The sequence below is a fragment of the Sphingobium sp. Leaf26 genome (assembly GCF_001421665.1).
Taxonomy (GTDB): domain Bacteria; phylum Pseudomonadota; class Alphaproteobacteria; order Sphingomonadales; family Sphingomonadaceae; genus Sphingobium.
The window spans coordinates 1-112,539 of the sequence record NZ_LMKV01000030.1 but is presented as its reverse complement, the minus strand read 5'-3'; the positions used below and the strand labels follow the sequence as shown (position 1 = coordinate 112,539).

Annotated in this window: 116 protein-coding genes and 2 pseudogenes (1 of these 118 only partly in view); 56 read left to right on the top strand and 62 right to left on the bottom strand. The window is 63.9% G+C overall.

Translation table 11 applies throughout. The features are described from left to right. From ASE85_RS19165 to ASE85_RS23595, 4 genes are all read left to right on the top strand, one after another. Positions 1-1,359, top strand: the 3' end of a protein-coding gene (locus ASE85_RS19165) for a transglutaminase family protein (RefSeq protein ID WP_056692386.1). The gene continues 2,001 nt to the left of window position 1, outside the view; 1,359 of the gene's 3,360 nt are visible here — the last part of the coding sequence; its start codon lies beyond the left edge, outside the window; it ends in the stop codon at positions 1,357-1,359. Positions 1,360-1,565: 206 nt separating this feature from the next. Further along, positions 1,566-3,932: a circularly permuted type 2 ATP-grasp protein gene (locus ASE85_RS19160; RefSeq protein ID WP_443018551.1), complete on the top strand. Its 2,367-nt coding sequence runs from the start codon at positions 1,566-1,568 to the stop codon at positions 3,930-3,932. Continuing rightward, positions 3,929-4,825, top strand: a complete 897-nt coding sequence (locus ASE85_RS19155; RefSeq protein WP_056692380.1) for a transglutaminase family protein — start codon at positions 3,929-3,931, stop codon at positions 4,823-4,825. The genes ASE85_RS19160 and ASE85_RS19155 overlap by 4 nt, the downstream gene beginning before the upstream one ends. After that, positions 4,822-4,998, top strand: a complete 177-nt coding sequence (locus ASE85_RS23595) for a hypothetical protein (protein WP_200928406.1) — start codon at positions 4,822-4,824, stop codon at positions 4,996-4,998. The genes ASE85_RS19155 and ASE85_RS23595 overlap by 4 nt, the downstream gene beginning before the upstream one ends. Here the strand turns inward: ASE85_RS23595 and ASE85_RS19150 are convergent, their stop codons facing one another. Next, the gene (locus tag ASE85_RS19150; protein ID WP_056692377.1) at positions 4,999-6,369 is read right to left on the bottom strand and encodes a cytochrome P450; all 1,371 of its coding nucleotides are present in this window, start codon (positions 6,367-6,369) and stop codon (positions 4,999-5,001) included. After that, complete coding sequence (locus ASE85_RS19145) at positions 6,366-7,499, bottom strand: hypothetical protein (protein ID WP_056692689.1); 1,134 nt, start codon at positions 7,497-7,499, stop codon at positions 6,366-6,368. The genes ASE85_RS19150 and ASE85_RS19145 overlap by 4 nt, the downstream gene beginning before the upstream one ends. 22 nt (positions 7,500-7,521) lie before the next feature. Here ASE85_RS19145 and ASE85_RS19140 point away from each other — a divergent pair, with 22 nt between their 5' ends. Further along, the gene (locus ASE85_RS19140; RefSeq protein WP_056692374.1) at positions 7,522-7,815 is read left to right on the top strand and encodes a hypothetical protein; all 294 of its coding nucleotides are present in this window, start codon (positions 7,522-7,524) and stop codon (positions 7,813-7,815) included. 5 nt (positions 7,816-7,820) lie between these two features. Beyond that, complete coding sequence (gene kdsA, locus ASE85_RS19135; protein WP_056692686.1) at positions 7,821-8,648, top strand: 3-deoxy-8-phosphooctulonate synthase; 828 nt, start codon at positions 7,821-7,823, stop codon at positions 8,646-8,648. Positions 8,649-8,823: 175 nt separating this feature from the next. Here the strand turns inward: kdsA and ASE85_RS19130 are convergent, their stop codons facing one another. The 4 genes from ASE85_RS19130 to ASE85_RS19115 all read right to left on the bottom strand — a co-directional run bounded on the left by ASE85_RS19130 (position 8,824) and on the right by ASE85_RS19115 (position 14,641). Beyond that, positions 8,824-10,089 (bottom strand): glutamate-5-semialdehyde dehydrogenase, encoded by a 1,266-nt coding sequence (locus tag ASE85_RS19130; RefSeq protein ID WP_056692683.1) that lies wholly within the window; start codon positions 10,087-10,089, stop codon positions 8,824-8,826. A gap of 234 nt (positions 10,090-10,323) precedes the next feature. Continuing rightward, positions 10,324-11,424: a helix-turn-helix transcriptional regulator gene (locus ASE85_RS19125; protein ID WP_056692371.1), complete on the bottom strand. Its 1,101-nt coding sequence runs from the start codon at positions 11,422-11,424 to the stop codon at positions 10,324-10,326. 138 nt (positions 11,425-11,562) lie between these two features. After that, positions 11,563-12,210 carry a class I SAM-dependent methyltransferase gene (locus ASE85_RS19120; RefSeq protein WP_056692680.1) on the bottom strand — a complete coding sequence of 216 codons (648 nt, stop codon included), beginning with the start codon at positions 12,208-12,210 and terminating at the stop codon, positions 11,563-11,565. 136 nt (positions 12,211-12,346) lie between these two features. Beyond that, entirely contained in the window at positions 12,347-14,641 is a 2,295-nt protein-coding gene (locus ASE85_RS19115; RefSeq protein ID WP_056692366.1) for a CDC48 family AAA ATPase, read from the bottom strand. Positions 14,642-14,996: 355 nt separating this feature from the next. On the opposite strand from ASE85_RS19115, the gene ASE85_RS19110 reads away from it, so the two are divergent. Both ASE85_RS19110 and ASE85_RS19105 read left to right on the top strand, forming a co-directional pair. Then, positions 14,997-15,878, top strand: a complete 882-nt coding sequence (locus ASE85_RS19110) for a LysR substrate-binding domain-containing protein (protein WP_056692363.1) — start codon at positions 14,997-14,999, stop codon at positions 15,876-15,878. Positions 15,879-15,969: 91 nt separating this feature from the next. Then, positions 15,970-17,133 (top strand): GGDEF domain-containing protein, encoded by a 1,164-nt coding sequence (locus ASE85_RS19105; protein ID WP_056692677.1) that lies wholly within the window; start codon positions 15,970-15,972, stop codon positions 17,131-17,133. A 138-nt stretch (positions 17,134-17,271) separates the two neighbouring features. Here ASE85_RS19105 and ASE85_RS19100 read toward each other — a convergent pair whose 3' ends face one another. Further along, entirely contained in the window at positions 17,272-17,943 is a 672-nt protein-coding gene (locus ASE85_RS19100) for a glutathione S-transferase family protein (protein WP_056692359.1), read from the bottom strand. A gap of 184 nt (positions 17,944-18,127) precedes the next feature. Here ASE85_RS19100 and acs point away from each other — a divergent pair, with 184 nt between their 5' ends. Beyond that, positions 18,128-20,071 carry an acetate--CoA ligase gene (acs, locus tag ASE85_RS19095; protein WP_056692356.1) on the top strand — a complete coding sequence of 648 codons (1,944 nt, stop codon included), beginning with the start codon at positions 18,128-18,130 and terminating at the stop codon, positions 20,069-20,071. A gap of 93 nt (positions 20,072-20,164) precedes the next feature. Beyond that, positions 20,165-20,677, top strand: a complete 513-nt coding sequence (locus tag ASE85_RS19090) for a cytochrome b (protein ID WP_056692354.1) — start codon at positions 20,165-20,167, stop codon at positions 20,675-20,677. Between the two features lie 63 nt (positions 20,678-20,740). Here the strand turns inward: ASE85_RS19090 and ASE85_RS19085 are convergent, their stop codons facing one another. The 3 genes from ASE85_RS19085 to ASE85_RS19075 all read right to left on the bottom strand — a co-directional run bounded on the left by ASE85_RS19085 (position 20,741) and on the right by ASE85_RS19075 (position 23,611). Further along, positions 20,741-21,067 carry an immunity 53 family protein gene (locus ASE85_RS19085; protein WP_056692351.1) on the bottom strand — a complete coding sequence of 109 codons (327 nt, stop codon included), beginning with the start codon at positions 21,065-21,067 and terminating at the stop codon, positions 20,741-20,743. A gap of 86 nt (positions 21,068-21,153) precedes the next feature. Continuing rightward, positions 21,154-22,362: a UbiH/UbiF/VisC/COQ6 family ubiquinone biosynthesis hydroxylase gene (locus ASE85_RS19080; protein WP_056692349.1), complete on the bottom strand. Its 1,209-nt coding sequence runs from the start codon at positions 22,360-22,362 to the stop codon at positions 21,154-21,156. A 157-nt stretch (positions 22,363-22,519) separates the two neighbouring features. Next, positions 22,520-23,611 carry a branched-chain amino acid aminotransferase gene (locus tag ASE85_RS19075; RefSeq protein WP_056692347.1) on the bottom strand — a complete coding sequence of 364 codons (1,092 nt, stop codon included), beginning with the start codon at positions 23,609-23,611 and terminating at the stop codon, positions 22,520-22,522. Between the two features lie 161 nt (positions 23,612-23,772). Between ASE85_RS19075 and ASE85_RS19070 the strand changes: the two genes are divergently transcribed. Next, positions 23,773-24,792: a threonine aldolase family protein gene (locus tag ASE85_RS19070; protein ID WP_056692343.1), complete on the top strand. Its 1,020-nt coding sequence runs from the start codon at positions 23,773-23,775 to the stop codon at positions 24,790-24,792. Further along, complete coding sequence (locus ASE85_RS19065) at positions 24,785-25,696, top strand: DMT family transporter (RefSeq protein ID WP_056692340.1); 912 nt, start codon at positions 24,785-24,787, stop codon at positions 25,694-25,696. Before ASE85_RS19070 ends, ASE85_RS19065 begins: the two co-directional genes overlap by 8 nt. Here the strand turns inward: ASE85_RS19065 and ASE85_RS19060 are convergent. The 12 genes from ASE85_RS19060 to ASE85_RS19005 all read right to left on the bottom strand — a co-directional run bounded on the left by ASE85_RS19060 (position 25,612) and on the right by ASE85_RS19005 (position 34,401). Then, a complete protein-coding gene (locus ASE85_RS19060) occupies positions 25,612-25,845 on the bottom strand; it encodes a hypothetical protein (protein WP_082462925.1) in 234 nt (77 codons plus the stop codon). The genes ASE85_RS19065 and ASE85_RS19060 overlap by 85 nt on opposite strands. Before the next feature lie 75 nt (positions 25,846-25,920). After that, a complete protein-coding gene (locus ASE85_RS19055) occupies positions 25,921-26,715 on the bottom strand; it encodes an NAD(P)-dependent oxidoreductase (protein ID WP_056692335.1) in 795 nt (264 codons plus the stop codon). 126 nt (positions 26,716-26,841) lie between these two features. After that, positions 26,842-27,204: a HesB/IscA family protein gene (locus ASE85_RS19050; protein WP_056692333.1), complete on the bottom strand. Its 363-nt coding sequence runs from the start codon at positions 27,202-27,204 to the stop codon at positions 26,842-26,844. Then, entirely contained in the window at positions 27,204-27,668 is a 465-nt protein-coding gene (locus ASE85_RS19045; protein WP_056692330.1) for an SUF system Fe-S cluster assembly protein, read from the bottom strand. Before ASE85_RS19045 ends, ASE85_RS19050 begins: the two co-directional genes overlap by 1 nt. Then, positions 27,661-28,872 carry a cysteine desulfurase gene (locus ASE85_RS19040; RefSeq protein ID WP_056692327.1) on the bottom strand — a complete coding sequence of 404 codons (1,212 nt, stop codon included), beginning with the start codon at positions 28,870-28,872 and terminating at the stop codon, positions 27,661-27,663. The genes ASE85_RS19045 and ASE85_RS19040 overlap by 8 nt, the downstream gene beginning before the upstream one ends. Then, positions 28,869-29,621 carry a SufD family Fe-S cluster assembly protein gene (locus tag ASE85_RS19035; protein WP_056692324.1) on the bottom strand — a complete coding sequence of 251 codons (753 nt, stop codon included), beginning with the start codon at positions 29,619-29,621 and terminating at the stop codon, positions 28,869-28,871. The genes ASE85_RS19040 and ASE85_RS19035 overlap by 4 nt, the downstream gene beginning before the upstream one ends. Beyond that, positions 29,618-30,379: a Fe-S cluster assembly ATPase SufC gene (sufC, locus tag ASE85_RS19030; protein ID WP_056692321.1), complete on the bottom strand. Its 762-nt coding sequence runs from the start codon at positions 30,377-30,379 to the stop codon at positions 29,618-29,620. The genes ASE85_RS19035 and sufC overlap by 4 nt, the downstream gene beginning before the upstream one ends. 3 nt (positions 30,380-30,382) lie before the next feature. Next, on the bottom strand, positions 30,383-30,838 hold the full coding sequence (locus ASE85_RS19025) for a hypothetical protein (RefSeq protein WP_056692319.1): 456 nt from the start codon (positions 30,836-30,838) through the stop codon (positions 30,383-30,385). Then, the gene (locus ASE85_RS19020) at positions 30,835-31,236 is read right to left on the bottom strand and encodes an endonuclease domain-containing protein (RefSeq protein WP_056692674.1); all 402 of its coding nucleotides are present in this window, start codon (positions 31,234-31,236) and stop codon (positions 30,835-30,837) included. Before ASE85_RS19020 ends, ASE85_RS19025 begins: the two co-directional genes overlap by 4 nt. A 104-nt stretch (positions 31,237-31,340) precedes the next feature. Next, positions 31,341-32,828 carry a Fe-S cluster assembly protein SufB gene (sufB, locus tag ASE85_RS19015; RefSeq protein WP_056692317.1) on the bottom strand — a complete coding sequence of 496 codons (1,488 nt, stop codon included), beginning with the start codon at positions 32,826-32,828 and terminating at the stop codon, positions 31,341-31,343. Beyond that, on the bottom strand, positions 32,825-33,235 hold the full coding sequence (locus ASE85_RS19010) for an RrF2 family transcriptional regulator (RefSeq protein ID WP_056692314.1): 411 nt from the start codon (positions 33,233-33,235) through the stop codon (positions 32,825-32,827). Before ASE85_RS19010 ends, sufB begins: the two co-directional genes overlap by 4 nt. A gap of 224 nt (positions 33,236-33,459) precedes the next feature. Further along, entirely contained in the window at positions 33,460-34,401 is a 942-nt protein-coding gene (locus tag ASE85_RS19005) for a helix-turn-helix domain-containing protein (RefSeq protein ID WP_056692311.1), read from the bottom strand. Between the two features lie 352 nt (positions 34,402-34,753). On the opposite strand from ASE85_RS19005, the gene ASE85_RS19000 reads away from it, so the two are divergent. After that, complete coding sequence (locus tag ASE85_RS19000) at positions 34,754-35,809, top strand: quinone-dependent dihydroorotate dehydrogenase (RefSeq protein ID WP_056692307.1); 1,056 nt, start codon at positions 34,754-34,756, stop codon at positions 35,807-35,809. A gap of 67 nt (positions 35,810-35,876) precedes the next feature. Here ASE85_RS19000 and ASE85_RS18995 read toward each other — a convergent pair whose 3' ends face one another. Beyond that, complete coding sequence (locus ASE85_RS18995; protein WP_056692304.1) at positions 35,877-36,374, bottom strand: GNAT family N-acetyltransferase; 498 nt, start codon at positions 36,372-36,374, stop codon at positions 35,877-35,879. A gap of 140 nt (positions 36,375-36,514) precedes the next feature. Between ASE85_RS18995 and ggt the strand changes: the two genes are divergently transcribed. Next, the gene (ggt, locus tag ASE85_RS18990; RefSeq protein WP_056692300.1) at positions 36,515-38,215 is read left to right on the top strand and encodes a gamma-glutamyltransferase; all 1,701 of its coding nucleotides are present in this window, start codon (positions 36,515-36,517) and stop codon (positions 38,213-38,215) included. A 42-nt stretch (positions 38,216-38,257) separates the two neighbouring features. On the opposite strand, the gene ASE85_RS18985 is transcribed toward ggt, so the two are convergent. The 3 genes from ASE85_RS18985 to ASE85_RS18975 form a co-directional block, all read right to left on the bottom strand. After that, positions 38,258-38,755 (bottom strand): hypothetical protein, encoded by a 498-nt coding sequence (locus tag ASE85_RS18985; RefSeq protein WP_056692671.1) that lies wholly within the window; start codon positions 38,753-38,755, stop codon positions 38,258-38,260. A 62-nt stretch (positions 38,756-38,817) separates the two neighbouring features. Continuing rightward, positions 38,818-39,243 (bottom strand): SufE family protein, encoded by a 426-nt coding sequence (locus ASE85_RS18980; RefSeq protein WP_056692297.1) that lies wholly within the window; start codon positions 39,241-39,243, stop codon positions 38,818-38,820. A 141-nt stretch (positions 39,244-39,384) separates the two neighbouring features. After that, on the bottom strand, positions 39,385-39,909 hold the full coding sequence (locus ASE85_RS18975; RefSeq protein WP_056692294.1) for a hypothetical protein: 525 nt from the start codon (positions 39,907-39,909) through the stop codon (positions 39,385-39,387). Positions 39,910-40,034: 125 nt separating this feature from the next. Here ASE85_RS18975 and ASE85_RS18970 point away from each other — a divergent pair, with 125 nt between their 5' ends. Together ASE85_RS18970 and ASE85_RS18965 are read left to right on the top strand one after the other, a co-directional pair. Beyond that, entirely contained in the window at positions 40,035-40,925 is an 891-nt protein-coding gene (locus ASE85_RS18970; RefSeq protein WP_056692292.1) for an aldose 1-epimerase family protein, read from the top strand. A gap of 150 nt (positions 40,926-41,075) precedes the next feature. Further along, a complete protein-coding gene (locus ASE85_RS18965) occupies positions 41,076-42,653 on the top strand; it encodes a peptide chain release factor 3 (protein WP_056692290.1) in 1,578 nt (525 codons plus the stop codon). A gap of 86 nt (positions 42,654-42,739) precedes the next feature. Here the strand turns inward: ASE85_RS18965 and ASE85_RS18960 are convergent, their stop codons facing one another. Both ASE85_RS18960 and ASE85_RS18955 read right to left on the bottom strand, forming a co-directional pair. Beyond that, positions 42,740-43,990: a spinster family MFS transporter gene (locus ASE85_RS18960; protein WP_056692288.1), complete on the bottom strand. Its 1,251-nt coding sequence runs from the start codon at positions 43,988-43,990 to the stop codon at positions 42,740-42,742. Between the two features lie 154 nt (positions 43,991-44,144). Next, the gene (locus ASE85_RS18955) at positions 44,145-46,505 is read right to left on the bottom strand and encodes a TonB-dependent receptor (RefSeq protein ID WP_056692286.1); all 2,361 of its coding nucleotides are present in this window, start codon (positions 46,503-46,505) and stop codon (positions 44,145-44,147) included. Between the two features lie 161 nt (positions 46,506-46,666). Between ASE85_RS18955 and ASE85_RS18950 the strand changes: the two genes are divergently transcribed. Both ASE85_RS18950 and ASE85_RS18945 read left to right on the top strand, forming a co-directional pair. Beyond that, the gene (locus tag ASE85_RS18950; protein ID WP_056692668.1) at positions 46,667-47,281 is read left to right on the top strand and encodes a TetR/AcrR family transcriptional regulator; all 615 of its coding nucleotides are present in this window, start codon (positions 46,667-46,669) and stop codon (positions 47,279-47,281) included. 106 nt (positions 47,282-47,387) lie between these two features. Continuing rightward, entirely contained in the window at positions 47,388-47,789 is a 402-nt protein-coding gene (locus ASE85_RS18945; protein ID WP_056692283.1) for a PilZ domain-containing protein, read from the top strand. A 1-nt stretch (position 47,790) separates the two neighbouring features. On the opposite strand, the gene metW is transcribed toward ASE85_RS18945, so the two are convergent. After that, positions 47,791-48,384, bottom strand: a complete 594-nt coding sequence (gene metW, locus ASE85_RS18940) for a methionine biosynthesis protein MetW (RefSeq protein WP_056692280.1) — start codon at positions 48,382-48,384, stop codon at positions 47,791-47,793. Continuing rightward, the gene (metX, locus tag ASE85_RS18935; RefSeq protein ID WP_056692277.1) at positions 48,381-49,517 is read right to left on the bottom strand and encodes a homoserine O-acetyltransferase MetX; all 1,137 of its coding nucleotides are present in this window, start codon (positions 49,515-49,517) and stop codon (positions 48,381-48,383) included. Before metX ends, metW begins: the two co-directional genes overlap by 4 nt. 67 nt (positions 49,518-49,584) lie before the next feature. On the opposite strand from metX, the gene ASE85_RS18930 reads away from it, so the two are divergent. The 3 genes from ASE85_RS18930 to ASE85_RS18920 all read left to right on the top strand — a co-directional run bounded on the left by ASE85_RS18930 (position 49,585) and on the right by ASE85_RS18920 (position 53,065). Next, positions 49,585-50,544: a 2-hydroxyacid dehydrogenase gene (locus ASE85_RS18930; RefSeq protein WP_056692274.1), complete on the top strand. Its 960-nt coding sequence runs from the start codon at positions 49,585-49,587 to the stop codon at positions 50,542-50,544. Between the two features lie 513 nt (positions 50,545-51,057). After that, positions 51,058-52,155 (top strand): histidinol-phosphate transaminase, encoded by a 1,098-nt coding sequence (hisC, locus tag ASE85_RS18925; protein ID WP_056692271.1) that lies wholly within the window; start codon positions 51,058-51,060, stop codon positions 52,153-52,155. Positions 52,156-52,159: 4 nt separating this feature from the next. Continuing rightward, the gene (locus tag ASE85_RS18920) at positions 52,160-53,065 is read left to right on the top strand and encodes a prephenate/arogenate dehydrogenase family protein (RefSeq protein ID WP_056692268.1); all 906 of its coding nucleotides are present in this window, start codon (positions 52,160-52,162) and stop codon (positions 53,063-53,065) included. Between the two features lie 27 nt (positions 53,066-53,092). On the opposite strand, the gene ASE85_RS18915 is transcribed toward ASE85_RS18920, so the two are convergent. The 4 genes from ASE85_RS18915 to ftsE all read right to left on the bottom strand — a co-directional run bounded on the left by ASE85_RS18915 (position 53,093) and on the right by ftsE (position 55,946). Continuing rightward, positions 53,093-53,722, bottom strand: coding sequence for a lysophospholipid acyltransferase family protein (locus tag ASE85_RS18915; RefSeq protein WP_056692665.1), 630 nt, complete (start codon positions 53,720-53,722; stop codon positions 53,093-53,095). Positions 53,723-53,788: 66 nt separating this feature from the next. After that, entirely contained in the window at positions 53,789-54,322 is a 534-nt protein-coding gene (locus ASE85_RS18910; protein WP_056692265.1) for a YdcF family protein, read from the bottom strand. Then, complete coding sequence (locus tag ASE85_RS18905) at positions 54,319-55,224, bottom strand: cell division protein FtsX (protein WP_056692262.1); 906 nt, start codon at positions 55,222-55,224, stop codon at positions 54,319-54,321. Before ASE85_RS18905 ends, ASE85_RS18910 begins: the two co-directional genes overlap by 4 nt. After that, positions 55,224-55,946, bottom strand: a complete 723-nt coding sequence (ftsE, locus tag ASE85_RS18900) for a cell division ATP-binding protein FtsE (protein WP_056692259.1) — start codon at positions 55,944-55,946, stop codon at positions 55,224-55,226. The genes ASE85_RS18905 and ftsE overlap by 1 nt, the downstream gene beginning before the upstream one ends. Before the next feature lie 170 nt (positions 55,947-56,116). Between ftsE and ASE85_RS18895 the strand changes: the two genes are divergently transcribed. After that, the gene (locus ASE85_RS18895) at positions 56,117-56,959 is read left to right on the top strand and encodes a zinc-ribbon domain-containing protein (RefSeq protein WP_056692254.1); all 843 of its coding nucleotides are present in this window, start codon (positions 56,117-56,119) and stop codon (positions 56,957-56,959) included. Here the strand turns inward: ASE85_RS18895 and ASE85_RS18890 are convergent, their stop codons facing one another. Further along, positions 56,960-57,865: a pirin family protein gene (locus ASE85_RS18890; protein WP_056692662.1), complete on the bottom strand. Its 906-nt coding sequence runs from the start codon at positions 57,863-57,865 to the stop codon at positions 56,960-56,962. Continuing rightward, positions 57,865-58,152, bottom strand: coding sequence for a BolA family protein (locus ASE85_RS18885; RefSeq protein ID WP_056692251.1), 288 nt, complete (start codon positions 58,150-58,152; stop codon positions 57,865-57,867). Before ASE85_RS18885 ends, ASE85_RS18890 begins: the two co-directional genes overlap by 1 nt. 45 nt (positions 58,153-58,197) lie before the next feature. On the opposite strand from ASE85_RS18885, the gene ASE85_RS18880 reads away from it, so the two are divergent. From ASE85_RS18880 to ASE85_RS18850, 7 genes are all read left to right on the top strand, one after another. Beyond that, on the top strand, positions 58,198-58,818 hold the full coding sequence (locus ASE85_RS18880; protein ID WP_056692248.1) for a J domain-containing protein: 621 nt from the start codon (positions 58,198-58,200) through the stop codon (positions 58,816-58,818). A gap of 200 nt (positions 58,819-59,018) precedes the next feature. Further along, entirely contained in the window at positions 59,019-60,323 is a 1,305-nt protein-coding gene (locus tag ASE85_RS18875) for an Hsp70 family protein (protein ID WP_056692245.1), read from the top strand. Between the two features lie 87 nt (positions 60,324-60,410). Beyond that, positions 60,411-61,418: a cobaltochelatase subunit CobS gene (cobS, locus tag ASE85_RS18870; protein WP_056692659.1), complete on the top strand. Its 1,008-nt coding sequence runs from the start codon at positions 60,411-60,413 to the stop codon at positions 61,416-61,418. Positions 61,419-61,452: 34 nt separating this feature from the next. Continuing rightward, positions 61,453-61,875 carry an OsmC family protein gene (locus ASE85_RS18865; protein WP_056692242.1) on the top strand — a complete coding sequence of 141 codons (423 nt, stop codon included), beginning with the start codon at positions 61,453-61,455 and terminating at the stop codon, positions 61,873-61,875. After that, the gene (locus ASE85_RS18860; RefSeq protein ID WP_056692240.1) at positions 61,872-62,654 is read left to right on the top strand and encodes a tyrosine-protein phosphatase; all 783 of its coding nucleotides are present in this window, start codon (positions 61,872-61,874) and stop codon (positions 62,652-62,654) included. The genes ASE85_RS18865 and ASE85_RS18860 overlap by 4 nt, the downstream gene beginning before the upstream one ends. Then, positions 62,651-64,477: a cobaltochelatase subunit CobT gene (gene cobT, locus ASE85_RS18855; RefSeq protein WP_056692237.1), complete on the top strand. Its 1,827-nt coding sequence runs from the start codon at positions 62,651-62,653 to the stop codon at positions 64,475-64,477. Before ASE85_RS18860 ends, cobT begins: the two co-directional genes overlap by 4 nt. A 102-nt stretch (positions 64,478-64,579) precedes the next feature. Then, complete coding sequence (locus ASE85_RS18850) at positions 64,580-65,050, top strand: GreA/GreB family elongation factor (RefSeq protein WP_056692234.1); 471 nt, start codon at positions 64,580-64,582, stop codon at positions 65,048-65,050. A gap of 71 nt (positions 65,051-65,121) precedes the next feature. On the opposite strand, the gene ASE85_RS18845 is transcribed toward ASE85_RS18850, so the two are convergent. The 3 genes from ASE85_RS18845 to ASE85_RS18835 all read right to left on the bottom strand — a co-directional run bounded on the left by ASE85_RS18845 (position 65,122) and on the right by ASE85_RS18835 (position 66,633). Continuing rightward, positions 65,122-65,613 (bottom strand): Dps family protein, encoded by a 492-nt coding sequence (locus tag ASE85_RS18845; RefSeq protein WP_056692656.1) that lies wholly within the window; start codon positions 65,611-65,613, stop codon positions 65,122-65,124. Positions 65,614-65,726: 113 nt separating this feature from the next. Then, entirely contained in the window at positions 65,727-66,293 is a 567-nt protein-coding gene (locus ASE85_RS18840) for a TMEM165/GDT1 family protein (protein ID WP_056692230.1), read from the bottom strand. A gap of 13 nt (positions 66,294-66,306) precedes the next feature. Then, positions 66,307-66,633 (bottom strand): hypothetical protein, encoded by a 327-nt coding sequence (locus ASE85_RS18835; RefSeq protein WP_056692227.1) that lies wholly within the window; start codon positions 66,631-66,633, stop codon positions 66,307-66,309. A gap of 200 nt (positions 66,634-66,833) precedes the next feature. Here ASE85_RS18835 and rpmG point away from each other — a divergent pair, with 200 nt between their 5' ends. Next, the gene (gene rpmG / locus ASE85_RS18830) at positions 66,834-67,001 is read left to right on the top strand and encodes a 50S ribosomal protein L33 (RefSeq protein WP_043154839.1); all 168 of its coding nucleotides are present in this window, start codon (positions 66,834-66,836) and stop codon (positions 66,999-67,001) included. Positions 67,002-67,188: 187 nt separating this feature from the next. On the opposite strand, the gene ASE85_RS18825 is transcribed toward rpmG, so the two are convergent. After that, positions 67,189-69,045, bottom strand: coding sequence for a PhoX family protein (locus ASE85_RS18825; protein WP_056692224.1), 1,857 nt, complete (start codon positions 69,043-69,045; stop codon positions 67,189-67,191). A gap of 151 nt (positions 69,046-69,196) precedes the next feature. Beyond that, the gene (locus ASE85_RS18820) at positions 69,197-69,559 is read right to left on the bottom strand and encodes a response regulator (protein ID WP_184269024.1); all 363 of its coding nucleotides are present in this window, start codon (positions 69,557-69,559) and stop codon (positions 69,197-69,199) included. Between the two features lie 67 nt (positions 69,560-69,626). On the opposite strand from ASE85_RS18820, the gene ASE85_RS18815 reads away from it, so the two are divergent. The 5 genes from ASE85_RS18815 to ASE85_RS18795 all read left to right on the top strand — a co-directional run bounded on the left by ASE85_RS18815 (position 69,627) and on the right by ASE85_RS18795 (position 72,896). Then, positions 69,627-69,914, top strand: coding sequence for a DUF3572 domain-containing protein (locus tag ASE85_RS18815; RefSeq protein ID WP_056692221.1), 288 nt, complete (start codon positions 69,627-69,629; stop codon positions 69,912-69,914). Continuing rightward, on the top strand, positions 69,911-70,567 hold the full coding sequence (locus ASE85_RS18810) for a hypothetical protein (protein WP_056692218.1): 657 nt from the start codon (positions 69,911-69,913) through the stop codon (positions 70,565-70,567). Before ASE85_RS18815 ends, ASE85_RS18810 begins: the two co-directional genes overlap by 4 nt. After that, entirely contained in the window at positions 70,564-71,028 is a 465-nt protein-coding gene (locus ASE85_RS18805; protein WP_056692216.1) for a RidA family protein, read from the top strand. The genes ASE85_RS18810 and ASE85_RS18805 overlap by 4 nt, the downstream gene beginning before the upstream one ends. A 106-nt stretch (positions 71,029-71,134) precedes the next feature. After that, positions 71,135-71,770, top strand: a complete 636-nt coding sequence (locus ASE85_RS18800; protein WP_056692650.1) for a glycerophosphodiester phosphodiesterase family protein — start codon at positions 71,135-71,137, stop codon at positions 71,768-71,770. After that, positions 71,763-72,896 carry a GNAT family N-acetyltransferase gene (locus ASE85_RS18795; RefSeq protein ID WP_056692213.1) on the top strand — a complete coding sequence of 378 codons (1,134 nt, stop codon included), beginning with the start codon at positions 71,763-71,765 and terminating at the stop codon, positions 72,894-72,896. The genes ASE85_RS18800 and ASE85_RS18795 overlap by 8 nt, the downstream gene beginning before the upstream one ends. Here ASE85_RS18795 and ASE85_RS18790 read toward each other — a convergent pair whose 3' ends face one another. Then, positions 72,897-73,193 carry a hypothetical protein gene (locus ASE85_RS18790; protein WP_056692210.1) on the bottom strand — a complete coding sequence of 99 codons (297 nt, stop codon included), beginning with the start codon at positions 73,191-73,193 and terminating at the stop codon, positions 72,897-72,899. It abuts the gene before it with no gap. Between the two features lie 224 nt (positions 73,194-73,417). Between ASE85_RS18790 and ASE85_RS18785 the strand changes: the two genes are divergently transcribed. Then, entirely contained in the window at positions 73,418-74,689 is a 1,272-nt protein-coding gene (locus ASE85_RS18785; protein ID WP_056692207.1) for a multidrug effflux MFS transporter, read from the top strand. Between the two features lie 61 nt (positions 74,690-74,750). Here ASE85_RS18785 and ASE85_RS18780 read toward each other — a convergent pair whose 3' ends face one another. Beyond that, positions 74,751-76,313 carry an amino acid permease gene (locus tag ASE85_RS18780; protein WP_056692203.1) on the bottom strand — a complete coding sequence of 521 codons (1,563 nt, stop codon included), beginning with the start codon at positions 76,311-76,313 and terminating at the stop codon, positions 74,751-74,753. A 171-nt stretch (positions 76,314-76,484) separates the two neighbouring features. On the opposite strand from ASE85_RS18780, the gene pgeF reads away from it, so the two are divergent. Continuing rightward, positions 76,485-77,246 carry a peptidoglycan editing factor PgeF gene (gene pgeF, locus ASE85_RS18775; protein WP_056692200.1) on the top strand — a complete coding sequence of 254 codons (762 nt, stop codon included), beginning with the start codon at positions 76,485-76,487 and terminating at the stop codon, positions 77,244-77,246. Here pgeF and ASE85_RS18770 read toward each other — a convergent pair whose 3' ends face one another. Genes ASE85_RS18770 through ASE85_RS18745 form a run of 6 tightly spaced genes read right to left on the bottom strand, consistent with a single transcriptional unit; the run spans position 77,247 to position 83,341 of the window. After that, positions 77,247-78,125, bottom strand: a complete 879-nt coding sequence (locus ASE85_RS18770; protein ID WP_056692197.1) for an RDD family protein — start codon at positions 78,123-78,125, stop codon at positions 77,247-77,249. Next, entirely contained in the window at positions 78,109-79,143 is a 1,035-nt protein-coding gene (locus ASE85_RS18765; RefSeq protein WP_056692194.1) for a stage II sporulation protein M, read from the bottom strand. The genes ASE85_RS18770 and ASE85_RS18765 overlap by 17 nt, the downstream gene beginning before the upstream one ends. After that, positions 79,140-80,444 carry a DUF58 domain-containing protein gene (locus tag ASE85_RS18760; protein ID WP_056692191.1) on the bottom strand — a complete coding sequence of 435 codons (1,305 nt, stop codon included), beginning with the start codon at positions 80,442-80,444 and terminating at the stop codon, positions 79,140-79,142. Before ASE85_RS18760 ends, ASE85_RS18765 begins: the two co-directional genes overlap by 4 nt. Positions 80,445-80,454: 10 nt before the next feature. Then, complete coding sequence (locus tag ASE85_RS18755; protein WP_056692187.1) at positions 80,455-81,411, bottom strand: AAA family ATPase; 957 nt, start codon at positions 81,409-81,411, stop codon at positions 80,455-80,457. Further along, positions 81,408-82,649 (bottom strand): DUF4350 domain-containing protein, encoded by a 1,242-nt coding sequence (locus ASE85_RS18750; protein WP_056692184.1) that lies wholly within the window; start codon positions 82,647-82,649, stop codon positions 81,408-81,410. Before ASE85_RS18750 ends, ASE85_RS18755 begins: the two co-directional genes overlap by 4 nt. After that, positions 82,646-83,341: a DUF4129 domain-containing protein gene (locus ASE85_RS18745; RefSeq protein ID WP_056692181.1), complete on the bottom strand. Its 696-nt coding sequence runs from the start codon at positions 83,339-83,341 to the stop codon at positions 82,646-82,648. The genes ASE85_RS18750 and ASE85_RS18745 overlap by 4 nt, the downstream gene beginning before the upstream one ends. A gap of 126 nt (positions 83,342-83,467) precedes the next feature. On the opposite strand from ASE85_RS18745, the gene ASE85_RS18740 reads away from it, so the two are divergent. After that, entirely contained in the window at positions 83,468-84,262 is a 795-nt protein-coding gene (locus tag ASE85_RS18740; RefSeq protein WP_056692178.1) for a hypothetical protein, read from the top strand. Positions 84,263-84,517: 255 nt separating this feature from the next. Continuing rightward, positions 84,518-84,883 (top strand): hypothetical protein, encoded by a 366-nt coding sequence (locus tag ASE85_RS23220; RefSeq protein WP_156358428.1) that lies wholly within the window; start codon positions 84,518-84,520, stop codon positions 84,881-84,883. A gap of 130 nt (positions 84,884-85,013) precedes the next feature. Here ASE85_RS23220 and ASE85_RS18735 read toward each other — a convergent pair whose 3' ends face one another. Next, complete coding sequence (locus ASE85_RS18735; RefSeq protein ID WP_056692175.1) at positions 85,014-85,733, bottom strand: hypothetical protein; 720 nt, start codon at positions 85,731-85,733, stop codon at positions 85,014-85,016. Between the two features lie 131 nt (positions 85,734-85,864). On the opposite strand from ASE85_RS18735, the gene ASE85_RS18730 reads away from it, so the two are divergent. The 5 genes from ASE85_RS18730 to ASE85_RS18710 all read left to right on the top strand — a co-directional run bounded on the left by ASE85_RS18730 (position 85,865) and on the right by ASE85_RS18710 (position 90,114). Then, complete coding sequence (locus tag ASE85_RS18730) at positions 85,865-86,299, top strand: hemerythrin domain-containing protein (protein WP_056692171.1); 435 nt, start codon at positions 85,865-85,867, stop codon at positions 86,297-86,299. A 144-nt stretch (positions 86,300-86,443) separates the two neighbouring features. Then, the gene (locus tag ASE85_RS23435; RefSeq protein WP_162237486.1) at positions 86,444-86,740 is read left to right on the top strand and encodes a hypothetical protein; all 297 of its coding nucleotides are present in this window, start codon (positions 86,444-86,446) and stop codon (positions 86,738-86,740) included. A gap of 99 nt (positions 86,741-86,839) precedes the next feature. Continuing rightward, positions 86,840-87,658, top strand: a complete 819-nt coding sequence (locus ASE85_RS18725) for a hypothetical protein (protein WP_156358427.1) — start codon at positions 86,840-86,842, stop codon at positions 87,656-87,658. 712 nt (positions 87,659-88,370) lie between these two features. Beyond that, complete coding sequence (locus ASE85_RS18715) at positions 88,371-89,465, top strand: hypothetical protein (RefSeq protein WP_156358426.1); 1,095 nt, start codon at positions 88,371-88,373, stop codon at positions 89,463-89,465. Positions 89,466-89,487: 22 nt separating this feature from the next. Further along, a complete protein-coding gene (locus tag ASE85_RS18710; protein WP_056692160.1) occupies positions 89,488-90,114 on the top strand; it encodes a hypothetical protein in 627 nt (208 codons plus the stop codon). A gap of 28 nt (positions 90,115-90,142) precedes the next feature. Here the strand turns inward: ASE85_RS18710 and ASE85_RS18705 are convergent, their stop codons facing one another. From ASE85_RS18705 to ASE85_RS18695, 3 genes are all read right to left on the bottom strand, one after another. Then, positions 90,143-90,820 carry a hypothetical protein gene (locus ASE85_RS18705; protein ID WP_235523616.1) on the bottom strand — a complete coding sequence of 226 codons (678 nt, stop codon included), beginning with the start codon at positions 90,818-90,820 and terminating at the stop codon, positions 90,143-90,145. Between the two features lie 243 nt (positions 90,821-91,063). After that, positions 91,064-92,068, bottom strand: coding sequence for a L,D-transpeptidase (locus tag ASE85_RS18700; protein WP_056692645.1), 1,005 nt, complete (start codon positions 92,066-92,068; stop codon positions 91,064-91,066). Between the two features lie 68 nt (positions 92,069-92,136). Further along, positions 92,137-92,895 carry a carbonic anhydrase gene (locus tag ASE85_RS18695; protein ID WP_056692154.1) on the bottom strand — a complete coding sequence of 253 codons (759 nt, stop codon included), beginning with the start codon at positions 92,893-92,895 and terminating at the stop codon, positions 92,137-92,139. Between the two features lie 274 nt (positions 92,896-93,169). On the opposite strand from ASE85_RS18695, the gene ASE85_RS18690 reads away from it, so the two are divergent. Then, positions 93,170-94,501: a phospholipase D-like domain-containing protein gene (locus tag ASE85_RS18690; RefSeq protein WP_235523615.1), complete on the top strand. Its 1,332-nt coding sequence runs from the start codon at positions 93,170-93,172 to the stop codon at positions 94,499-94,501. A 6-nt stretch (positions 94,502-94,507) separates the two neighbouring features. Here the strand turns inward: ASE85_RS18690 and ASE85_RS18685 are convergent, their stop codons facing one another. Both ASE85_RS18685 and ASE85_RS18680 read right to left on the bottom strand, forming a co-directional pair. Further along, positions 94,508-95,521 carry a 2-hydroxyacid dehydrogenase gene (locus tag ASE85_RS18685; protein ID WP_056692642.1) on the bottom strand — a complete coding sequence of 338 codons (1,014 nt, stop codon included), beginning with the start codon at positions 95,519-95,521 and terminating at the stop codon, positions 94,508-94,510. A gap of 15 nt (positions 95,522-95,536) precedes the next feature. Next, positions 95,537-97,390, bottom strand: a complete 1,854-nt coding sequence (locus ASE85_RS18680) for a mechanosensitive ion channel family protein (protein WP_162237485.1) — start codon at positions 97,388-97,390, stop codon at positions 95,537-95,539. A 3-nt stretch (positions 97,391-97,393) separates the two neighbouring features. On the opposite strand from ASE85_RS18680, the gene ASE85_RS23430 reads away from it, so the two are divergent. After that, positions 97,394-97,627 carry a hypothetical protein gene (locus ASE85_RS23430; RefSeq protein ID WP_162237484.1) on the top strand — a complete coding sequence of 78 codons (234 nt, stop codon included), beginning with the start codon at positions 97,394-97,396 and terminating at the stop codon, positions 97,625-97,627. 344 nt (positions 97,628-97,971) lie between these two features. On the opposite strand, the gene ASE85_RS18675 is transcribed toward ASE85_RS23430, so the two are convergent. The 4 genes from ASE85_RS18675 to ASE85_RS18665 all read right to left on the bottom strand — a co-directional run bounded on the left by ASE85_RS18675 (position 97,972) and on the right by ASE85_RS18665 (position 100,636). After that, complete coding sequence (locus ASE85_RS18675) at positions 97,972-98,733, bottom strand: CPBP family intramembrane glutamic endopeptidase (RefSeq protein WP_056692143.1); 762 nt, start codon at positions 98,731-98,733, stop codon at positions 97,972-97,974. A 54-nt stretch (positions 98,734-98,787) separates the two neighbouring features. After that, positions 98,788-99,252: a hypothetical protein gene (locus ASE85_RS18670; RefSeq protein ID WP_156358425.1), complete on the bottom strand. Its 465-nt coding sequence runs from the start codon at positions 99,250-99,252 to the stop codon at positions 98,788-98,790. Between the two features lie 2 nt (positions 99,253-99,254). Then, the gene (locus tag ASE85_RS23215; protein ID WP_156358424.1) at positions 99,255-99,641 is read right to left on the bottom strand and encodes a hypothetical protein; all 387 of its coding nucleotides are present in this window, start codon (positions 99,639-99,641) and stop codon (positions 99,255-99,257) included. Positions 99,642-99,754: 113 nt separating this feature from the next. Further along, entirely contained in the window at positions 99,755-100,636 is an 882-nt protein-coding gene (locus ASE85_RS18665) for a LysR family transcriptional regulator (RefSeq protein ID WP_056692135.1), read from the bottom strand. Positions 100,637-100,774: 138 nt separating this feature from the next. Here ASE85_RS18665 and ASE85_RS18660 point away from each other — a divergent pair, with 138 nt between their 5' ends. The 4 genes from ASE85_RS18660 (at position 100,775) to ASE85_RS18645 (ending at position 106,861) form a co-directional block, all read left to right on the top strand. Then, positions 100,775-101,914 carry a TIGR03364 family FAD-dependent oxidoreductase gene (locus tag ASE85_RS18660; protein WP_056692132.1) on the top strand — a complete coding sequence of 380 codons (1,140 nt, stop codon included), beginning with the start codon at positions 100,775-100,777 and terminating at the stop codon, positions 101,912-101,914. After that, positions 101,911-102,756: a phosphonoacetaldehyde hydrolase gene (gene phnX / locus ASE85_RS18655; protein ID WP_056692129.1), complete on the top strand. Its 846-nt coding sequence runs from the start codon at positions 101,911-101,913 to the stop codon at positions 102,754-102,756. The genes ASE85_RS18660 and phnX overlap by 4 nt, the downstream gene beginning before the upstream one ends. After that, positions 102,753-104,087, top strand: a complete 1,335-nt coding sequence (locus tag ASE85_RS18650; protein ID WP_235523614.1) for a DUF5690 family protein — start codon at positions 102,753-102,755, stop codon at positions 104,085-104,087. Before phnX ends, ASE85_RS18650 begins: the two co-directional genes overlap by 4 nt. Positions 104,088-104,281: 194 nt before the next feature. Next, positions 104,282-106,861, top strand: a complete 2,580-nt coding sequence (locus tag ASE85_RS18645; RefSeq protein ID WP_056692126.1) for a TonB-dependent receptor — start codon at positions 104,282-104,284, stop codon at positions 106,859-106,861. A gap of 450 nt (positions 106,862-107,311) precedes the next feature. Here the strand turns inward: ASE85_RS18645 and ASE85_RS18635 are convergent, their stop codons facing one another. Next, positions 107,312-107,875: an alkaline phosphatase gene (locus tag ASE85_RS18635; protein WP_056692120.1), complete on the bottom strand. Its 564-nt coding sequence runs from the start codon at positions 107,873-107,875 to the stop codon at positions 107,312-107,314. A 165-nt stretch (positions 107,876-108,040) separates the two neighbouring features. Here ASE85_RS18635 and ASE85_RS18630 point away from each other — a divergent pair, with 165 nt between their 5' ends. From ASE85_RS18630 to arsH, 6 genes and pseudogenes are all read left to right on the top strand, one after another. After that, on the top strand, positions 108,041-108,415 hold the full coding sequence (locus ASE85_RS18630; RefSeq protein WP_235523613.1) for an ArsR/SmtB family transcription factor: 375 nt from the start codon (positions 108,041-108,043) through the stop codon (positions 108,413-108,415). Next, a pseudogene (locus ASE85_RS18625) lies at positions 108,412-108,934 on the top strand (arsenate reductase ArsC). The gene ASE85_RS18630 and the pseudogene ASE85_RS18625 overlap by 4 nt, the downstream one beginning before the upstream one ends. Further along, positions 108,931-109,365, top strand: coding sequence for an arsenate reductase (glutaredoxin) (gene arsC, locus ASE85_RS18620; RefSeq protein ID WP_056692112.1), 435 nt, complete (start codon positions 108,931-108,933; stop codon positions 109,363-109,365). Before ASE85_RS18625 ends, arsC begins: the two are co-directional and overlap by 4 nt. Before the next feature lie 3 nt (positions 109,366-109,368). Beyond that, positions 109,369-109,905 carry a GNAT family N-acetyltransferase gene (locus ASE85_RS18615; protein ID WP_056692109.1) on the top strand — a complete coding sequence of 179 codons (537 nt, stop codon included), beginning with the start codon at positions 109,369-109,371 and terminating at the stop codon, positions 109,903-109,905. Further along, complete coding sequence (gene arsB / locus ASE85_RS18610; RefSeq protein WP_056692106.1) at positions 109,902-110,972, top strand: ACR3 family arsenite efflux transporter; 1,071 nt, start codon at positions 109,902-109,904, stop codon at positions 110,970-110,972. Before ASE85_RS18615 ends, arsB begins: the two co-directional genes overlap by 4 nt. Next, entirely contained in the window at positions 110,969-111,739 is a 771-nt protein-coding gene (arsH, locus tag ASE85_RS18605) for an arsenical resistance protein ArsH (protein ID WP_235523612.1), read from the top strand. The genes arsB and arsH overlap by 4 nt, the downstream gene beginning before the upstream one ends. Here arsH and ASE85_RS24085 read toward each other — a convergent pair. Further along, positions 111,673-112,365, bottom strand: a complete 693-nt coding sequence (locus ASE85_RS24085) for a hypothetical protein (protein ID WP_235523624.1) — start codon at positions 112,363-112,365, stop codon at positions 111,673-111,675. The two genes, arsH and ASE85_RS24085, sit on opposite strands and share 67 nt — an antisense overlap. A gap of 77 nt (positions 112,366-112,442) precedes the next feature. After that, positions 112,443-112,539 (bottom strand): annotated as a pseudogene (locus tag ASE85_RS22655) (IS5-like element IS711 family transposase); the annotation flags it as partial.

Here is a 112,539-nt window from a genome sequence, read left to right as displayed (position 1 = left end):
CGCATCGACGTGTTGAAGGCCACACCAGATCCCGGCGTGATCGAGGTAAATGTTCAGCCGGCATCCAGTTGGGACGAGACGGTCGCGATCACCGAACGCCTCTATGCGCTGGCCCGCGAGTGCGAGCTGACCGCCGACAAGTTCATGGTCGATGGCCGGTCGGTCGGTACCGGCGGCGGCAATCATATCGTGCTGGGCGGGGCGACGCTGAACGACTCCCCCTTCATCCGTCGGCCGGATCTGCTGAAAAGCTTCGTCCTCTACTGGCAGCGCCACCCTGCCCTCTCCTATCTCTTCTCTGGCCTGTGCATCGGCCCGACGAGCCAGGCGCCACGCATCGACGAGGCGCGGCATGACGGGCTGTACGAGTTGGAGATCGCGCTGGCGCAGGTGCCGAACCCGTTTGCGGGCGATGGTGCCGCGCCGCCGCCATGGCTGGTCGATCGCCTGTTCCGCAACCTGCTGGTCGATGTCACCGGCAACACCCACCGCACCGAAATCTGCATCGACAAGATGTTCTCGCCCGACGGTCCGACCGGGCGGCTCGGCCTGCTGGAGTTTCGAGGTTTCGAAATGCCGCCCGAAGCGCGCATGAGCCTGGCCCAGCAATTGCTCATCCGCGCGCTGGCCGCCTGGTTTTGGCGTCAGCCGCAGCAGGGCAATCTGGTGCGCTGGGGCACGACGCTGCACGACCGTTTCATGCTGCCCCATTTCGTCTGGGCCGATTTCCTGGAGGTGCTGGGCGACCTCAAGAGTGCCGGTTATGATTTCGACCCCAACTGGTTCGAAGCGCAACGCCAGTTCCGTTTTCCGATTCATGGCGCGATCGACGCGGGCGGCGTGGGCCTCGAAATCACACATGCGCTCGAACCCTGGAACGTGCTGGGCGAAACCGGGGCGATCGGCGGCACGGTGCGCTATGTCGATTCATCGACCGAGCGCTTGCAGGTGCGCGCGACCGGCCTCGTCGCCGGGCGGCATATCATCGCCTGCAACGGCCGGCAGGTGCCGATGACCGCGACGTCGGTGCCAGGCGAAGGCGTGGGCGGCGTGCGCTACAAGGCATGGACCCCGGCGAACTGCCTGCATCCCAATCTGCCGGCCAACGCTCCGCTGACCTTCGATGTGCTCGACAGTTGGAGCGGACGGTCGCTGGGCGGCTGCGTCTATCATGTCGCGCATCCGGGCGGGCGCAATTACGATACGCTGCCGGTAAACGGCTATGAGGCGGAGGCGCGGCGCAAGGCGCGGTTCCAGGATTATGGCCATACGCCGGGTCAGGTCGACATGCCCGCCGCCGAACCGGCCGCCGAATTTCCGATGACGCTCGACCTGCGTTTCCGGCATCGCGGGCTTTAGGATGATTTCGCCCTTTCACCCTCACCCTTATCGGTGCATGCGCACCTCTTTCCCTCTCCCGCCGGCAGAAGGAAGGGGCCTGCGCCGCATAGCGGCGTGGGAAGGGTGAGGGCGATACCGTGGACGTCGACGTTCAATTAAGCTGGGCCGATAGCTATCTGGCGCGGGCCCCGGCGGGCGATCTGTTCGCCGGCGCCGCGCCGGCCATGGCGGCCCGCTGGCGCGCGATGCTGGAACGCCTGTCCATCCAGGCGCAGGGCGATCCCGCCATATTGGCCGATCATGTCGCGCGGCAGGCCATCGACCTCGGCATGGCGTTCCGCCACACCGGAGACGAGGAGGAGCGGTCCTGGCCGCTCGGTCCGGTCCCGCTGCTGGTCGATGCGGCGGAATGGGCCCATATCGAGCGTGGGCTGATCCAGCGCGCCGACCTGCTGGAACGGGTCGTCAGCGACGTCTATTCCACGCAAGCCCTGGTCCGTGACGGCAAGCTGCCCGCCAGCATCATCACCGGCAGCCCCCATTATTGGCGGGTGATGACCGGCACGCCACCGCCGCGCGGCCATCATCTCCATTTCTACGCCGCCGATATCGGCCGCGGCCCGACCGGCGAATGGCGGGTGCTGGCCGATCGGGTGCGGACCCCCGTGGGCGTGGGCTATGCGCTGGAAAACCGGCTGGCGCTGTCGCGCGCGACCGGGGACATGCTCGGCGCCATGAACACGCGGCGGCTCGCGCCCTTTTTCGACGAGTTGCGCCGGGGCCTCGCCGCCGACTGCACCCGCGCCGATCCGCGTATCGGCCTGCTGACGCCGGGCCGCTTCAACCAGAGCTATGCCGAACAGGCGCATCTCGCCCGCTATCTCGGCCTGTTGCTGGTGGAGGGGGACGACCTGATCGTGTCGGATGGTCGCCTGTTCGTGCGCACCATTCAGGGTTTGAAGCGCATCGACGGCCTGTGGCGCTGGATGGACAGCCGCTTTCTCGATCCGCTGGCCTTCGACGGGCAATCGCGCATCGGCGTGCCCGACCTGTATGACGCCTGCGCGCGTGGCGGCCTGATGGTCAGCAACTGGCCGGGCGCGGGCGTGATCGAATCGCGCGCCTTCGCCGCCTTCCTGCCGCAACTGGCGCAGGCGATGCTGGGCACCGACCTGATCCTGCCCAATATCGCAACCTGGTGGTGCGGCCAGCCGCGCGAGTGCGATCATGTGCAGGCGCAGATCGACAATCTCGTTGTCGGTTCCGCCTTCGACCAGCCGGTCGCCGGCCTGCCCCACACCCATTTCACCCCCGGATCGTCGCTCGACCGGGATCAGCGCGCCGCCCTGTTCGACGCGATGGCCCGCCGGCCGATGGACTATGTCGGGCAGGAAGTGGTGAAGCTGTCCACCACGCCCGCGATCATCGACGGGCAACTCACCCCCCTGCCCTTCACCCTGCGCATCTTCGTAGCGCGCGATGCGACCGGGCGCTGGCGCGTGATGCCCGGCGGCTTTACCCGGCTGGCGGGCCATGGCGACATTCGCGCCGCACTGATGGGCCGGGGCGACATGTCCGCCGACCTGTGCGTGGTCGACAGCAGCCCGGTGCCACCGGACAGCCTGCTCGGCGGCGGCACCCCCGCCATCCGCCGGGTCGGCGGAATGCTGCCGGCCAAGGCGGCGGACAATCTCTACTGGCTCGGCCGCTATATCGAACGGGCCGAAATGACGCTGCGCCTGATCCGGGCCATCGTCGGCGGGTCGATCGAGGCCGATCTTGGTCCTTCGCTCGCCTCCCCCACCATGGCGCGGCTGGTCGATCAACTGGTGCTTTGGGGCGCCGTGCCTGGCCGGGCTGGCACTGTCGGCGCGCTCTGCGCCACGGCGCTGGGCGATGCGCGCCAGTCGGGCAGCGTGCGCGCGCTGATGGCGACGGTCGCCAATATCGGCGAAGGGCTGCGCGATCGCCAGTCGAGCGACGTCTGGCGGCTGGTGCGGCTGCCGCTGCCCGGCTTCGACCCCGCCGTCACGGAAACATTGCTCGATGCCTCCGCCCGCCTGATCGAGCGCATGTCCGCGCTGTCGGGCCTTGCAGCGGAGAATATGGGCCGGACCGAGGGCTGGCGTTTCCATGACATGGGCCGGCGCATGGAGCGGGCGGTCAATGGCTGTCGCCTCATCGCCCTGTTCGGCGGGGACGATGCCTCGGCCGACGACCTGATGGTGCTGCTGGACCTGATGGACAGCCAGATCAGCTATCGCACCCGTTACCTGACCGGCCCGGCATTGCCGCCGGTGCGCGACCTGGTCGCGCTGGAACCGCATAATCCCCGCGCCATCGCGTGGCAGGCGCTGCGGCTGGCCGATCATGTCGCTGCGCTCCCGACCCTGCGCGCCGACGGCATGCCGGAAGAGCCGCGACGTCTGGCCGAAGCGCTGGCCGCCCGGCTGGCTTCGCTGACGGGCGACAGGCTGACCATGACCGACATCGCCGATGTGGAAAACCGCCTGCTGCGCCTGTCCGACGCGATCGGCCAGCGTTACTTCCTGCAACTGCACAAGACGCAGGATGCGGACATGCTGTCATGATCTACCATGTCCGTCACCGCACCATCTTGCGCTATGCCAGCCCGATGCGGCTGGCCCGCTTCAACCTGCGGCTGCGGCCCGCGCCCTGGATGGGCCAATGGACGTCCGACTATGCGCTCCACGTCGATCCCATGCCCTCCGTCATCGAATCGCGCCCCGCCGCCTGGCCGGTGCAGGTCGCCCGGCTGGTGATCGAAAGCCCGATCCGCCAGTTGACGATCGAAAGCCGTTTTCGCGCCGGCGTTCAGCACGGTGCGCCGATCCTGCCCGATGCCGGCGATCCGACCGTCGCCACGGTCGCGCGGGCGGCGATCCTGGATCGCGACATGGGGCCGTCCGCCCCGGCCCATTATCTGTTCGCTTCCCCCCGCGCGCCGCTGCTGGCGCCGATCGGCGACTGGGTGGGCGACACGCTGGCGCCGGACCGGCCGATCGTCGCCGCCGCACGCGATCTGGCGCTGCGGATCAAGGCGGAGTTCGCCTATCAGCCAGGTGCCACCACCGCCGCCACGCCGGTCGCCGACGCCTTCGCCGCGCGCCATGGCGTGTGTCAGGACTTCGCGCATGTCATGGTGGTGGCGCTGCGCCTCGCCGGCCTGCCCGCCGCCTATGTCAGCGGCTATCTGCGCACCCTGCCGCCACCGGGCATGCCGCGCCTCGTCGGCGCGGACGCCATGCACGCCTGGGTGATGCTGTGGTGTGGGCCGACGCGGGGCTGGATCGGGTTCGATCCGACCAATGGCGTCATCACCGGCGATGATCATCTGTTCGTCGCCATGGGCCGCGACTATGCCGACGTCGCCCCGATGGACGGATTGTTCGTCGGCGGCGCGGGCCAGAGCCTGTCGGTGATGGTCGATGTGGAGCCGGAAGAGGAAAAGGCGATCGCATGACCGCCATTATCCTCGTCCTCGCCGGCCTCTATTGCCTGGCGCGCGGTGTGATGGACCTGCGTGCGAAACGCTGGGTCTGGGGCGCGCTCGGCCTCGTCAGCGGCATCGCGATCATGGCCGCGCCGGTCCCGACGCCGGTCGAAACACCCCTGCCCGCCGGGCCATCGCGCTGATCAGACCCGTTCGAACATCAGCTTCATACCCTTGCGCGGGCGCACGGTCAGCCGGCTGATCGGTTCGGCCTTGAACCCCTTGGCCACCGTCAGCCGATAGCGGCGCAGCGTCGTGGCGATCACCGTCATCACCTCCTGCTGGGCAAAGCCCGCGCCGACACAGACGCGCGGTCCCCGGCTGAAGGGGAACCAGGCCTGTTTCGCCATCTCCGCATTGGCGGGATCGGCGAAGCGATCGGGATCGAAGGCATGCGGGCAGGCCCAGTTGTCCTTGTTGCGCTGGGTCAGCCAGGGGGCGACCACCAGCATCGCGCCCGGCTCCAGTTGCTTGTCGCGCATCTGCATCGGACAGGGGACCTCGCGCGGGAAGAAGGCGAGCGGCGGATAGAGGCGCAGCGTTTCCTTGAAGACATTGCGCACCACGGGCATGTCCTTGAGCATCGCGGCGGTGAAGGGATCTTCGCCCGCGATCTGCGCCACCTCGATACGGGCACGATCCTGGATATGGGCACATTCGGCGAGCAGGTACAGCGCCCAGGTCATGGTGCTGGCGGACGTCTCATGCCCCGCCAGAAAGATGGTCGCGACCTGATCCATCAGTTCCTTGAGCGTGAAATGCGCGCCCGTCTCAGGATGCTTCGCCTCCACCAGCGATTGCAGAATATCCCTATGCTGCGCCGGCTCGCCCGCATGGAAAGCGTCGAAACGCGCCGTCACGATCGGGCGAAAGACGTCGCGGATCGCCGTCGCCGGACGCTCCGACCATGTCCCGAACCAGCGGCTGGGCAGGCCGTAGAGGTCGAGCATGGAGGCGCTGTGCGAATAGCGCTGAAAACGGCCGAACGCCTTGTGGATGATCGCCGACCGCTTGAGGTCCAGCGTTTGGGAAAAGAGCGTGCGGAAGATGATGTCGGCCGCCACATGGGTCATCATAGGATCGATGTCGAACGGCTTGTCCGTCCCCGCCGCCTCGATCCGTGCGAGGAAAGCGTCCGCCGCCGCGGCCATCAGCGGCATCGACTTGGTCAGCGCGGTATGGGCGAAGGCGGGATTGACCATCGCCCGCTGATTTTCCCAATCCTCGCCATTGGCGGAAAAGACGCTGTTGCCGATCAGCGGCCACAGCCCCTTCACCAGTTCATGATGTTTGGGAAATTCCGTCCCGCCCTTCAGGATGCGATCGACCAGCACCAGTTCATTGGCGATATACATGGTCTGGCCGCGCCCGCGCACCTCCCCCATCTTCATCGTATAGCTTTTTTCGAACAGCACATGGATCCAGCTATGCCAGCCGATGAAGAAGCGCCGCATCATCGTGCGCTTGTTGCGCGTGGGCTGCGGGAATGGCGGGGTGAAGAGCGGATCGGTCATGGGATCGTCCTGAAGGCGGCGATGGATTCGTCGAGGCGGCGGCGACCCGCTGTCAGACTGATGAAATCGACAGGCGACAGGCGATCCCCGACGCGCAGATAATCGAAATGCGCCTCATATTTGTTGGACCAGCCGCCATGATAATTTTCCGGCTCATAGAAGAGGTGGAAGCGCGGCGATAGCATGTCGACCCGCGCCGCATGTCGATCGGCGACAAGAAGCAGCGGATTCACGTTGAAATAGGCCGCGCCATCCGGCGGGAAGGACAGGTCGACATAGCGGAAAGGCTTGTCGGCCAGCGCGCTGAGGTCCGCATGATACCAGCGGGCATCGGTGCGCAGCGCCACCACCGGCACCACCTGGCCCAGCCCGACCATGGCGAAATGGGCCGGCACCCCATCGCCGCGCCGGTCGAACAGGCGGCGCATCACCGACATGCCCAGGATCGTGCCGGCGCTGTGCGTGACGAACAGGATTTCGTCCCACGGTCCGTCCAGTTCGTCCGCGATACGCTGGGCAAAGGCATCGAGCCGCTCGTCCAGCGCCGCGCCCGGACCGCCGGCCGCCAGCCTATGATGATAATGAATGAAGCGCAGCAACCAGGGCACGACCAGCTTGTTCAGCCACCGGCCCGACAGCAGCGCACTCACGCCCACGCCCACCAGCGCCGCCGCCCAGAAAGGCAGCACGGTCCACAGCAACAGCGCCGGGATCAGCGCGAACAGGAGCGGGATCATCACCGCCAGAAAGGGCGGGTAGCAGATGGTCAGCACCGGGCCGGGCCGCAGGGCCTTCATCCGCTTGAACTGCATGAAGCGGCCATGGCCGACATAGGTGGCGATGGAGCGCCAGGCGAGTTTGAGCGGATTGCGAATCCACACTTTCCCGACCAGATCCTCCCAGCGCAGATATTCATAGTCGGTCTGGGTGCCGGCCGCGTCATTGTCCACGGTCCAGGCCGCCGACACGGTCGATCCGGCCGCGCCTGCACGCCGCGCGCTTACCGCCAGACTATCGCCGGTCAGGGCCGCATGGCGCGCCGCCTGATCGCGATAGAGCTGGTGATAGAAACGCACCCCGCGCGGGTCGAACCCACCCAGATAAAAGACTTTACGCTTGAACTTTTCCACCGCCCCCGCCCTAATCGGATCCATGAGTATATCCGAGCGCGATTATTGCTATTTCATCGACCACCGCAAATACAACCGCAATGTCGGTTGCCGCAAACATGATAATATGTACGGCATCAATGGCGGCGGCGGCGAACGGGACCGGTGGCGGGCCGACATGACCTTCTATCGCCATATGAAGGCCAATGGCGATCCGATGGCGCTGCCCGCACTGCTGGCGTGCCTGACCTTCGGCTGGTTCTGCTGGAACTATCATCCAGGCAAGGGGCTGTGGCGCGGTCAATTGTTGCGCCGCTTCGCCAAAACGCCCAAATGAGCGGCATGACCCAGCCCAAGCATGTGAACGTCGGCCCGATCACCTTCGGTAACGACCTGCCCTTCGTCCTGATTTCCGGCCCCTGCCAGATCGAAAGCCGCGACCATGCGCTGTTCATGGCCGACGCGCTGGCGAAGGCGGCGGGCAAGGCGGGCGTGCCCTTCATCTTCAAGAGCAGCTTCGACAAGGCGAACCGGACATCGGTATCGGGTCGGCGCGGCGTCGGCATCGACGCGGGCCTGGCGATCCTGGCCGAGGTGAAGGCGACGCTGGGCTGTCCGGTGCTGACCGACATTCACGGGGCCGAGCAGGTGGAGGCCGCGGCACAGGCGGTCGACATTCTCCAGATTCCGGCCTTTCTCTGCCGCCAGACCGACCTGCTGATCGCGGCCGGCCGGACAGGCGCGGTCATCAACGTCAAGAAGGGCCAGTTCCTCGCCCCTTGGGACATGGCGGCGGTGGCGCAGAAGGTCGCTTCCACCGGCAATGAGCGCATATTGCTGACCGAGCGCGGGGCAAGCTTTGGCTATAACACGCTGGTCAGCGACATGCGTGCACTGCCGACCATGGCGCAGACCGGCTATCCCGTCGTGTTCGACGCCACCCATTCGGTGCAGCAGCCCGGCGGGCTTGGCTCTGCATCCGGCGGCCAGCGCGAATTTGCGCCCCTGCTCGCCCGCAGCGCGGTGGCGGCCGGGGTCGCGGCGATCTTTGCCGAGGCCCATGAAGACCCGGACAATGCCCCGTCCGACGGCCCGGTCATGCTGCCGCTCGATTGGGTCGGGCCGATGCTGGAGAAGCTGGTTGCGATCGATGGCGTGGTGAAGGGCTGAAAAGGCCCGCCCTGTTCCGGTTCTCCGGCGCAGGCCGGGGAGCGATCGCTCCTTAACTTCGCACTTTTCCCGCAGATCGTGAAATTTCGTTGCGCGGGCCTGATCCTATCAGAAAGTCAGGCCCGCGAACGATCAGCCGGACCATCGCATGATCCGGCCATGTAGGACAGAATTGTCAGGGCCGCGTCTGGCCCCGCCCGCGCACGATCCACTTGTAGGTGGTCAGCCCTTCCAGCGCCACTGGCCCGCGCGCATGCAGGCGACCGGTCGAAATGCCGATTTCCGCGCCAAGCCCGAACTCGCCGCCATCGGCGAACTGGGTGGAGGCGTTCCACATCACGATCGCGCTGTCCACGGCGTTGAGGAAATGCTCCGCCGTCGCCGCATCTTCGGTGATGATCGCGTCGGTATGGTGGCTGGCATGGGCAGCGATATGGGCGATCGCGTCCTCCACGCCATCGACCTGCCGGACCGAAACGATCGCGTCGAGATATTCGGTGTCCCAATCCTCGTCGCTCGCCGCCGTGACGCGCGCGTCCATCGCCTGCACCGCTGCGTCCCCGCGCACTGCGCATTTGGTGTCGAGCAGCGCGCGCACCAGCGCGGGCGCATGGCCATAGGCCCGGTCGATCAGCACCGTCTCGGTCGATCCGCACACGCCGGTACGGCGCATCTTGGCGTTGACGACCAGCGCCTGCGCCATGGCAGGGTCCGCCGCGCCATCGACATAACTGTGGTTGATGCCGTCCAGATGGGCGAGCACGGGCACCCGCGCTTCCTCCTGCACCCGCGCGACCAGGCTCTTGCCGCCGCGCGGCACGATCAGGTCGACAAATTCCGACGCTTTGAGCAGCGCACCGACCGCCGCGCGATCGGTAGTGGGCACCAGTTGCACCACTTCGGCGGGCAACCCGGCGGCCACGATGCCCTCCACGATCGCGGCATGGATGGCGCGATTGCTTTCCTTCGCCTCGCTGCCGCCGCGCAGGATCACCGCATTGCCCGCGCGCAGGCACAAGGCTGCCGCATCGGCCGTCACATTCGGCCGGCTTTCATAGATGATGCCGATCACGCCCAACGGCACGCGCACCCGGCTCAGTTCCAGCCCGTTGGGCCGCACCGACCTGTCGATCACGCTGCCCAGCGGATTGGCGAGCGCCGCGACCTGATCCACGCCGTCGGCGGTCGCGGAGACGCGATCCTCGTTCAGCTTCAGCCGGTCGAGCATGGCTGGCGACAGGCCATTGGCCACCGCATTGTCCATGTCGCGCGCATTGGCGGCGATGATTGCTGGCGCCTGATCCCGCAGCGCCTGCGCGGCGCGGCGCAGGGCGTCGGCCTTCTGCGCGTCACTCGCCTGTGCGATCGTCGCTGCGGCGCGACGCGCGCGCGCGCCCATCGTCGCGATGAGCATTTCGGGGGTCTGGGTCAGATCGTTCATCATCACTCTCGGCCGTATTTCGCCGCGCCTTAGCATGAAAGCGCGCCAACGCGAAGGCAGGCGGAACGGGAGAGCGTAACCGAAAAAGAGAGGAGTACCGACGGCCGGATCATGGGTCGCAATATGACCCGGCCGTCAGCGGGCAGGGAAGCCTGCTTATCCTTGCGTCTAGCGATTCGGCATCGCCGCCACATACCCCCATGGGGGTAAGGCGGCAGAAAATTCCGCTTTCGTTCAGTGACTGATAAGCCCGACGATCCGCACCAACTGCGATTCCCGGTTGCAACCGGTCTTCTCGTAGATGCTGCGCAACTGCACCTTGAGCGTCTCCACCGATACATTGCGGGCGGCCGCGATCTGCTGGCGCGATTGCCCCGCCGCCAGACGGATGGCGATGTCCGCCTCCGCCGGGGTCAGGCGAAAGGTGCGGGTCAGCAGTTGGACGTGCCGCTCGGTCGGCTCCCCCACGCGTGCGATCACGATCGCGCGCGGGGCGAAGGGCAGCGCCCAGGGCCGCACCGGCAGCGGATGGAATTCCAGCATGATCGCCACGCCCCCGGCATCATCCGCCAGCGCGACAGGATCGGCGGTCCGGCCGGGCGGCACGATGGCGCTGCGCATCGCCCGCAGGATCGCGCGCGTCTCGTCCGCGCGCTCGCTCGCCAGCCAGCCATCGCTGACATGGATGCGGCTGTTGGACAGCAGCGCCTCGGCGCGCGGAGTCATGCCGCCCACCCTGCCGGTCGCATCGAGCAGCCAGCAGGCCCGATCCATGGATTCGAACGTGCCGGACAGGAGCGCAAAGCCCTGCGCCTCGATCGCCTGCTGCAACAGCACGGCGGACCGGGCATGACCGGCAATCCGGGCGAAGACATCGCGCTGCTCCAGACTGGTCCGGCCATCCTTGCCATTGCGCAGCAGCGCCAGCCCTACCATCTGGTCCGGCGTGCCCATCAGCCGGGTCTGGCAACCGTCGAAAATGTCGAAATCCGAACAGAGGTCGAGATAGTCATCCGATCGCAGCGTCGGGCGGGCCATGTCATAATGCGCTTCATGCACCACGGCTGGCCGATCCGGCAGCCGGTCGGCGGCAATGCGGAAATTGAGGTCCGGCTTGGCCTGGTCGACCGCCGCGCCCTTCGCCACGATGTCCGCGTCGATATCGCTGATCCAGTTGAAGCCCCATGCGCCCGGCCCGAAACCGATCATCTGGCCATGCGCCGAGCCGGTAGCCCACGCCATCGCCTGAATGGCGGCGCCCCATTTTTCCGGTTCCAGCGCAGCGGACAGAAACATGTCCGCCCAAGCCTCATCATCCTTGGCGCGAGTCGCCATAGAAATCCCCCATACCCCGGCACCGGCCTGGGCCAAAGCATAGGTCGAGTCAAATGAGTCGGGGGTAGCAAGCGCCCGAAAACGGGACGTTGTTGATCTGGATCAGCCTCCGGGTCGGTCCCCTGTTCTGCCGCCGGTTCAGGCCGCCTGCGCCAGTTCCTCTTCCCGCACCGCGCGGATCATGCGGCAGGGGGGAATATTGCGCCATTCCAGCGCATCGCTGACGTCGCCGAAGATCGGGTTCAGGAAACGCAGCACATAACGCGAATATTGATAGATGAGGAAGGCGCCGCCCGGCCGCAACGCGCGCCGTGTTTCGGCACAGATGGCCTCGCCCACACCATCGGGCAGGGTCGAGAAGGGAATGCCGGACAACACATAATCCGCCTGATAATGGCCCGCTTCCGTGATGAAGCGGCGCACATCGGCGGCGGAGCCGTGGACGACGCGCAGGCGCGGATCGTCAATCTCCGCCTCCAGATAGGCGACGAAATCCAGATTGAGGTCGATGGCGAGCAGCATCGCATCGGCCGGCAGCCGGTCCAGAATGGGACGGGTGAAGGTACCGACGCCCGGACCATATTCCACGAACAGGCGGGTGTTGCGCCAGTCCACCTGATCCAGCATCCGGTCCACCAGCGTCGCGGAGGACGGGATGACCGACCCTATCATGCCGGGATGCTTGATGAACTGGCGAAAGAACATGCCCCACTGGCTGAAAAAGGAACCGGACTTCCCTGCGCCGGCCTTGGCCTTCTTGGTCTTCTTATATGGAGTGGAGGCCATCAACATCCGCCTGTGAGTATCATCCGGAACGCCTTGCAAATCCCGGCCTTGCTGGCAAGCGGCTTTGCAACATGTCTGTCATGAACGCGGGGAGGGCTGATGGGTTCAATCCGCCCTCCCCGCCTGTAGGACCACATCAATCGGCCCGGTCGCGCGATCGCACCATGCCCGGCGCGATGAAGCCGATCGGGTCGACCTGCATCGCCCGCTGCTTCAATTGCGACTGTATCTGCTCATATTCGCGCTCCATTTCGGGCGTGACGGACGCGCGCGTGTCCTCCAGCGCGCTTTCGAAATGGGCCTGCGTCACCTTGTCCACCGATAGCGACTGGCGCAGCGCGAACAGGCCGGCGCGGCGGACGAGGTCTTCAAGGTCCGCACCGGTGAACCGCTCCGTCGCCGCCGCCATGCGGTCCAGATCGACATCGTCGGCCAGCGGCATCTTGGCCGTATGGATGCCCAATATGCGCCGCCGCCCCGCTTCGTCGGGGACGGGCACATAGACTAGCTCATCGAACCGCCCCGGTCGCAACAGCGCCGGGTCGATCAGCGTCGGCCGGTTGGTCGCGCCGATGACCACCACCGATTGCAGTTCCTCCAGCCCGTCCATCTCGGCCAATATGGTGTTCACCACCCGCTCCGTCACCGCCGGTTCGCCCAGCCCACCGCCGCGCGCGGGCACCAGACTGTCCAGTTCGTCGATGAAGATCACGGTCGGGGCCACCTGCCGCGCGCGGGCGAACAGGCGGGCGATCTGCTGCTCGCTCTCGCCATACCATTTCGACAGGAGGTCGCTCGATTTGGTGGCGATGAAATTGGCCTGCGCCTCGCGCGCGACCGCCTTCGCCAGCAAGGTCTTGCCGGTGCCGGGTGGGCCGTAGAGCAGGAAGCCCTTGGCCGGGCGAATACCGATCCGGCGGAAGGCGTCGGGGTCTTTGAGCGGCAGCTCGACCCCTTCCTTCAGGCGCATCTGCGCGTCGTCCAGCCCGCCGATATCCTCCCAACTGACATTGGGCGCCTGCACCATCACTTCGCGCATCGCCGAAGGCTGGACCCGCTTGATCGCCGACAGGAAATCCTCCCGCGTGACGGACAGTTCTTCCAGCACGTCGGGCGGGATCGTGCCGTCTTCCAGGTTGAGGCGCGGCATGAAGCGGCGCACCGTCTCGATCGCCGCCTCGCGGGTCAGCGCCGCCATGTCCGCGCCGACAAAGCCATAGGTCATGCGCGCCAGTTCGGCGAGGTCGACCTTGTCGCCCAGCGGCATGCCGCGCGTATGGATGCCCAATATCTCGCGCCGCCCGCGCTCATCCGGCACGCCCACGATGATTTCGCGGTCGAAGCGCCCCGGTCGCCGCAGCGCCTCATCGATCGCTTCGGGCCGGTTGGTCGCGGCGATGACGACCAGATTGGTGCGCGGCTCCAGACCGTCCATCAGCGTCAACAATTGCGCGACGAGGCGCTTTTCCGTCTCGCCGGTCACATTGCCGCGCTTGGGCGCGATCGAATCGATCTCGTCGATGAACAGGATAGAGGGCGAGGACTTGGCCGCCGCCTCGAATATCTCGCGCAGCTGCTTTTCGGATTCGCCATAGGCGGAGCCCATGATCTCCGGTCCGTTGATCAGGAAGAATTCCGCGTCCGATTCATTGGCGACCGCGCGGGCCAGCCGCGTCTTGCCGGTTCCCGGCGGGCCGTGCAGCAGCACCCCCTTGGGCGGATCGACGCCCAGCCGCGTGAACAGTTCGGGATAGCGCAGCGGCAACTCCACCATCTCGCGCAACTGGTCGATCGCATCGGCCATGCCGCCGACATCGTCATAGGTGACGTCGGCGCGGCGCGATTCGCGCGGTTCCTCATATTCGGCGCGCAGTTCGACTTCGGTCTCTGCGTCGATATGGACGATGCCCTTGGGCACGGTCGACACCACCACCAGCCGGATTTCCTGCAAGGCATAGGCCGGCGCCGCCAGCATCTGCCGCAGTTGCGGCGGCATGTCGTTGGGTGGCACCTGCTGCTGCCCGGCGGTCGCGACGACATCGCCGGCAGTCAGCGGCCGCTGGTAGAAGACCCGCTTCAGCGCATCGGGATTGCCCTGTAGTCGTAGATTATTTTGTGCAGGTGCGAACACCACCCGCTGGGCCGGTCGCGGCTCCGCCTTCATGATCTGGACGAAATCGCCCGACCCCACCCCGGCATTGGCGCGCTGCAACCCGTCGAGGCGCAGCACGTCCAGCCCTTCATCCTCCTTGTACGGACGCACTACGCGCGCCGGCGTGGCGCGCTTGCCGACGATCTCGATCACATCGCCTTCGGCCAGTTGCAATTGCGCCATTACCGCCAGCGGTATCCGCGCCAGACCGCGCCCTGCATCTTCCGGCCGCGCATTGGCGACCTGAATCCGCCGTCCTTCCTGTTCCTGATCGGCCACGCATCGTCCCCGTCTTGGTCTTTCCGTAACGATGTAGGGAACACCGGCGCCTGGGAAAAGGGGCAAGCGATCGGCTCCAACCGTCAAAAAAATCGGAACGCGACCAAAAAAAAGGGCCGGTCGCAAGACCAGCCCTGAAAGTTTTAGGAGAGGATGCCTGAAAGGCACCTCCTATGTGCAGTGCCGCACGATATATTGCAAGTGCGAAAAGAATCGCAGAGTTGCAAAAATTGCATCTTGCCATTTGGTCCAACTTCCTGCTCTGTACGGAGAGGATGCTTGAACCCCGGTTCGCGCGGCGCACGACAAGAATCAATGACGCGGCGCAGCGCACTGGCCTAGATATTGACGAGATATGCGCAGATTGCCGCCCCTTACGGCCCTGGAGGCCTTTGTTCAGGTTGCCCGCCTGGGGTCCGTCAAGGCGGCTGCGGAGGAACTCGCGCTCTCGACTCCGGCGCTCAGCCGCCGCGTTCAGGCTCTGGAGCGCTTCATCGGCCGCCCCCTGTTCGACCGCAAGCATCAGGCGCTGGAGATCAATACCGAGGGGCAGCGGCTGCTGGACGACATCGCGCCGGCGCTGGATTCACTGGCGCAGGCGCTGGAGAATATCCAGAGCGGCGGCAACCAGTTGCGCCTGCGGCTGGCGGTGATGCCACTGTTCGCGACCCAGCGGCTCTTCCCGCATCTGGGCAATCTGCGCAAACAGCATCCGCAGTTGCATATCGACATCGAAACCACGCCCCATGCCGTCGCCCGACTGGGCGAAGGGCTGGACGCGGCGATCGTGTTGATGGCCAAGGATATCGACCCCGCCCTCTATGCCCATGAACTGGACCATGAGCAGGTCTACCTCATCGGCCGGCGCGAATTGCTGGAGGGGCAGCATGCCCTGACCTCGCCGGAGGAACTGGCGCAGCAGACCGTCCTGCTCCACCGCGACATGGCGCAATCCTTCGACGCCTGGAAGGAGGCGGCGGGCCTGCCCGACCTTCAGCCGCTGGCGATCGACAATTATGATTCGGGCCAGTTGATGCTGGAGGCCGCCGCGCAGGGACTGGGTGTCGCGGTGATGCACGCCAGCCATTATGAACAGTCGCACGATCCACGGCTGGTGCGGCTGTTCCCGATCCATGTGGACAGCCCCTATCGCTATTTCTTCGTCTGTCGTCCGCGCGCGCTCCAGAACCGCGCCGTGCGCATCTTCCGCGACTGGCTGGTCAGCGCGGATATCTGACAGGATCGGCGCCGAGCGGATTCCATCCGCCCAGCCGATTATTTCGCTGCCGGTCCCTTAACCCTGTTTCGCGCGGGCCGTTATGATGGCCATGAACGGGGCACAACCATCTTCGCCAAGCCCGCAACATGGGCTGACCGACCGTCTGGCACGCTGGGCCAGAGGGTTTTCCGGCAAATCCGAGGAGGGTGTCGTCGAAGGGGAAGAAGAGCAGCGACCGCGCAGCGGCACCGCCTCGAACCGTGAAATCCATCGTCGCAAACAGCTCTACAGCGACATTGGCGACTTTTTGTTCGCCCACGACCTGGACCTCACACCGACCAATTTCAGCGTCGCGCTGGACTATCTGACCGGCGCGAATATCGGCGTCGAAAAGGCGATCAAAGCCGTGATGATGGAACGCGGCAAGATCACCAACGGCTGGATCGAAACGATCGCGGCGGAACAGCGCACCGACGAAGTCACGCCCGAATCGCTGGCGTCGATGCTGGACAAGGTGGAGGAGAACCTCACCCAGTTCACCGGCCTGATGCATGAATCGCGCAACAGCGCGAAGGATTATGGCGCGGCCTTGCAGGAACAGGCCAGGGATCTGGGCGAAGGCCGCGACAATGAGCCGGTGCTGGCCCGTCTGGTCGGCCTGACCCGCTCCATGGTGGAAAAGACCCGCCAGGTCGAAACCCAGTTGCGCGAGAATCAGAAGCAGACGCAGGCGCTCAAGTCGAGCCTGGAAAATGCCCGCCGCGCCGCCGAACATGATCATCTGACCGGCCTGCCCAACCGCCGCGCCTTTGAAGGCGTGCTGCGGGACGAAATGGAACAGGCGCAAAGCAATGGCGAAACGCTGTCGGTCGCCTTTTGCGACATCGACCATTTCAAGCATGTCAACGACACCCATGGCCATGACACCGGCGACCGGGTGCTGAAATTCGTCGCCGGCCTGCTGGCCAAGGCGTCCAACGACCGCTGTCATGTGGCGCGGCACGGCGGCGAGGAATTCGTCATGCTGTTTCGCGGCAAGACCGCCGCCGAAGCGTGCGAAGCGGTGGACAGCGTGCGCGAGGATCTGGCCAATCGCAGCCTGGTCAACCGCTCCAATGGCGAGCGGATGGACCGGGTCAGCTTTTCCGCCGGCGTCGCCAATGTGCTGGCCTATGACGACCCACGCGGCGCGCTCAAGGCCGCCGACCGCGCGCTTTATCTCGCCAAGGAACATGGCCGCAACCGGGTCTATCTGGCGGCCGAAGTGGATTGAATCCACAGATGCTGTTCCCCGGCGCAGGCCGGGGTCCAGTCGAAGCGGCGGAACTGGACCCCGGCCTGCGCCGGGGAACCGGAATGAGTCAGGCGCGACTCATTATCTCAAGCGGTCCGCGCGTAACCGGAACTGCCTTCAGAAATCCGGCTTCTCATAATGGGCCGGCGGCGTGATGACCTCCATCCGCTCCGACAGCAGCGGGCGGAAGGATGGACGCGACTTGAAGCCCGCATACCAGCGCCTGACCGGCTCATGCCCCTGCCAGTCGATCCCGCCCAGATAATCCGCCACCGACAGATGCGCCGCCGCCGCGATATCGGCCAGGCTCAGCGTCCCGCCCGCCATCCAGCTACGATGGTCGAGCAGATAGTCCATATAATCCATATGGACATTGGCGCGCTTCATCGCCTCGCGCAGGATGCGCGCGTCGGGCGGCGCCCGCTCGATCAGCCGCTTCTTCATCCGTTCGTGCAGCAGCGGGCCGACAACGTCGCCATAGAAATTCTGGTCGAAGAAGGCGGTCAGCCGCCGCACTTCCGCCCGGCCGGCGGCGGTGCCGGAGATCAGCGGGACTTTCTCCACCGTCTCCTCGAAATATTCGCAGATCGCCTGGCTGTCGATCAGCGTCACGCCCTTTTCGGCGTCCGCCATGACCGGCGTGGTGCCGGCCGGGTTCAGATCCAGAAACTCGTCGCGCATCGCCCAGGGCGATTCACGGACCAGATCGTAGCCGATCCCCTTCTCACCCAGGAGAAGCCGGACCTTGCGGGAAAAGGGGCAGAGCGGGAATTGATAAAGCAACCACATAAGCGACCCCTGTTAGGCGCGGGCGCGCTGCGGGGGAAGCGGCAAAATCGCCGCATGATATTCCGTCGATGCCACGCTATTGGCCGAAAGGATGGCGGCAAACGGCGTCGTGCGGCCTTTCGATACTGCGTCCACCGCGATAGAAGGGGCGACGATAATGGTTTCGTGATGGAAAGGATGCCCGATGTCTGACGATTTCTTCCCTGTGCCGGAGGAATGGGCCAAGGGGGCACTGCTGGATCGGGCCGGGCGCGAGGTCGATCATGCGCGCTCGATCGACGACGCCCATGCCTATTGGCTGGAACAGGCGCAGCGGCTGGACTGGATCACGCCGCCGACGAAAAGCAACGAAAGCAGTTTCGCCGAAGCCGATTTCGGCGTGCAATGGTTCGCGGACGGGGTGCTGAACGTCAGTGCCAACTGCATCGACCGTCATCTGGCGCAGCGGGCCGACCAGACCGCGATCCTGTGGGAACCCGATTCGCCGGACGCAGAGCCGCGCCGCTACAGCTACGCCCAACTGCATGAGGAGGTATGCCGCTTCGCCAATGTGCTCAAAGCCGCAGGCGCGAAGAAGGGCGACCGCATCACCGTCTATATGCCGATGATCCCTGAGGCCGCCTTCGCTCTGCTCGCCTGCGCGCGGATCGGTGCGGTGCACAGCGTCGTGTTCGGCGGCTTCTCCCCCGACGCGCTGGCCGGCCGCATCCAGGATTGCGATTCGAATATCGTCATCACCGCCGACGAAGGCCGTCGCGGCGGCAAGGCGGTCCCGCTCAAGGTCAATGTCGACGCCGCGCTGGCCCATTGCCCCAGCGTGAAGAAGGTCGTCGTGGTCAAGGCCACCGGCGGCGCAGTCATAATGCAGGACGGCCGCGACCTGTGGCTGCATGAGGAAGCTGCGAAGGCATCGCCCGACTGCCTGCCCGAACCCATGAACGCCGAAGACCCGCTCTTCATCCTCTACACGTCGGGATCGACCGGCAAGCCCAAGGGCGTGCTGCACACGACCGGCGGCTACCTGCTCTGGGTGGCGCTGACGCACGAACTCTGTTTCGACTATCGGCCCGGCGACATCTACTGGTGCGCCGCCGATATCGGCTGGGTCACGGGCCACAGCTATATCGTCTATGGCCCGCTGGCCAATGGTGCGACCACGCTGATGTATGAAGGCGTGCCTAACTGGCCGACGCCTGCCCGCATCTGGGAAGTGATCGACCGGCATCAGGTGCAGACCCTCTTCACCGCCCCCACGGCGCTGCGCGCGCTGATGAAGGAGGGCGACGGGTTCGTCACGAAGACCAGCCGCGCCTCGCTGCGCCTGCTCGGCACGGTGGGCGAACCGATCAACCCGGAAGCCTGGCGCTGGTATCATGGCGTGGTCGGCGAAGGCCGCTGCCCGATCATCGACACCTGGTGGCAGACCGAGACGGGCGGCGCTATGATCGCGCCCACGCCGGGGGCGACCGACCTCAAACCCGGCTCCGCCACCTTCCCCATGCCCGGCGTGGTGCCGCAGATCGTGGATGGTGAAGGCAAGGTGCTGGACGGCGCGACCGAGGGCAATCTCGTCATCGCACAAAGCTGGCCGGGCCAGATGCGCACCGTCTGGGGCGATCATGACCGCTTCTTCCAGACCTATTTCAGCACCTTCCCCGGCAAATATACCACCGGCGACGGCGCGCGGCGCGACGCGGACGGCTATTACTGGATCACCGGGCGCGTTGACGACGTCATCAACGTGTCGGGCCACCGCATGGGCACGGCGGAGGTCGAAAGCGCGCTGGTGCTGCACGAAAGCGTGGCCGAAGCCGCCGTCGTCGGCTTCCCGCACGATATCAAGGGCCAGGGCATCTACGCCTATGTCACGCTCAACAGCGGCGAGGAAGCGACCGACGACCTGCGCAAGACGCTGGTGAAGTGGGTGCGGACGGAGATCGGCCCGATCGCCACGCCCGACGCGATCCAGTTCGCCCCCGGCCTGCCCAAGACCCGTTCGGGCAAGATCATGCGCCGCATCCTGCGCAAGATCGCGGAGGGCGACGTATCGGCGCAGGCGCTGGGCGACACCAGCACGCTGGCCGACCCGTCGGTGGTGGACAATCTGGTCGCCAATCGTCAGGGTTGACGGGTCGTTCCCGCAGGCGACTTTTAAAGAATGAGGCCATGACCATCGGGTAGGATGGTCCTGGCTTCGGCCGACATCCGAAGAGGAAAAGCCATGGCCCGTTACACGACCGTCGCCCGTGCCCTGCACTGGATCATCGCCGTCCTGATCCTGGGCAATCTGTTCTTCGGTTTCGCGCATGACGCCCTGCCGAAGGACTGGGCGGTGATGCCGGTCCACAAGTCGATCGGCCTGACGGTGCTGGCGCTGACCCTGTTACGGATCGTCTGGCGACTGACCCACCGCGCCCCGCCGCTACCTGCCGCCATGCCGGCATGGGAGAAGGGCGCGGCGCACCTCACCCACCTCGCCTTCTACGCGCTGATGCTGATCCTGCCGCTGTCCGGCTGGATCATGACGTCGGCAGGCACCCGGCCGCTCAACTGGTTCTTCCTGTTCGACGTGCCGAAATTCGCGGTGGGCAAGGAGGACGCCATCGTCGGCCTGTCACGCGGGGCGCATGAACTGCTGCCCTGGCTCTGGGCCGCGCTGATCCTGCTGCATATCGGCGCTGCGTTGCGCCATCATTTCACGCTGAAGGACAATGTGCTGCGGCGGATGTTGTGATGGCTATGGGTGGGAAGCGGACGGTCTGCTTTTGGACCAAAAGCACCGAAAGCCGACGCGGCGCTATGCTGATGCCTCGACCCATCGCCGAAATATGCCTATGGCTGCTGACAAGTCGAGCGGCCCGCAACTCGCGTCGAAGAAGTGGCCTTCCACGCGCGCGACCCACCAACTTCCGCCCTGCTGCCACCCTTCTAAATCATCGCTGATTGTTCCGTGCTCCACACGCTCAAACGCGCGGTCTTGCATCGGCGTGTCGGTCAGGTCGATCTTGATTGTCCATCCGGGATTGTCGAGCGTGTCGATCTTTACTCCATAGGAGTGCTCCCAGTCGCTGTCGCATTGAGCCAGATACCATTGGCTTAGCCAATTAAGATTGTCTTCGTTCATGCCGCTACCGCCGACCAGAGTAAGGACGTCCGCAATCAGGAACGGCTCAACGGGCCGCTAATGACAGTGATTGGTCGTTACCTGCCCTAAACCATTTCGCCCGACAGCAACCGCGGCAGATCCCCCGACTGTCCGCGCGCCTCCGCCATGAAGCGCCCTTTCAGCGCGCCGCTGCGCTGCACTGCCGCCAGCCCCGCGCGGCGCAACAGCGACGGTATCTTGCCCGGTACGTCGAACAGCCGCACCAGCCCGTCCATCGCCACGCTGGTCATCATCGAATCCAGCCCGCGCCAGCGCTGGTAGCGCGCCAGCAACTGCGCATCGCCCGGATCGAGGCCGAGCCGCATGCCCTCCACCAGCACCTCGACCAGCGCGGCGACGTCGCGGAAGCCCAGATTGACGCCCTGCCCCGCAATCGGGTGAATGGCGTGGGCGCTGTCACCCACCAGCGCCAGCCGCGTGTCGGTGATGCGCGCCGCATGATGGAAGCCCAACGGATAGGAGGAACGTGGCCCCGCCAGCCTGATCTCGCCCAGGAAACCGCCGATCCGCTTCTGCGCCTCGGCGAGCCACGCCCGCTCGCCCAGCTTCATCATCGCCGGCGCCTGCTCCGTCGGCACGGTCCACACCACGGCGGAGCGGGTACCCGGCTGCATCGGCAGCAGCGCGAAGGGGCCGCCGACATAGAAAATCTCGTAGGCGGTGTTGGCGTGCGGCACTTCATGGTCGATCGCCGTGACCATGGCGGTATGTTTATACTGCCAGCGCGTGGTGTTGATCCCGGCGGCTTCGCGCGTGGGGCTGTTGCGCCCCTCCGCCGCGACCAGCAGCGCGCCATGAAGGCGCACGCCGCTCGCCAGCGTCAGCGTGACGCCATCGGCATTGCGATCGACATGGACGGCGCGGTCGGGCTGGTATCGGGTCAGGTTGACGGCTTCGTCCGCCGTCTGCGACAGCGCGACGCGCAGGTCGCGATTGGGCACCATCGTCCCCATCACGCCATCATCGGCATCCGGCGCGAAATCCAGCGCGCCCGGCTCCAGCCCGTCGCTCACCCAGATGCGGTCGATCGGACAGCCCTTGCCCGCCAGATGCTTGCCAACGCCAATGGCGGTCATCATCGCATAGCTGGTCGAACTGATCGCCGACACGCGGCCATCGAACCCCGCAGCGGTGGTCGAAACCGGATCGGCCGGGTCGATCACGGCGGTTTTCACGCCATGGCCCGAAAGAGCGATGCCAAGGGTCAGGCCCACCAAGCCACCACCCAGAATAACGACGTCGAAGCGTTCCATGGGGGAGTATCTAGGCGCTTGGGAAGGGATTGGGAAGCATGGGCTTTCCCTGATTATCGTCATCCCCGCGTAGGCGGGGCTCCATCTCCCGACGATTCGCCCAGATGCAACGTCGAGAGAGGGATTCCCCGCCTACGCGGAATGACAGGAATTAAGATTAGATCGTGCGGACCCAGCCCGCCGGATCGGCCACCACGCCGCGCTGGATACCCGTCAGTTCGGCGCGCAGCGTTTCCGTCACCAGACCGCCATCGCCATTGCCGACGGTGAAGTCGCCATCGACGCTCTTGACCGTACCGATTGCGGTGACGACCGCCGCCGTGCCGCAGGCAAAGGCCTCGCGCAGCTTGCCGCTGGCCGCGTCGGCACGCCACTGGCCAAAGCTGTACGGTTCTTCCCGTACGTCATGCCCCTTGGCGCGGGCGAGCGAGATGATCGAATTGCGGGTGATGCCGGGCAGGATCGTGCCGCCCAGCGGCGGGGTGACGATCGACCCGTCATCCATCACGAAGAAGACGTTCATGCCGCCCAGTTCTTCGACCCACTTATTCTCGGCGGCGTCGAGGAAGACGACCTGGTCGCAACCATGGCCGATCGCTTCCTTCTGCGCCACCAGCGATGCGGCATAGTTGCCGCCGCATTTGGCCGCGCCGGTGCCGCCGCGCGCCGCGCGGGTGTAATGTTCCGACACCCACAGGGTCACGGCCTTCTTGCCGCCCTTGAAATAGGCGCCGACGGGCGAGGCGATGACGCAGAAAATATATTCGTTCGACGGCCGGACGCCCAGAAAGGCTTCGCTGGCGAACATGAAGGGGCGGAGATACAGGCTGCCTTCGCCCGCCGGAATCCAGTCGGCGTCGATCTGCACCAACTGTTCGATCGCTTCCATGAACAGGTCCTGCGGAATGGCGGGCATGGCCAGCCGCTCGGCCGAATCCGCAAAGCGGCGCGCATTTTCCTCCGGGCGGAACATGGCGATGCTGCCATCTTCCAGGCGATAGGCCTTCATCCCTTCGAAGATTTCCTGCGCATAATGCAGCACCGCGCAGGCGGGATCGAGCTGGAACGGCGCGCGCGCCTCCACCTTATGGCTGTGCCAGCCCTGCCCCTCGGTATAGCGGATCGTCACCATATGGTCGGTGAAGAGCCGGCCGAAACCAGGATCTTCGAGCAATACAGCGCGCTTGTCCGCCGGCACAGCCTGGCTGTTGCGGGTGACGGTGAAACGCGACGTCTGCTCGGCGGCCATGGTGAGTCTCCTTGTTCTGGCTCGGACGAGGCCGCCTATGTCACAGAGCGGCCAGTGAAACAATGGGTCATATACACTGCCATATTCCACGATCGGAAAAAGGCCGGTTGCGCGCCGCTGGCCTCTTCCCGCCTGCTTGTCGTCCGGTTATCGCAGGCGCCATGCACTTTTTCTCCGACAATGTGACGCCCATCGCCCCCGCCATCATGGCCGCCATCGCCGATGCCGACCGGGCCGACCATGGCTATGATGGCGACGCCTGGAGCGCGCGGCTGGACGGCGCCTTTTCCGACCTGTTCGACACGCCGGTCAACGCGCTGTGGGTATCGACCGGCACGGCGGCCAACTGCATCGCGCTCGCCACATTATGCCCGCCCTATGGCGGCATCCTCTGCCATGAAGAGGCGCATATCGTCGCGGACGAATGCGGCGCACCGGGCTTCTTCACCCATGGCGCCACCCTGATGCCGCTGCCGGGCGCCGGCGCGAAGCTGACGCCGCAAGCCATGACCGACCGGCTGAAGACGATCCGCCCCGACGTGCATCAGGTGCCGGCCCGCGCGATCAGCATCACCAACGCCACCGAATATGGGCTGGTCTACACGCCGGATGAGGTCGCCGCACTGGGCGAGATCGCCAAAGCCAACGGCCTTGGCTTCCATATGGACGGCGCGCGGTTCGCCAATGCGGTCGCGCATCTGGGCTGCGCACCCGCCGACGTCACCTGGCGCGCGGGCGTGGACGCGCTCTCCTTCGGCTGCGTCAAGAATGGCGGCATGGTGGGGGAGGCCTTGCTCTTCTTCGGAAAACAGGCGCCCGTCCGCGCCACCGAAGCCAAGCGCTGGCGCAAGCGGTCGGGTCATCTCTTCTCCAAGGGCCGCTATCTCGCCGCGCAGATTCTCGCCATGATCGCCAATGACCTGTGGCTGGCCAATGCCCATGCCGCGAACGGAGCCGCGCAGGCACTGGCGCAGGGCGCGACCGGCCGGCTGATGCACCCGGTCGAGGCCAATGAGCTGTTCATCCGCCTCACCGCCGACGAAGCCGCCAGCCTGCGGGCACAAGGCTTCGATTTCTACGACTGGGGTGAGGGCGCCGCGCGGCTCGTCACCAACTGGTCCCAGGATGCCGCCAGCGTCGCGCCGCTGGCAGATGCGCTCAAAGCCCTCGACCGTGGCTGAGGAGGCGAAGGGCGGCGTCGTCCTGCCGTTCATCCTCGTCGTCCTGATCTGGAGTTCGACCTGGATCGTCATCCGCGACCAGATCGGGTCGGTGCCGGCCAGTTGGTCGGTCTGCTATCGTTTCGCGCTGGCGGGCGTCGCCATGGCCGCCTTTGCCCGGATGCGCGGCGTGTCGCTCGCCATCGGGCGCAGCGGCCTGATCTACGCTGCGCTGCTCGGCGTCGCGCAATTCGTGTTCAATTTCAACTTCGTCTATCGCGCCGAACATTATCTGACATCCGGGCTGGTCGCGGTCGTCTATGCGATGCTGCTGATCCCCAATTCCATCCTCGCCTTCCTCATCTTCCGCCAACCGGTCAGCCGCGCCTTCATCGGCGGATCGGTGGTGGCGGTGACGGGGATCGTGCTGATGCTGCTGCATGAATATCATGCCGCCCTGTTGGAGACCGGGGCGGTCAGTCCCGACATGGTGGTGCTGGGCGCGGCCTTTTCTCTCGCCGGGCTGATGAGCGCCTCGGCCGCCAATGTGATGCAGGGGATGGAGATTGCCCGCCGCCTGCCGATGGTGGCGGTGCTGGCCTGGGCCATGCTGATCGGCGCGGGGGTGGATGCGCTCTATGCCTGGGCGACGATCGGCCCGCCGACCTTCGACACCCGCATCGGCTACATATTGGGCGTGGGCTGGCTTGGCATTGCCGGATCGGTCGTCACCTTCCCGCTCTATTTCACCCTGATCCAGCGCATGGGCGCGGGTCGCGCGGCCTATACCGGCGTCCTGATCCCGGTGATCGCGATGCTGATCTCGACCCTGGCGGAGGGCTATCGCTGGTCCATGCTGGCCATCTTCGGCGCATTGCTGGCCGTGGCAGGCATGGCCATCGCCCTGCGATCGAAAGCGGCTTGACGCGCGCCCGGCTGGTAACGCAGCTTGGCGGCATTGACCTTGTCCAGCAGGCTGGCGATCGACGGCGCGACCGCCCCCGAACGGCCGGGCACGGTCAGGTCGTTCATCCGGTGGCTGAGTTCCGAAAATCTCTGGTCGATGCGGGTCATGGGGCAGTCCTTATGCAGTGCTGCCCCGCTTGTCGGTCGCCCCGGTTAACAAGGCGTAAACCATGCGCCGGACTTCTACAGACAGGCGCGCAGTCCCTGCGCATAGGTCGGATAGAGCGGCGTCCAGCCAAGCAATCGCTTCGCCCGGCCATTGGCTACCCGCCGGTTTTCGGCATAGAAAGCCCGCGCCATCGGTGACAGCCCGGCTTCGTCCAGCGTCTGTAAGGGCGGCCATGCCATTCCCAGCAGGTCGCAGGCCGCCTCTATCACAGCATTCTGCGCGCAGGGCAGGTCGTCCGCCAGATTATAGACGCCCGCCGGCCCGTCGAACGACGCGATCACCCCGGCGACGATATCGTCCACATGGACACGGCTGAACAGCTGATCCGGCAGGGCGATGCGATGCGCCTTGCCCTCCTGTACCCGCTCCAGCGCCGACCGGCCGGGACCATAGATGCCGGGCAGGCGAAAGCGGCGCATGTCGGCACGCAGCGCCCCCCATGCCATATCCGCCGCCGCCCGCGCGGTACGGCGGCCTTGCCCGACCGGGCTGCCTTCATCCACCCAGGCCCCGGCCGCATCGCCATAGACGCCGGTGGAAGAGAGATAGCCGGTCCAGATCGCGGGCGCGGCGGCAATGGCGTCGCCATAGCGGCCCAGTACCGGATCGGCGTCGCCCTCTGGCGGAACGGAAGAGAGGATATGGGTGGCCTGTGCGATCGCGGCGCGGACGGCGCGGTCGTCGTCAAACGCCAGCGCGTCGGCATTGGCGCTGCGGCGGACGCCGGTGACGGCCCAGCCCTCGCGGCGCAGGCGAGCGGCAAGGCGGCCGGCGGTATAGCCCATGCCGAGAATGAGCATGTGCACCAATGCAACCTCCGTCCGCGAAAGGCTTGGAGCGCGCTGCGTTAAATCCGACGCAGGTCGCGCGCTCCAGTTTTCTGTTGTCGCATCATTTTAAGCGAAAAACCGGTTCCCACTTTTTCGCACGATGCTCTAAACCGTAAAGCTTTCGCCGCAGCCGCAACTGCCCTTGGCATTGGGATTGGCGAAGACGAACCCGGCGGTGAAATCATCCTCCACCCAGTTCATCGTCGATCCGATCAGATACAGCACCGACGCCCCGTCGATGTAGAGGACGCCGCCGGGCGTTGCGATCTTCTCGTCGAACTTCACTTCTTCGCGCACATAATCGACCGAATAGGCCAACCCCGAACAGCCGCGCTTGGGCGTCGACAGCTTGACGCCGATCGTGCCTTCGGGCGCCTGCGCCATCAGGTCGGCGATACGCTGCTCCGCGCTTTGCGTCAGGATGACGGCAGCGGGGCGGGCGCGGGTCTTGGTTGTCGCCTCGGTCATCACAGCATCCCCAGTTCGAGCTTCGCCTCGTCGCTCATCTTCTGCGGATCCCATGGCGGGTCCCAGACGAGGTTGACCTGCGCATCGCCCACGCCCGGCACCGCGCCGACGCGCAGTTCGACTTCGCCCGGCATGGATTCGGCGACCGGGCAGTGCGGCGTCGTCAGCGTCATGGTCACCACGGCATGGCCATCTTCGGTGACGTCCACGCCGTAGATGAGGCCAAGGTCATAGATATTCACCGGAATTTCCGGGTCATAGATTTCCTTGAGCGCGTCGATGATCCCGTCATACAGGTCGCCGCCCGGCTCGCCCGCCGGCGTTTCCACCGGCTTCTGCGACAGGAATCCGTCCAGATAGTCACGCTGGCGCGGTTCTTCGTCCACGCGCACCTTGGGCGGTGCGTCCACCGCATCCACTTCCTCGACCAAAATCTTGCGTTCCTCGGAATTTGTATCAGTCATGGGCAAAAATCTTTCTGACCCGCTCCAGTCCCTGGACCAGCGCATCCACATCGCTGTCGTCGCTGTAGATGCCAAAGCTGGCCCGCGCGGTCGCCTCGACGCCCAGATGGCGCATCAGCGGCTGTGCGCAATGATGGCCGGCCCGGATCGCGACGCCCGTTTCATCCAATATGGTGCCGACATCGTGCGGATGCACCCCCTCCACCTCGAAAGAAAGGATACCCGCGCTATCGTCCGGCCCGAACAGGCGGACGCTGTTGATATTGTCCAGCGCGGCCCGCGCCTTGGCCACCAGCGCACATTCATGCGCATGGATCGCATCCAGCCCGATGCCCTGCACATAATCGATCGCGGCGGACAGGCCGACGACGCCGGTGATATGCGGCGTCCCGGCCTCGAACCGGGTCGGCGCGGGGGCGTAGGTCGTCTTTTCGAACGTCACCTTGTCGATCATCGACCCGCCACCCTGATAGGGCGGCATCGCGTCCAACAGGTCCTTGCGGCCCCACAGCACGCCGATGCCGGTCGGGCCATAGAGCTTGTGCGCGGAAAAGACGTAGAAATCGCAATCGAGCGCAGCCACATCGACGGCAAGGCGCGGCACGGCCTGACAGCCGTCGATCAGGATCTTCGCGCCGACCATATGGGCGATGTCGGCGGCGCGGCGCACATCCAGCACGCTGCCCAGCACGTTGGACACATGCGCCAGCGCAACCATGCGATGCTGCGGCGTGATCATCGCGCGCATCGCGTCAAGGTCGATCCGGCCGTCTTGCGTCAGCGGCACGACGTCGATCGCCGCGCCGACTTTCTCCGCCACGATCTGCCAGGGCACGATATTGCTGTGATGCTCCAGCATGGAGAGCAGGATGCGGTCGCCCGCCTTCAACTGCGTCCCGGCCCAGCATTGCGCGACCAGGTTGATGCCCTCGGTCGCGCCGCGGACATAGACGATCTCGCTGTCCGACGCCGCGCCGATGAAGCCCGCGACCTTCCGCCGCGCCGCTTCATAGGCGAGCGTCATATTGGCCGACCGTTCGTACACGCCGCGATGCACCGTCGCATAATCGGGACCATAAGCGCGAGCGATGGCGTCGATCACGGCATTGGGCTTCTGCGCAGTGGCGGCGCTGTCCAGGTAATGCCAATCACCGACACCGGGGAAATCATCCCGCAAACGCAGGCCCTGTGCGACATCCGTCATACCAAAGCCTCCAGCTTGGCGATCGCGGCCGCTTCCAGCGCATCCTTGACCGCTTCGTCCGCCACATCGTCGAACACGCCCGCGACGAAGGCCTTCAGCAGCAGCGTCTTGGCGGTCGCCGGGTCCATGCCGCGCGACGCCATGTAGAACAGCGCCTGTTTGTCCAGTTCGCCCACCGTCGCGCCATGGGCGCATTTCACGTCGTCGGCGAAGATTTCCAGTTCCGGCTTGGCGTTGGCCGTGGCGGTGCGGTCGAGCAGCATCGCCTTGATCGACTGGAAAGCGTCGGTGCGCTGCGCGTCGCGCGCGACGTTGATGCTGCCCAGATAGCTGCCCGTCGCGCGCTGGCCGAGAATGGATCGGATCGTCTGGCCGCTGGTCGAATCCGGCTTGGCATGGGTGACGCTGGTGATGATCTCCAGCGTCTGGTCGCCGCCGCCCAATATCGCGCCATTCAGCTCGAAATGCGCGTTGCTGCCGATCGTCACGTCGAAGGTCACGCGGCCCAGCTTCCCGCCGACATTGAGCACATGAAAATCACATCGCGCTCCGTCCGCGATGGTGATGACATAGTCATGCACCGCCGCCGCGCCTTCGCCTGCATCCTGCAACAGGTGATGGCGCGCCGTTTCGCCCTCCGCCACGTCGATGCGCGTCGGTGCGGGCGTCGGCCACACGCTTTCCAGCGCCGAAAGGTCGCTATAGCGCCATGCTTCATCTTTGCGCGTCGGGAGCGTCAGGGCGTTCACGCGGTCACCACCTCTGCCCCAAGAACCTCGGCATAGCCTTCGCGTTCCAGTTCCAGCGCCAGTTCCGGCCCGCCCGACTTGACGATCCGGCCGGCCGCCAGAACATGGACGAAGTCCGGCTTCACATAATCCAGCAGCCGCTGATAATGGGTGATCAGCAGCACCGCCTTGTCGGACTTGCGCATGATCGCGTTGATGCCCGCGCCCACGATCTTCAGGGCGTCGATGTCGAGGCCGCTATCCGTCTCATCGAGGATCGCCAGCTTCGGATCGAGAATGCCCATCTGCACCATTTCCGCGCGCTTCTTCTCGCCGCCTGAAAAGCCGACATTCACCGGACGCTTGAGCATCTCCATGTCGAGGCCCAGCAGACCGGCCTTTTCCTTGGCCAGCTTGATGAACTCGCCACCGTTCAGTTCCTTCTCGCCGCGCGCGCGGCGCTGCGAATTGAGGCTCTCGCGCAAAAATTGCAGGTTGGACACGCCGGGAATCTCGACCGGGTACTGGAAACCCAGGAACAGGCCGGCCGCCGCACGCTCATGCGGGTCCATATCGAACAGGTCCGCACCATCGAACGTCGCCGTGCCGCCCGTCACCTCATAATGGGGGCGGCCACCCAGCGTATAGGCCAGCGTCGATTTGCCCGCGCCGTTCGGTCCCATGATCGCATGGATTTCGCCCGCGTTGATCTGGAGCGACAGGCCCTTCAGGATCGCCTTGCCGTCAATCTCGTTGGTCAGTTGGTCGATCGTCAGCATCTCTTATCCCTCATGCGCGCGCTGGAGCGTCCGCGCGGTCCAGAACGCCATGTCGCGCACGTCGCCCGGCGCGGGGAACAGCGTGTCGATATGGCGCTTGATCGGCATATAGGGCCACCAGTCGGCCCCCTCTTCCGGCGCGCCCTTTTCCAGCAGCGCGACGACGAATTCGCTGACCGGCCCCATGCGGGCCAGGTTCGGCGCCTTCGCCTTGTGGAACGCCTTGTCCTTGCGCAGCTTCTCGGTCATCGCGGCGTCGGCTTTTTGCAGCGCGTCGCGGCTCTGCGCCTCATAGGCGTCGAGGTCGCCAAAATCCTTGACGGCACGGGCCTGCAACTCGCCCTCTTCCAGCTCATAATCCTCGGTCAGGATGCGGATCGCGGCGGTCCATGACTGGCCGTTGCTCACATCCTCCGCAAAATCGGCGAGGGCATCCTGGATATCGTCTTCGTCGCTCAAGTTAATCGTCCTTGCGGGTTCATGAGCCCCTCCCCTTCAGGGGAGGGGTTGGGGTGGGGCGCTCGCCAGTCAGGAAGGCTTTCTAGGTGGTCGAGCAGCGCCTGCCCAATGCCTTCCAGATTGTGCATTACCTCTTCATTAGAGATGCGAAAAACATGGTAGCCCAACGCTTCGAGTTTCGCCGTCCGGCGTTCATCGGCCTCCGGATCGATATGGGTATGGCCATCGACCTCGATGATCAGCGCTTTTTGCGGACACAGAAAGTCGGCAATCGCATCACCAATCACAGATTGTCGACGAAACTTGTAACCGCCCAATTGCGAGCGCGACAAAATGCCCCACAGTCGCACTTCCGGCTCCGTCGGATTACTGCGGTTGGTGCGGGCGTTGCGCGCCATCGAAGCGAGCCGCCCAGCGGAGACGCCCCACCCCCGGCCCCTCCCCTGAAGGGGAGGGGAGTCTATCTGGATTGCCCAGTCGTTAAGATCGGTCTGCTGTCCCACTAGCCAACCGAGCCTTCCAGCGAGATCCCCAGCAGCTTCTGCGCCTCGACGGCAAACTCCATCGGCAGTTGTTGCAGCACTTCCTTCGCAAAGCCGTTGACGATCAGGCCGACCGCGCTTTCCTGATCCAGCCCGCGCTGCATCGCGTAGAAGAGCTGGTCGTCGGAAATCTTCGACGTCGTCGCTTCATGCTCGATCTGCGCGCTCGGATTGCGCACCTCGATATAGGGCACGGTATGCGCGCCGCATTGATCCCCCAGCAGGAGCGAATCGCACTGGGTGAAGTTGCGCACCCCCTCCGCCCCCGGCGCCACGCGCACCAGCCCGCGATAGGTGTTGTTCGACCGCCCAGCCGAAATCCCCTTCGACACGATGGTCGATCGCGTGTTCTTGCCGTTGTGGATCATCTTGGTGCCGGTATCGGCCTGTTGCATATTATTCGTCAGCGCCACAGAGTAGAACTCGCCGACGCTATTCTCGCCGTTCAGCACGCAGGACGGATATTTCCAGGTGATCGCGGAGCCAGTTTCCACCTGCGTCCACGACACCTTGCTGTTCCTGCCCTGACACAACGCCCGCTTGGTCACGAAATTATAGATGCCGCCCTTGCCGTCCGCGTCGCCCGGATACCAGTTCTGGACGGTCGAATATTTGATCTCCGCATCGTCCAGCGCGACCAGTTCCACAACGGCAGCATGCAACTGATTCTCGTCGCGCATCGGCGCGGTGCAGCCTTCCAGATAGCTGACATAGCTCCCCTCGTCCGCGACGATCAGCGTGCGTTCAAATTGCCCCGTATTCTCCGCATTGATGCGGAAATAGGTGCTGAGTTCCATCGGGCAACGCACGCCCTTCGGGATATAAACGAAGGTGCCGTCCGAAAAGACCGCGCAGTTGAGGGTCGCGAAGTAGTTGTCGTGCATCGGCACGATCTTGCCCAGCCACTTGCGGATCAGGTCGGGATATTCGCGCACCGCCTCGCTGATGGAGCGGAAGATGACCCCTGCCTCTTCCAACTCCTTGCGGAAGGTGGTGGCGACCGAAACGCTGTCGAACACGGCGTCCACCGCGATCCTGCGGCTGCCCTTCACGCCGGCGAGCATTTCCTGCTCGGCGATCGGGATGCCCAGCTTCTGATAGGTCGCCAGAATCTCCGGATCGACCTGATCGAGCGAATCCAGTTCGACCTTCTTCTTCGGCTCGGCGTAATAATAGGCGTCCTGATAGTCGATCGGCGGGACGTTCAGCTTCGCCCAGTCGGGCGGCGTCATCGTCTTCCACATCGCGAACGCCTTCAGCCGCCAGTCGAGCAGCCATTGCGGCTCCTTCTTCTTGGCGGAAATGAAGCGGACCGTATCCTCGTTCAGCCCCTTGGGCGCGAAATCCTGTTGGATGGCGGACGACCAGCCATGCTCATAGGTCGATGCGCGATCGGCGGCATCCTGCGCTTCTTGGTTGCGGACGGTGGTAGCTGCTTCCTGGGTCATGCCATTTCTCGTGTCAGGCTGGCGATGGTGACGTTCGCCAAAGCTTCGCGGATGGCGTTGTTCGCCACGTTCATATGCGGACGGATGCGGCAATCCTGTTCAAGATTGCAGTCATGCGCGCCCTGTTCGCTGCATGCGGTCATGGCGATCGGTCCTTCGACCGCCTCCACCACATCGGCCAGCGTGATGGTGGCCGGCGGGCGCGACAGCCGCACGCCACCGCCGGTGCCCCGGCTCGATTCGAGCAGCCCGGCCGCCGACAGGCGGCTCACCAGCTTTTGCGCGGTGGGCAGCGGAATGCCGGTTTCGGCGCTCAGCGTGGTCGCGTTCATGCGAACGCCCCCGCAATGGCGAGCGGCGGCGGACATCAACACGACCGCATAATCGGCAAAGCTCGATAATTTCATATCAATTGCGAACCATTCTCAAATCGGACCGATTCCATCCGATTGGGCGCATGTGGTCCCGCGCACGCAGTTAATCAAGGCAATTTTTGCTTGGGAAGGCGCAGAACAATGCGCACCCAACAAATCCGTTCGGGCTGAGCCTGTCGAAGCCTCTTTCCTGTCTTGAGGCAGCGTCACCCTTCGACGGGCGCCGGGCGAACGGATTTAGAAGCCGCTCTGAACGCCTAACTCAACCGATTCAGCACCGCCACGTCGCCACCCAGCGAGCGGCGCAACAGCGTCAGTTGCGCCACCGCCGACGGTTCGGTCTGCAACTGGTGCGGGGTCAGGCCGATGAAATGCTTGATTTCCCGGATGAAGTGCGACTGGTCGTAAAAGCCGCCCTCGTCGCACAATTGCTGCCAGCTCACTCCGTCCAGCGCGATCCGCGCCGAACAGCGCAACGCCCGATATTTGCGCGCCAGCAGCTTGGGCGGGGCGCCATAATATTTATTGGCCAGCCGGGCGAGCTGGCGCGGCGACAGGCCCGTCGTCTCGGCCAATGTCTCGATGCGCGGCGACCCTTCGTCCACCAGCCAGGCATCGATCGCCGCCAGCAATTCCCATGTCGCCGGGCGCAGTGTACGGACCAGCTTCCCCAGTTCCGCCCAGCACAGCGCCGCCATCGCATCGGCATCGTCGCCCAGCGCGCGCACCCCCTCCAGCAGGCGCTGATAGACATCGCCCCGTTCCGCCGCCAGATCGCACAGCCGATCGGCCAGTTGGCTGGCATCGCCGCCATGCAGCGCCACCCATCCCGCCGGCAGGAGCGAAATGCCCATCACCCGCGCGGGCCGGTCCAGTTCGAACCGCGTCGCGCCCATCGTCGGCCCCAGCAGGCAGACGTCGGGCGTGGCCATCGCCGTCCCGTCCTGGAAATGATATTGGCCGCCCCCTGCCAGCATCAGCCGCAATTGCGGCACATCGGCACGGGTCGCGTCGGCATAATGGTCGGCCGACACCGTGAAATAATAGAGCGATCCGAAATAGGCGCGCAAATGTGCGGGCGGCGCGAAATAGCGCAGCCGGACAGGTCCCTGTGCGGCATCGACCGTATAGGACAACGGTCCGCGGTCATCCGGCAACGCGATCGCGCGCGCCACATTATCGCTGTATTGCGACCCCATGTTTTCACCCCTGCCGTTCACTATGCGCCAACATCGGCGCGGCGCAAGCGGCGGAAAGGAAAAATGGTAAAGTTTTTCGACACGTAACGGCGATGCGCCAAAAAAATGACCCGGCGGTTTGCACCGCCGGGTCAGTAAAAGGTCTCATTGGCCACAGGCCAGAGAGCCTTCGGGTCGCAAGGCGGCTTTACGCCCGAATCACAGCAACTTTATTGGATGAAACGGACATTTTTCGCGCGCAAACGGTCTCATTCATGACGTTTCCTGTTATGAAATAACCTTGCCCCCGCCTTGTTGCCCCTTGGCCACAGTGACTCGACGGGCCGGTGGTCCGCTGGCATAGGCGTGGCCCATGTCCTATCGCCTGATCCGCCCGCTGCTGTTCGCCCTGGATGCCGAACGCGCCCACCATCTTTCGATCGCCGCGCTGCGCTTCATGCCCACGCCCGCACCGCTGGGCGTCGATCCGATGCTGGAATCGGTAGTGGCGGGAATCCGCTTCCCCAACCCCGTGGGCCTGGCTGCGGGCTATGACAAGGACGGGCGGATCGCGCACAAGATGCACGGCCTGGGTTTCGGCTTTGCCGAACTCGGCACGCTGACCCCGCTGGCCCAGCCGGGCAATCCGCAGCCGCGCCTGTTCCGGCTGGTGGAGGACCGCGCCGTCATCAACCGCTTCGGCTTCAACAATGGCGGTCAGGGCGCGGCAGCCGACCGCATCGCCCGCTATCGCCGGCCGATCGGACAGGGACCGGTGATCGGCATCAATATCGGCGCGAACAAGGACGCAACGGCCGCCGGGCGCGGCATCGCCGACTATGTGACCGGCGTCACCTGCATGGCCCCGCTGGCCGATTATCTGACGATCAACATCTCCTCCCCCAACACGCCGGGCCTGCGCGCGCTGCAAGGCCGCGCCGCACTGGACGACCTGTTGTCGGCGGTCATGGCCGCGCGCGGGGCGGATACCACACCAATCTTCCTGAAGGTCGCACCCGATCTGGAACCGGCCGATGTGGAGGATATCACCGCCGCCTGCCTCGACCATCGCGTCGATGCGCTGATCATATCCAACACCACCCTGTCGCGCCCGGCGCTGCGTTCGGCCCATGCGGGCGAAACGGGCGGCCTGTCCGGCGCGCCGCTGACCGATCTGTCGCTGGCCCGGCTTCGGGACTTCCGCCGCCTGGCCGGCACGCGCCTGCCGCTGATCGGCGTGGGCGGCATAGCCAATGCGGACCAGGCCTATGCCCGCATCCGCGCCGGCGCGTCGCTGGTCCAGCTCTACAGCGCGCTGGTCTATGAAGGGCCATATCTGGCGAAGCGGATCAACATCGGGCTGAAGACACTGATGGCCCGCGACGGGGTGAAGACGATCGCCGAACTGGTGGGCATCGACGCGCAATAGGATCGGACGGAGTGGTTAGCTTGGGACCGTCCGCGTTTGACGAACGACGCGCAAAAGCGGGCGCTGCCTACCCGGTAAAAGCTGGGGCATAATCGACACGTCCAGCCGGAGTTTTTTGGGCAGTCAGGCTTAGCTGCATGAAATATTCAGGTGGCGCTCCTTCGTACCGCAACGCATCATCACGCTCGAAGCCGAAGCGGCTATAATAAGCCGGATCACCAAGAACCACGCAGCCGGCGGCGCCGTTGGAACGGAGTCGTTCAAGCCCCCTGCGTATCAGGGCCGAGCCGATGCCCGACGACTGATGATGCGGTTCGACCGCTACCGGCCCCAGCCCGAACCATTTGCTCTGCGTGCCATCAATCGTGACGGGTGAAAAGGCGACATGCCCCACCACCACCGCATCCTCGACCGCTACCAACGATATTGTGAGAACCTTGGCGGCCCGCAATCTGTCGATTATTGCAGGTTCAGTTTGGTCACTATGTTCCGCGCCGGCAAAGGCCCGTGCCGTCACATCGGCGATGGAGGCGTGATCGTCCTCTTGTTCGTCTCGGATCAACATCGCTCCCAGTATAGCGGATGTCTGCTATCGATCGTCAAGGCTTCCGGCTTCACTGTCCGCTTCTGCGCCCCAATCCCCTGCCATGCCCAATCCCGCCACAAAGGGTTGCGGCGCACAACCTTATGGCTAGGGTGACGGCCATGATCTCCCGCCTTCCGCGCCTGCTGGCCCCGCTCGCCCTCATCGCCCTCATCCCCGCACCCGCCGCCGCCCGCGCGCCGGTGTCGACCAACGCCACCGTTTCCGCCGCCGATCCGCGCGCGGCGCAGGCCGGGCAGGAAATCCTGCGCAAGGGCGGCAGCGCCACCGACGCCGCGATCGCGATGATGCTGACTCTCAATGTGGTGGAGCCGCATAATAGCGGCATCGGCGGCGGCGGCTTCCTGATGCACCATGACGGCGCGACCGGCCTGCTGGAATCGATCGACGGCCGCGAAACTGCGCCGGCCGCCGCGCGACCCGATCGCTTCATGGGACCGGACGGCAAGCCCCTGCCCTTCATCCAGGCCTGGCCGGGCGGCTATTCCGCCGGGGTGCCGGGCAATCTGCGCATGGCATGGGACGCGCACAGGCAATGGGGCAAGCTGCCCTGGGCCGACCTGTTCGCGCCTGCGATCCGCTATGCACAGGATGGCTTCGACCTTGGCGAACGCACCGCCACCGCGCTGCGCGCCACGCAGGGCATCTGGGCCGACTTCCCGGAAATCCAGAAAGCCTTCTGGATCGACGGCGCGCCCCCGCCGGTCGGTACGCACCTTAAAAATCTGCCGCTCGCCGCCCTGTTCAAACGGATCGCGGCGGAGGGACCGGACGCCTTCTACACCGGCGAAAATGCCCGCCTCATCAGCGCCGCCGTCACCAATGCGCCCAAGAACCCGGTCCCGATGACGGAAACAGACCTTGCCGGCTATCAGGCCAAGCCGCGCAAGCCGGTCTGCGGGCATTATCGCGCCTATACCGTCTGCGGCATGGGGCCGGCGTCGGCCGGCGGCGTCACCGTGCTGGAAATCCTCGGCATGGTGGAGCGCTTCCCGCTGGCGCAATGGGGCAAGGATGATCCGCGTAGCTGGCATGTCATCGGCGAAGCGATGCAGCTCGCCTATGCCGATCGCGAAACCTGGCTGGGCGATCCCGATTTCGTGTCGGTCCCGGTCAGCGGCATGATCGACCCCGCCTATCTGAAACAGCGTTCCTCGCTCATCCGCCTGAACAAGGCGCTCAATGTCTACAAGCCCGGCACTCCGCCCGGCGCACAGCCGCGCACCGCATCGCTGCCCCAGCCCGAAAGCGGCACCAGCCATTTCGTCGCGGTGGACCGCAATGGCGACATCGCCGCCTGGACCTCCACGATCGAAAGCTTCTTCGGCAGCCAGTTGATCGCCAATGGCGTGATCCTGAACAACGAACTGACCGATTTCAGCTTCACCCCCGAAAAGGACGGCAAGCCGGTCGCCAACCGGGTGGAGGCGGGCAAGCGGCCCCTCTCCTCCATGTCGCCGACCATCGTCTATGACGACAAGGGCACGCCGATCTTCACCGTGGGGGCGGCGGGCGGCAAGACCATCATCATGCAGGTGGCCAAGGCGCTGATCGCCCATTTCGACTGGGGCCTGTCCGCGCAGGATTCGATCGCGCACGGCCTCATCTTCTTCAACGGCGACGGGCTGGTGCTGGAACAGGGCACCTCGGTCGAAGCGATGAAGGCGCCACTGGAGAAACTGGGCCACCGCGTCAGCGTCAACCGCATGGGGTTGAAGGCCAATGCCGCCGAACGCCTGCCCGACGGCCACTGGCAGGGCGCCGCCGACCCGCGCAGTCCCGGCGTGTCGTTGCAGGAATAAGGCAGGGTTCCCCGGCGCAGACCGGGGAACAGAGGCCCGCATTCACCCCTTCAGATCCAGCCCCGCGACGTTGAACTCGAACGGCGCGGTCTGGGCCTTGCCGTCCACGATCAGGTTGACCTTCAGGCTCTTGGCATCCTTGATCGTGGCATAGGCGCCCTGCGACGGCGCGATCGCGATGCCATCATCATTGGTCGCCATCCGCCCCTGCCACTCATGCGTCTTGCCATCATCCGTGGTCGCCGTGATCCGGCAGTCCGACATGTCGCAGGTGAAGGGTGCGCCGACCAGCTTGACCGTGACGTCCGCCCCGCCTTCCTTCAACGGCTGGACCAGCAGGACGGAAAATGTGTCGGGCGCGGTCATGGTCTGCACCGCGTTGGCGCTGCCGATATAGGCGACCTTGGGCCGGCCGCCGCCTTCCGCGCCCTCATATTTCCATACCTGGCCGATCTGCTCGCGCTGGGTCGGTTCCTTCGGCTTCTTGTCGGCGCAGGCCGCCAGCGTGGCAACGGCCGCAATCATCATGATGGCGCGCATGGCGTCATATCCTTCCACATTTAGTTACGGAAGGATAATGTCCGAACCGGCCTGGGGTTTCCTCAGGCGGTGTAACGGGCCGCTGTTTCGCGGATCAGCGCGATCATATTGGGGATGCCCTGCGTCCGGTTGGAACTGAGCTGGTTCTTGAGGTCGAACGGCGCCAGCGCGCCCTCGATATCGGCTGCGGCGATGTCCGCCGGCGCACGATCCTGCACGGTCAGCAGCACCAGCGCGATGATCCCCTTGGTGATCGCGGCATTGCTATCCGCCAGAAAATGCAGCCGCGCGTCGTCCAGTACCGTGGGATAGACCCATACCGCCGCCGAACAGCCCCGCACCAGGGTCGCGTCGGTCTTGAGCGCGTCCGGCATATCCTCCAGCCCGCGCCCCAGGTCGATCAGCAGCCGATAGCGATCGTCTGCATCCAGAAATTCATATTCTTCCTGAAGGTCGGCAAGGTTCGGCAGGTCGGTCATGCCCGCCATATAGGCGCAAACGGCGCAGGCGAAAGCCGCTTTTGACGACAAACGCCCTCCAGCCGTCCGAAACTGCCTACAACATCATGCCACAAACGCGACGTCATGCTGAACCAGGTTCAGCATGACGTCAGGAGGGGAAAGTCGGACCTAACTCACCACCTTGCATCCCTTGGTCGCCGCCATGCCGCGCAGATAGCCGCGCCGCGCCACGCCCGCCGTCACCGCCGCCTGCAAGCGCCGCTCGGCCGGGGCTGCACCGCTGATCTCACGGACGAGGCCACGGAACGGGATCAGCGAATTGACCACCGTCTTGCCCACCGCCTCGGCGATCTTGCCGGTGCGATTCTCGTTCGCCTTGGCCCCCTGGGTAAAATCGTCGCCCAGCACGGCGTTCAATTCGCCCAGCGACGCCTTCAGCCCCTTGCAGGTACGCGACGGCGGCGCGGCATAGGGATTGTCCACCGCCTTCAGCAGCACCGGCGGAATCTCCTCCTTGTCCAGCCCCACGTCACGCGCCGGCTGGATGGCGATCTTGCCCGCCTTGTCCAGATTGCCGTCCTTCTTGTCCGCCTCTTCCTGCTTGGCCTTGTCTTGGTTCTGGTTCTGGTCCTGGGCCAGCGCCGCGCCGGGCATGAGCAGCACCAGGGCGGTTGCGATTGCGATTGATTTCATGATGGTCCTCCGCTGCGCAGAACCAGCGATCGACGCTATCGGTTCCCTGCCGAAACGAACAGCGAAGGAGACAGCTACACGCAGCCCCGCTATGCGAGGCCCATCCCCATGCAGGAGGCCCATCCTTGTCCGCATCCGACCCGCATTTCACCATCGCCTCGACCGCTCTTTCCGCCAGCATCGACTCGCTCGGCGCGGAACTCTGCTCGCTGACGGACAGCGAAGGCCGCGCGCTGATGACCGATGCCGATCCGCGCTGGTGGACCGGCCATGCGCCGTTGCTCTTCCCCTTCGTCGGCCGGTCGCGCGGCGACGCCTACCGGCTCGACGGGCAGGATTATCCCATGCCCCAGCATGGCTTTGCCCGGCGCAAACCCTTCGTCCCGGTGGCGCGCGATGATGCCAGCCTGACCCTGCGGCTGGAGGCGGATGACGAAAGCCGCGCCATCTATCCCTTCGACTTCCGCCTCGACATGGGTTTCGCCCTCCAAGGCGCCACGCTGCGCATGACCGCCACGGTCAGCAATCGCGGGGAGGCGCACATGCCCTTCTCCTTCGGCTATCATCCCGCCTTCGCCTGGCCGCTCCCCTATGGCGGCACGGTGGAGGATCATCGCATCATCTTCGAGAAGCCCGAACCCGCCCCGATCCGCAAGGTCGGTGCCGAACCCGGCCTGATCGCCCGTGAAGCCGCGCCCTCGCCGGTAAAAGGCGACACGCTCGCCCTCACCCATGCGATGTTCGAAGGGGACGCGCTCATCTGGGACGATCTCGCCAGCCGATCGCTGACCTGGGGCGTCCCCGGCCGGCCGCATCTTCGCATCGACTTCCCCGACACGCCCTGGCTGGGCCTGTGGCAGAAACCCGGCGCCCATTATCTGTGCGTCGAACCCTGGGCCGGCATGGCCGATCTGGTCGGGTTCGACGGTGATGTCTGGGCCAAGCAGGGCATCATGACGCTGCTGCCGGGCGACGCCCGCAGCTTCCGCATGGACGTCAGCCTGATTGGCGACTAAGTAGCCCGCTTTCCGTTCGTCCTGAGTAGCCGCTGCGCTTGTCGAAGCGGCGTATCGAAGGATGGGTTTGGCGCGCATGCTTCGATACAGGCCTTCGCCATGCTCAGTCCCTGCTCGGCACGGACGGCTGTTGTTATTTCTGGACGCGCCATGACCATCCCATCCCGCCGCACCTTCGCCATCATTTCCCACCCGGACGCCGGCAAGACCACGCTGACCGAAAAGCTGCTGCTGGAAGGCGGCGCCATCCATCTGGCCGGTGAGGTCAAGGCGCGCGGCGCCAACCGTCGCGCCCGGTCCGACTGGATGAAGATCGAGCAGCAGCGCGGCATTTCCGTCACCTCGTCCGTCATGACGTTCGAGCGGACCCGCGATGGCGAAACCATCACCTTCAACCTGCTCGACACGCCGGGGCATGAGGATTTCAGCGAGGACACCTATCGCACCCTGACCGCGGTCGATTCGGCCGTCATGGTGATCGACGCGGCCAAGGGCATCGAGCCGCAGACCCGCAAGCTGTTCGAGGTCTGCCGCCTGCGCAACCTGCCGATCATCACCTTCGTCAACAAGGTCGACCGCGAAGGGCGCGAAGTCTTCGGCCTGCTCGATGAGGTTGCCGACCAGTTGCAACTCGACGTCTGCCCGATGAGCTGGCCCGCCGGCATGGGCGGCGAGTTCGAGGGCATTTACGACTTCGCCACCAACCGGCTGATGCAACCGACCGGCCCCAGCCGCGAGTTCGACGGCACCCGCCATCATCTGTCCGGCCTCGACGATCCGAAGCTGGCCGATCATCTGTCCGACCGCGCGCTCGACCGGCTGCGCGAGGAGGCCGAACTGGCGCAGGGCGGCTATGCCGAATTCGATCTCGACCGCTATCGCGCGGGCGACCTGACGCCGGTCTATTTCGGATCGGCATTGAAGCTGTTCGGCGTCACCGAACTGATCGACGCCCTGTCCGCCCATGCCCCCGCGCCGCGCGCGCAGCCGGCCGAACCCGCCGCCGTCGCACCCGACCAGAGCGAAGTCACCGGCTTCATCTTCAAGGTGCAGGCCAATATGGACCCGATGCACCGCGACCGCATCGCCTTCATGCGGCTCGTATCGGGCAAGTTCCGGCGCGGCATGAAGCTGACCCCGTCGGGCAGCGGCAAGCCGCTCGCCGTCCACTCCCCCATCCTCTTCTTCGCGCAGGACCGCGAACTGGCGGACGAGGCGTTTCCCGGCGACATCATCGGCATTCCCAATCATGGCGCGCTGCGCGTTGGCGATACGCTGTCCGAAAAGCCCGGCCTGCGTTTCACCGGCCTGCCCAATTTCGCGCCGGAAATATTGCGCCGCGTCCAGTTGAAAGACCCGACCAAGACCAAGCAGCTCCGCAAGGCGCTGGATGACCTGTCCGAAGAGGGCGTCATCCAGGTTTTCTACCCGGAAATCGGCAGCAACTGGATCGTCGGCGTGGTCGGCCAGCTTCAGCTCGAAGTGCTGATCAGCCGGCTGGAGGCTGAATATAAGGTTGCGGCCGGCCTGGAACCCTCGCCCTTCGACACGGCCCGCTGGATCAGCGGCGATGAGGCGGCGGTCAAGGATCTGGTCAGCTATAACGGCGCCAACATGGCCAAGGACCGGGACGGCAATCTCGTCTTCATGGCCCGCAGCGCCTGGGACATCGGCTATCAGCAGGAACGCCACCCCAAGGTGAAGTTCAGCGCCACCAAGGAACGCTGATTAGTGATTTGAAATCATGAATGGGCCGGTTGCTTCTGCCTGTTCACGAATGACAGCGTATCGCAACATGTGTCCAACTCGCTGTCTCACGCCGTCACCCAATCCTTGCGCAGCGCCTTGCCCGCCAGCGCCATGAACAGCCCCGCGAGTAGATAGAAGCCCAGCGCCGCGACGATCGCATAGCGCAGCGCCTCGACCCCGTAGGTCGGCGTCAGCGCGTCGGACAATGCGCCGACGCTCCATGACCCCAGCCCCAGCCCGACGAGGTTGTTGATCAGCAGGAATGTGGCCGAAGCGCTCGCCCGCATATGCGGCGGCACCAGATGCTGCACGGCGGTCAGCACCGGCCCCAGCCAGACATAGACCAGCGCCTGCGGGATCAGGAACAGGGCGAAGGCGACGGTCACGCTGCTCGACAGCACCCCGATCACGAACAGGGGCATGCCGATCACATAGCTGACCGCCGGAACCCAGGCGAAATAGGCCTTGTCCCTGTTGCCCATCGCGTCGCCCAGGAAGCCGCCCAGCAGCACGCCTGCCACCCCACCGATCAGCAACAGCCCGCCCAGAAACTGCCCCGCCCCCATCAGGTCCAGGCCAAAGCTGCGCATCAGCAGGCTCGGCAACCAGAAGGCGACGCCATAGCCGCACATCGAACTGCACGCCGCGCCCAGCGCCAGCATCCAGAAGCTGCGCTTGGCCGCGAGGATGCCGAACACGGCGCTGACCGGCACCATCTTGCCCGTCTGCACCGGCCGCGCCGGTTCCCGCACCACCAGCCGGAAAATCGGTGCGATCAGGATGCCCAGCACGCCCACCGCGATGAAGGCCGTCCGCCATTCCACCGTCTGCGCGATATAGCCGCCCAGCAGCACGCCGCCCGCCGACCCCAAGGGGATACCGAGCGAATAGACGGACAGCGCCCGCGCCCGTTGATGCTGCGGAAAATAGTCGGAAATCACGGCATAGGACGGCGCAACGCCACCGGCCTCCCCCACGCCCACGCCGATGCGGAACAGGAACATCTGGGTGAAGCTGGTCGCGATCCCGCACAGCGCGGTGAAGCCGCTCCAGATGGCCAGGCTGACGGTGATGACCCAGGTGCGGCTGGTCCGGTCCGCCAGCAACGCCAGCGGGATCGCCAGCGTCGAATAGAGCAGGGCGAAGGCGATGCCGCCCAGCGCGCCGAGTTGGGTATCGCTCAGCCCCAGCTCCGCCTTGATCGGCCCGGCGAGGATACCCAGGATCTGCCGGTCCAGGAAATTGAACGTATAGACCAGCAGCAGCATCGCCAGCACGACGCCACGATAGGCGGGAGAGGTTGTTCGATCGGTCATGAAACCCTTCTGCTGACTTTCCCCTGCTCCGTTCGTGCTGAGTAGAGGCTGAGCCTGTCGAAGCCTCGTATCGAAGCATCCTTCGATACGCCATTTCGATTTCGCTCAATGGCTACTCAGGACGAACGGATTTTTCCAGATCGTCCAATCAGGATCAGAACCTCAGCGTCCCCGTCACGAACACCTGACGCGGATTGCCGTAGAAGGCGGTCAACGTGCCTTCACGCCCCAGCGACGGCGTCGGGAAGCCGGCGGCATTGTTGATGATCGCCCCGGTCACCGGGTTGGCCGCGACGAAGGTATAGCCCGACGTCTTATATTCCTTGTCCAGGATGTTCTTGCCATGGACGCCCAGCGACCAGCGGTCGTCGGGCGCGGTATAGACGATGCTGGCGTCCCACAGCGCATAGCCCTTCTGGTCGATATAGGGGTTGGGAATTTCGAACTGATAGGTCTTGGACCGCCAGGAAACCGTGCTGCCTGCATAGAGGCTGCCATCGCCTACGGGCGTGTTGTAGCTCAGCGTCCCGCTGGCCGTCCATTTCGGCGTATTCTGCACCTGGCGATATTGCGCCACATCGGTCGGTACGCCGCCGATGTTGGCAATATATTCCCGATATTCCGCGTCGATATAGCCGATCGCGGTAGCCAGGTTCAGCCGGTCGCCGCTGGTCAGCATGTCGCGACCCAACCGTGCGTTGCTTTCGAACTCCAGCCCCTTGAACCGCGCCTTGCCCGCATTGGACACGATGCCGCAGAAGGAGGGCGTCGCCACGCCACCGACATTGACGGTGCAGGCGACCGAGCCTGGAATCTGCACATCCTTGTAGTCGGCATAGAAGCCCGCGACCGCGACAAAGAGCGCGCCGTCCATGAAATTGCCCTTGTAGCCGACCTCATAGCTGTCCACCTCTTCGGGTCGGAAGCTGAGGAAGGAGGCGATTTCGCTATCCTGCCGGATGCCGTCGCCATTCAGGTCCGGCGCATTGGTGCCCACGCCGCGCGGGTCGAAGCCGCCGCCCTTGAAGCCCTTGGAATAGCTGGCATAGATATTATGATCCTGCGTCGGCTTGTAGCTGACCGAAAAGCGCGGGGTGAATTTCCTATATTTGGCCGATCCCCGGAAATCGGTGCTGGGCGCGCCGAAGGGGAGGCCCGCGCCGCCGAAGACCGGCGACCCGCCACCCAGATAATTTTGCCGAAGAATATCCGCGCGCCGCTCGTCCCAGGTATAGCGACCACCGGCCGACACGCTGAACTGCGGGCTGAAATCATAGGTGAAGTCGCCGAAGATCGCATAGGTTTCGGTATCGACATCGGCCTGCGTGAACGCCGTCAGGCCCGCCAGCGTGGTGAAGATGCGCGTGTCGAACTGCGTGTCGGCGCTGGCGTCCAGATAGTAGAAGCCGACCATGCCCTTCAGCGGCCCGGCGTCGACCTGCAACTGCACTTCCTGGCTCAACTGTTCGTTGCGGTAGAAGGCCGGCACGTCGACATCGACGGCGGGCAAAGCGTCGAAATCGATCGGCGATGCGCTGTCATCCTTGCGCCAGGCGCTGATCGATTTCAGCGTGAAGACGTCGTTCAGCTCCGCCGAGATGTTCATCGACAGGCCGTAGGATTTGACCTGCTGCCGGGGATCGACCAGCCCGCCGCGCGTATCGAACACATTGTCCAGCACCGGCGCGCCCGACGCCTGTCCGGGGATCAGGCGGTGGCCGCCGCGCGGATTGCTCTTGTCCTTCGTATAGTCGCCGGTGATGCGCATCAGCACCGGCGCGCCATAGCCGCCCATTTCGAAGGTCGCGCGTCCGGCCCAGATATCCTTGTTGTAATTTTCCTGACCGGTGGTGAGGTTCTTGCCGAACCCGCCGCGCGACAGGCGGGCAAAGGCGCCACCGACCCGGATCAGATCGCTGATCGGCGCGGATACACTGATCAGGCCGTCCGCCTGGTCATAGCTGCCGTACGTCCCCTTCACCTTCAGCGAAAAATCCTGTGGCAGCATCCTGGTCACATATTTCACCGCGCCGCCGATCGTGTTGCGGCCATAGAGCGTGCCCTGCGGCCCGCGCAGTATCTCGATCCGCTCCACGTCATAGATATCGAGCAACGCGCCCTGCGGCCGGTTGAGATAGACATCGTCCAGATAGATGCCGACGCCCTGTTCGAAGCCCGATACCGGATCCTGCTGGCCCACGCCGCGGATGAAGGCGGTGAGGGTCGAATTGGTGCCGCGCGATGCCTCCAGCGTGGTGTTGGGGGTGATGTTGGCCAGATCGGTGATATCGATCGCCCCGCCCTTTTCCAGCGCTTCGCCGGAAAAGGCGCTGACCGCGATCGGTACGCTGACCAGAGTTTCCTCGCGCCGGCGGGCGGTGACGACGATCGGCGCGTCATCATCGGCAGCGGAAGCCTGTGGCGCAGCGTCCTGCGCCAGCACGGGCAGCGCAATCATGCCGCCCCAGGCGGCGGAAGCGAGCGCAAGAGCACGAATGGTCTGATGGGCCTTCATCGGGTCGGTCCTCTCCTGAAAATGGCGCGCCCGGTCTGCCGGGTCGCTTTGCCTTGTCCGATTCGATAATGAAAGTTGAACCATCTTTCAACTTGAAATAAGAGGCTGGGCATGAGAGCGCATCAGTGCGGCCAAAAATACACAGGATGTCAGGAGTGGAGATGACCGACCAAGGTGCCGCAAAGGACGACAAGACGCCCCGTACCCCGCGCGGGGAGCGCACCCGCCGCGCTCTTTTGTCGGCCGCTGCTGCGGAATTTGGCGAGAAGGGATTCCATGACGGATCGATCAGCGGCATCACCCGCCGCGCCGGCTGTGCGCTTGGCAGCTTCTACACCTATTTCGATACCAAGGATGACATTTTCCGCGCGTTGGTGAACGACATGTCGGGGCAGGTGCGCGACTATGTCTCCCCCCGCATCGCGGAGGCGCGCGACGGCATCGACGCGGAGCGGATCGGCCTGTTGAGCTTCCTGGAATTCGCCCGCGCCCACAAGGAAATCTACCGCATCATCGACGAGGCTGAGTTCGTCGATCAGGCCGCCTATCGCGCCCATTATGAAAATACCGCCAGCCGCATGGCCGCCCGCCTGACAGCCGCCGCCGCGCGCGGCGATGTGCGTCCGGACGTCGAAGAAGTCCATGCCTGGGCGATCATGGGCATGAACGTATTCCTCGGTCTGCGCTATGGCGTATGGGACGATGCCCGTCCGGCGGAGGAGATCGCCGCCATCGCCAACGCCCTCATCGAAAAGGGCATCGGGCCGCAGCGCTGATACAGGCTCCGCCCGCCGCACGGCAGCCCCGGACTGGCGAGACGCCTGCAACCACCGGCGCGGTTCAGGACTCCTTCCCATGACGAACCATCATGCGAGAAGGATCATGGCCCTCCCTCCGCGCGCAAAGCGCTCCAACGTCTTCATGGATGCCCACCTCAATCTGGGTGAACCATTATCGGCCAAGCAGCTCGTGCGCATCCGCGATATTTCAGCCGGCGGCGCCCGCATCCAGGGCAAATCGCCCGGTGTCGGCGTCCGTATCGTCGTCACTCGTGGCGAAACGGAAATGCCCGGTCGGGTCGTCTGGACGGCGGATCGCCATTTCGGTGTGGAATTTGAAGAGCCGGTCGATGTGGACGCGGTATTGAAGGCCCCAGCACCCAAATCACCGGACCGCCCGGTCTATGCTGCTGCTCTGACCTCCGGCCTTACCCATTTCCGCCGTGAAGCGGCACGCGGCCGCGCAACATCCTTTGGCCTGCGACAGGCAGGTCCGGGCAACTGAATTATTTGCGCAGCAGGAACACGGCATGCTCGGCGAACAGGTTCGCATTGGCATGCGTGGTTTCCTTGTCGCCCTTCAGGAACCACTGGCCGTCGATGGTCCAGCCCCGCTCCTTTACCAGCGCGCGAAAATCATCGACCGTCACATGATGGATGTTGAGCGTATCATACCATGTGTCCGGCAACAGCCGCGTCACCGGCATCCGCCCGCCCCACAGCAGCGAAATGCGCCCGCGCCAATGCGCGAAATTCGGGAAGGATACGAACGCCTGTCGCCCGATTCGCAGCAATTCCTCGACCACCAGGTCAGGCCGCCGCGTCGTCTGGAGCGTCTGGCTCAATATCGCATAGTCGAAACTGGCGTCGGGATAATAGCCAAGGTCGGTGTCGGCGTCCCCCTGCACCACCGACAGGCCGCGCCCCACGGCGGCGGCCACATTCGAGCCGTCAATCTCCAGCCCGCGCGCATCCACCTGCGCATTGTCGCGCATCGCCGCCATCAGCGCGCCGTCGCCGCAGCCCACGTCCAGCACGCGCGCGCCCTGCCGCACCGTGCGCGCGATCAGGGCGAGATCGGGGCGCAACGTCTCGCTCATGCCCGGCCCCCTTTCAGGAAGCCGTCCACCACCCGGTTGAGTTCGGGGCATTCCAGCAGGAAGGCGTCGTGGCCGAACGGGCTGGACAGTTCTACGAAGCTGGCCTGCGCGCCCGATGCGTTCAGGGCATGGACGATGATCCGCGATTCGGTCGTCGGATAGAGCCAGTCGGTATCGAAGCTGACGAGGCAGAAGCGCGCCTTGCTCGCCGCGAACGCCTTGGCCAGCGACCCGCCATGATCGTCGGCAATGTCATAATAGTCCATCGCGCGGGTGATGTAGAGATAGGAATTCGCGTCGAACCGCTCGACGAAGCTCAGCCCCTGATGCCGCAAATAGCTTTCCACCTGAAAATCCGCGTCGAAGCCGAATGTCTTGGCGTCACGCCCTTGCAAGCGCCGCCCGAATTTCTCGGTCAGCCCCGCTTCGGACAGATAGGTGATATGCGCGGCCATGCGCGCGACGGCCAGCCCCGCGCTGGGCACCAGTCCGTCCGCATAATAATCGCCGCCGCGCCAATGCGGGTCGGCCATGATCGCCTGCCTGCCCACCTCGTGGAAAGCGATATTCTGCGCGCTGTGCCGCGCGGTGGAGGCAATGACGACGCAGCTTTCGACCCTATCGGGGAAGAGCGTCGGCCAGGTCAGCGCCTGCATTCCCCCCATCGACCCGCCGATGACGGCGGACAGGCGATCGACGCCCAGATAGTCCAGCAGCGCCGCCTGCGCCCGCACCATGTCGGCGATGGTCAGCACCGGAAAGCGCATGGCGTGCGGATCGCCGGTCGCAGGGTCGATGCTGGCCGGGCCGGATGATCCCATGCAGCTTCCGATGACATTGCTACAGACGATGAAATGGCGCGCCGGATCGACCGGCTTGCCCTCCCCCACCAGTCGCCACCACCAGCCCGGCTTGCCGGTGACGGGATGGTCGGACGCGACATATTGGTCGCCCGTCAGCGCGTGGCAGATCAGGATGACATTGGATTTGTCCGCATTCATCGCGCCGTAGGTTTCATAGGCGATGTCGACCGGCCCAAGCAGCGCCCCGCTCGACAGGTGCAGGGGACCGGTCAGGCGGGCCTGCCGACGCAGGCCGAAACGACTATCTTCGCTGATGGGGACACTGGCCATGATGCAGGCGGGGCTAGGACCGCCGTTCCACTCTGTCAATCTGGCGCATCCGGGGCACAGTCCCTAGATGATCGGCATGACCGATGCCTCACGCCCCCCGATCGTCGCCTATGGCCCGCTGAACCCCTATATGGACGCCGAACTGGCCCGCCGCTTCACCGTTCATGCCGTGGCGGCCGACGCCGACCTCGCCGCCCTGCCACCACAGGTGCGGGCGGCGCGCGCGCTGGTCAGCTTCGGGTCGGTCGGCGCATCGGCCGCGATCATGGACGCGCTGCCGAAGCTGGAAATGATCGGCCTCTTCTCGGTCGGCTATGACAAGGTCGATGTCGATCATGCCCGCGTCAAGGGTATCCGCGTGACCAACACGCCCGACGTGCTGACCGACGATGTCGCGGACCTGGCCGTCGGCCTGCTCTATGCCACGGTGCGCAACATGGTCGCCAACGACCGGATGCTGCGCGCGGGCGACTGGGCGCGCGGCATCAGGCCGGCTCTGTCCGGTCGGGTGACGGGCCGGCGCATCGGCATATTGGGCCTTGGCCGCATCGGCCGCGCCATAGCGACCCGGCTGGAGCCGGTGGCGGGTGAAATCCTCTATCACAACCGGCGGGAAGCGGCGGACGCCCCTTGGCGCTATGTCGCCGACCCGATCGCCTTCGCCCGGCAAAGCGACGTGCTGATCGTCGCCACGGCCGGCGGCCCGGAAACGGTCAAGCTGGTGGACGCCGCGATGCTCGACGCGCTCGGCCCGGACGGCGTGCTCGTCAATATCAGCCGGGGCAGCGTGATCGACGAGGACGCGCTGGTCGCCGCCCTGACCGAAGGCCGCATCGCCGGCGCCGGGCTGGACGTCTTCGCCCATGAACCGCATGTGCCCCCCGCGCTGATCGCCATGGACCAGGTCGTGCTGCAACCCCATCAGGGCAGCGCCACCACGCACAGCCGCCGGGCAATGGCCGACCTCGTCCTCGCCAATCTGGATGCGTGGTTTGCGGGCGAGCCGCTGCTGACCCCGGTGGTGTGATGGCCCAAGCATTGCGGATGGCATTGCTCGCCAACTGCCAACGTCCGTTCGCCCTGAGCCTGTCGAAGGGCTTCCTCCTTTCTTCAAAATGCACCATGCAAAGAAAGAACAGAGCTTCGACAGGCTCAGCCCGAACGGATATCGGGCGTCCGTTTCCGTTCGTCATCACCGCGCCCAGTCGTCGTCCAACATGCTTTTAATGTAGGATTTATTCTGGCCTATTCTGTCCCATGGACTGTCTTCCGACCCCTCGCCTTCTTTCCTTGTCGCATCCCTGTGCCAGGACAGACGCGCCTCAGTCGCTTCCCGTCGACCAGAAGTCGCGTCCGTGGCGCGCCATCGCCTCGTCCGCGTCGCACAAGTGGCGCGCCCGTGGCGCGTCGAAGTGGCTTCGCGAGAGCCTCGCGAGCGCTTCGGCCCCTTTTTACCCCGACGACGGTGTGAACTTCGCCTGTCGCGTCGCCTCTTCCACCCACTTTGCCTTTCGCCAGGAAGCCGCTAAAGCCCGCAGCCATGACAAAACCAGCTCCCAAGGATTGGATCCTCGGCATTCATGCCTATGTGCCGGGCAAATCGGCGGCCGACGATGGCCGTCCCCTCATCAAATTGAGCGCCAATGAAAATCCGCTCGGCACCAGCAAGGCCGTGCGCGAAGCCTTCGTCGCCGCGACGGCCGACATGGCGACCTATCCCGATCCTGCCGCGGAAAAGCTGCGCGCGGCGATCGGCGCGGCCCATGGCCTCGATCCCGAACGGGTCATCTATGGCACCGGGTCGGACGAACTGCTGCATATCGCCGCCTCCGCCTATGCCGGGCCGGGCGATGAAATCCTCTATGTCCGCTATGGCTTTGCCGTCTACGACATCGCCGCCCGTCGCGTCGGCGCGACGCCGGTGATCGCCGCGGACAAGGATTATGCCACCGACGTCGATGCGCTGCTCGCCGCCGTGACGGACAAGACCAAGGTCGTTTTTCTTGCCAATCCCAACAACCCGACCGGCACGATGACCAGCCGGGAAGAGATCGCCCGCCTGCACGCCGGACTGCGCCCCGACATCCTGTTCGTCCTCGATCAGGCCTATGCCGAATATCTGGAGGATGGCGAGGATGACGGCGGCCTGGAACTGGCGAAAAGCGCGTCCAACATTCTCGTCACCCGCACCTTCTCGAAAATCTACGGCCTGGCCGCCGAACGCATCGGCTGGGGCTATGGTTCGCCAGAAGTGATCGACATCCTCCACCGCATCCGCGCGCCGTTCAACGTGACGACGGCGGGTCAGGCGGCGGCGATCGCGGCGATCGGGGACACGGAATGGGTCGCGTTCAGCCGGACCCACAATGCCCGCTGGCGCGACTGGCTGGCCAGCGAAGTCGCCGCGCTGTCCAACTTTGGCTTGCGCGCCGTGCCCAGCAAGACCAACTTCCTGCTGATCCTGTTCGACGGCAAGCTGACCGCCGAAGCCGCGATGAAGGGGCTGTGGGACGAAGGCTATGCCACGCGCTGGCTGCCCGGACAGGGCCTGCCCAACGGCCTGCGCATCACCATCGGGACCAAGGCGCAGAACCGCGCCGTCGCGGCCAAGCTGCGCGCCATGGCGGAGGCGGCCTGAACCGATGCTGCCCTTTGCCCGCGTCACCATCATCGGCCTGGGGCTGATCGGCTCCTCGCTGGCCCGCGCGATCCGGGCGGACATGCCCACCGTGCGCGTGACCGGCTATGATGCCGACCCCGCCGTGCGCGAAACCGCCCGGCGGATCGACCTGTGCGACGACGTCACCGACACGGCGGGCGCTTCGGTGACGGATGCCGATCTGGTGGTGCTGTGCGTACCGGTCCGCGCCATGGGCGCGGCGGCGGCGGAAATTGCCGACGACCTGCCGGCCGATGCGATCGTCAGCGATGTCGGTTCGTGCAAAGCGGATGTGCTGGCGCAACTCAACGCCGCGCTGCCGGGGCGGACGATCATCCCGGCGCATCCGGTCGCCGGCACGGAAAATAGCGGACCGGAAGCGGGCTTTGCGACCCTGTTCAAGGGCCGCTGGTCGATCGTCACTCCGCCCGCCGATGCTGATCCCGCCGCCGTCGAGCGTGTCGCGGAACTATGGCGCCGCGTCGGGGCGGACGTGGAGATGATGGACCCGGCGCATCATGATCTGGTGCTGGCCGTGACCAGCCATCTGCCGCATCTCATCGCCTACACCATCGTCGGCACGGCCAGCGACATGGAAAGCGTGACCCAGAGCGAAGTCATCAAATATTCCGCCGGCGGTTTCCGCGACTTTACCCGCATCGCCGCGTCAGACCCGACCATGTGGCGCGACGTGTTTCTTGCGAACAAGGATGCCGTGCTGGAAATGCTCCAGCGCTTTTCGGAGGATCTGTCGGCGCTCCAGCGGGCGATTCGGTGGAATGACGGCGACGCGCTGTTCAACCTGTTCACCCGCACACGCGACATCCGCCGGTCGATCATCGAACAGGGGCAGGACGACGCCAAGCCCGACTTCGGCCGATCGCACTGAGGGCTTTCCTACACCGCCCCGCTCCGGTTAGTTCAGTGCGTTGATCGCCGCATGGACCCGCGCCTCTGCCTCCTTGCGGTCGAGACCGACGGGGACGATCTCTCCCACCTTGTAGGTGATGGTGCCCGGACGTTTGAGGAATTTGCCGCGCGGCGACACCCGCCCGCTGTCGATGGCGATCGGCACGACGGGCAGGCCTAGCAAGCTGTAAAGGCCGGCGAACCCTGCCTTGAGCGGCGGCGACTCGCCATGCGGTACGCGCGTGCCTTCGGGGAAGAGGCAGATGGCACGGCCCTGTGCGATCCGGTCCTTCGCCGCCGCGCGCAGGGCGCGCAGGGCGCTCGCCCCGGCGGTGCGTTCGATGGGGATCAGGCCATAGCGGCGGGCGATCCCGCCCCAGAGCGGGATGTCGAACAACTCCCGCTTGGCGCCGATCGCCGGCCGGTCGAACAGGCACAGGATGTCGATCGTCTCGAACATCGATTCATGTTTCGCGATATAGAGATAGGGACCGATCGGCAGGTCACCCTCGACCACGATCCGTTGCCCCAGCAGCCGCTGGACGCACCAGCGATGGAAACGGCTCCAGTGGGTCGCGGTCCGCTGCACCATCAGCGGCGTGGTCCAGCCAAAGGCCATCGCCCACAGCACGAACATCAGGCTGCCGGGGTAGAAGACCAGCGCAAAAAGAAGTGAACGAATGGCGATCACATGCAAGTCCGATCAGATACCGATAAGGGCGGCGATGCGCCGCAGCAGATATTTATTATATTCCCGCGCCAATATGGTGAGGCTCGGTCGGCTGGGCACGGCGTCATAAACGATCGTCACCTTGGAGTCGGGCATCGACTGGCGCAGTTCCAGCGCGGCGCGGCGCATATGCCAGTCGGTGGTGATCAGGCGCACCGTCTTGTAATCCCGCCGTTCCAGCCAGCGCGCCGTCTCCAGCCCGTTTGACCGGGTGTCGATCGCCTCCCGACCCAGCGTGATGCAGCAGGTCAACAAGGCTTCGGGCGTCTTATATTGCACCGCCAGTTCGACCGGACGGACCGAACGATCGACGCCGGAAATCAGCATCCGCTTGGCCGCGCCGTCCTGCAACAGGGCGATGCCGCGGTCGATTCGCCCTGCGCCGCCGGTCAGCACGACGATCGCATCGGTCTGCCGCCCATCCAGCGGCTGGGGCAGGAAAATGCCGAACCAGGCAAAGCCCAGCATCCAGGTCAGCAGCGTGATGGCGACGAAGCGGACGATCACAACGCTCGCCCCAACGCCCGCAGCACCGTCCAGCGCGCCGTCAGCGTCGCCAGCGTCACGCCGAAGATCGGCAGGGCCACCAAGATCAGCCAGCCGCGCATATCCAGTTCCACCGCGCCGATCAGGTCCGATCCGGTAGCGGCCAGACGCAGGCCGATCAGCAGGATGACGAACGCGGCGAAGGAAAAGCCTAGCGCGCTGCCCATCAGCGCGTCGAGGCCGATGCGGCGCTGGAACAGCCGGGCGATCTGCACATCCGTCGATCCCATCAGGTGCAGGACGTCGATCGTGCCGCGATGGCTGTCATGCGCACCGCGCGCGGCCAGCACGACGACAGCGCCGGTCGCCAGGATCATCAGCAGCACGACGCCCGCCGACAGCCAGCCCAGCGCCGTCAACAGGCCAGCCAACGGCAGCAGGAAGGCGGCATGCGGCTCGATCCGCAGCTTGGGCGAAACATCCGCGAGCAGACGGCGCAGGCCGCCAATCTTGGCCTCCGCATCGCCGGGCGTCAGCATGACGTCGATCAGCGCCGGCACCGGCAGGTCGCCACTGGTCGCCGCATCGCCCAGCCAGGGGCGCAACTGGTCGGCCAGCGCAACCGGATCGACCGGCTCGGCCGCACGCACGCCGCTGGAGGATCGCAAGGCCGTCAGGGTCCGGGCCGCCAGTTCGGCGCGGACCTGCGCATCGGCCTCCACCACCTGCACGCTGGCACGCCCGGCAAGGTCGGCGCTCATGGACCGGACGGCAGCGCCCAGGCCCAGTCCGGCGGCGGCGGCCAGCACCGTCAGGAACATCATGATCGCGATGATCCACGGCATGGGTCCAGCCAGACGGCCGCCGGGCAGCAGGCGATGACGCGAAGCAGCAGCGGCCTTGCGGTCGGCGCGGCTGGCCATCAGGCGTTGCCCTGCGGTTTCGACTGGGATTGGGGCGGATAGCGCAGCGTGCCGGTGGGGTCGGCCAGCCGCCCCTTGTCCAGCCGCATCATCTGCGCGCCGGAGACTTGCGCGATGAGGGGAAGGTCATGGGTAGCGACGACGATGGTGGTGCCGAGGCGATTGAGCGCCTCGAACAAAGTCATCAGGCGACGGGCCATGTCAGCATCGACGTTGCCGGTCGGTTCGTCGGCGACCAATATTTCGGGGCGACCGATCACGGCGCGGGCGATGGCGACGCGCTGCTGCTCCCCGCCCGACAGGGTGGCGGGGCGCGCCTGGCCGCGATCGCCCAGCCCGACCCAGTTCAGCATCTCTGCCACCGGGGCGTCGATCTCTCCCTCCTCCATGCCCGATACACGCAGCGGCAAGGCGATATTGTCGTAGGCGGACAGATGCGGGACGAGCCGGAAATCCTGGAACACCACGCCGATGCGGCGGCGAAAGCCGGGCAATCTTTTCCGGGGAAGCGTCACCACATCCTCACCGAACAGGCGGATGACGCCGCGGCTGGGCCGCTGGGCGAGGTAGAGGAGTTTGAGCAGCGAGGTCTTGCCCGCGCCCGACGCGCCGGTCAGGAAATAAAAGCCGCCGCTGGCCAGCGAGAAGCTGACATCGGACAGGGTTTCGCTGTCCAGACCATAGCGCAGACCGACATTTTCGAACTGGACGATGGCCGACATGGCGTAATATTATCGCGCTGTCGCGCTCCCTGCTTCCCGAAGCAGCAGCCATGGCACAGCGGGCGCCCCGCCGTAAAGCCCGCGCCGCACGATGCCGCGAGTCGCGGCAGAATGACTCGGGTCGTCGTTGGTATCTTGCGCCCGAGTCCCTGCCGTGCCTATGAAGCGAAATGATCCTGGTGTGCCCCAATTGCGCGACCCGTTATGTCGTGCCCGACAGCGCCGTCGGTACTAACGGCCGCCAGGTCCGCTGCGCCGCCTGCAAGCATAGCTGGTTCCAGGCCCCGCCTGTCCTGCCCGAACGCGAAACGCCGGTCGCTGCCGCACCGGTCGAAGCGCCAGCAGCGACGCCCGAACCTGTCGCGCCTCCTGCCCCTTCGCCGGCCTCTGTGGCACCGCCACCGCCGGTGGTCGCGCCTGATCCGGTCGTGGAGGAAGACGCTGCGGTGGCGGCCGAACCGTCGGTCACTTCACCCGTCGAAGCACCGGTTGCGCCTCCGACCGATCATCGCTTCGACGATATCTATGCCGGGGCACGGGTCGACCCAGCCGAAGAAAGCCCCTTCGCCTCCGTCCCGGCCGTCAAGGCGCGGCGCAATCCCCTCAAGCTGTGGACCTATGCCGCGATCGGCTTCTGCCTGATCGTCGCCGCATTGGGCGGCGCCTTCACCTATTTCGGCCCCCCGGCCTGGATGGTGTCGATGGGTTTGGTCGCCGAAGAGGGCGATCCCGACCTGCTCTTCTACCTGTCCAATCCGGCGGAACGCCGCAAGCTGCCGACGGGCGAGGAATATTTCGCCTTTGGTGCGCGGATCGTGAACAGCGGCACGCAGGCGCTGCCGGTGCCGCCGGTGCTGGTGCAATTGCGCGATCGGCAGAACCGGCTGGTGTTCAGTTGGACCACCAAGGCGGACAAGACCCGGCTGAAACCCGGCGAAGAAGCGTCGATCAACGAGAGCCGGATCGACATTCCGAAAAATGCCGAAAATCTCTCGCTGACTTTCGTTCAGTAATCAGGGATAGCTGACCGTCTTCGGCCGGCCCTGCGGAATCGGAATATACTCCTGATCGTCGCCGGGGATCAGCGGGAAGCGCATCGCATCCCAATCCTCCCGCGCCTGCATCAGCCGGTCCTGGGTCGAGGCCACGAAATTCCACCAGACATGGCGCGGGCTGGTGAAGGCCTCCCCGCCGCACAGCACGACGCGGCCGCCATCGACGCTCATCAGCGTAGCGGAGGTGCCGGGGCGCAGGACATAGAGCGTCTGCGGCATAAGCATCACGCCGTCCAGCGCGGCATCGCCGCCCGACACATAGAGGGCGCGTTCGTCGGCGGACGGGTCGATGGCGATCCGGCCACCCGGCGAGAGCTGAATATCGGCATAGATGGTCTGGGCGTAGGTGGTGACGGGTGAGGTTTCGCCCCAGAGCGATCCCATGATGACGCGCGCGCGGACATGGCCGTCGTCAATGACCGGCATGCCGCCTTCGCCGACATGTTCAAAGGCCGGGTCCATCTCCTCGAACCGGTCGGGCAAGGCGAGCCAGGTCTGGATCGCCGACAGCTTCGATATTTTCGCGCGATCCTCGTCCGGCGAACGTTCGGAATGGACGATGCCCTTGCCCGCCGTCATCAGGTTGACCGCCCCGGCCTCAATCAGTTGCTCGGTGCCGAGGGAATCGCGATGAAGGAAGGCGCCTTCATACATATATGTGACGGTGGCGAGGTTGATGTGCGGGTGCGGGCGCACGTCGATCCCTTGCCCCGCACCGATCTTCGCAGGCCCGGCCTGATCGAAGAAGATGAAGGGGCCGACCATCGTGCGCCCCTTGACCGGCAAGGACCGGTGCACCTTGAAATCGCCCAGATCATGCGTCGTGGGCGTAATCGTCTGGATAATGAGATCGTCCGGCGTCATCATGCTTCTCCGGGTGCGCGGGCCTTGATGGCGAGGGCGTGGACCTTTTCAACCAGCAGGTCGGCGAGCGCGCTATTCACGAGGCGCTGGCGGGCAACGCGATTCTGGCCGATGAAACGGTCGGACACGATGTCCACCGTGAAATGGCTTTCGCCCGAGCCGTCATGGCCGGCATGGCCGCGATGCTTTTCGCTGTCGTTGATGACGGCGAGATGGTCGGGCGAGAGGGCGGCGCGCAGCCGCGCCTCGATTTCGATGGCAACGGGGCCTTTGAGGTCTGTGGTCATCTTTCCTATATAGGCCGCTTTGCCAGCCAGATCATCAGGACAATCTTGAGCAGCGACCCTTTCTCGACACGCCGTTTCAACCGTTTCCATGGACGGGTGGAGGGCGACCGGCCCTGCGCCGCGCCCGGATGCCCGGAGCCGGGCGAATTCCGCGCGCCGCCCGCGGAGGGCAGCGCCCGGCCGGGCGACGAAGGTCCACGCTGGCGCTGGTTCTGCCTGGAGCATGTGAAGGCGTTCAATCAGGGCTATAATTTCTTCACCGGCATGTCGCCAGACGAGATCACCGCCGCCCAGCGCCCCTATGCCGGGTGGGAGCGGGAGACGCGGGCTTTTTCCTCCAACGCGCATAGCCCGCCACCCAAATGGGCGGATTTTTCCGATCCGCTCGACGCGATCGGCGCCAGGTTCAGGGAACGGATGGCCAAGGCGAAGGCCGACGCGCAGGTGCGGCAGGACGGGAAATTCCTGTCTGCGGAGGATCGCAAGGCGCTGTCGGTGATGGGCTTGCCCATCGACACCGACCGCAAGGGCTTGCGGACGCGCTATACCATATTGCTGCGCCGCTATCATCCCGATCATAATGGCGGTGATCGCAGCCATGAAGGTGCGTTACAAAGCGTGATCGAAGCCTATGGTCATTTGAAGAAGGCATCGGTTTTCGCTTAACTTCGCACTTTTCCCGCAAGTTTTGACATTATCGTGCGGGGATAGGAAATTTTGCTGCGAGGGTGGGAGAAGAGCGGACCGCGAGAAAGAGCCGGTCGCCTTTCTACCAGAGGACGATGCTGTAGGACAGCGTAGCCCTTGCCCGGACGAAGCGGGGCTGTCATAGCGCCCGGCCCTTCAGAACCCCCCGGAGATTTTCCATGCAGCAGGTGCCGCGCGCGCTGGGCCTCGATTTCGGCACCACCAACAGCGTGGCCGCGCTGGCGGCGGGCGGAGAGTCGCAACTGGTGGAGTTTGTCGGCGATCAGGCGACCGGCGCGGTGTTCCGGTCGGCGCTCTGCTTCTGGCATGACGAAGCGGTGAAGGGCGGCATGGCGCATGAGGCGGGGCCATGGGCGATCGCGGAATATATGGAATATCCCGAAGACAGCCGCTTCCTGCAATCGTTCAAGTCGGTGGCGGCCAGCCCGATTTTCGAGACGGCCAATGTGTTCGAGAAGCGGTTCCGCTTCGAGGAACTGGGGCAGATGTTCTTGCAGCGGATGATCGGCCGTGCCGGCGGCATGCTGGACGCTGGACCGAATGGGCGGCCCCAGCGGATCGTCGTCGGACGACCAGTCGAATATGCCGGCTCGCGGCCGGACGAAGCGCTGGCGCGCAAACGCTATGACGCGATGTTCGCAGGGTTCGGCACGGAGGTTCATTATGTCTATGAGCCGCTGGGCGCGGCGTTCAGCTATGCCAGCCGGATCGACCAGGCCGCCACCATATTGGTCGCCGACTTTGGCGGCGGCACCAGCGATTTTTCGCTGGTGCGGGTCGAGGCGCCGGGCGCGGCGCGGCGCTGCGTGCCGCTGGGGTCGACCGGTATCGGGCTGGCCGGTGATCGGTTCGACTATCGCATCCTCGACAATCTGGTGCTGCCGATGCTGGGCAAGGGTGGCAGTTATCAGAGTTTCGGCAAGACACTGGAGATCCCGCGCAGCTATTTCGCCGACTTCGCCGACTGGTCGCGGCTGGCGCTGATGCGCAATCGCCGGACGATGGACGAACTGGCGCGGTTGCAGAAGGCGGCCGACGAGCCGGTGGCGATCGGCCGGATGATGACGGTGATCGAAAAGGAACTGGGCTACCCGCTCTATGATGCGGTCGGCGCGCTGAAACGGGCGCTGTCGGAACAGGAGAGCGCGACCTTCCGCTTCTCGGGTGGCGGGCTGGAGATCGAACAGGCCGTGTCGCGCGCTGATTTCGAAGGCTGGATCGCGCCCGACATCGCCCGGATCGAGGCGACGGTGGACAAGGCGCTGGCCAAGGCCGATGTGACCCCCGATAGCATCGACCGGGTCTTCCTGACCGGTGGATCATCGCTGATCCCGGCGATCCGCGACATTTTCCGCCGCCGTTTCGGCGACGATCGGCTGGCGACCGGGGGCGAACTGACCTCCATCGCTCATGGGCTGGCGCTGATAGGCGAGGAAGCCAATTTGGCGGAATGGGCCGCTTGATCGGCGCGTTGCAAAGCCCCACTCTATCGACACGCGCTTTGAATCTGGGTTAGGGCGCGACTGACTCGCAGAAAGATGACGGACCCGATGACCGATATTTCCAACGTCCAGCCTGACACCCGCGCCGAAACGCTGCTGGAAGCGCCCGACCGCGAAGTGGATGCGCGGGAGATTTTCGGCATCGATGTCGATATGAAGATCCCGGCCTTTTCGGAGGCCGACGAGCGCGTGCCCGACCTCGACCCCGCCTATGTGTTCGACCCGGACACCACGCTGGCGATCCTGGCGGGCTTTGCGTATAATCGCCGCGTCATGGTGCAGGGCTATCATGGCACCGGCAAGTCGAGCCATATCGAACAGATCGCCGCGCGCCTGAAATGGCCGTGTATCCGCATCAATCTGGACGCGCATATCAGCCGTATCGACCTGGTCGGGCGCGACGCCATCGTGTTGCAGGACGGGCAGCAGGTGACACAGTTCAAGGAAGGGTTGTTGCCATGGGCCTTGCAGCGCCCGGTCGCGCTGGTGTTCGACGAATATGATGCGGGGCGCCCGGACGTGATGTTCGTGATCCAGCGCGTGCTGGAAACCGACGGCAAGATGACGCTGCTGGACCAGAATCGCGTGATCCGGCCGAACCCGCATTTCCGCCTGTTCGCGACCGCCAATACGGTGGGTCTGGGCGACACGACGGGCCTGTATCATGGCACGCAGCAGATCAACCAGGGCCAGATGGACCGGTGGAATCTGGTGGTGGCATTGAATTACCTGCCTGCCGCGACCGAGGCGCAGGTGGTGCTGGCCAAGTCGGGCGAATATGATCATGAGGGCGGCCGCAAGGAAGTCGAGAGCATGATCAAGGTGGCCGAACTGACGCGGCAGGGCTTCATCAACGGCGATATTTCGACCGTCATGTCGCCGCGTACCGTGATCAGTTGGGCGCAGAATGCGCTGATCTTCAAGAATGTCGGCTTCGCCTTCCGTCTGAGCTTCCTCAACAAATGCGATGAAGCTGAACGGGCGCTGGTCGCCGAATATTATCAGCGCGTGTTCGGCAAGGACTTGCCGGAAAGCGTGGCGAGCCGGGCGAACTGAGCGTTCGCGCCGACCATTTTGGCGGGAGTTTCCCATGATCGTCGTCGAACGGATCGACCCAGCAGGCGGGACCGCGCACCGGATCAGCATCCGGGGCCATGAAATCGTCGCCGACATGTCGGCGCCGGACGGGGATGATGCCGGGCCGGACCCGCATGACCTTTATGATACGGCGCTGGGCGCGTGCAAGGCGATGACGATGCTCTGGTATGCGCAACGCAACGCCATTCCGGTGGAGGCCATCCATGTCGGCGTGGTTCGCGATGCGAGCCAGGAGCGCAAGGGCATCTACAAGTTGACCACGCGCATCGCCCTGACCGGAGACATGAGCGACGAGCAGCATGACAAGCTGATCGCGGTGGCAGCGAAATGCCCGGTCCACAAGCTGATGAGCGAGGTCGAGACGCAGATCGAGACGATCGCGGTGCCGCGCGTCGGCGATCCGGAGCGGCCATGAGCGGGGAGGCGGTGATGGAACGCGGCGGACTGCCATTGGCCAGCGCGTTCAACCTGCGTGATTTCGGCGGCTATCCGACGTCGGACGGCCGCACGATCCGGCGCGGCATGCTGTACCGGTCGGGCACGATGGCGCTGCTGACGCCGGAGGACAGCGCGCAATTGCAGGCGCTGGGCATTCGCGCGATCTGCGATTTCCGGCGGCAGGGCGAGCGCCGGTCGGAGCCGACAAGCTGGCATGATGCCACGGTCGATTATTATTGCCGCGATTATAGCGGGGCGACCGGCGTGCTGGTGGACATGATGCGCGAGGAGCGGACTACCGCTGCGGACATGCGGGCAGCGATGCTGGCGGTCTATCACGAGATCGCGACCGAGCATGCCGAAGCCTATCGCGCCATGTTCGCGCAGATGCTGGCGGGCCATGTGCCGATCCTGATCAACTGTTCGGCAGGCAAAGACCGGACCGGTGCGGGTGCGGCGATGGTGCTGGCGGCGCTGGGCGTGTCGCGCGACGTCATCGTCGAGGATTATCTGCTGACCAACAGCCATGCCGACTGGACGTGGCGGCTGGCGCAGGGCGAGAGCCACCTGAGCCGAATGAAAGCGGCGCGGGCGGATGTGCTGGAGCCGTTGCTGATCGCCGACGCCGCCTATCTGGAGGCGCTGTTCGACCATTTCGACAGGCTGCATGGCGGCGTCGATGGCTATTTGCGCGATGTGCTTGGCGTAGGGGTGGCCGAACAGGCGGCGCTGCGTGAGGCGTTGCTGGTTCCATGAGCGAACGGTCCCCCATCGATGCCTTCAAGGATGTGCTGTCCGGCGTAGCGCGCGCGATCACCCGTGACGCGGAGGTCGAAGTCGGCTTCACCGCCGATACGCCCCACGCCGTGGGCAAGGCGATCAAGGTGCCGACGCCCGGTCGTGCCCTGCCCGCCGATCAGGTGGCGCTGGCGCGTGGCTTTGCCGATGCGTCCGCGCTGAAGCTGCGTCATCATAATCCGAGGATCCATGCCAACTCGGCGCCGGGGGAAGCGGTCGCGCGCGCGGTGTTCGACGCGGTCGAGCAGGCGCGGGTCGAGGCGATCGGCGCCCGGTCGATGGAGGGCGTGCGCGCCAACCTCAATCATGCGCTGGACCTGCGGCTGAAATCCGACGCGATCCGCCGGGCGCGCTCGGCCGACGAGGTGCCGCTGTCGACCGCACTGGCGCTCAAGGTGCGCGAGCGGCTGACAGGTCAGCCCATCCCCAAGGATGTGGCGGCGGGCGTCGCCATGGTCGACCAGTGGATCGAGGACAAGGCGGGCTCCGACCTGGACGCGCTGACCATGGCGATCGACGACCAGCGCGCTTTCCAGAAGCTGACGACGGCGATGCTGGAACATCTGCAACTGATCGACGCCGATGTGCCGCCCGATACGGAAGAACCCGAAGCCGAGGACGAGGGCGAGGATCAGGAAGACAACCAGGAAGAAGGCGAGAGCGGCGAGGAGGAATCCGGCGACAGCGACATGAACGCCGAGGCGCGCGCCGAGGATCAGGGCGGCGACACCGAAGAGGGCGAAACCGACTATAGCGAGGATTTCGACGCCGACAGCGACGAAGGCGCGGACGATATGGGCGAGGAAGGCATGATGCCGGTCCGCCCGAACCGTCCGATGTCCGATTTGCCGCCGGGCTTCGACTATAAATCCTACACGACCAAGTTCGACGAGGTCGTCGCGCCGGAAGAATTGTGCGACGAGGATGAACTGGCGCGGCTGCGCGGCTTCCTGGATCAGCAGCTCGTCAGCTTGCAGGGCGCGGTGACGAAGCTTGCCAACCGCTTGCAGCGCCGATTGATGGCGCAGCAGTCGCGATCCTGGGATTTCGACCAGGAAGAAGGGATGCTGGACGCGGCGCGGCTGGCGCGGATCGTGATCGATCCCACCCACTCGCTGTCGTACAAGATCGAGCGCGATACGGAGTTTCGCGATACGGTCGTCACACTGCTGATCGACAATTCAGGCTCCATGCGCGGGCGGCCGATCAGCATTGCGGCGATCAGCGCCGACATCATGGCGCGCACGCTGGAGCGCTGCGGGGTCAAGACCGAGATTTTGGGCTTCACCACGCGGGCGTGGAAAGGCGGGCAGAGCCGCGAGGCATGGCTGGCCGCCGGGCGGCCGCCGATGCCGGGGCGTTTGAACGACCTGCGCCATATCGTCTACAAGAAGGCCGACGATCCGTGGCGGCGCGCGCGCAAGAATCTGGGCCTGATGATGCGCGAAGGCCTGCTGAAGGAAAATATCGACGGCGAGGCGCTGCTGTGGGCGCACAGCCGGCTGATAGCGCGGCATGAAGAGCGGCGCATCCTGATGGTGATCTCCGATGGCGCGCCGGTGGATGACAGCACCCTGTCGGTGAACAGCGGCACCTATCTGGAGCGGCATTTGCGGCAGGTGATCGACTGGATCGAGAATAAGTCGCCGGTGCAGCTGGTCGCGATCGGCATCGGCCATGATGTGACGCGCTATTATCGGCGCGCCGTGACGATCATGGATGCCGAGCAGTTGGGCGGCACGATGGTCGAGCAGCTGGCCGGACTTTTCGATGAAGACTGACGGCGGCTGATCGTACCCCGGCGGAGGCCGGGGTCCAGATTCCAGCACCAGACTGGACCCCGGCGTTCGCCGGGGAACCGCATATCTCGGGAGAATGATGTCGTGAGTGTCGCCTTTCGTCGCGAGAGCGATGATGAGCATATGGAGCCGAAGTTCGAGCTGCCGATTCCGTCCGGTCCCAATTGGGTGACGGCGCGGGGCATGCGGCTGACGCGGGAGAAGGTCGAGGCGCTGGAAGCCGTCGATACTACCGGCATGGAGGAAGAGGCGGCCAAGAAGCATAAGCGGGTGCTGCGCTATTGGCGCACGCGGCTGGCAACGGCGGAATTGCGGCCGGTGGCGGATGGGGACACTGTCGCCTTCGGCACGCGCGTCACTTATCGGCTGAACCGGCAGGAGAAGATGGTCGCGCTGGTCGGCGACGATGAGGCGAATCCGCATGAGGGGCGGATCAGCTTCTCGTCCCCGCTTGCCCGCGCGATGATGGATGCTGAGGTCGGCGAGAAGGTGGATTTCGCCGGCAAGGTCGAGGCAGTCGAGATCGTAGCGATCGCGGTCGTGGACGAGGCGTAATCTGCGTCAGACCATGATGAAAAAAGCCCACCGGTTGCGCCGGTGGGCTTTTTCTTTGGCTCAAAGGCGAATCAGGCGCCGCGGGCCGCCTCGAACAGGAACCAGGCGCGCTGTTCGGCCTGATCGGTCCAGTCGTCGACAATGCCCTCGGTCGCGTTGTCGCCCGCTTCCGTCGCAGCGGCCTTCACGGCACGGAAGGTTTCGACCAGCGCCAGATTATCATCGCGCAATTCCTTGAGCATATCGGCGGGAGCGACGAACTCGGCGTCATTGTCCTTGATCGTCTGGTGACGGGCAATGTCGCCGATGGAGCGCAGACTGGTGTTGCCGGTCTTGCGCACGCGCTCTGCAATAAGGTCGGTCGTGCCCAGGATTTCGGTCGCCTGTTCATCGAACATCAGATGATAATCACGGAAATGCGGGCCGGAGACGTGCCAGTGGAAATTCTTGGTCTTGAGGTACAGCGCATAGCTGTCCGCCAGAGCGCCGTTCAGTGCTTCCGCCACCGACTTGGTGGCATTGCTCTTGAGATCGGTCGGTGTCTTCAGATCGGGGGCGGTCATGCGATGTCCTCCTGTTTCGCGAGAAATGATTTCGGACATATAATGATCGCGGGACAAGTTGGTGCCATTTTTTTGCGGTGCAAAATCCCGATCAGGCCGATCCAACCAGTCGATCAGAGCAGGCCGACCGCCGACAGGGCCATGAGCGCCCCGGTGATCAGCATCAGCACGCCGCCGCTCCAGCGGATCGCACGCAGCGGCAGGACGGCCAGCAAGCGGTCGCGGGCCAGCACGACGGGCACCAGCGCGGCGATGACGCCCAGCGCGCCGCCGATGCCGGCCAGCCAGGGGTCGGCGGTGCGGGTAGCGATGCCGAGTATCAGGAATTGCGGGCCGTCGCCAAAGCCCAGGATGAAGAGGCCGATGGCGGTGGTAAGGATCGCGCCAAGCCGCCAGCCGGTTAAAGGATCAGGCTGGCGCACCGGCCAGAAGAAGCCTGCCCCAAGAAAGAGGACGGAGAGCGCCATGAACAGCAGGCGAGCGTCAGACCCCAGCATCGGGCCGATCCAGGCACCGGCAAAGGCGGATATGGCGGCGTTGGCGATCGCGGCGATACAGATGCCGGCAATGATCGCGCCGTTGCGGTTGTAGCGGGTGGCGAGCGCGAGGACGAGCAACTGGCTCTTGTCGCCCATTTCACCAAGCAGGCAGCCGAGCAGGGCGATGAGCAGTGCGTCCATCAGGTCGTACGAATCAGGCGCGCAGGGGCAGGGTGGCGACCGTGGTCGTGCGCGGGATCATCGGAACAATAGCGACTTCGGGCATGTCTTCTGAAAGAGACTCACGCATCAGGTCCAGATAGGACAGCACGATCGGGCCAAGGCCGTGCAGCGACAGGGCCGATTCGAGCGTGCCGGCCAGCCGCTCGATCGTGTCGAGGCGAAAGGCGCGGGCGATATGGCGGATCTGGGCCAGTTCGTCCTGCATGCGGAGCGCGGACACATGGCCACGCTGGCTCGCCAGCCCATCGACCCGGCGCATCAGGTCGCTCAAAATGGCCAGTTTCGGATCATGTCGCATGGGAAATCCCCCGTCTGTCGCCCCATGAGAGATCATGCGCCCGATTGGTTAAAGCCATGTAAAGCGTGGTTGCGGGTCGCCGATTCCTGACCCTAGCCTTGACAGGGAGCCGAATCTGCCCCAAGGGCCACCGCTGAAACGGGGCGGTCCGCTGTGGGCCGCTTTTCTTTTTACGCATTTCAAGACCAGGGAATAGGGCCATGGCCAAGCCGGCAACCGTCAAGATCCGTCTCGTCAGCACGGCTGACACTGGTTTCTTCTACGTCACCAAGAAGAATCCGCGCACCAAGACCGAGAAGTTCAGCTTCAACAAGTACGACCCGGTCGTGCGCAAGCATGTCGAATTCAAGGAAGCCAAGATCAAGTAAGCCGCTTGCGGGCTTTGCGCCCGCGCGCTTGATCCGTCGCTTCTGACGAACAGGAAAAGGCCCGTCCCGGTTGGGAGCGGGCCTTTTCCTGTTTCCGTGGGTGCGACTGCGGTGCGCAAAAAAAGGGAGAGCCTGACACAGGCCCTCCCCTAGCCCCTCTCGCAAGCGAGAGGGGTATTTACAGCGTTTAGTTGCCGACCGGCTTGGCGTCGGTGCGGCGCACGACGATGGTCGAGGAACGCGGTTGCTGACCGGCGACCGGCCAGTCGCCCGTGGGATGCTGAATGTTCACGAAGAAGGTCTTGAGGTCCGGCGTATAGGCAAGGCCGGTGATCTCGCAGCCCTTCGGCCCGACCAGGAAGCGCGACGACTTCTTGGTGGTCTGATCGATGTAGAACATCGCGTTCTGGCCGAAGACTTGCTCGATCGTGGTGTCGGGCTTGCCCGACGTACCGGGCACGCTGTGGTCGGTCTGGACCCACAGGCGCCCCTTGGGGTCGATGCGAATGCCGTCGGGGCTGGAGAAGGTATCGCCGTTGATATTGCCTTCCAGCTTGTCGCCGAAGCCGGCCAGCGACGGATCGCCCGCCAGCAGGAAGATTTCCCAGCTAAACTTCATGGCGAGCGGCGAATTGCCCTCTTCCTTGAACTTGATGATGTGACCGTGGCGATTCTTGGTACGCGGATTGGCGGCGTCCACCACCGCGCGGCTGCTGTTGTTGGTCAGGGTCACGAAGACGGCGCTGTTGTCGGGCGCGACCGTGATCCATTCCGGACGGTCCATGACGGTACCGCCGGCAACGCGGGCGGCCGAGATGGTGTTGATGAGGACGTCCGCCTGGTTGCGGAAATCGACCGCAGCCGGAGTCTGCGGACCCTGGCTGACATTGCCCGGATCGCTCGCGCCGGCGACGAGGCCGTTCTGCCCCTGGACCAGTGCCCGCCATTCGCCGGTGCCGTCCGCGTTGAAGCGGGCGACATAGAGGGTGCCATGATCGAGCATGTCGCGGTTCTGGCTGCGATTGCTGCTGCTGAAGGCGCGGTCGCAGACGAATTTGTAGATACAGCCCGGCGTACCGTCATGCCCCATATAGAAAGCGACGCGGCTGTTGCTGTCGGCCATATAGGCGGTATTTTCATGGTCGAAACGGCCCAGCTCGGTGCGCTTGGTCGCCGCGTCCAGTTCCTGATAGGGGTCGATTTCAACCACCCAGCCGTAATTTTCCGCCGGCTGCGAAGGGTCGAGATAATTGTCGGTCGTTTCCTCGCAGGTCAGATAGGTGCCCCAGGGGGTGCGGCCCGACGAGCAGTTGTTCAGCGTGCCCTTGATCGAGGTCGAGAGCAGGCCGGCGGCGCGGCCGCTGGCGCGATAAAGGCTGTTGCCGGTGTAGCGCTTGTTATATTTGGAGCCGGCCTTCACCGCCCATTTGCCGTCCGAGCCCTTGGCGATTTCGACCACGCCCACACCTACCGCCGACAGGGCGATGGCGCGCTGTTCGGCCGTGGCGGTGGTGGGATCGGGCTGGCCGTCGGCGAACAGGATGTTGAAGTCGGGCAATTCGAAATTGGTCGCCAGCAGGCCGCCGCTATTGGCGTCGGTGCCCGACAGTTCATAATATTCCATGCCGTCATGATTGCCACCGGCCCATTTTTCGGCATCGGCAGCCGTCGGGAAACTGCCCGAATAGGGCGTGCCGGCCTCGATCGAATCGCCGGCCTTGAGCAGGATGTCGACGGTGTAGCCGCTGGGCACGGTCACGGTGTCGTTCATGTTGGCGGCGACGGGCGCGAAGCTGATCGCATAGCTGTCCGTCGGGGTCGGGGTCGGTGTCGGGGTCGGCGTGCTCGAATCATTGTCGTCGTCACCGCAGGCGGCGAGCGAGCCGAGCAGCGGGAGGATGGAGAGGCCCAGCAGGCCGTTCTTCAGCACGGAGCGTCGCGCCGGATTGGCGGCGACGATCGCTTCCAGGCTCTGGTCGCCCATATCGATGCTGGGCTGTGCGGCGCGATAGGGCGCGCGCGCTTCGTCGGTCAGATGAGACATGTAAAAACTACCCCTGTGCCTACAGGCTGTCGGCAACGTGCCGCGCCCTTGCGCAACGGGGGATGGCGCAGAAGAATGACGCGGAAAGGGCAGGTTGATGTAGCCCGCATGAAAGGAAAATGACGATCCAGTGAAGTGCGTTGCGGGATCGTTACAGAAGCGCGTTCACCTGCTCGACGAAGCGCAGCACGGAAATGGGCTTGGACACATAGGCCTGTGCGCCGGCCGCGCGAATCCGGTCCTCATCCCCCTGCCCGGCATAGGCGGTGACGGCCATGATCGGCACGGCAGAGAGCCGTTCGTCCGCCTTGAGCGATATGATGAGGTCCAGCCCGCTGACATGGGGCAGATGGATGTCGGTGATGACGAGGTCGGGCAGGAAGCCCTGCGCCTGCGCCAGCACATCGCGTCCGTCGCGCAGCGGCAACACCTCATGCCCGTGCGCGCGCAGCAGGTCGCAAAAAAGTTTGAGATTGAGTTCGTTGTCCTCGACAACGAGCACGCGCTTTGCCACCAGTCACCCGCGGTCCGAAAATGCCTTTTGGAGCGCCTGAACAGCTGCTCCACCCCGAAAGCCGATCATGCGACCCGACACACAGAATGGCAAGCGGGATAGCAATCCTGACGATGCGACACTGGCGCTGATGGCGCTGGGATGGACGCTGAGCGACGGGTCGCGCGCCGAGCGGTTGCTGTCGCTGACGGGGCTGGACGTCGATGCGTTGCGCGCAGGGATCGGCGACCCGGCCATATTGAGCGCGGTGCTGGCGTTCCTGGCCGACCATGAGCCGGACCTGATCGCCTGCGCCGAAGCGATCGACACCACCCCCGCCGCGTTGATCGCGGCGCAGGAGAGATTGAACCGATGACCCGTCCCCTGATCATCACCGATTGCGACGAGGTGCTGCTGCACATGGTGGTGCCGTTCCGCCAGTGGCTGGACGAGACGCATGACGTGCATTTCAATATGCAGGAGCGCGGCTTTGCCGAGGCGCTGCGCCACAAGGATAGTGGGGTGGTGGTGGAGCGCGAGCTGGTGTGGGAGTTGCTGCTGGGCTTTTTCGAGACGGAGATGCACCGGCAGATGCCGATCGCGGGCGCGATCGAGGCGCTGCACCGGTTGTCGGCGATCGCCGATATCGTCGTGCTGACCAACATCACCGAGCGGCATCGTCAGCCACGCGCCGACCAGTTGGCGAGCCATGGCCTGCACCTGCCGGTCCATTGGAACCAGGGTGGCAAGGGCCGCGCGCTGGCGAAGATCGTCGCGGAGCGGGCGCCGAGCGTCGCTGTGTTCATCGACGATCTGGCCGAACATCATCATTCGGTGTCCACCCACGCGCCCGACGTTTGGCGGCTGCATCTGGTGGGCGAGCCGGAAATGGCAGATTATGTCGAGGATGCGGCCTATGCTCATGCCCGGATCGATCAATGGGCGGCGGCCGAACGCTGGATCATCGACAAGCTGGCGCAAGGGCCGGCCCCGATCGACATCGATAATAATCAAGGAGTGTTTTCATGAGCATCGAAGCCCGCCTGACCGAATTGGGCATCACCCTGCCGCAGGCCGCCGCGCCCGTCGCAGCCTATGTCGCCGCAGTCGAGGCCAATGGCCTGCTGCACATCAGCGGCCAGATCGCGCTGGCACCCGACGGACTGATGACCGGCCGTCTGGGCGAGGATCGCGACCTGGACTATGGCGTTGCCGCCGCGCGGGTGTGCGGCCTTAACCTCATCGCGCAGATGAAGGCGGCGCTGGGGTCGCTGGACCGGGTCGAGCGGATCGTGAAGCTGGGCGCCTTCATCAGCAGTGCGCCGTCCTTCACCGACCAGCCCAAGGTCGCCAATGGCGCGTCGGAACTGATGGTCGAAGTGTTCGGCGAGGCTGGCAAGCATGCCCGCAGCGCGGTCGGCGTGCCGGTGCTGCCGCTGGGCGCGGTGGTCGAGATCGACGCGGTCGTTCTTGTCAAAGCGACGGTCTGACGGGTTGGCGGCTTTTGGCCGCTGGCCTGACTGGCTGATGGCCCGGCCCTTCGCCCATCGCGGGCTGCATGGGCCAAAGGACGGGCAAGTGCTGAGCGAAAACGGGATGGCGGCGTTCGACGCCGCCATCGCCGGAGGGTTCGGCATCGAATGCGACGTCCGGGCGAGTCGGGACGGCGTCGCCTTCGTCTTTCATGATGCCGCACTGGTGCGGATGGCCGGACGCGACGAGGCGGTCGCGGCGCTGGACGCCGCCACATTGGACCAGATCACCCTGCCCGATGGCGGCGCGATCCCACGCCTGTCGGCGCTGCTGGCGCGAAGCGGGGACCACACGCCGCTGCTGGTCGAGATCAAGGCGGAGGGGCGACGAGTCGAGGCCGTTTGCGGCGCCGTTGCGCGCGATCTGGCGGCATGGCCCGGTGCGCCGGTCGCGATCATGTCGTTCAATCCATGGGCAATGCGCTGGTTTTTGCGACAGCGAGTTGGACAGGTGAATGGCCTTGTCCTGACGCAGCAGGGCAAGGGGCGTTTGCGCGGATCGATCGAACGCGCTCTTGCACTTTGGCTGTCGAAGCCCGACTTTCTGGCCTGTGATATTCGCGACCTGCCATCCCGCCTGTCCCGCCATGCCCAAGCCAGGGGGATGCCCGTGCTGACATGGAGCGTGCGCAGTCAGGCCGAGCGGGCGACCGCCGCCGCCCATGCCGACCAGATCATTTTCGAGTGGTCCCGTGACTGACGTGGTGGCGCGCATCGCATCAGGGGTCGCGGATTTCGACCGGGCGCAGTGGGATGCCTGCGCAGGACGAGTTAACCCATTCATAAGTTGGGATTTTCTTGTTGCCCTGGAGCGATCGGGAAGTGTCGGCGAAGGCAGCGGCTGGCAGCCCTTGCCGATCGTGATCGACGGACCGGACGGCCAGATCGCCGCTGCCGCGCCCGCCTATGGCAAGAGCCACAGTCAGGGCGAATATGTGTTCGACCATAGTTGGGCCGATGCCTGGGAACGGGCAGGCGGGCGTTACTATCCCAAGATCCAGATCGCCGCGCCCTTTTCCCCCGTGCCCGGTCCCCGGCTGCTGCTGCGCGACAAGGCAATGGCGCCCGCGCTGATCGCGGGGATCGAGATGCTGGTGGAGCGCAACGAACTGTCATCCGCCCATGCGACCTTCATCGCGCCGGAGGAGGTTCCGCTGTTCGAGGCGGCGGGCTGGCTGATCCGCGAGGACAGCCAATATCACTGGACCAACCGGGGCTATGGCAGCTTCGCCGATTTCCTGACCGACCTGTCGAGCGAGAAGCGCAAGAATATCCGCAAGGAACGCGCCCGTGCGGTCGAAGGGCTGGAGATCGTCCACCTGACCGGCGGCGACCTGACCGAGGCGCATTGGGATATTTTCTGGGAATTTTACCAGGATACCGGCGCGCGCAAATGGGGCCAGCCCTATCTGACCCGCGCCTTCTTCTCCATTTTGGGGGAGACGATGGCGGACAAGGTGCTGCTGATCCTGGCGCTGCGCGATGGGCAGCCGATCGCGGGCGCGCTCAACCTGATCGGTGGCGACACGCTCTATGGCCGATATTGGGGTTGTTCGCAGGATGTGCCCAACCTGCATTTCGAGCTTTGCTATTATCAGGCGATCGACGCGGCGATCGCGCGTGGCCTGCACAAGGTGGAGGCGGGCGCGCAGGGCGGCCACAAGCTGGCGCGCGGCTATGCGCCGGAGCCGACCTTTTCCGCGCATTTCCTGCCCAATGCCGGCTTTCGCCGGGCGGTCGCCGATTTTCTGGCAGCCGAACGGGAGGGCGTACAGCGTGACCGGCTGTGGCTGGCCGAACGAACGCCGTTCAGGAAAGGCGGCTGATCAGGCGGCGCGCAACTGGCTGACGGCGATCAGGCTGCGAGCCTGGCGCTGGGCTTCGGCGATCTGGCGCGCCGTCATTTCCTCGGCGATTTCGGCGCGCATCGACTGGCCTTGCTCACTGCCGCGCAGCGCGGCGAGGTTGAACCATTTATGCGCTTCGATGAGGTCTATCGGCAGGTCGCCGGTGCCGCAGCTATAGGCGACGCCCAAATCGAAACATTCTTCCGCAGAACCATAGGCCGCGCGCGACTGGCGGGCCTGCATGAGAAATTCCGCGCTCTTGATACTGTTAGCCATGATGTTTCCCCTGTTCCCAAACTAGCTCAATGGATTTCGACCCTTTTTTCACGAGGTGCAGATTTGACCGGGAAGCGATAAAAAATGGTTAACGGGATTTTTGCCATCAAAGTGCACGCATTCGACTTTCCGCCAGGACGCGAAAGTGATGATCTTGCGCACTTCTTATGGCCGGTAGCGGATTGGGACTGGTATCGGCCGCCTATTGCCCGCATAGCCCCCGCATGAGTCCCCTGCCCCTTGCTTCCCCTCCATCCCCGCCCAAGGATATCCGGTTCCGCGAATTCGTGCTGCTGTGCGCGTGCCTGATGGCGATGAACGCGATGTCGATCGATCCGATGCTGCCGGCCCTGCCGGAGATCGGCCGCGACCTGGCGATTCCGCATCCCAATGACCGGCAGTGGATCATCAGCGTCTATTTTCTGGGGCTGGGTTTCGGGTCGCTGCTGTTCGGCGTCCTGTCCGACCGGTTCGGGCGCAAGATGGTGCTGGGCAGCGCGATGGCGCTGTTCATCGTCTCATCCATCGCCTGCGCCAGCGCGCAGAGTTTCTCCATGATGCTGGCGGGCCGGGCATGCGCCGGCTTCTTTGCAGGCGCAAGCCGGGTCATCACGGTGGGCATCGTGCGCGACCGGTTCAAAGGCGATGCGATGGCGCGGGTCATGTCACTGATCTTCGCGGTGTTCATGCTGATCCCGGTGATGGCGCCGAGTTTCGGGTCGGCGATCCTGCTGATCGCGCCGTGGCGCTGGATCTTCTGGGCGCTGGTCATATTGGCCAGCCTGATCCTGATCTGGATGGTCGTGCGGCTGCCCGAAACGCTGAAGCCCGAAAACCGGATGCGGATCACGCCCGGTTCGCTGTTCCAGACGGTCGGCCTGATCCTGCGCACGCGCAGTTCGATCGGCTATATGCTGGCGAGCGGCGTGGTGATGGGCGGGCTGATCGGCTTCATCCTTTCGATCCAGCAGATATTCTTCGATGTGTTCGATGCCGCGGAGATTTTTCCGCTGGGCTTTGCCGCGATCGCGGGAAGCATGGGGGTCGGCAGCCTGATCAACAGCCGGCTGGTGTCGCGCTTTGGCGCGCGGCGCATGAGCCAGAGCGCACTGATCGCCTTCATCCTGATCGCGGCGGTGCATCTGGCGGTGATCCTGACGGGCATGGAGACGCTGATCACCTTCATGGTCTTGCAGGCGATGACGATGATGACGGTGGCGTTCACCGCGTCCAATTTCAGCGCCATTTCGATGGAGCCGTTCCACAGGGGGGCCGGTGTCGCCTCCTCCTTCCAGGCGTTCCTGACGACGGCGCTGTCGAGCGCGCTGGGCAGCATCGTGGGTCGCGCCTTCGACGGGACCACCCTTCCCTTCACCATCGGGCTGCTTGTGTTCGGCATCGGCTCCTTCCTGATCGTGATCTGGGCGGAGCGCGGCAAGCTGTTCACCCGGCCCAATCATGGCGCGATGCGGGAGGCGGAGGTCGACTTCCACTGACCTGTCGAGGCAGCAGGGCAAAGAAAAAGGGGCGGTTTCCCGCCCCTTTTTTGTGTCTCGATCAGGCGTCCTTGCCGCCCGGCGTGGGTGCGCCGGGGAACGGCGGCACCGGCTGGGGCGGGATGCCGGCATCATCCTCCGCCACATCCACCACGCCGCGACCGACATGGCTGCGGCTGCGGCTATAGCCGAAATAGACCAGCAGACCCAAGGTCGCCCAGCCGACGAACATCAGCTTGGTTTCGATGCCCAGGCTGTAGAAGAGATAGACGCAGCCAGCGATGGCGAAGGGTGCAGTGATGTAGATGGCGGGGGTGCGGAACGGGCGGGCGCGGTTCGCATCCGTCTTGCGCAGGCGCATCACCGCGATCGACACGGCGGCAAAGGCGAAGAGCGTGCCGGAGTTGGAGATGTCCGCCAGGATGCCGACCGGGAAGAAGGCCGCGAACAGCGCCACGAAGATGCCGGTCAGGATGGTGATGACATGCGGCGTCTTGTAGGTCGGGTGCACCTTCGAAAAGACGGCCGGGAGCAGGCCGTCGCGGCTCATGACGAAGAAGATGCGGGTCTGGCCGAACATCATCATCAGGATGACCGAAGGCAGCGCAAGGCCGGCGGCGAGGCCGAGCAGGTTGCCGATCTGGGGCCAGCCGATTTCACGCAGGGTCCAGGCCAGCGCTTCCTTCGAGCAGGTGACCGCTTCGGTGCCGGCAGCGGCCAGCGCGGCGCACTGTTGCGACAGGGCCGGCGAACCAGCGGCAAGCACTTCGCCGGCCGGGCCAGCGACCGGCTGCGCGCCGACGGTGCCGATGACGCCGGCGGCGACGAGCATGTAGAAGATGGTGCAGATGCCGAGCGAACCGATCAGGCCGATCGGCATGTTACGCTGTGGGTTCTTCGTTTCTTCAGCGGCGGTCGAAACGGCGTCGAAGCCGACATAGGCGAAGAAGATGGAGGCGGCAGCTGCCGAGATGCCCGAGAAGCCGAGCGGCGCGAAGGGGGTGAATTTGTCCATGTTGATGACCGGCAGGGCCAGCACGATGAACAGCGTCAGAGCGGCGACCTTGATGAGGACCAGCACGGCGTTGACGGTCGCGCTTTCCTTGGTGCCGATGACCAGCAGCCAGGTCACGAGCGCCGCGATCAGCATCGCGGGCAGATTGACCATACCGCCATCGAACGGCCCGCGCGTCAGCAGATCGGGGATGTCGAGGTGGAATGTATGTTCGATCAGGCCGACCACATAGCCAGACCAACCCACCGACACCGCACCGGCCGCGACCGCATATTCCAGAATCAGCGCCCAGCCGACCATCCAGGCGATGAGTTCGCCCATCACCGCGTAGCTGTAGGTGTAGGCGGAACCCGAAACGGGCACCATCGCCGCCATTTCGGCGTAGCAGAGCGCGGCCACCGCGCAGACGAAGCCCGCGATCACGAAGGAGAGCATCATGCCGGGACCGGCTTTCTGCGCCGCCTCCGCCGTGAGCACGAAGATGCCGGTGCCGATGACGGCGCCGATGCCCAGCATGGTCAACTGGAACGCGCCCAGCGACCGGTGCAGCGATTTCTTCTCGGCCGTCGCCAATATGGCGTCGAGAGGCTTTACGCGCCCGAAAATCATGAATGATGCCCTTTTGTCTTCATTGTTTTGCCCGTGCGGCTTTGCACCCGCTCCTTTTGGCTGTGAACGCGAGACTATCGCCTAATCCGCCACGCGCAAGTATGTTGCGTTCACGCGACATTCCGATGCAGTAGCGATGCGGACTGACATGGGACTGACAGGAGCCGGACGATGATCGAATTGCTGCGCGCGCAGGGGCTGGAGAACGTGCCTCATGGCTTTGCCGGGCGGCGCGGCGGGGTGTCGGGCGGTGTCCATGCGGGGCTGAATGTCGGGCTGGGATCGGCCGACGAGCGCGAGGCGGTGCTGCGCAACCGGGATCTGGCGCGCGACGCGCTGTTGCCGGGCGCAACTCTGGTGACGGTGCATCAGGTCCATTCGCCCGATGTGGTGACGATGACGGGCGGGATCGCGGAAGGCGATCGGCCGGCCGCAGACGCCATGGTGACCGACCGGCCGGGACTGGTGCTGGGCATATTGACCGCCGATTGCGTGCCGGTGCTGTTTGCCGATGCACAGGCCGGCGTCGTGGGCGCGGCCCATGCCGGGTGGAAGGGCGCGATTGGCGGCGTCACCGACCGGACGATCGAGGCGATGGTCGCGCTGGGCGCCGACCGGAGCCGAATCGCCTGCGCCATCGGGCCGTGCATCGGCCGGCTGTCCTATGAGGTGACCGACGATTTTGCGGCGCATTTCGCCGAAGACGACGGGGCGAACGAGCGATTCTTCACCGCTGGGAGGCCGGGCCATTGCCAGTTCGACATCGCCGCCTATGTCGCGGCGCGACTGGCCGGTGCCGGGATCGGGCGGATAGCGATGCTGGATGAGGATACCTATAGCCAGCCGGACCGATTCTACAGCTATCGTCGGTCCTGCCACCGCAGCGAGAGCGACTATGGACGGCAGATTTCGATGATTGCGCTGCCGGGGTAATTAGCGCCGCCCCCCGCTCGCATGCTTGTCCTCGCGGCGGCGGCCGACGAGCATGCCGCGTTCCAGCCGGGCGCAGAGCGCGGCATAATAGTCCGACAGGAAGGCGTGGTCGTCGCCATCGTCGGGCAGGCCCGCCTTGCGCCGGATCGTGGCGGCGACGGTGACGATCGCATCATCCTGTCCATTGCGCAGGACATTTTCCAGCGTTTGCAGTTCGTAGATGCCATAAAGATCGAGCGCGGCGTCGGTGAAGGTACGGCGCGGCTGCTGCGCGCGGGTGGCGACCAGATCCTCGCCCAGCTTGGCGCGGACGGTGTTCACGACCCAGGTGCCCGCCAGCAAGTCCCCCACCCGCAGCCGATCCCGGTTGAAGAGCGGGAAGAAGAGGAAGATGCCGGTCCAGCAGAACGCGAACAGGGTGAGGAAGCCGTCCGCCGCGCCATCCGCCGCCTGCATGCCAAGGAAGGAGAGCGGCAGGAAAATCTCGATCTCTCGCAGGGCATTGCGGGCGATCACCGCGCCGCCGGTCAGCCGGCCGCCATCGCGCGCGACGACGCGCAGGCCGAGCAGCCGCTTGCCCGGCGTGGCCCCGCGTCCGCCCATTTCGAACAGGATGAACCAGCCGTTGCGCAGCATGAACGCGCCGATGAGCCAGAGGATCATGAAGATTTCGGCGCGCGCCTTGGCAATGCCGAGCAGGCCGATCGCGACGGTGGTGAGGATCAGGCTGATGAAGAGGATGAGGATGTCGAGGAGGAAGGCCGACGCGCGCGTCCCCGCGCTCGCCAGTTCGAGGCGCAGGTCGACCCCTTCGGGCGTGACGAAGCTGCGCCGCAGCGAGGCGGGCGCTTTCCGCTCGCGCTTACGCCGCCAGCGCATCGGGAGCCTCCCGCCGGCGGGGGAGATAATAATAGGCCAGCCAGCCGGCGAGCGCGGCGAGGCCGATGCCATAGCGCATCGCATCCTGCTGGATCGTCTGGCGCCCGATCCCTTCGAGCAGGCCGGCGACCAGCAGCATCAGCACCACGCCGGCCATGGCGATGGCGGCGCTGCGCCCGGCGATGACGGCGGCATCGGTCCGTTCAAGGCGGCCGGGGAAGGCGACGGCGGTGCCGATCTTCATGCCGGCCGCGCCCGCGAGGATGATGGCGAACATTTCGGTCGAGCCGTGGATGGTGAGCCAGCCGAGGAAATTGAGGCCCAATCCCTTGCTGGCGAACAGGCAGAGCATCGCGCCAAGAGTGAGGCCGTTGTAGAGCAGCAGCAGCACGGTCGGGACGGTGAAGGCGAAACCGAGCGCGAAAGCGAAGATCGCGACCTGGCTGTTATGGGTGAAGAGATAGGCGGCGAAGGTGGCGAGGCCCCCGCCCTCCTGCGGGCCATAGATGGTGGCGCGCAGCGTCGCCGCGCTGGCGGCGGGATCGCGCCCGCTGGCCATGGCATCGGGGATGATGCTGTAATACCAGCTCGCGTCGGTCGCCACGAGCCACCAGCCGGCGATGACGCCCGCCAGCGTCAGGACGAGGCAGGCGAGCGTTTCGCGCCACAGACCCTGTACCGCCATCGGCCAGTCCCGCGCAAAGAAGCGGCCAAGCTGACGCGCGGCGGTATCCGGCACGCCGTAAAGCTGGAAATAGGCGCGGGTGCAAAGCTGTTCGAGATAGGTGGTGAGCGCCCGGTCGAGCGAGGTTTCGCGCGCCACGGACAGGGAGGAGAGCGCCGAGCGGTAGAGCAGCGGCAGCGCCAATATGTCGTCGTCCGACAAAGCGCGGACCGAGCGCTTTTCCATACGGGTGACGAGTTGGTCGAGCCGGTCCCATTCCGCTTCATGGGCGGCGCGGAAGCGGCTGGCGTTGACAAGCGGCGGGGCGGCAGTGCCCTGGACAAGTGCGCTCACAGCAGGTTCCTCCGCTTGAGATCGACATAGCCCTGGACCAGCCGATCTGCGACGCGATCATGCTCCGCCTCTATCACATGGGCACCTAGATGCCGCAGGCGGGTGAGCACGGTCAGCCGGTCGCGCAGGAGGGCAGCGGCGGTGACGGCGCGGGTGACGTCGTCGGCGCTGGCGGGGCGACGGTCGAGGATAGACTCCAGTTCCTCGTCGCGCAGCACCACGACCATGAGCAGATGCGTCTCCACCAGCCGGCTGGCGGCGCGGACCAGAAATTCGGCCGAGGTGAGATCGGTAAATTCGGTGAACAATATGATCATCGAGCGGCGGGTCAGCCGGGTCGCGAGCGTGGTCAGGGCGTGGGTATAATTGCTTTCATCGCCACTATAGTCGATCTGCGCGGCGAGCCGCTGGAGTTCGCCGAAGGCCGCTGCGCCGGAGACGAGGCCGCTGGCGATGCGCGGGCGCGAATCGAAGGCGTGGAGCGCGACCCGATCGCCCAGCTTGAGCGCGACCCAGGCGGTCAGCAGCATCGCCGAGACGACCCGGTCGAGCCGGGGGAGGCCGGCCACCGGCTCGCTCATCTGGCGGCCGGCGTCGATCGCGAAGACGATCTGATTGTTGCGTTCGGAGCGGAATTCCTTGGCGTGCAGCTTGGCGTGACGGGCGGACTGTTTCCAGTCGATCGCGCGCCGGTCCATGCCGGAGCGGAACTCGACCAGCGCGTCGAAATCGGCGCCGTCGCCGCGATCGACCTGCGCCATCAGGCCGGCAAGCGCGTGGCGCTGGAATATCTGTGCGCCGCGATCATGGACCGGGCGGATGTCGGGCAGGATCGCCATGGTCGCGTCGAGCGGCACTATGCGCTGTTTCCAGACGAGACCGAGCGGCCCTTTCCAGCGGAGCCAGCCGCGTGCCACCCGCGCGGTGCCGCGCCGGGTAGTGCGCAGCGGAATGACGGCGGCGCCCTTCCCGTCCGACAGGTCGATCCACAGGCCATCCTCGTCCTGCGTCAGCAACGGGCCGATGTCGAGCAGCAGTTGCGCGCGCGTCGGGCCGGAAAGGGTGATCGTCGCCCTGCCCTCCACGCTCGCGCCGACGCTGGCGGTCTTGGGGAGGGTGAGGTGCAACCCCGCCTGCCCCGGCCGCGCCCCGCGCAACGCATCGGCCAGACACGCCAGCAGCACCGCGACCGGCCAGGCGAGCGCGGCATACCAGCGGCCCGGCAGCATCAGCGCGACCAGCAGCGTGACGGGCACGCCGGCCGCCGCGCAGAAGATCGCGGTGCGGGTGGGATAGATCATCGCAGGACGCTCAGCGCGGCGCCTCGATCGTCTCGATAATGCCGGTCACGACATCCTCGATCCGGCGTCCGTCGATTTCGGCGGCGGGCGAGAGGATCAGGCGGTGGCGCAGCAGCGCAGGCGCGAGCGCCTTCACATCGTCGGGGATGACGAAGTCGCGACCGTCGAGCGCGGCGCGGGCACGGGCGGCGCCGGCCAGCATCGCGCCGGCCCGAGGGGAGGCGCCGCTTTCCAGATCGGCGACGTCGCGGGTGCCGCGGATGAGGGCGAGGATATAGTCGATCACCTCATCGACCAGACGGACTTCGTTCACGACGGCGATGGCTTGCGCAATGCGGGCCGCGTCGGCGACGGGGGTGACGCCCCAAGTTTCAGGCGTCATCGCATGGGTGCGCGCGCCGTGGGTGGCGACGATCCGCCGTTCCTCGGTGGCGCTGGGATAATCGACGCTCTGCTTGAACAGGAAGCGATCGAGCTGGGCTTCGGGCAGGGGATAGACACCCTGTTGCTCGATCGGGTTCTGGGTCGCGACGACCATGAACCGGTCGCTCAAGGCCAGACTTTCGCCATCGATGGTGACCGTGCGTTCCTGCATCGCCTCCAGCAGTGCGGCCTGCGTCTTGGGCGGGGTGCGGTTGATTTCGTCGGCCAGCAGCAGTTCCGTGAAGATCGGCCCGCGCGTCAGGCTGAACTGGCTGGTCTGGAAGTTGAACAGATTGGCGCCGATGATGTCACCGGGCATGAGGTCCGGCGTGAACTGGATGCGGCCGAAATCGAGGCCGAGCGCACGAGCGAAGCTGTGCGCGATCAGCGTCTTGGCGGTGCCCGGCGGACCTTCCAGCAGGATATGGCCGCCCGAGAAGAGCGCGACGAGCATGAGGTCGACCGTCGCCTCCTGCCCCACGACCGCGCGGGCGACCTCCTGCCGGATGCTTTGGGCAAGCGCCTGGACTTCTTGTACGTTCACCGGGTCTTCTCCCCTTGCCAATCATGGAGCGCCTGCGCGGCATCGCGCAGGCTGTGTCGGTCGCTCGCCGCATCCGCCGCCTGCGCGAGGTCGGTGAAGCGGTGCGCACCCTTCAAACTATCGAGATACTGATCGAGCGCCTGATCGCGCAGCCGCGCCGGCGCGCCGAAGGCACGGGCGGCGCGCTCACGGATGACCGCGGCATAACGACCGCCAAGGCGCGATTCGCGGCCGGCCTTCCGAATCAACAGCGCGCTGTTGTCCACCAGCGCGGTCTTGCCGAAAGCGACGGCGCGGGTCCGGGCGCGCGGCGGGCCGAAGCGGCCGAAGGCATGGAAGCCGGCCAGCAGCAGGGTGGCGACGATCGCCAGCGTCATCGCCAGGAAAGGCGGTTCGAACAGCAGTTTCAGCGGGCTGCGCGAATGGCCCAGGCCGTTCATCGACACATCGAAGGCGATGCCCTCTGGGTCGGTGCTATTGAGCCAGTCGAGCAACGCCAGCGCGGATCGCGCCTGACCCAGATCCTTCATGCCGCGATTGTTGAGCAGGTCGGGATCGGCCAGCACGAAGAGCGGCCCCTGCCCGACCTGCGCCAGCACGATGCCGCCGCGTCCGTCGGTCAGCATCGGATGGAGGTCGCGCCACTGGTCCTGTTGCTGTTCATTGTCCGGGTCGATGCCTGTGATGACCTGTATCGGGCGCGGGGTCCAGAAGCGGCCGGGGATGCCATGGGAGGTCAGGATGCCGCCACCGCTTTTGCTCTGGCGCATGGTGAAGCGGACGCCGGGGGCGAGAACCCCGATCGGTTCGGACAGCGGGAGCAGCCCCTGATAGCGCGCCCAGCCGGCATGCGCCTCATCCGGCACGGTGCGCCATTTGGGCAGGACGAACAGGGTCGGGCGGGTCGCGCGCTGGATCAACGCCTGGCTGATGTCGGTCGCGCCGGTTTCGGGCGTCAAGATCAGCAGATCCTCCGTCTCGAAATCATGGGCGTTGCGGACGATTCGGGGGTTGCGACCGGTCGCCTCCGCCAGTTTGACCAGCGCGGCATAGCCGGTGACGGCGTTGGACAGGGCATGCGCCCCGCCATTGCGGCCCGATCGCAGGTCCGGGGCATAGGCGCCCAGCACCAGCATGCCGACAAAGCCGGCGATCCCGATCGCCAGCATCAGCGCAACGGTGCGGCCCCGGAACAGGCCGGCGTCGGTGGCCGGGCGTGTGATGGCGATGTCGCTCATGCCGCCCAGTTACGCGTCTGGGCGAAATCGGCATAGGCGTGGCGACAGCGATCCCACTCCGCTGCGTCGATGGCGCGACCGCCGAACAGGCTGCGTTCGACCGCCTGCGCGATTTCGGTGAAGAGGCGGCGGGGTGCGGACGGAATGCCCGGCGCGCGGGCGAGGTCGCGGCTGGTGAGCGCGGGGCGGACGATCTGCGGCCGGCGGCGGGCCATGTCCTCGACGCTGCGCAGCAGGAGGTGATGCACGGCTTCGGCATAGCGACCCTGCCCGGCGAGTGCGTCCGCCTCATCCAGCCAAGCGCGGGCGGGGGCGGCATCGGGCGTCCAGTCTTCCTCCGCAGCGTCGACCGATTGGGCGGTGCGGCGGCGGCGCCAGCGCGGCAGGCGCCATTCGCCATGGCGGAACCGGTCCACCACCATCCACAGGACCAGCAGCGCCAGCGCGGCGATGATGGTCCACAGGAATATGCGGGCATAGGGCGCGTCGGGCATGAAGCTGCCGATCCAGCGCAGGAAACGGCCGACCGGCGCCAGCACCTCTTCCAGCCATTCGCCCAGCGCCTTGAGCCAGGCGGGTGGCGGCTGGCGGCCTGGCGCTGGCATCATGTCGAACTGGATATCGCCACCGGACCGCAGCGCGTCATGCGCCGCAGCCAGCCTGTCATCCGATCGCGAATCTGGTCCGGCCATTGCTGCCCACCCCCGTTGACCTGCGACCCTAGCGGCTGGAGACGGCGGCGCAAGTCATTCAAAGGATGACAAAGTCGGACAGATGGGCCAGCATGCCGCGGGGTTCAATAATGGGGAGGTATCGGCATGGCGACGCAGGCGATGGCGGATGAGGGGCCGTCCTTTTCGGTCGGGACGGTATTGGGGCGGGCGTTCGGCACGCTGGGCAGCAATCCGATCGCGACCTTCGGCATCGCTTTCCTGTTCGGCGCGGTGCCGCAGGCGCTCTACAGCTATTTCATCGGCTCCTCGCTGGCGGTGGCCGATCGGGGCAGCATGGTCGCGGTGGTCGCCGTGTCGGTTGCTTCCTTCATCATCTTCATGCTTCTGTCGATGCTGGTGCAGGGCGCGCTGGTCCGCGCGACGCTGGCCCATGCCAAGGGAGAGAAAGCGAGTTTCGGCGCGTGCGTGGGCACCGGCCTGTCGATGGCGGTGCCGCTGATCGGGCTTACGCTGCTGATGGTGCTGGGCCTTGTGGCCGGGTTCGCGCTGCTGCTGGTGCCGGGTATCATGTTGTTCATCATGTGGTCGGTAGCCGCGCCTGCGCTGGTGGCGGAGGAAAGCGGCGTGTTCGCGGCGTTCGGGCGCAGCCGTTACCTGACCAAGGGCGCGCGTTGGCGGATCTTCGGATTGGAGCTGCTACTCCTGATCCTGTTTTGGCTGGTGTCGGGCGTGCTGGGCATCGTGATGATCACCGGCGGGATGATGCCGACCGTCAGCAACGGCGCCGTGCAGTTCTCCCCGACCTATCTGGCGCTGTCGGCTGTCACCAACACGATCGCCATCGCCTTCTGGAGCGTCGCGCACGCCAGCCTCTACACCTCGCTGCGCAACTGGAAGGATGGCCCGCAGTCGCAGGATTTGGCGGACATCTTTGCCTAACTCAAAAGATCATTGAAGCGGCGGTCCCATAGCGCCTTTGCGTCTAATCCGCCCTGCGCCATACCGAAGCGGCGGAACAGATCGGCGGCGCCCTCTGCTGGTCGGCGATCGCCTTGTCGTGCAGTCATGATGCGCCCGATATTCTCTTGTCGGGGATCGGCCAGGTTAATAGCAAGACCTGAGGAGTTTGCCTCGTCAGGCCTATAGCGAGACGCTATATCGTGATTCAACATCGCACATTTGAGGAAATTTGCGATGTCTATTCCGATCAAGGTCCGTGGAGATTTCAGCGCAGGCGATGTTCGTGCCTTTGCACGGCGTTCCAAGGACGCGGCGCAAGTGCGTCGATCATTGGCAATTTCGATACCGTCAAAAATACCGTCAATTGCAACGAATTTGACCGGATGCGGGCGGACGCGCCAACCGCCAAAAGCCATTGATTTTGGGGATTTCTCCGGACAATTATGGACATGTCCGGAGGAAGCGATGGCAGAAGAACACTCTTATCAGGCACTCATGCAGCTGATTTACCCTGCAAATTGGCAGTTGGAAATCGACGACACCATCAATAGCACCATCACATCGCCTGGCAAAGGCTGGATCGCACTGGACGAACCGTAAACCTGCTAAATGATCCGCTTGATAGTGGGAGTGCGGTGACCCGACAATGTGGCGATAGCCTTCATCCACGGCCGGAGATGGCTTTTCATGGCCAACAGATGACGTGCGATCTGGAAGGCGCTGCCAAAGATTAGTGGCCCTTCCGCAACTGCTCGATGATCTGCTCGTCTGCCTCGCGAAGCCAGCGCTCAATGGTCCGGCGTGTGGCGGCATATTTGTGCATCAATTCGTCAATAGGCACCGAAGCGGCCACATTTGCGAAATCACTTGGCAGCGGTCGCTTGCGATTTTTCGGGTTTAATCCCTCTTCCGCTGGCATTGGCTTATCCGACGTCCCCGCATCATGATCGAAATGTTTCACAAACCAGTGTCTGACCGCCTCCGGTGCGGTAGCAAGACCCGGTTCGGCAAGAAGTATCAAGGTGTCGAAAGCCAGGCGCGCCTCCCGCAGTTCTCGCAGGATTGCCAGCAGTTCCTGCGACGTGATGAGAAAGCCATGCTCGCTCTCCGCATGTTGGGCCTGTACCAACCGGTGCAACGCGCCGACAATATCAACGATCGGATCGGTCCGGGGAAGCTGATCGGGAAGCGGTATCGCACGGGTGCCGGCAAGAGCGAGAAAGGGGTCGAGCGCCCCAGGGCCAAAGCGGTGTTCTATACTGGCCAGCGTGACAGCATCGAGATTGGCATGCGCTTTCTTCGCATTGCGCACCGTATTGGGCGCGCAGCCGATCCGGTCCGCCAGTTGGGTGTCGTTCAGGCGATATTCGCGCTGCACAGTCGCAATGATGGACTGCACGGCTTCGCGATAGGTCCGCGTCGTCGGTGTGCGACGGATCACCTTGCTCATGGTTGACCTCCCTGCTGAAGGCGCAAAACTCTGCGATTTGATCCGCGCTGGCAACAGGACATTGCACCTCGCGTCCACGATTCACCCCCGGACCCGAATGCACGGGGAGCCAGACGGGATGATGATTGGGTATGATCGACCACAAGCAATTGACCGACGAACATGAAGAACTCGCGGTCATCGCGCTGGAGCTTCGACGGCTGATGGGAAAACAGGAACCCGATATCGAGGCCGTGACCCGCGAGCGATGGCGGCTGGGCTATCGATTGGCCATTCATCTCGCGCGCGAGGACAAGCATGTCTATCCTGAGCTCAAGCGGCACACCGATGCGCGGATCGCAACGCTGGCCACTGCCTATGAAGCGGAAATGGGCAGTCTCGATCAGCAATATCGCGACTATATGGCCCGATGGAATAGCGGCGGGATAACGACCCACTGGCAAGGCTTCTGCACTGAGACGCTCGCCATCATCGACGCGCTGGAAAATCGCATCGCGCGCGAAGAACAGGAACTATATCCCATGCTCGGTCGGAGCGGCACGGGGGAGTTGCCATTCCGTCGGTGATGCCAGATCGCTACGCCGAACGCCGCGGCCCGGCGCTGATGCCACAATACCGCATCCACCGGCGCGAGCGGCTGGATATACGACCTGCAAGGACCTCTCCGACAATGCGTGTTTGGGTAGCAATTCAACCCGTCGGCGACGAACATGTTCGGTTACGTCCCAGATCGACTTCATCGCGCCCTTGTCTCCGACAATCGCCACTGCCGCATTGATGCAGAAGGCCGATCCCTCAATGAGGCAGTTATCAACCGGCTTAAGCTGCCTCGCCTGTTCCGCGAGCAGGATAAGGCTGCATTGCAGCGATGCTCCACCACCTCGATTATTGAGTTGCCGGACGGCCTAATCGTTGGTGATCCGGTTAATGTTCCGGTAGCCGTAATATTTGTGTCAAATCTTCCGCGCGGGATCGATTTGTTCTGCCAATGTCCTGCGCCTTCGTAAACCTGCGAGGTCGATACCGACCACTATGGACATGAACTATTGGAACATTTAGGCTTACTTCAAGATTATATGGAACACCGCACCGCTTAGGGGGCTCACATGCGTTTCAGCAATGTTTCCAGTATTTTAGCCTTGGGTTTCTCCCTTGCCGCGCTTCCTTCTACGGCCATTGCGCAGTCTACAGGTCTTGATGACATGGTCGGGGCTCGCGCCGGCCAGGCGGAGGGCGAACTCCAGCGCCGTGGCTATCGCAATGTGGGCGGCGAGAAAGGCGATGATCGTAGCTACACCTATTGGTGGAATGCCGATCGCCAGCAATGCGTTACCATTGCCACTATGGAAGGGCGCTACAGTTCGATCACGCCCAGCCCGGCACCTGACTGCCATCAGTCAGCTTCCATACGGCCCAACCCCAGCTATCAGGGTCAGCCCGCCGCCCGGCCCCGCCCCGGCTACGAGCCCGATCCAAGCTATGGGAGACCGGATCCCAGCGCCGGTCAAGGCGACGCAATCAATCTGGTTTGCGTGGGGCAAGGCGAAAAGCTTGGTTCCGGCTATGTGAATACGCTCGAATGGGACCGCTACGATCATAAATACCGTTCTCGTAGCGGCGTGCAGACGGAGATGAAGGGTTTTGCATCCGCGGTAACCCTGCAGATATATGGCAATGACGGTCGGATACGTCTGCCCGAAAAGCTCATCCCGCCAATAAATTCAGGCGGCGACCATCAACATTGGTGGCAACTCGACGACATAATCGTCGGCAGCAGTGAGATACGGGCGAGCTATCGTTTGAATGGCCTTAACAAACCCAAGATCAGGATCGATCGCCAAAGTGGCGTGATTACGATCAAGGGCACCGGGCAGGATTTCTCGGGGCGCTGCGATAGGGTGGATCCCGGGCAGCAGCGGTTCTAAACCTTGCGATGGCAACGGCGGCTCCCACATGCTGGCTCAGGTCTGTGCCAGTAGTTAGAATATCGCGGTAGAAAGTTAGATTGCAAAATTCTGGACGTGCCATCGACGAATCGGCCCTCTGGCGGCATAGCGGCCTCTGGACCGCCTGCCGCTGAGAGATTGTTTGTCGATACTTTCCGTCAACTTGACAATATTCTCGCGGTCCGTCGAACCTTGGATAACCTGGCGGTCTTGGCCAGCACTGCCTTAGTCATGACACGCATCCGTTCGGCGCACAGGCATCAATCATGGACAAGGTAACCGGCAACCATTGCTTTGCCTAAATTTTACTTAGGCATTTAAAAATAGGGAGCGGCGTGAGGGCGATCTGCGCGCTCGCGTCGCTCTCAGACTCCCCGGCGCGGTACCTGGACAGTTCGGGCTCTGCGAAAACATCGGACGGACGGTTTTCTGGGAAATCTGCACATCCTGCAAGAAGCGCCGTCAGTACCAAGCCCATGCGTAAAAGCACTTGCCGAGCGAACATAGGGGAGTGTGGCGGTCGCCCGCCATCTGCCTTTTGATCGGCGGAGCCAATGCTGCTCATCAGGCTTGTATCGGCTACCATCGCAGCGGTTTCAATCTTTGAGCATCGCATGACGAGAATAGAGGCCCTATGATAATGGTCTGCGTCCGGACATAATAATTGGTCGTGATGAATGGGGAGGCTTAGATGGTGTCTCAGTCGGTGAAGGTTGGATTACGCCAATGGGGCCTCCGTCTGTCGACAATCCTGTGGTTTCTTGGTGGCCTGGCGTTCCTGTTTAGTCTGCCGCTGGTTGTTCAGGCTTCACCGCTGATCCTGTTGGGAATCCTCCTTATCGCCTTGTCCTGCGCAGCCGTCATCGCCTCGCTTATCGAAAGATTTCTTCGGACCAGTCACTTCAGGACGCGGTGGCTGAAAGCATCGGTCGCGATGATTTTTCTGCTGACCATAATTGTGGCTAGCCCGATCTACTACGCCGCCACAATCACCCAAGTCTCCCCGGCGATGGTTCCGCAGGCGACCCTATCGGACGGGCGCAAAACGATCATCTTTCAAGGAATGCAACATGTTGCGACCGAGGTTTTCTTCAAATCGGTCATCTATGATCTGGAGGACGAACTATCACGCGGTTCCGTCGCCTATTATGAGGGCGTAAAGCCATCTAATTCTCAAGATGACCGGTGGTTCGACACCATGATCACGGGCGGTGCTGACCTCGGCGCCTCGTATCGCGCGCTCGGAGATATGTGTGGCCTGCAGTTTCAAGGTCGATATTTCGGGCTGTTAGGACGGGATGTCCGCGAACATCCTGCCGCCCATGTTGTCGCGGACGTCACAACCGCTCAACTTCGCGCAGAATATGGACGGCTTATGCAAACCGATCCGGCCTTCGCTGCGGCGATGAAGGAAAAAGCGGACGCTAGGCGGGCGGACGAGGGCGATGGGCTTGAGAAGATCGTATCCTTCCTTCGTCGGGGAAGCGAAGGGCAGCGCAAGATCGCCGGCATATTGTGTCGCGGGTTCATGACCTACGGTATGCGTCGCGGCGGTATCGGCAAGTCCGAGGACCAAATGAACAAGTTGATTCTCGACTATCGCAACCATGTGCTGGCTGCGGCACTGCTCGCGGAACCCCGGCAACGCATCTACGTCACCTATGGCGCCGAGCATCTGTCGGGCGTCCTTGCGCTGATGCGGAATACCAATCCGAGGTGGCGGATAGTATCGGTCACTTGGACCCGAACGATCGACAGTCCAGAACAGCTTGTCGGTAAACTTTGAGTCTGCGGCGGGAGGAAACAGCATGCGCGTGATGCAATCCGCTCGACAGCTATGCATAGCGGCAGTCGCCACTGCGTTCGGCTCCGCAAGCCATGCGACCGAACCGTCCGCGGTTCCACCCCCGCTCGCGCAGGAAAGTGCCGACTGCGTGCATCCCGTATATGCCACAGACCAACTGATATGCTCTGATCCTGAATTAAGGCGTCTGGATGCCGACCTGGTCGCTTCGGTGGTCCGCGTGCATCGGATGTCAGGATTGCCTGCTTCCCCGTTGTTCGAAGGTCAGCAGGCTTGGTTCAAGCGGCGCAGCCTATGCGCTTTCCAGAAGAAACACAGGGACTGCGTCGTGCTGGCCTACCGCACGCGAATCACGGAGTTGGAAGCGCTCGCTGTTCGTCCCAGCGGGGGTGTATTCTTGCGCTGTAAAGGCAATCCGGCTCAGCTTATGCTCTTTCCTGGCCCGCAAGAGGGGCGAATAATAACTGACGCCGCTAAAACACCATTGTTTGTCGCCTTTCCAGCGGCGGACAACCCGTGGACGCCGTTCGTCAGTTATCGCGAGCCCGCAAAGCAGTTGGTATTTGAACGCATTAATGATCGGAAACCCACTGCCTGCATCGTTGAGGGCGCGGGCGGCTGGGTCCGCTGACCCAGCCGCCACGCTTGTAGTCCGGTGATCAGAACCCGTCGCGCGTCATCGCCATGACGTCGATAAACCGGTTGCGTGCGTCAAAACGACAGCGGAAGCGTTTGATGCCTTCGCGTCCTTTGTCAGCCGATCCATCAATCACGCTACCACCGCCACGATCGACGACGACACGCCCGATTTTGATGTAAGCGGGGCGCACGGCATATTGCGCTGAAGCCTCGCCTCGGCAAAACGCCCCCATATTACCGGCTGACACTGGCGGACCCGACCCGATCGGATTCACGCCGCCGCCCGGCGCGCCAACAGCTGGTCGACCACTTACGCCAATCATCAAGCTGAAGGCCGCGATTTCGCCCCGGCGCGCAGCATTGCGCATCAGGTAAACGCGCACGCGATAGCCTCCATTGTCCTTGAGGCGTCCGTCGAACTGGTTTCCGATCGTCGAGCCAATGAATATCGCTTCGCTACCACGGGCGGGCAAGACGTTGAAATAGGCCGAGCTGTTCTTTGCACGTAGCGACACAGACATCATCTGCCCCGCCCGCGCGCTGACGACATAATCAACCGTGTCATAGCCGCGAATCATACCCCGCAGGGTGATCGACGAGGCGCCGCGCGCGAACACGACGCGTTCAGTTCGCGTTGGAGCCTGAGCGACAGCTGGAGCGGCTAGCGCTGCGACAATTACTGGAACGGCAATTTGCATCCACATGAAATCCACCTTTCAAGAATATTTGGCCAGTTTCGATACACTCTGCGCCTCAGTATCGGTGTTAGTCTTAGCCATCGTTCACATCACAGGTTCCGCAGAAATCGTGGGGGTGGATCTTTGGTGTCCATGGTGACGAGCGCAAAAGCCGAAGGGATAAATACAATCGTCCTCGTTGCCTTGACTACAATCTGTTTTGACCGGGCCTCAACGCACAAGAGAACTAAATACCCATCAGGATCAAGGCACAGGAACGACGGCATCCATGACGGTGATCTTGCGGTCGCGGCCGTCATCGCCAACACTTGAGTTGGTCATGAGGATGGTATCTCCCGGCCTCAATGCGGCTTTGACCTGTTCATAGAAGGCGCGCGGCAAACGTAGGCGATTGATCGTCGCTTCGTCGAGTTGCCGCCCTTCCTCTTCGACGTGCCCCGGAAGACCTATATAGACCCATCTAAAATTGCCGTCGGGCGCGCGCGTAAGAGTAATGACGTGCGAACCGGCGTCATCGTCATTCACTTGAGCCACGCTCCGACCAATTTCCGTCCCGTTACGTAAGACGACCACACGCTGGTCGACCCTTGATACGATGATGGTCAATGGCCCCGTGGGCGATTTTTCGGGCGCCCAGTTGAACTGCTGTTCGCCCAGGATCGGCTTTGGCACAGGCAAGCCCTTCGCGTCGATCGGCGCGATCAGGCTCGCTTCGCTGGTACGAATATGGTCGATAGCCGACCCTGCGATGACGACGGTTGCGCCAAGCGAAGTGATGGCAAACAGTTCACGAGAAAAATCGAACGGAAGATGCACGCAGCCATGACTTTCCGGGTAACCCGGCAGGCCACCCGCATGAAGGGCGACACCATCCCATGTCAGTCGCTGCTGATACGGCATTGGCGCACTGTTATACAGGCTGGAGCGGTGGTTGGCGTCCTTCTGGAGGATGGTGAAGACGCCGGTCGGCGTTTCGTGTCCCGGTTTGCCTGACGATACGGTGGCAACGGCTATCCTGACCCCGTTGCGATAGACTGTGGCGATCTGCCGTGACAAGTCCACATAAATGAGGAGGGGGCCTGTCGGCGCAATGTTGGGCGCCCATACCCATTCGCCAGGCTTCAACCGCTCGGCCGCCCGGATGAATTCAGTGGGTGAACTGGCTTTTGCACCTTGCGCATAGGCAGGGCTGGACAAGCTGGCGATTACGCCGATCGCGGAAAATAGAAGGCCTTTGTAAATTCTCATTCTCGTCTCATCCACGTGGCTATGACACCAAAGCCGAGGTAATTTTAGTATCTTCCGTATCGCAATGATCATTTCGATTCCGTCTGCCGCAATGCCGGAGGGATAGGCAGGATCTCTACGCGGCTCGTTGAAACATCATATATTGCTGGCACGACTTTGAGCGCGCCGGCCTTTACCCTCGCTTCGATGACCGTAGAGGAATTCAGCAGGGTCGCAGCCTGGATGATCGCATTTTGCCGGGTGACGGCCAGGGGATCGCGGCTTTTGCTCATGTAAATGGCTGGCAGGATCGCGGGAAAAAGCGCGCTGATCTGGCCCGGTACTTCGGGATTGTCCATCGCCGCCTTGACCGCACCACAACTCGAATGCCCCATCACGACGATCGCGCTGATGCCCAGAACAGCGACCCCATATTCCAGGCTTGCGATAATTTCAGGGGTGGTGATGTTCCCGGCGACGCGGGTGACGAAAAGCCTTCCTATCGGTTCATCGAAGACCATCTCAACCGGAACGCGCGAATCGGCGCACGATAGAACGCCGACGATGGGCCACTGCCCTTCTGCGGCTTTCGACCTGATGATCGCCAGATCGCGGGTGTGCGCGACCGGTGCTCCGGCCACGAATCTGGCATTGCCGTCCATGATCTCCTGCAGTGCCTGGTCCGGCGGCATCGCGCTAACCGGACCGGCAGATGCAGGCGCGGCAAGTGCCGTGGCTTTGCCCATCCCCGCCATCGCGCCGGATACAGCCATCAGGCGCAGTATTTCGCGTCTCGAACGATCGGCTTTGTCATCGTAATTTTCGTGGGGCGCATCGCATCTGGGCATCTCAACCTCCACAGACAGGGGACGGTATCTATCCCGCTTTCATGACATGAAAGTGCGCGACGATGGTCAGCGACACAAGTGTGTGTGTTTCAATCCCAAATTCTCTTGCTTCGCGGCAGCTCAACTTTTGACACCGTGGCGATGTACCACTGAGCAGCGAACATGGCCGGTCCGCGTTCGCCTGAGAGCTTGAACCTGCTATGGCATGAGAATGTTCGATGCTGCCCATCTAGCGCTTGCCTACTTGCTCCTGGAGTGGGCGATACGGATATGCATGATCGTGGTCATACCGCTGCGCAGGCCACCGGAAGCCGCGCGCAGCTGGCTGCTGCTGGTGATGTTTCTCCCACTTCCTGCTCTCCTTCTATACCGGATGATAGGACGTGCCCGTTTTCCACGATGGCGCCACCAGCGCTTTTTGACGAGCGCGCCGCTGCGTGACCATGTCGCTGGCGCAATGCCGTTGCCGACGTCCGCACCAAGCCAGCTATCCCAGTTGGTACAGCGCCTGGGCGGTTTTCCTGCCTGCGCGGGCAATAGCCTCGCCTTTCAGACCCACTATGCAGACATCGTTGCGGCCATGGTGGAAGCGATCGACGGCGCCGTCAGGAGCGTCCATCTTCAGACCTATATCTTCGCTGACGACCATACCGGAACATTGTTCATTGACGCATTGGGCCGCGCGGTGGCGCGGGGGGTCGATGTCCGTGTGCTGGTTGACGCGCTTGGAAGCAGGCCCTGGTCGAAGCGCAGCATGGCCAAATTGCGGGGAGCCGGCGTTGACGCGCGACTGACACTTCCGATCGGTTTCCTCCTGCGTCGGCTGCGTCGCGACCTTCGCAATCATCGCAAGCTTTGCCTGATCGACGGCTGCACAGGATTTATCGGATCGCTCAACATTGTCGATCGCGACTTCAAGGGCGGAATCGTCAATGATGAGCTGGTGGCGCGTGTCGATGGGCCGGTGGTCGCTGCCCTGGAAGCGACGTTCTTGACGGACTGGCACCTTGAATCGGCCCAACTGCTCGATCATCCGATCATACCCCCAGCCAGCGGCGCACTGGTGCTGCAGCCCATGCCCAGTAGTCCAGACCACCCATCGCTCGGCTATGAACGGCTACTGGTCGAAGCCATTCACGCCGCTAAGGACGAGGTCACCATCGTTACGCCCTATCTCATCCCGGATGATGCGCTGATGGTGGCATTGAAGAACGCGGTCGATCGCGGTGTCTCGGTGCATATCATCGTATCGATGGTCGTGGACCAATATCTGGTCAGGCTCGCCCAACGATCATTTTATGATGAGCTTCTCCATGCGGGTGTCCATCTCTTCCGATACCGTGACCGCCTGTTGCATGCCAAGAGCGTTTCCGTGGATGGCCGTATCGGCCTGGTGGGATCAAGCAATGCGGACATACGCTCCTTCATGCTCAATGCCGAGATCAGCCTGTTGATCCACGATCCCGCCGCAACGCAGGCGCTTGAGCAGATTCACTGCGGCTACAGACACGCCAGCGACATTTTGACCCTGGCAGAGTGGAGATCTCGCCCACGTTTGATGCGACCGTTGGAAAACCTCGCCCGACTTTTGACGCCGTTGCTGTAGCGGGCGTCAACTGCCCAATATGCCTCCAAGGTCCACCCGATTTTGCAACGGGCGGTCGGCGGCAAAATCGGCAATACTCGCCAGGGTTGTCTGTGCGATCGCCGTCAGCGCTTCTTCCGTGAGAAAGGCCTGGTGGCCCGTCATCAGGACATTGGGGAATGTCAGCAGCCGCTGCAGCACGTCATCGTCGATGATTTCACTGGAAAGGTCGTCGAAGAAGATGCCGGCTTCCTGTTCGTAGACATCGAGCGCGACGCCGCCAACCTGCCGCCGCTTGAGCGCGTCAATCAGGGCTGTGGCGTCGATCAGTGCGCCCCGACTGGTGTTGACGATGACGAGGCCAGGCTTGGCCGCGTCCAGCACCTGTGCATTGATGAGGTGCCGCGTTTCGGGCGTAAGCGGGCAATGGAGCGATATGATGTCGGCTTCGCGCAGAAGAACGTCTCGATCCACGTAGCGCACGCCGATATCGAGCAGTTCGGGGTTCACGATCGGATCGCTGGCCAGAACCTCGCAACCAAAGCCCGCCCGCAACGCCCGCGCGACAAGCGCACCGATCTGCCCCGTTCCCACCACACCTGCCACCCGGCCATGGAGATTGCGCCCAACCAGACCATCCAGCGCGAAATTATTCTCCCGTACTCGAGACCATGCGCGATGAATCTTGCGGTCGAGCGACAGCAGCATGCCGATCGTGAACTCCGACACGGCATGGGGTGAATAGGCCGGCACGCGTACCACGGCGATGCCGAGTTCTGCGGCGGCAGTCAGGTCGACATTATTATAGCCTGCGCAGCGTAAGGCTAGCAATCGGACGCCACCCGACGCCAGGGCTTCGAGCACGGCGCGATCGGCAACGTCGTTGACGAACACACAGACGGCCTGGTGCCCGCTTGCCAGGCGGGCGGTCAATGTCGTGAGAGGGGCATCAATGAACTGCAGGTCGAAGCCATGCACCGCATTGGCGGTGGCCAGGAATTCGCGATCGTAGCTGCGCGTTCCAAAGACCGCGATTTGGATGTCGGAAGGCATGGACTAAGTCGCTCCATCAGCGGTGTGCAATCCGCAAGCGTCGGCATCGGCCGCGTGCACCCACAGTTCGCGCTGCGGAACGGGGATCGCGATCCCAGCTTGCTGCAGAGCCTTCAGAATAGCAAAATAGAGGTCGGACCGTGCGGACTGGCGCTGGTTCACATTTTCGACAAAACACATGGCCTTGAGATTGATTGCGCTGTCTCCCAAGCTATCCAGGATCACGCTGGGTTCGGGCCTGCTCAGAACGCGTTCATGACCCGATATAACGTCCAGCAGTAGTGCTCTGGCTGCATCGACGTCGCTGCCATAGGCAATGCCGATCGGCAATGTGATCCGACCCAAGCTGTCGCCATAGGTCAGGTTGGTCACGCTGCCAGAAATCAGATCGCTATTGGGGATGATCACCTCATGGCGGTCGAACGTCTCGATATGGGTCGAACGAAAGGCGACCTTGCGCACATGCCCGGAATAGACGCCGACTTCGATCCAGTCGCCGACCTTTATCGGGCGCTCGATCAGCAGGATGATGCCGCTTACGAAGTTGGCGACCACCGATTGCAGGCCAAAGCCGACGCCAACCGAAAGCGCGCCCGCAATGAAGGCAAGGCTCGATAGGTCGAGGCCCGCGGCTGTGATCGCGACCAGGGCCGAAAGGGTAAGGCCGATATAGCCAAAGCCCGTCAGGACGGCCGACCGTGCGCCGGTTTCGATGCGCAGACGGTCCAACACCGCATAATGCAGCACGCGCTGGAGCCAGCGTGTCAGGGCATAGCCAAGCAGGAACACCAGCATGAACGTCATCACGCTGCCGAACGACACCCGAACCTGACCGACCGCGACCCCGTTTTTGAGCGCCAATATAGCGTCTATCACCTGTTCGGTACTGATACCCCACATCACCGCTATGATGGGAAACGTGAACAGGAAGAGGACAAAGCCAAAGGCAAGCGGAAGCAACTGGAGATAGCGCGACCCCGTATGTTCCTGACGGTGGAAAAGAAGTTCGCTCGCTTCCGTCAGCGATCGGTATAGAAACAGGCTGGTACAGACCGCTGCCAACGACATCAGTGTGGACGTCAACAGATAGCGTGCCAGGGCGACATAGCCTGATAGGGCGGCCAGCGACGCAAGCGCCGCAGCGATCGTCATGAGCCGCGCAACGGGCTTTACCGCATCGTTCGGATGCTCCATGTCAATATGTGCGGCATCGGCTTTTGCGACCGCGCTTCTGGCTCCCCGCGCATATCGTAGGATGCGCGCCAGTCGCCACATCAGGAAACTGACGACCGCAACGATAGCGAACGACAGCAGCGATCCAACGGCCGCCGAACTTCCAGGCTGCTCGTCGATATAGTCGATAAGCTGATCGGCCGCCATGGCGAAGCCGATGCCCGTCATCAGTCTGATGCTTGTCGCGCTCGTGCCTTCGGGCAACAGCACCAACTGCGCGGCCGGGAAGGCGGGTGCGAACAGGCTCTGACCCAGCCATCGCGCATAGATCACCGTCAGGCCCGCAAGAATGATTTGTCCGCTCAGCGCCGCCAGAAACGGAAGGTCCGACGCCAGCAAGCCGATACTCGCCAGGACGATCAGCAGAGCGATCGTCGGCATGGCAATATCGAGCAGATCACGCGCGAAAGCGAGGCCTAGCCTGCTACGCGGCGAGCCCGAAGGAATGCTGCGCCGGTCGATTGCGACCCTCAGGGTCGTCCGGGACCGCATGGCAACCAAGCCTATAACGATTCCGATAACCGCCACCATGGCCAGGCGAAATGCGAGGGGAATACCGACGAGAGCGCTGCTGGGTTGCTGCGTCGGAGTCGGCGCGGCGAGGCCAACCTTGCCGGCGCGCAAGTCATGCACAGCAGCGACCCAGGTTGCGGGCACGAATATCGGACCATCATGCGCGAACAGTTTCTGGCGTCGTTTCTGACGCAATATCTGGTCGATTTCATGGATCAGCACGCCGTCGCGTGCATAGATATCGCGCGATGCGATAGCCGGGCCTTCCTCTCGCGCAATCTTCTCATTCAGTTCGTTGCGCTTTTGCTTGATCCAAGAGAGTTCGCTCCCTCCTTTTGTCGAGCCTAGGTCCAACTCCGCCAGTTGCGCTCTTGCGATCCGGCCCTTCAACGTCCCGCGTTGGGCCAGAGCATTGGACAATTCGCGCTGGACCGTCAGGTCCACCCGAACATCTTCCCAATGATCGATCGTGACGCGGGCGCGATGGGATAGTGGTAGGTCCACGAGCGCTTCGACCATGGCCGAAGTCTGGCGCCATTTGTCGATCGCGCGCCAGTCATCCGGTGCCGTCTGCGCGATAGCCGACGGCAAAGCGAATGCGAGAGCGAAGAGAAGTCCCAGGCAGCGGAGCAGTAAGCGGGGGATCGGTATGCCTTTCTACACATGTCGCGGGGCAATGATTTTCCAACCGTTCAGGTCGGCGCAGGCCGTGTCGATCTACGATCATGCCGCAGCAGCGCGACGACGGCAACAATCGCCAATATATAGGTTCCGAACTGAAAGACGGGCGACAGCGCAGGGTTGGCGCCCGATGCCTGTGCGCTGAAAGAGGTGAAGTCCCACGCGCCATGAAGGACCATCGGCAACCAGATGCTCCCGCTCACGCGGCACAGAGCGTAGAAGGCGCCGCCCATCAGCCCGGCAAAAACGCACTGGATAAGGGAGGCGACCAGGGGAATCCCGAACAGCGCGTTGGGAATATGCATCGCGCCGAACAGGGCTGAGGACCAGAACCAGACCCAAGTTTCTTTCGAGGTAGATCCGCGTATTCCAGTCACCAGCACGCCGCGCGTCACCAGTCCTTCGTTGAAGCCCACCAGAAGTCCGGCGGCGACCAGCATGGCCAAGTGGGTTCGGGAAAAACTCGACCAGTCGGTCGCCATGCCATTGACGACGACCATCCCGATCACGCCGAACAGGACAAGACCCGCCGCCCATCGGGAGCCGGCCAAGCCGACCTCCGTTGTGGCCGGGCGCCACCATCCGAGCCAACTGACCGCGAGTACGCAGAACAGCGCACCCAGGCCAAGCGGCAGATCCAGGCTGGTCAGCGCGACGCGTTCCGATACCATGTCGGTATAACGCGCGCCCACTGCGGTCCATGTCACAAAGATGATGGCATTATACAGGCCGTAAAGGGCGACAGCCGCACGCCAGTTCGGCTTGATGCCCATCTTTGCCTCCGACAAAGCCAGAATCGGCTATCTGACAGCCGAAGGGCAGCTTTGTTATTTCGCCCAGATCAGGTGCGCGACCTTGCCACCCGTGCGTTCCTGCGCAGCAGCCTGACAAAAGGCCCCATGGTCATTCGCCGCTATGGCGATCTGGGCGCCGAACGCCGTGCCGAAAGCGAAGGTCGCCTTGCGCTCCAGTGCCGTTTTCTGGTTCGAGTCAAGCGCGCGCGGCTTCCCCTGCGCGTCGTCATAAATGAGGTCAAACTCGTTGGAGAATGCGCGCGGATCGATCGCGAAGCCGGGACAGGTCGCCGCCACGGCCTGCTGGTGGCCAAGCGCCAGAAGCATCGCGATATGGCCCTCGTCGACATCTGCGCCAAGCGTCGAGCGGATAGCATCGGTCGCGGCAAGGTCCATGTTGATCGCGGCGGATGGTGATGTGGGGGGGGCTGTCGTCTGGCCCGATGCAGGGGGAACAGCCGCCAATGCAACGGCGATCGCCAAAAGGTGAAATCGCATGGTCAATATCCCCGCCGATAAGGATCATACTGAAATTGACTATCCGTCCATTCGTAGGAAAATTGCCCACGGACAAAGCAACGCCGCTCCCCACGGTAGCAAAGCACATCGCGCGACGGTGAATAGGCATCACTGCCATAGCTGCCGCCATATCCGTATCGATAGCCGTCTCGCCGCTCTTCGGCCTTCCGTTTGTTCTTTGCTGCCACCGCAGCGGCGATCGCAACCAGGCCAACGCCTAGTGCTACACCCGCTGCAGCATCGCTCCCCCGGTCACGATCATGGCGATGGTCCTTGTGCCAATCATCATGTCGTCGGGCATGCGCAGCGGCAGGAACAAGGAGGGAAACTGCTACAAAGGTAGCTATCAACCTGGTGAGCAACATCACATCGGCCCCTCGCTATTTGATATCTGCAAGCTAACATGGAAACTTATGCTGGAAAAGGTCAGAACAGGACTGAATACAGGATCAAGGAAACCGACAAAACCCGATGCCACGCATCATCTGCCGGCCATCATCTTGGCGGTGATCATGGACTGACGGATCAAAGGCATCCGTTTACGCTCCGTCCGCACGGCCAGATAGCCCTTTACCTCGATCAGCGACGAACATGTGTCCAGCGGCACGACCCGAATACGGCTGTCGGGCGGGCATTCCTTCTCGAACATCAGGCTCATGCCGATGCCTTGGGCCACGCCCTCGCAAATCATTTCGCGCGTATGTAGTTCCATCGTCTGGCCCGGCGCGATCTCCGCGTCAGCCAATAATCGGTTCATCGCCGCCAGGGTCCGCGATGTCGCTTCGCGGACAAGGACGACCTCCTGCGCCAGCCGCGCGATCGGGAACAGCGTCAGTCCGTCGTCGGGCCATGATGCAGGCAGGATCGCAACCAGTCGATCCGCATAGAGCGGCGTATAGGTATAGTCGGTTTCGATCGGCGGCTCGCAGATGATGCCGATGTCGATCTGTGCCTTGAGCAGAAGCTCGTTCGTCTGCATCGCATTCGCAATGGTGACGCGAAAATGCGCATTTGGCACTTGCGCCTTGAACGCCGCCATGAATTCCGCGGCATAGGGGGGCGAATCCGTGCCCAGACGCAACAGCGCACCGCTGTCGATATCGTCCTCACCTAAAAGCGCCCCGATTTCGTCGGCGATGCCGAACAGGTCCGCAGACTTTTTATACAGCGCGCGTCCTGCGGTGGTGAGCGTCAATGGCGGGCGTGTTCCCTCGATCAGCTTGACCTTGTAGCGGTCTTCGAGCGCCTTCAACTGCTTGGACAAGGTTGGTTGGGAGATGTTGAGCCGTCGAGCCGCCTTGCTGACGCTGCGCTCGCTGGCCACGGCGTAGAAAGAGCGGAGGTGAAGGAAATTGACGCTCAATACAGCCCCCTGAAAGTGCGCCCGCAAGCGCGTCTATGGTCACCATGCCTCAGATGCATTGGCCTTGCTGATGCGGGTGACCCAAACAGCCTGTGACGCAGAATTGTTACAAGTTGGTCACAGGCGGGCAAGAGCAGCATGAACAGGCATTATGATGTCGCGGTAGTCGGACGGGGCATAGTGGGTTTGGCCCACGCCTTGGCCGCGGCGCGGATGGGCAAGCGGGTGATCGTGATCGATCGTAACGCGCGCGCGACCGGCGCCAGCATTCGTAATTTCGGCTTCGTCACCGTCACCGGGCAGGAACGCTATGATATGTGGCCTCTGGCGCGCCGGGCGCGCGACGTGTGGGCGGACGTCGCACCGCGTGCGGGTATCGCGATCGAACAGACGGGCCTCGTTCTGCCGGTGCGGCGACAGGCGGCCGTGGCCGTCCTGGAAGCGTTCCGCCAGACGGAGATGGGAGAAGGCTGCGACCTGCTGACCGATGTGCAGCTTCGCGCGCTCGATCCCGAAACGCCCTTCACTCCTTGCGAGGCGGCGCTCGTCAGCCCGCACGAACTGCGCGTGGAAGCGCGCGAGGCGGTGCCGCGGATCGCCGGCTGGCTGGAGCGGGATATGGGTGTCACCTTCGCGCCGCCCGCCACCGTGATCGGCTGCGAGAGCGGGCTGGTCGTCACGAGTACTGGGGAAGTCCGGGCGGACGCCATTTTCGTCTGCCCCGGCGATGATCTCAACGCGCTCTTCCCCGACATGATGGCGGAGCATCAGGTGACGCGCTGCAAATTGCAGATGCTGCGTTTGGCTGCGCCGGGCTGGCGCATGGCGCGGCCTGTCATGAGCGACTTGGGTCTCGCTCGCTACGAAGGTTATGCTGCGCTGCCTGAAGCGGCGCCCCTTGCCGCGCAGTTGCGCGCCGAACAGCCGGAGTTGCTGGACGTCGGCATCCACCTGATCGCTGTCCAGTCCGCTGACGGGTCGCTCGTGGTCGGTGACAGCCATGACTATGGCGATGCGCCCGATCCCTTCCACCATGAACGGATCGATTCGCTGATGCTGGAGGAGTTTGCTGCCGTGCTGGGCGCCCCTTCACCGGTGATCGAACGCTGGATCGGCGTTTACGCCTCCTCGGCCAAACAGAACTGGTTCCACCATGAGGCCGCGCCCCACGTCCATGTCATTGCGGTGACATGCGGTGCGGGCATGTCCACCGCCTTCGCCATCGGCGAACGGGTGGTCGGCGCGGCGCTCAATACCCCGATCAAGGAGATTGCATGATGTCGGATATTGTTGCGGTGCTGTTCGACTGGGCCGGCACGATGATCGATTTCGGATCGCGTGCGCCCGTCATGGCGATGGATCAGGTTTTTGAAAAGGCCGGGGTGTCCGCCGATGAAGGTACGATCCGCCGCTATATGGGCATGGCCAAGCGCGAGCATGTTGTCTCCATCCTGTCGGAGGACGCGATGGCAGGGCGTTGGCATTCGGCCAAGGGACGCGACTGGAGCGAGGCCGACGTCGATGCGCTGATGGTGGAACTGGAACCCGCGATGGCCGCCAGCGCGTCGCTGTGCCGTGACCTCATCCCCGGCGCGGCGACCTGCGCCTCGGCACTGCGCCACAAGGGCATCAAGGTGGGATCGACCACCGGCTACACCCGCACCATGATGGCAGACATCATCCCCGCCGCCGCCGAGCAGGGCTATGCGCCCGATGCGATCGTCTGCGCTGGTGAAACGGCGCTGGGCCGTCCCGCCCCGCTCATGCTGTGGCAGGCGATGGCAGAACTGTCTGCATGGCCGACAGGGCGCTGCGTGGCCGTCGACGACGCGCCCGTCGGCATAGTGGCGGGGCGCAATGCGGGCCTGTGGACCATCGGCCTTGCCGGATCGGGCAATGGCGTCGGCATGACCTATGAAGATTTCACGGGCCTTCCGGAGGACGAGCGGATGGCGCGCATGACGCCCGTCATCGGTGAGTTTGAGGTCGCAGGCGCCGACTTCGTCATCGAAAGCGTGGCCGATCTGTGCCTGGCCGTCGGTGCGATCGAAGACGCCCTGGCGAAAGGCCAGATGCCCGGCATGACACCCACACGCACGCTGATCGGCCAACCCGCGTGACAGCGCTGGCGGTCGAGGGGTTGGTCGTGGAACCTGCTGCGGCTGGCCAGCGCAATATGTTGACGCGGCTGCTGGCGCAGGCGCATCCCGCCCTGTTCTCGCTCTATGCGGGCCTTGCCGCCTTCGCCGCCTATTGCTCCATGTATGCCTTTCGCAAGCCCTTCACGGCGGCGACCTATGCCGATGTGCCGGGTTGGGAAGGCCTGCTGGATTTCAAGATCGCCCTCGTGATCGCGCAGGTCGCTGGCTACGCTCTCTCCAAGTTCATTGGCGTCAAGGTCGTGTCGGAAATGGCCGCCACTCGGCGCGGTATGGCGATTATCGGGCTGATCGCCATGTCCTGGGTCGCCCTGCTGCTGTTCGCTATCCTGCCGACGAACTGGAAAGTCGCCGCGCTATTCCTCAATGGCCTGCCGCTCGGCATGATCTGGGGCCTTGTGTTCGGCTATGTTGAAGGGCGTCGCACCAGCGAAGTGATAGCCGCCATATTGTGCGCCAGCTTCGTCGTGTCATCCGGCATGGTGAAGTCGGTCGGCCTGTGGCTGATGAACAGCTTTCCGGTCGACGAGTTCTGGATGCCGGCCGTGACCGGGCTGCTTTTTCTCCCGCTGCTTATCGTTGCGGTGATCGGCCTTGCGCAATTACCACTCCCCACGCAGCAGGAGCAGGCCGAACGCATGGCGCGCCTGCCCATGCAGGTGGAAGCACGTCGCGCTTTCCTGCGCGAGTACGGACCGGGCGTGGCATTCCTGGTCCTCGCTTATGTCCTGTTTACCGCGATCCGCGATTTCCGCGACAATTTCGCAGCAGAGATATGGACCGACCTCGGCTATGCAGGGGTTTCCGGCGTGTTTACCGCCAGTGAAGCGCCGATCGCGTTCGTGACGCTGGTCATGCTTGGCAGCCTGGTTTTCATCCGCGACAATGTGCGCGCGCTGATGGTCGTGCATGCCATTGTCTTGCTGGGCGCGGCGCTGATCGGATTGTCCACGCTGGCGTTCCAATATGGCTGGTTGTCGCCGCTGACATGGATGATCCTGTCCGGGCTTGGCCTGTACCTGGGCTATACGCCGTTCAATGCGATGCTGTTCGACCGATTGGTCGCCGCGACCCGTACAACGGGAACAGCAGGCTTCCTCATCTATGTTGCGGACGCTTCTGGCTATGGCGGCAGCGTGATCCTGACGCTGCTGCGCAACATGCCTGGCGTCACGCTTGACTGGCTGCATTTCTTCATCTGGCTCGCTTATGCGGGGGCCGCGATTTGTCTTATCATGGCAACTGCCTCGGCGTTCTATTTTCGGGCAAAGTTGAAGAAAAACATCATTTGAAGAGACGGAAATGCACCTGAAATATTGCCTCGTCCGGTCTATCCGTACGGGGCGATTTTCGTGCATCCAAATGATGTGGACGTCTATTGCTGCGATGCATCCAATGAATTGGTGCGGTGCGACAATGTGGTGTCAACCCTCTCTTCATGTACTGGCGCTTCGCTTCGGCGCGCCTTCCATCAAGAGGTGAGATCATGAACAAGACCATATTTGGATCGGCCGTCAGTCTTGGCGCGCTGATCTTTGCCAACGCTGCACAAGCACAGGTCGTGCCGGCCGCCGAGAGCGATGCAGCCAACGACATCGTCGTCACCGGCACCATCGTCAGCGGCGAAATGAAGTCGATCGAAGCGCAGCGCCGGGCCGACAATATCGTCAACGTCCTCACCTCCGACGGCATCGGCCGCCTGCCCGACCGCAACGCCGCCGAAGCGGTGCAGCGCCTGCCCGGTGTCGCGATCGAGCGTGATCAGGGCGAAGGGCGCTTCGTCGCCGTGCGTGGCCTGCCGTCACAGTGGAATTCGACCCTCATCAACGGCAGCCGTTTGCCGACCGCCGAGGAAGAGACGACCAGTCGGGCCACGGCCTTCGATTTCTTCCCATCGGAACTGATTGAGCAGGTGGTCGTCGCCAAGGCGATCACACCGGACATGGAAGGCGACGCCATTGGCGGCTCCGTCAACTTCATCACCAAGACCGCGCCGGACAAGCGCACGCTCCAGCTTACGGCGGGCGGCAATTATTCGGAAAAGGCCAACAAAGGCGGCTTTTTGCTGAACGGCCTGTATGGCGACCGGTTCGCCGACGGCAAATTCGGCTTTGTCCTCTCGGGCAGCTATTACAAGCGCAACTGGGCAACGGACAATTACGAGCCGCGTCGCGGCGGTGACGGCATCGGCATCACGCGCCTGGAACTGCGCGATTATACCGGTACCCGTGAGACGATCGGCCTCAACGGCGCGATGGAGTACGCGTTCGATGATGGCGGCAAGCTCTACGCACGCGGCATCTACGGTTCACTCAAGGATGACGAGACACATTACAAGCACCGCCTGAATTTCGCGTCCAACCGCGTCGAGGTGCAGAATATCTTCAATACCCTGATCACCGAACTGAAGGGCGGCGAAGTCGGCGGCATCCATATGCTGGGCGACGGTGGCGCCAAGATCGACTGGAAGGCCGCGCATTACGAAAATCTGTTCCGCTATGGCGCCACGCCCGATGGCCGCGACAACAGCTATTTCGTGGTCCGCTTCGACCAGCGCAATGTCGGCTATCAGGGGCTGGAAAATCGCGGATCAGGCAACCTTGCCTATAATGAGATCGATGGCGGCACCGATCCGGCCAATGCGATCAGCAACCATCTGCCATCTTCTTTCCAGATGGACCCATCGCTGACCCGCCTTTCCAACGTGGAACTCTACAAGATCCGGGTGAAGGAAACCGACCGCATCGTCCTGGAGAGCAATGTCACGCTGCCCGCCAGCGACACGCTGACTTTCAAGGCAGGCGCCAAATATCGCGACAAGCTGCGCGACGCGACGTTCGAGGATCTGTTCTACACCTGGAACCCGGCGGCAGGGCCAGTGCCGACGCTGGCCGACTTCCCGCTGATGAACCAGCCGGGGCGTGGCGGTTATCTCGACGAACTGTCGATCGGCAAACAATATAGCGGCCAATTTTCTCAGGTCGTGTCCGAAAAGGATCTGGTGAACTGGTATATCGCCAATCGCGGTAATCTGGTGCTGGATGCGGCCGGATCGGCGACGGCGGAAAATGGCGGTGCGCTGGGCCGTACCTTCCGTCTCGTCGAAAAGCAGGTGGCCGGTTACGCCATGGCGACTTGGAGCCCCAGCGATGCGGTGACGCTGCTAGGCGGCGTGCGGCTGGAGCATAGCAAGACCACCGTTTCGGGGCAGGTGCTGGTCAACGGCGCGCTGGACAATGAACGGCGATCCAACGACTATCTGTCGATCCTGCCGTCACTGCACCTGACCTACCGTTTCACCGATGACACCAACCTTCGTGCTGCAATCACGCGCAGCTTCGCCCGACCTGACTTTGGCGATCTCGCCCCCGGCGGCGCATTCAGCGAAGCCGATCTCGAGTTCGCCGGCGGCAATCCCGACCTCAAGCCCACTTATGCCTGGAACGGCGACCTGCTGTTCGAACATTATTTCGGCAATGACGGCGTGGTTTCGGCGGGTGCCTTCTTCAAGCGGATCAGCAATCCCATCTATGACTCGCGGCGGATCGACACCTATCGCGGCATCGATGGCGTCGCCTTCCTGACCCCCGCCAACGGGGCGTCCGGCGATCTTTACGGCTTCGAGTTGAACGTCCAGCGGCGCTTGAACTTCCTGCCGGGCTTCCTGTCGAATTTCGGCGTCAATGCGAACTACACGCTGATCCGATCGAATTTCAGCCTGCCGGATGGGCGCGAGGTGCGAGTGCCGCGTCAGGCGAACAACCTGGCCAATGCCGCAATCTATTATGACGACGGCCGCTTCTCCAGCCGCCTAGCTGCCAACTATAAGGGTGCCTTCATTGAGGAATATGGGTCGAATGCCGCCAGCGACAGCTATTATGGCGCCTATACCAGCCTCGACCTGACGGTGAACTGGCAGGTCACGCCATCGGTCACGCTGTTCGGCGAGGCGAGCAATCTTACCAACCAGAAGCTGCATTATTATCTGGGCAGCAAGGATCGGCCACTCCAGGTCGAATATTACGGCCCGCGCTTCGTGCTGGGCGTGAAGGCGGCCATTTTCTAAAGGACGATGCCGGTTCAGCGCCGCCCTTACGCCGAACCGGCCATTTTCGCGCGGAGTCCCAGCGGCCAACCTATCTTCAGCAGTTGAGACCGCACGCGCTCCAGCTATAGTAGGGCGGTTCGCATCCGCACCAGGATTCTATATGCGCGGTCGATAGCCGCAACCGACCGCGACGGTTGCGGAACCTGCAAGCATGAAAATGGCTGTCGCGATGAGAGAACGGAGCGAAGGTCGTGACATCATATCTGTCGCGCCCACCGCAAGGCCACTCATACCCGCAATCCGTCCAAAGCCCAGCAGCATGATGGCCTTAGCCGCGTCGATCATACTGCCTCATGATGGGGCGGCGGCATCATCCAGCCGGGAAGCGAACTATATCCAGCCGGCGAGAACAGCCGGAGCGAATTCCAGCCATGGCACCACGCGGATTGCGCCGCTGCCATGCTTTGGTCACGTCTTTGCGATCGGTGCGCTTTCCCTTGGCAGCGGCATATTTGGGGTCGCGACTCGTCGTCGGTAGAAAGTTGGCGCGGGCGTCGGCTGACAGGTCGGCATCGGCTTCCCAGTCGCGCTGGGCGGTGTAGGCATAGGTGGCGGCAGGCGTCGCATGATGCGCGCAGTGGAGATGACGCCGGTCGCCATGCCCTGCGCCTGGGCGAAGCCGAACAGCGACGGCAGGCGATGCGCCTTGCTGACCGCGCACTCATTTTCCGGTACTTCGGGTCCAATGCCGATGACGCCATTGCGGGTCTTGACGCCGGTCAGGATAGCCGTCGCGGTTGGTGCCGAGTCCGACACCTGCCCGTCATGGGAGTAGGTCTTGACCAGCGCGGTGTTGGACAGGCGGTCCATGGCGGGGACGAAGGATTCACCGTCCAGGCCCTGCCGCTGCCCCTGATGGATGCGCGCTGCGGTCAGGGTGGCTACCCCCATGCCGTCGCCGATGAATAGGATCACGTTGCGCGCCTTGCCGATCACCGGCGCATCCGCCTTGATACGTTCCAGTTCGGCCACAGCCTGCGCTCGATAGGTAAGCGAAACGACGGGCTGCCAGCATGGAAGGTCTCCTCTCTGAGAAGCTCCTTCCACGCGATGATGACAGACAGACGACAATGATTCGATATTTTTGCATTTCTCGAAATATCATTGACGGCCGTCTTGTGGGACCATAATTCGACGATGATCGAATCGAGGGTAGCAATGGACCAGGATAAAGCTGTCGCCGCGCTTGCCGCGCTGGCACAGGATACGCGGCTTTCGGTGTTCCGCCTGCTGGTGAAGGCCGGTCCCGATGGCATGATTGCGGGCGCGCTTGCGCAGGCAATGGATGTGCCGCCGTCCACCATGTCCCACCATCTGGCCAAGCTGGAGCAAGCCGGACTTGCCACCTCATGGCGGACGAGCCGTCTCATTCACTATGCTGCGGACTATGCCGGGATGCAGGCATTGCTCGGCTTTTTGATGGCCGATTGCTGCCAGGGCGATCCCCAGATGTGCGACAGCCTTCTTGCATCCATCCGTTGCGATGCCGTTTCCCAGGGAGCTTCAGCATGACTGGCAAAGTCTATAACGTCCTGTTCCTGTGCACTGGCAATTCCGCCCGCTCCATTCTGGGCGAAGCGTTGATGAACAAGCTGGGCGAAGGCCGTTTCCGCGCTTGGAGTGCAGGCAGCCAGCCCAAGGGCGACGTTCACCCCATGGCGCTGTCGGTCCTTTCGGGGCTGGGCTTCGACGTTGAGGGGATGCGCTCCAAAAGCTGGGACGAGTTCGCCGTGCCGGGTGCACCGCAATTCGATTTCATCTTCACCGTCTGCGACAATGCGGCAGGCGAGACCTGCCCGGTGTGGATCGGCCATCCGATGACCGCGCATTGGGGCATCGAAGACCCCGCGGTGGTCGAGGGCGAGGGGCAGCGCGACGCCTTTCCTCCAGGCGCTGCGCTTTCTGCAGAACCGCATCGCCCTGTTCCTGGCACTGCCGCTCTCCAGCCTGGATGACATGGCGACCCGCCGCAAGCTCAAGGAAATCGGACAAAGCGACGGTGCCAGCAACAAGGCGGGAACGGACCTATGACACAGGACATCATCATCTATCACAACCCGGAATGCGGCACGTCGCGCAACGCACTGGCTATGATCCGTAACGCGGGTATCGAACCGCATGTCGTGGAATATCTCAAGACGCCGCCATCGCGCGCCATGTTGGAAAGCCTGATTGCGCGGGCCAGGATCGCCCCCCGCGCCCTGCTGCGGGAAAAGGGCACGCCCTTCGCAGAACTGGGGCTGGGGGATGACAGCCTGTCCGACGCCGCGCTGATCGATGCGATGATGGCGCATCCGATCCTCATCAACTGCCCCTTGGTGGTGTCGCCGCTGGGCGTCAAACTCTGCCGCCCTTCCGAAGCCGTGCTCGACCTGATCCCGGCGGCCCAGCAAGGCGCCTTTACCAAGGAAGATGGCGAACAGGTGGTGGATGCCACTGGCGCCCGCATGGGCGCGGCCTGAACGATGGCGGCGACCGCTGTCCGTCAGGCAATTCCAGCCGACGCTTCGGCGATTGCCGCCATCTACGCCCATCATGTCCGCCATGGCACGGCCAGTTTCGATACCGCGCCGCGCTCACTGGTCGAAACCGAAGGCAGGATCGCGGACTGTTCTACAAGAGGCTGGCCCTTTCTGGTCGCCGAGCAGGACGGCGAAGTGGTGGGCTATGCCTACGCTACGCAATTCCGTGACCGGCCTGCTTACGGATCGACCTGCGAAAACTCGATCTATGTCCATCCCGACCGCCTGGGCCGGGGCGTCGGCAAGGCGCTTCTGGGCACCCTGCTGAAGCAGGCGCAGGCGGCCGGATTTCGCCAGATGATCGCCGTCATCGGGGGTGGCGAACCAGCGTCGGTCGCCCTTCATGCCCGCCTCGGCTTCCAGCACGCTGGTCGCATGCAATCGGTGGGGCGCAAGTTCGGCCGATGGCTCGACACCATCTACATGCAGATTGCGCTGGGCGCCGGAGATTCCGCCCCTCCGCTCAAGGAACCCCAATGACCCACACCTGTCGTCCGCGCCTGTCGTTCCTCGACCGCTACCTGACCTTGTGGATTTTCCTGGCCATGGCGCTCGGCGTCGGCCTGGGCACGAGCGTCGAAGGGCTGCCGCAAGCGATCAACACCCTGTCCTGGGGCACGACGAATATGCCGATCGCCATCGGCCTTATCCTGATGATGTATCCGCCGCTTGCGCGGGTGCGCTATGAAGAACTGCCGCGCGTGTTCGAGGACAGGCGGGTTCTGGCGATATCGCTGATCCAGAACTGGATCATCGGGCCGGTGCTGATGTTCGCGCTGGCGGTCCTCTTCCTGCGTGACCAGCCGGAATATATGACGGGCCTGATCCTGATCGGGCTTGCCCGCTGCATCGCCATGGTGATCGTCTGGAACCAGTTGGCCAAGGGCGACAATCAATATGTCGCGGCGCTGGTCGCGTTCAATTCGATCTTCCAGATCCTGTTCTTCAGCATCTATGCCTGGTTCTTTCTTGCCTTCCTGCCGCCACTGTTCGGGCTGGAGGGCAGCGTCATCGACGTCAGTTTCTGGACGATCGCAGAGGCTGTGCTGATCTATCTCGGCGTCCCGTTCCTGGCGGGATATCTCACCCGCAAACTGTTGGTCAGGGCGAAGGGCAATGACTGGTATGAAGGCCTATTCCTGCCAAGGATCGGCCCCATCACGCTGATCGCCCTGTTGTTCACGATCGTCGCGATGTTCAGTCTGAAAGGCAACGAGATCGTCACGCTGCCCGGCGACGCGATCCGCATCGCCATACCGCTGACCATCTATTTCGTCGTGCAGTTCACGATCAGCTTCTTCATGGGCAAGCTGATCGCCAGCGACTATCCACGCACCACGGCGGTGGCCTTCACGGCGGCGGGCAATAATTTCGAGCTGGCGATCGCGGTTGCCATTGCCGCGTTCGGCCTGGCTTCTCCGGTTGCGTTCGCAGCGGTGATCGGTCCGCTGGTCGAGGTGCCGGTGCTGATCTTGCTGGTGAACGTCGCCTTCTGGTTCGGGCGGCGATGGTTCCCGGACACGGTTCCTGCAAGAGATCGGACATGACCATGACGGAACGTAACGCAGATCTCGGCGCCTTTCGCTATCTTCGTACGCTGACGAATGCCGATGAGTTGCCCGCACTGCACAAGGATTATGCGTACCACCGTCCGGCGCTGGGCCTTGGCGAACTTGATCCGCCACCCCGTATCCTGCTGCTCTACGGATCGCTGCGGGATCGGTCCTATTCGCGACTCGTCGTCGAGGAGTCGGCGCGCCTGCTGCAATATTTCGGGTGCGAGACGCGCATCTTCGACCCGCGCGACTTGCCGCTGCCCGATCAGGTCGCTGGCGACGATCATCCCGCCGTCCATGAATTGCGCGCGCATTCGCTCTGGTCGGAAGGACAAATCTGGTGCAGCCCGGAACGCCATGGCCAGATCACCGGGCTCATGAAGGCGCAGGTCGATCATCTGCCGCTGGCCTATAAAGGGTTGCGACCGACACAGGGGCGGACTCTCGCGGTCATGCAGGTGTCGGCGGGGTCGCAATCCTTCAACAGCATCAATACGTTGCGCGTTCTGGGCCGCTGGATGCGGATGTTCACCATTCCCAACCAATCCTCCGTCGCAAAGGCCTATGAGGAGTTCGACGAAGCGGGGCGGATGAAGCCGTCGGCCTATTATGATCGTATCGTCGATGTCGTGGAGGAACTTGTCCGCTTCACCGTTTTGCTACGCCCCCATGCCGACCAGCTGGTCGATCGCTATTCGGAACGCAAGGAACGCGACGAACCTGTTGTTACGCATGTCGAAAAGGCAGGACTTGCGTAACGATCACGATGGTCGGTGCGAACCATCACGCGCCTGGCTCCCGGCAAGCATCGAAAAAAGGCGCGCATCGATAAGGTAGGTTTGAAGCCGTCGGATCGCTGCCTTGCCTCACCGGGTCGCTGCCTGTGCGACGGGTGTTCCATGGGGCCTCCATGATACGCACGAGATCGACGATGAATTATACGTTGTTCGATCGAGGGCCATGCCGAATGATCACGACCATTGTCACGGCAAAGCGCCATGAAAAAGGGTGAAGGTGACGTTCGCCCTTTCACATCGACAGGCAAGCCCAACTGCAATCTCCGATGCGGTGTTGCGTCTGTGAACCAGAATGTTAGTCTGGCTGCGCGCTGCGAAGGCGGCGGCGAGGCTTGAGAACCTCGCTTCTGGTCACGATGGGGCAGCTGCGCCGGCGCGCCTGGATGCACCGCGATCGCCTGGGTCGTGTTGAACTGGATGCGATCGCACCAGGGTGACAATATCGTCTCGACGACACCGAGCACCAGCCGATGCTGGACCAGCGCCGCGGCATGGCCCGAGCGGATCAGGAGCCGACCGAAGCGCTTGGTCGTCGTGCCGTAGAACCCGCCCTGGCCAAAGGGCGTGCGAATGAAATCACTGGCCAGGTCGGCGTCGAGCGCGGCGATCCTTGCCGGCGGCAGCGCGTCGGGGATGATGCAATAGCCCTAGGCTCTGTCTGCATTCACCGTATCCAGATCATGGCGCACGCGAGATGGACGAAGCCCATGAAGGCAGAGATGGTTTTCTCGCAGCGCAGGGCGATCCTTCGAAAGCGCTTG

Coding starts and splice junctions, on each gene's coding strand:
- ASE85_RS18890 (WP_056692662.1), bottom strand. CDS start 57,865: ATGACGCCGGACGATCTCATTATCCAGACGATTACGCCCACGACGCAT.
- ASE85_RS19085 (WP_056692351.1), bottom strand. CDS start 21,067: ATGAACGAAGACAATCTTAATTGGCTAAGCCAATGGTATCTGGCTCAA.
- kdsA (WP_056692686.1), top strand. CDS start 7,821: ATGACCCAGCCCAAGCATGTGAACGTCGGCCCGATCACCTTCGGTAAC.
- ASE85_RS18705 (WP_235523616.1), bottom strand. CDS start 90,820: ATGCAAATTGCCGTTCCAGTAATTGTCGCAGCGCTAGCCGCTCCAGCT.
- ASE85_RS19045 (WP_056692330.1), bottom strand. CDS start 27,668: ATGACTGATACAAATTCCGAGGAACGCAAGATTTTGGTCGAGGAAGTG.
- ASE85_RS18845 (WP_056692656.1), bottom strand. CDS start 65,613: ATGACCGCCCCCGATCTGAAGACACCGACCGATCTCAAGAGCAATGCC.
- ASE85_RS18800 (WP_056692650.1), top strand. CDS start 71,135: ATGGCGGCGTTCGACGCCGCCATCGCCGGAGGGTTCGGCATCGAATGC.
- ASE85_RS18745 (WP_056692181.1), bottom strand. CDS start 83,341: ATGGCCGGACCAGATTCGCGATCGGATGACAGGCTGGCTGCGGCGCAT.
- ASE85_RS18715 (WP_156358426.1), top strand. CDS start 88,371: ATGGTGTCTCAGTCGGTGAAGGTTGGATTACGCCAATGGGGCCTCCGT.
- ASE85_RS18810 (WP_056692218.1), top strand. CDS start 69,911: ATGACCCGTCCCCTGATCATCACCGATTGCGACGAGGTGCTGCTGCAC.
- metW (WP_056692280.1), bottom strand. CDS start 48,384: ATGAGCGAGACGTTGCGCCCCGATCTCGCCCTGATCGCGCGCACGGTG.
- ASE85_RS19005 (WP_056692311.1), bottom strand. CDS start 34,401: ATGGGGTCGCAATACAGCGATAATGTGGCGCGCGCGATCGCGTTGCCG.
- ASE85_RS19110 (WP_056692363.1), top strand. CDS start 14,997: ATGCGCAGATTGCCGCCCCTTACGGCCCTGGAGGCCTTTGTTCAGGTT.
- ASE85_RS19090 (WP_056692354.1), top strand. CDS start 20,165: ATGGCCCGTTACACGACCGTCGCCCGTGCCCTGCACTGGATCATCGCC.
- ASE85_RS19100 (WP_056692359.1), bottom strand. CDS start 17,943: ATGTGGTTGCTTTATCAATTCCCGCTCTGCCCCTTTTCCCGCAAGGTC.
- ASE85_RS19155 (WP_056692380.1), top strand. CDS start 3,929: ATGATCTACCATGTCCGTCACCGCACCATCTTGCGCTATGCCAGCCCG.
- arsH (WP_235523612.1), top strand. CDS start 110,969: ATGACCATGACGGAACGTAACGCAGATCTCGGCGCCTTTCGCTATCTT.
- ASE85_RS18675 (WP_056692143.1), bottom strand. CDS start 98,733: ATGGGCATCAAGCCGAACTGGCGTGCGGCTGTCGCCCTTTACGGCCTG.
- hisC (WP_056692271.1), top strand. CDS start 51,058: ATGACAAAACCAGCTCCCAAGGATTGGATCCTCGGCATTCATGCCTAT.
- ASE85_RS19160 (WP_443018551.1), top strand. CDS start 1,566: ATGGCGGCCCGCTGGCGCGCGATGCTGGAACGCCTGTCCATCCAGGCG.
- ASE85_RS18905 (WP_056692262.1), bottom strand. CDS start 55,224: ATGGCCAGCCGCGCCGACCGCAAGGCCGCTGCTGCTTCGCGTCATCGC.
- rpmG (WP_043154839.1), top strand. CDS start 66,834: ATGGCCAAGCCGGCAACCGTCAAGATCCGTCTCGTCAGCACGGCTGAC.
- ASE85_RS18805 (WP_056692216.1), top strand. CDS start 70,564: ATGAGCATCGAAGCCCGCCTGACCGAATTGGGCATCACCCTGCCGCAG.
- ASE85_RS18790 (WP_056692210.1), bottom strand. CDS start 73,193: ATGGCTAACAGTATCAAGAGCGCGGAATTTCTCATGCAGGCCCGCCAG.
- ASE85_RS18660 (WP_056692132.1), top strand. CDS start 100,775: ATGAACAGGCATTATGATGTCGCGGTAGTCGGACGGGGCATAGTGGGT.
- sufC (WP_056692321.1), bottom strand. CDS start 30,379: ATGCTGACGATCGACCAACTGACCAACGAGATTGACGGCAAGGCGATC.
- ASE85_RS23595 (WP_200928406.1), top strand. CDS start 4,822: ATGACCGCCATTATCCTCGTCCTCGCCGGCCTCTATTGCCTGGCGCGC.
- ASE85_RS18710 (WP_056692160.1), top strand. CDS start 89,488: ATGCGCGTGATGCAATCCGCTCGACAGCTATGCATAGCGGCAGTCGCC.
- ASE85_RS18895 (WP_056692254.1), top strand. CDS start 56,117: ATGATCCTGGTGTGCCCCAATTGCGCGACCCGTTATGTCGTGCCCGAC.
- ASE85_RS23430 (WP_162237484.1), top strand. CDS start 97,394: ATGCACAGCAGCGACCCAGGTTGCGGGCACGAATATCGGACCATCATG.
- ASE85_RS18730 (WP_056692171.1), top strand. CDS start 85,865: ATGATCGACCACAAGCAATTGACCGACGAACATGAAGAACTCGCGGTC.
- ASE85_RS19060 (WP_082462925.1), bottom strand. CDS start 25,845: ATGACCCGCATCGACCAGAGATTTTCGGAACTCAGCCACCGGATGAAC.
- metX (WP_056692277.1), bottom strand. CDS start 49,517: ATGGCCAGTGTCCCCATCAGCGAAGATAGTCGTTTCGGCCTGCGTCGG.
- ASE85_RS18915 (WP_056692665.1), bottom strand. CDS start 53,722: ATGTTCGTGCTGTGGGCGATGGCCTTTGGCTGGACCACGCCGCTGATG.
- ASE85_RS18615 (WP_056692109.1), top strand. CDS start 109,369: ATGGCGGCGACCGCTGTCCGTCAGGCAATTCCAGCCGACGCTTCGGCG.
- ASE85_RS18630 (WP_235523613.1), top strand. CDS start 108,041: ATGATCGAATCGAGGGTAGCAATGGACCAGGATAAAGCTGTCGCCGCG.
- ASE85_RS18750 (WP_056692184.1), bottom strand. CDS start 82,649: ATGAGCGACATCGCCATCACACGCCCGGCCACCGACGCCGGCCTGTTC.
- ASE85_RS18865 (WP_056692242.1), top strand. CDS start 61,453: ATGATCGTCGTCGAACGGATCGACCCAGCAGGCGGGACCGCGCACCGG.
- cobT (WP_056692237.1), top strand. CDS start 62,651: ATGAGCGAACGGTCCCCCATCGATGCCTTCAAGGATGTGCTGTCCGGC.
- ASE85_RS18945 (WP_056692283.1), top strand. CDS start 47,388: ATGGCCCTCCCTCCGCGCGCAAAGCGCTCCAACGTCTTCATGGATGCC.
- ASE85_RS18950 (WP_056692668.1), top strand. CDS start 46,667: ATGACCGACCAAGGTGCCGCAAAGGACGACAAGACGCCCCGTACCCCG.
- ASE85_RS19125 (WP_056692371.1), bottom strand. CDS start 11,424: ATGGCGACTCGCGCCAAGGATGATGAGGCTTGGGCGGACATGTTTCTG.
- ASE85_RS18740 (WP_056692178.1), top strand. CDS start 83,468: ATGGCGACGCAGGCGATGGCGGATGAGGGGCCGTCCTTTTCGGTCGGG.
- ASE85_RS19105 (WP_056692677.1), top strand. CDS start 15,970: ATGAACGGGGCACAACCATCTTCGCCAAGCCCGCAACATGGGCTGACC.
- ASE85_RS18690 (WP_235523615.1), top strand. CDS start 93,170: ATGATCGTGGTCATACCGCTGCGCAGGCCACCGGAAGCCGCGCGCAGC.
- ASE85_RS19050 (WP_056692333.1), bottom strand. CDS start 27,204: ATGACCGAGGCGACAACCAAGACCCGCGCCCGCCCCGCTGCCGTCATC.
- ASE85_RS23220 (WP_156358428.1), top strand. CDS start 84,518: ATGTCTATTCCGATCAAGGTCCGTGGAGATTTCAGCGCAGGCGATGTT.
- ASE85_RS19000 (WP_056692307.1), top strand. CDS start 34,754: ATGTCCTATCGCCTGATCCGCCCGCTGCTGTTCGCCCTGGATGCCGAA.
- ASE85_RS19080 (WP_056692349.1), bottom strand. CDS start 22,362: ATGGAACGCTTCGACGTCGTTATTCTGGGTGGTGGCTTGGTGGGCCTG.
- phnX (WP_056692129.1), top strand. CDS start 101,911: ATGATGTCGGATATTGTTGCGGTGCTGTTCGACTGGGCCGGCACGATG.
- ASE85_RS19140 (WP_056692374.1), top strand. CDS start 7,522: ATGAGTATATCCGAGCGCGATTATTGCTATTTCATCGACCACCGCAAA.
- ASE85_RS19070 (WP_056692343.1), top strand. CDS start 23,773: ATGCACTTTTTCTCCGACAATGTGACGCCCATCGCCCCCGCCATCATG.
- cobS (WP_056692659.1), top strand. CDS start 60,411: ATGACCGATATTTCCAACGTCCAGCCTGACACCCGCGCCGAAACGCTG.
- ASE85_RS18920 (WP_056692268.1), top strand. CDS start 52,160: ATGCTGCCCTTTGCCCGCGTCACCATCATCGGCCTGGGGCTGATCGGC.
- ASE85_RS18885 (WP_056692251.1), bottom strand. CDS start 58,152: ATGACCACAGACCTCAAAGGCCCCGTTGCCATCGAAATCGAGGCGCGG.
- ASE85_RS18735 (WP_056692175.1), bottom strand. CDS start 85,733: ATGAGCAAGGTGATCCGTCGCACACCGACGACGCGGACCTATCGCGAA.
- ASE85_RS18670 (WP_156358425.1), bottom strand. CDS start 99,252: ATGCGATTTCACCTTTTGGCGATCGCCGTTGCATTGGCGGCTGTTCCC.
- sufB (WP_056692317.1), bottom strand. CDS start 32,828: ATGACCCAGGAAGCAGCTACCACCGTCCGCAACCAAGAAGCGCAGGAT.
- ASE85_RS19120 (WP_056692680.1), bottom strand. CDS start 12,210: ATGGCCTCCACTCCATATAAGAAGACCAAGAAGGCCAAGGCCGGCGCA.
- ASE85_RS18815 (WP_056692221.1), top strand. CDS start 69,627: ATGCGACCCGACACACAGAATGGCAAGCGGGATAGCAATCCTGACGAT.
- arsC (WP_056692112.1), top strand. CDS start 108,931: ATGACACAGGACATCATCATCTATCACAACCCGGAATGCGGCACGTCG.
- ASE85_RS23435 (WP_162237486.1), top strand. CDS start 86,444: ATGTTCGGTTACGTCCCAGATCGACTTCATCGCGCCCTTGTCTCCGAC.
- ASE85_RS18975 (WP_056692294.1), bottom strand. CDS start 39,909: ATGAAATCAATCGCAATCGCAACCGCCCTGGTGCTGCTCATGCCCGGC.
- ASE85_RS18995 (WP_056692304.1), bottom strand. CDS start 36,374: ATGTTGATCCGAGACGAACAAGAGGACGATCACGCCTCCATCGCCGAT.
- ASE85_RS18930 (WP_056692274.1), top strand. CDS start 49,585: ATGATCGGCATGACCGATGCCTCACGCCCCCCGATCGTCGCCTATGGC.
- ASE85_RS19075 (WP_056692347.1), bottom strand. CDS start 23,611: ATGGCCGCCGAGCAGACGTCGCGTTTCACCGTCACCCGCAACAGCCAG.
- ASE85_RS18770 (WP_056692197.1), bottom strand. CDS start 78,125: ATGCGCTGGCGGCGTAAGCGCGAGCGGAAAGCGCCCGCCTCGCTGCGG.
- ASE85_RS19150 (WP_056692377.1), bottom strand. CDS start 6,369: ATGACCGATCCGCTCTTCACCCCGCCATTCCCGCAGCCCACGCGCAAC.
- ASE85_RS18645 (WP_056692126.1), top strand. CDS start 104,282: ATGAACAAGACCATATTTGGATCGGCCGTCAGTCTTGGCGCGCTGATC.
- acs (WP_056692356.1), top strand. CDS start 18,128: ATGTCTGACGATTTCTTCCCTGTGCCGGAGGAATGGGCCAAGGGGGCA.
- pgeF (WP_056692200.1), top strand. CDS start 76,485: ATGATCGAATTGCTGCGCGCGCAGGGGCTGGAGAACGTGCCTCATGGC.
- ASE85_RS18965 (WP_056692290.1), top strand. CDS start 41,076: ATGACCATCCCATCCCGCCGCACCTTCGCCATCATTTCCCACCCGGAC.
- ASE85_RS18700 (WP_056692645.1), bottom strand. CDS start 92,068: ATGAGAATTTACAAAGGCCTTCTATTTTCCGCGATCGGCGTAATCGCC.
- ggt (WP_056692300.1), top strand. CDS start 36,515: ATGATCTCCCGCCTTCCGCGCCTGCTGGCCCCGCTCGCCCTCATCGCC.
- ASE85_RS19040 (WP_056692327.1), bottom strand. CDS start 28,872: ATGACGGATGTCGCACAGGGCCTGCGTTTGCGGGATGATTTCCCCGGT.
- ASE85_RS19020 (WP_056692674.1), bottom strand. CDS start 31,236: ATGGCGCGCAACGCCCGCACCAACCGCAGTAATCCGACGGAGCCGGAA.
- ASE85_RS18980 (WP_056692297.1), bottom strand. CDS start 39,243: ATGGCGGGCATGACCGACCTGCCGAACCTTGCCGACCTTCAGGAAGAA.
- ASE85_RS18695 (WP_056692154.1), bottom strand. CDS start 92,895: ATGCCCAGATGCGATGCGCCCCACGAAAATTACGATGACAAAGCCGAT.
- ASE85_RS18835 (WP_056692227.1), bottom strand. CDS start 66,633: ATGCGACATGATCCGAAACTGGCCATTTTGAGCGACCTGATGCGCCGG.
- ASE85_RS19130 (WP_056692683.1), bottom strand. CDS start 10,089: ATGAACGATCTGACCCAGACCCCCGAAATGCTCATCGCGACGATGGGC.
- ASE85_RS18955 (WP_056692286.1), bottom strand. CDS start 46,505: ATGAAGGCCCATCAGACCATTCGTGCTCTTGCGCTCGCTTCCGCCGCC.
- ASE85_RS18860 (WP_056692240.1), top strand. CDS start 61,872: ATGAGCGGGGAGGCGGTGATGGAACGCGGCGGACTGCCATTGGCCAGC.
- ASE85_RS18825 (WP_056692224.1), bottom strand. CDS start 69,045: ATGTCTCATCTGACCGACGAAGCGCGCGCGCCCTATCGCGCCGCACAG.
- ASE85_RS19010 (WP_056692314.1), bottom strand. CDS start 33,235: ATGAAATTATCGAGCTTTGCCGATTATGCGGTCGTGTTGATGTCCGCC.
- ASE85_RS18760 (WP_056692191.1), bottom strand. CDS start 80,444: ATGATCTATCCCACCCGCACCGCGATCTTCTGCGCGGCGGCCGGCGTG.
- ASE85_RS18875 (WP_056692245.1), top strand. CDS start 59,019: ATGCAGCAGGTGCCGCGCGCGCTGGGCCTCGATTTCGGCACCACCAAC.
- ASE85_RS18985 (WP_056692671.1), bottom strand. CDS start 38,755: ATGCGCGCCATCATGATGATTGCGGCCGTTGCCACGCTGGCGGCCTGC.
- ASE85_RS18960 (WP_056692288.1), bottom strand. CDS start 43,990: ATGACCGATCGAACAACCTCTCCCGCCTATCGTGGCGTCGTGCTGGCG.
- ftsE (WP_056692259.1), bottom strand. CDS start 55,946: ATGTCGGCCATCGTCCAGTTCGAAAATGTCGGTCTGCGCTATGGTCTG.
- ASE85_RS18780 (WP_056692203.1), bottom strand. CDS start 76,313: ATGATTTTCGGGCGCGTAAAGCCTCTCGACGCCATATTGGCGACGGCC.
- ASE85_RS18725 (WP_156358427.1), top strand. CDS start 86,840: ATGCGTTTCAGCAATGTTTCCAGTATTTTAGCCTTGGGTTTCTCCCTT.
- ASE85_RS18840 (WP_056692230.1), bottom strand. CDS start 66,293: ATGGACGCACTGCTCATCGCCCTGCTCGGCTGCCTGCTTGGTGAAATG.
- ASE85_RS18785 (WP_056692207.1), top strand. CDS start 73,418: ATGAGTCCCCTGCCCCTTGCTTCCCCTCCATCCCCGCCCAAGGATATC.
- arsB (WP_056692106.1), top strand. CDS start 109,902: ATGACCCACACCTGTCGTCCGCGCCTGTCGTTCCTCGACCGCTACCTG.